Annotated in this window: 62 protein-coding genes, 1 tRNA gene and 1 pseudogene; 31 read left to right on the forward strand and 33 right to left on the reverse strand. The window is 70.8% G+C overall.

Translation table 11 applies throughout. From position 1 onward, the window contains the following. Positions 1–75 precede the first annotated feature (75 nt). Positions 76–2355, reverse strand: a complete 2280-nt coding sequence (locus ACWGH0_RS18765) for a catalase (RefSeq protein WP_453405273.1) — start codon at positions 2353–2355, stop codon at positions 76–78. A 329-nt stretch (positions 2356–2684) separates the two neighbouring features. Between ACWGH0_RS18765 and ACWGH0_RS18770 the strand changes: the two genes are divergently transcribed. The 13 genes from ACWGH0_RS18770 to ACWGH0_RS18830 all read left to right on the forward strand — a co-directional run bounded on the left by ACWGH0_RS18770 (position 2685) and on the right by ACWGH0_RS18830 (position 17382). Continuing rightward, positions 2685–2837, forward strand: coding sequence for a hypothetical protein (locus tag ACWGH0_RS18770; protein ID WP_453405274.1), 153 nt, complete (start codon positions 2685–2687; stop codon positions 2835–2837). 53 nt (positions 2838–2890) lie between these two features. Further along, on the forward strand, positions 2891–4105 hold the full coding sequence (hemA, locus tag ACWGH0_RS18775) for a 5-aminolevulinate synthase (RefSeq protein WP_453405275.1): 1215 nt from the start codon (positions 2891–2893) through the stop codon (positions 4103–4105). Positions 4106–4152: 47 nt separating this feature from the next. Continuing rightward, on the forward strand, positions 4153–5007 hold the full coding sequence (locus tag ACWGH0_RS18780; RefSeq protein WP_453405276.1) for a TauD/TfdA dioxygenase family protein: 855 nt from the start codon (positions 4153–4155) through the stop codon (positions 5005–5007). Then, positions 4995–5954: a 3-oxoacyl-ACP synthase III family protein gene (locus tag ACWGH0_RS18785; protein ID WP_453405277.1), complete on the forward strand. Its 960-nt coding sequence runs from the start codon at positions 4995–4997 to the stop codon at positions 5952–5954. Before ACWGH0_RS18780 ends, ACWGH0_RS18785 begins: the two co-directional genes overlap by 13 nt. After that, a complete protein-coding gene (locus ACWGH0_RS18790; protein ID WP_453405278.1) occupies positions 5951–7162 on the forward strand; it encodes an ATP-grasp domain-containing protein in 1212 nt (403 codons plus the stop codon). Before ACWGH0_RS18785 ends, ACWGH0_RS18790 begins: the two co-directional genes overlap by 4 nt. Further along, positions 7159–8286 (forward strand): zinc-binding dehydrogenase, encoded by a 1128-nt coding sequence (locus ACWGH0_RS18795; RefSeq protein WP_453405279.1) that lies wholly within the window; start codon positions 7159–7161, stop codon positions 8284–8286. The genes ACWGH0_RS18790 and ACWGH0_RS18795 overlap by 4 nt, the downstream gene beginning before the upstream one ends. Continuing rightward, positions 8205–8759, forward strand: a complete 555-nt coding sequence (locus ACWGH0_RS18800) for a hypothetical protein (protein ID WP_453405280.1) — start codon at positions 8205–8207, stop codon at positions 8757–8759. Before ACWGH0_RS18795 ends, ACWGH0_RS18800 begins: the two co-directional genes overlap by 82 nt. Before the next feature lie 9 nt (positions 8760–8768). Continuing rightward, a complete protein-coding gene (locus ACWGH0_RS18805; RefSeq protein WP_453405281.1) occupies positions 8769–10013 on the forward strand; it encodes an aminotransferase-like domain-containing protein in 1245 nt (414 codons plus the stop codon). Positions 10014–10087: 74 nt separating this feature from the next. Next, entirely contained in the window at positions 10088–11911 is a 1824-nt protein-coding gene (locus tag ACWGH0_RS18810; protein WP_453405282.1) for a phenylacetate--CoA ligase family protein, read from the forward strand. After that, complete coding sequence (locus tag ACWGH0_RS18815) at positions 11911–13170, forward strand: MFS transporter (protein WP_453405283.1); 1260 nt, start codon at positions 11911–11913, stop codon at positions 13168–13170. The genes ACWGH0_RS18810 and ACWGH0_RS18815 overlap by 1 nt, the downstream gene beginning before the upstream one ends. Positions 13171–13374: 204 nt before the next feature. Continuing rightward, positions 13375–14388 carry a helix-turn-helix transcriptional regulator gene (locus ACWGH0_RS18820; RefSeq protein WP_453405284.1) on the forward strand — a complete coding sequence of 338 codons (1014 nt, stop codon included), beginning with the start codon at positions 13375–13377 and terminating at the stop codon, positions 14386–14388. 553 nt (positions 14389–14941) lie between these two features. Next, complete coding sequence (locus ACWGH0_RS18825; RefSeq protein WP_453405285.1) at positions 14942–16006, forward strand: DNA cytosine methyltransferase; 1065 nt, start codon at positions 14942–14944, stop codon at positions 16004–16006. 11 nt (positions 16007–16017) lie between these two features. Continuing rightward, entirely contained in the window at positions 16018–17382 is a 1365-nt protein-coding gene (locus ACWGH0_RS18830; protein ID WP_453405286.1) for a DNA cytosine methyltransferase, read from the forward strand. Between the two features lie 17 nt (positions 17383–17399). Here ACWGH0_RS18830 and ACWGH0_RS18835 read toward each other — a convergent pair whose 3' ends face one another. The 3 genes from ACWGH0_RS18835 to ACWGH0_RS18845 are packed head-to-tail and all read right to left on the reverse strand — an operon-like array spanning position 17400 to position 21421. Continuing rightward, a complete protein-coding gene (locus ACWGH0_RS18835) occupies positions 17400–18278 on the reverse strand; it encodes a DUF6339 family protein (RefSeq protein WP_453405287.1) in 879 nt (292 codons plus the stop codon). After that, on the reverse strand, positions 18275–19270 hold the full coding sequence (locus ACWGH0_RS18840; RefSeq protein WP_453405288.1) for a hypothetical protein: 996 nt from the start codon (positions 19268–19270) through the stop codon (positions 18275–18277). The genes ACWGH0_RS18835 and ACWGH0_RS18840 overlap by 4 nt, the downstream gene beginning before the upstream one ends. A gap of 3 nt (positions 19271–19273) precedes the next feature. Further along, a complete protein-coding gene (locus tag ACWGH0_RS18845) occupies positions 19274–21421 on the reverse strand; it encodes a helix-turn-helix domain-containing protein (protein ID WP_453405289.1) in 2148 nt (715 codons plus the stop codon). Positions 21422–21966: 545 nt separating this feature from the next. Between ACWGH0_RS18845 and ACWGH0_RS18850 the strand changes: the two genes are divergently transcribed. The 5 genes from ACWGH0_RS18850 to drmB all read left to right on the forward strand — a co-directional run bounded on the left by ACWGH0_RS18850 (position 21967) and on the right by drmB (position 34122). Continuing rightward, a complete protein-coding gene (locus ACWGH0_RS18850; protein WP_453405290.1) occupies positions 21967–22191 on the forward strand; it encodes a hypothetical protein in 225 nt (74 codons plus the stop codon). Between the two features lie 153 nt (positions 22192–22344). Further along, the gene (locus ACWGH0_RS18855; RefSeq protein ID WP_453405329.1) at positions 22345–27108 is read left to right on the forward strand and encodes a sacsin N-terminal ATP-binding-like domain-containing protein; all 4764 of its coding nucleotides are present in this window, start codon (positions 22345–22347) and stop codon (positions 27106–27108) included. After that, positions 27105–29009 (forward strand): UvrD-helicase domain-containing protein, encoded by a 1905-nt coding sequence (locus ACWGH0_RS18860; protein ID WP_453405291.1) that lies wholly within the window; start codon positions 27105–27107, stop codon positions 29007–29009. Before ACWGH0_RS18855 ends, ACWGH0_RS18860 begins: the two co-directional genes overlap by 4 nt. Beyond that, positions 29006–32263, forward strand: a complete 3258-nt coding sequence (locus ACWGH0_RS18865; RefSeq protein WP_453405292.1) for a helicase-related protein — start codon at positions 29006–29008, stop codon at positions 32261–32263. The genes ACWGH0_RS18860 and ACWGH0_RS18865 overlap by 4 nt, the downstream gene beginning before the upstream one ends. Continuing rightward, on the forward strand, positions 32260–34122 hold the full coding sequence (gene drmB / locus ACWGH0_RS18870) for a DrmB family protein (RefSeq protein ID WP_453405293.1): 1863 nt from the start codon (positions 32260–32262) through the stop codon (positions 34120–34122). The genes ACWGH0_RS18865 and drmB overlap by 4 nt, the downstream gene beginning before the upstream one ends. 895 nt (positions 34123–35017) lie before the next feature. Here drmB and ACWGH0_RS18875 read toward each other — a convergent pair. The 11 genes from ACWGH0_RS18875 to ACWGH0_RS18925 all read right to left on the reverse strand — a co-directional run bounded on the left by ACWGH0_RS18875 (position 35018) and on the right by ACWGH0_RS18925 (position 51569). After that, positions 35018–35091 (reverse strand) — tRNA-Thr (locus ACWGH0_RS18875). A gap of 107 nt (positions 35092–35198) precedes the next feature. After that, on the reverse strand, positions 35199–36734 hold the full coding sequence (locus tag ACWGH0_RS18880) for an alpha/beta hydrolase (RefSeq protein WP_453405294.1): 1536 nt from the start codon (positions 36732–36734) through the stop codon (positions 35199–35201). Between the two features lie 202 nt (positions 36735–36936). Next, positions 36937–38151 carry a DNA polymerase III subunit delta' gene (locus tag ACWGH0_RS18885; protein ID WP_453405295.1) on the reverse strand — a complete coding sequence of 405 codons (1215 nt, stop codon included), beginning with the start codon at positions 38149–38151 and terminating at the stop codon, positions 36937–36939. Positions 38152–38362: 211 nt separating this feature from the next. After that, a complete protein-coding gene (tmk, locus tag ACWGH0_RS18890) occupies positions 38363–41758 on the reverse strand; it encodes a dTMP kinase (protein WP_453405296.1) in 3396 nt (1131 codons plus the stop codon). 167 nt (positions 41759–41925) lie between these two features. Beyond that, positions 41926–44826, reverse strand: a complete 2901-nt coding sequence (topA, locus tag ACWGH0_RS18895; protein ID WP_453405297.1) for a type I DNA topoisomerase — start codon at positions 44824–44826, stop codon at positions 41926–41928. Positions 44827–45038: 212 nt separating this feature from the next. Further along, positions 45039–45236 carry a hypothetical protein gene (locus ACWGH0_RS18900; RefSeq protein WP_453405298.1) on the reverse strand — a complete coding sequence of 66 codons (198 nt, stop codon included), beginning with the start codon at positions 45234–45236 and terminating at the stop codon, positions 45039–45041. 291 nt (positions 45237–45527) lie between these two features. Continuing rightward, positions 45528–47060, reverse strand: coding sequence for a DUF7059 domain-containing protein (locus tag ACWGH0_RS18905; protein ID WP_453405299.1), 1533 nt, complete (start codon positions 47058–47060; stop codon positions 45528–45530). 131 nt (positions 47061–47191) lie between these two features. Further along, positions 47192–47770, reverse strand: a complete 579-nt coding sequence (locus ACWGH0_RS18910; RefSeq protein ID WP_453405300.1) for a small secreted protein — start codon at positions 47768–47770, stop codon at positions 47192–47194. 277 nt (positions 47771–48047) lie between these two features. Beyond that, positions 48048–50387 (reverse strand): sodium-translocating pyrophosphatase, encoded by a 2340-nt coding sequence (locus ACWGH0_RS18915; protein WP_453405301.1) that lies wholly within the window; start codon positions 50385–50387, stop codon positions 48048–48050. 263 nt (positions 50388–50650) lie between these two features. Further along, the gene (locus ACWGH0_RS18920) at positions 50651–51121 is read right to left on the reverse strand and encodes an ATP-binding protein (RefSeq protein WP_453405302.1); all 471 of its coding nucleotides are present in this window, start codon (positions 51119–51121) and stop codon (positions 50651–50653) included. A 94-nt stretch (positions 51122–51215) separates the two neighbouring features. Beyond that, the gene (locus ACWGH0_RS18925; protein ID WP_028810414.1) at positions 51216–51569 is read right to left on the reverse strand and encodes an STAS domain-containing protein; all 354 of its coding nucleotides are present in this window, start codon (positions 51567–51569) and stop codon (positions 51216–51218) included. A gap of 81 nt (positions 51570–51650) precedes the next feature. Between ACWGH0_RS18925 and ACWGH0_RS18930 the strand changes: the two genes are divergently transcribed. Beyond that, positions 51651–54299 (forward strand): DEAD/DEAH box helicase, encoded by a 2649-nt coding sequence (locus tag ACWGH0_RS18930; protein WP_453405303.1) that lies wholly within the window; start codon positions 51651–51653, stop codon positions 54297–54299. 28 nt (positions 54300–54327) lie between these two features. Here the strand turns inward: ACWGH0_RS18930 and ACWGH0_RS18935 are convergent. From ACWGH0_RS18935 to ssd, 7 genes and pseudogenes are all read right to left on the reverse strand, one after another. After that, positions 54328–54660: pseudogene (locus ACWGH0_RS18935) on the reverse strand (Rv3654c family TadE-like protein); the annotation flags it as partial. A gap of 224 nt (positions 54661–54884) precedes the next feature. Further along, positions 54885–55256 (reverse strand): TadE family type IV pilus minor pilin, encoded by a 372-nt coding sequence (locus tag ACWGH0_RS18940; RefSeq protein ID WP_453405304.1) that lies wholly within the window; start codon positions 55254–55256, stop codon positions 54885–54887. Further along, positions 55243–55455, reverse strand: a complete 213-nt coding sequence (locus tag ACWGH0_RS18945; protein WP_453405330.1) for a DUF4244 domain-containing protein — start codon at positions 55453–55455, stop codon at positions 55243–55245. Before ACWGH0_RS18945 ends, ACWGH0_RS18940 begins: the two co-directional genes overlap by 14 nt. A gap of 71 nt (positions 55456–55526) precedes the next feature. Then, positions 55527–56318, reverse strand: coding sequence for a type II secretion system F family protein (locus ACWGH0_RS18950; RefSeq protein ID WP_453405305.1), 792 nt, complete (start codon positions 56316–56318; stop codon positions 55527–55529). Continuing rightward, on the reverse strand, positions 56315–57178 hold the full coding sequence (locus tag ACWGH0_RS18955; protein WP_453405306.1) for a type II secretion system F family protein: 864 nt from the start codon (positions 57176–57178) through the stop codon (positions 56315–56317). The genes ACWGH0_RS18950 and ACWGH0_RS18955 overlap by 4 nt, the downstream gene beginning before the upstream one ends. Further along, positions 57175–58323: a TadA family conjugal transfer-associated ATPase gene (locus tag ACWGH0_RS18960; RefSeq protein ID WP_453405307.1), complete on the reverse strand. Its 1149-nt coding sequence runs from the start codon at positions 58321–58323 to the stop codon at positions 57175–57177. The genes ACWGH0_RS18955 and ACWGH0_RS18960 overlap by 4 nt, the downstream gene beginning before the upstream one ends. Beyond that, a complete protein-coding gene (gene ssd / locus ACWGH0_RS18965; RefSeq protein WP_453405308.1) occupies positions 58320–59441 on the reverse strand; it encodes a septum site-determining protein Ssd in 1122 nt (373 codons plus the stop codon). Before ssd ends, ACWGH0_RS18960 begins: the two co-directional genes overlap by 4 nt. A gap of 431 nt (positions 59442–59872) precedes the next feature. Between ssd and ACWGH0_RS18970 the strand changes: the two genes are divergently transcribed. Next, positions 59873–60748 (forward strand): HAD family hydrolase, encoded by an 876-nt coding sequence (locus tag ACWGH0_RS18970; protein ID WP_453405309.1) that lies wholly within the window; start codon positions 59873–59875, stop codon positions 60746–60748. A gap of 323 nt (positions 60749–61071) precedes the next feature. Here the strand turns inward: ACWGH0_RS18970 and ACWGH0_RS18975 are convergent, their stop codons facing one another. Continuing rightward, complete coding sequence (locus ACWGH0_RS18975) at positions 61072–61896, reverse strand: oxidoreductase (RefSeq protein ID WP_453405310.1); 825 nt, start codon at positions 61894–61896, stop codon at positions 61072–61074. 102 nt (positions 61897–61998) lie between these two features. Here ACWGH0_RS18975 and ACWGH0_RS18980 point away from each other — a divergent pair, with 102 nt between their 5' ends. Further along, entirely contained in the window at positions 61999–62994 is a 996-nt protein-coding gene (locus ACWGH0_RS18980; RefSeq protein ID WP_453405311.1) for an ATP-binding protein, read from the forward strand. Here ACWGH0_RS18980 and ACWGH0_RS18985 read toward each other — a convergent pair. Next, positions 62972–64264 (reverse strand): hypothetical protein, encoded by a 1293-nt coding sequence (locus ACWGH0_RS18985; RefSeq protein ID WP_453405312.1) that lies wholly within the window; start codon positions 64262–64264, stop codon positions 62972–62974. The genes ACWGH0_RS18980 and ACWGH0_RS18985 overlap by 23 nt on opposite strands. A gap of 289 nt (positions 64265–64553) precedes the next feature. On the opposite strand from ACWGH0_RS18985, the gene ACWGH0_RS18990 reads away from it, so the two are divergent. From ACWGH0_RS18990 to ACWGH0_RS19015, 6 genes are all read left to right on the forward strand, one after another. Beyond that, complete coding sequence (locus ACWGH0_RS18990) at positions 64554–67121, forward strand: bifunctional SulP family inorganic anion transporter/carbonic anhydrase (RefSeq protein WP_453405313.1); 2568 nt, start codon at positions 64554–64556, stop codon at positions 67119–67121. 264 nt (positions 67122–67385) lie between these two features. After that, complete coding sequence (acs, locus tag ACWGH0_RS18995; RefSeq protein ID WP_453405314.1) at positions 67386–69353, forward strand: acetate--CoA ligase; 1968 nt, start codon at positions 67386–67388, stop codon at positions 69351–69353. Positions 69354–69585: 232 nt separating this feature from the next. Beyond that, on the forward strand, positions 69586–71031 hold the full coding sequence (gene nhaA, locus ACWGH0_RS19000) for a Na+/H+ antiporter NhaA (RefSeq protein WP_453405315.1): 1446 nt from the start codon (positions 69586–69588) through the stop codon (positions 71029–71031). Positions 71032–71133: 102 nt separating this feature from the next. Beyond that, complete coding sequence (locus tag ACWGH0_RS19005; protein ID WP_453405316.1) at positions 71134–71598, forward strand: phage holin family protein; 465 nt, start codon at positions 71134–71136, stop codon at positions 71596–71598. Next, complete coding sequence (locus tag ACWGH0_RS19010) at positions 71595–72587, forward strand: alpha/beta fold hydrolase (RefSeq protein WP_453405317.1); 993 nt, start codon at positions 71595–71597, stop codon at positions 72585–72587. The genes ACWGH0_RS19005 and ACWGH0_RS19010 overlap by 4 nt, the downstream gene beginning before the upstream one ends. Before the next feature lie 139 nt (positions 72588–72726). Beyond that, on the forward strand, positions 72727–72915 hold the full coding sequence (locus ACWGH0_RS19015; protein ID WP_453405318.1) for a hypothetical protein: 189 nt from the start codon (positions 72727–72729) through the stop codon (positions 72913–72915). Positions 72916–72932: 17 nt separating this feature from the next. Here the strand turns inward: ACWGH0_RS19015 and ACWGH0_RS19020 are convergent, their stop codons facing one another. The 4 genes from ACWGH0_RS19020 to nth all read right to left on the reverse strand — a co-directional run bounded on the left by ACWGH0_RS19020 (position 72933) and on the right by nth (position 77293). Then, positions 72933–74315 (reverse strand): 6-phospho-beta-glucosidase, encoded by a 1383-nt coding sequence (locus ACWGH0_RS19020; RefSeq protein ID WP_453405319.1) that lies wholly within the window; start codon positions 74313–74315, stop codon positions 72933–72935. Between the two features lie 28 nt (positions 74316–74343). Continuing rightward, positions 74344–75543: a MarP family serine protease gene (locus ACWGH0_RS19025; RefSeq protein ID WP_453405320.1), complete on the reverse strand. Its 1200-nt coding sequence runs from the start codon at positions 75541–75543 to the stop codon at positions 74344–74346. 12 nt (positions 75544–75555) lie between these two features. Beyond that, positions 75556–76296, reverse strand: a complete 741-nt coding sequence (locus ACWGH0_RS19030; protein WP_453405321.1) for an NUDIX hydrolase — start codon at positions 76294–76296, stop codon at positions 75556–75558. Positions 76297–76420: 124 nt separating this feature from the next. Next, entirely contained in the window at positions 76421–77293 is an 873-nt protein-coding gene (gene nth, locus ACWGH0_RS19035) for an endonuclease III (protein ID WP_453405331.1), read from the reverse strand. Positions 77294–77754: 461 nt separating this feature from the next. Between nth and ACWGH0_RS19040 the strand changes: the two genes are divergently transcribed. Next, entirely contained in the window at positions 77755–78429 is a 675-nt protein-coding gene (locus ACWGH0_RS19040) for a Crp/Fnr family transcriptional regulator (RefSeq protein WP_014046869.1), read from the forward strand. A 208-nt stretch (positions 78430–78637) separates the two neighbouring features. Here the strand turns inward: ACWGH0_RS19040 and ACWGH0_RS19045 are convergent, their stop codons facing one another. The 4 genes from ACWGH0_RS19045 to ACWGH0_RS19060 form a co-directional block, all read right to left on the reverse strand. Further along, positions 78638–79468: an MBL fold metallo-hydrolase gene (locus tag ACWGH0_RS19045; RefSeq protein WP_453405322.1), complete on the reverse strand. Its 831-nt coding sequence runs from the start codon at positions 79466–79468 to the stop codon at positions 78638–78640. Continuing rightward, a complete protein-coding gene (locus ACWGH0_RS19050; protein ID WP_453405323.1) occupies positions 79465–80331 on the reverse strand; it encodes an NUDIX hydrolase in 867 nt (288 codons plus the stop codon). Before ACWGH0_RS19050 ends, ACWGH0_RS19045 begins: the two co-directional genes overlap by 4 nt. Before the next feature lie 197 nt (positions 80332–80528). After that, a complete protein-coding gene (locus ACWGH0_RS19055; RefSeq protein WP_453405324.1) occupies positions 80529–80999 on the reverse strand; it encodes a RidA family protein in 471 nt (156 codons plus the stop codon). Continuing rightward, complete coding sequence (locus ACWGH0_RS19060) at positions 80996–81157, reverse strand: DUF4177 domain-containing protein (RefSeq protein WP_019355547.1); 162 nt, start codon at positions 81155–81157, stop codon at positions 80996–80998. The genes ACWGH0_RS19055 and ACWGH0_RS19060 overlap by 4 nt, the downstream gene beginning before the upstream one ends. A gap of 70 nt (positions 81158–81227) precedes the next feature. Here ACWGH0_RS19060 and ACWGH0_RS19065 point away from each other — a divergent pair, with 70 nt between their 5' ends. Continuing rightward, complete coding sequence (locus ACWGH0_RS19065) at positions 81228–82217, forward strand: ArsA family ATPase (protein WP_453405325.1); 990 nt, start codon at positions 81228–81230, stop codon at positions 82215–82217. Beyond that, complete coding sequence (locus ACWGH0_RS19070; protein WP_453405326.1) at positions 82214–83596, forward strand: ArsA family ATPase; 1383 nt, start codon at positions 82214–82216, stop codon at positions 83594–83596. Before ACWGH0_RS19065 ends, ACWGH0_RS19070 begins: the two co-directional genes overlap by 4 nt. Here the strand turns inward: ACWGH0_RS19070 and ACWGH0_RS19075 are convergent. After that, positions 83593–83934: a WhiB family transcriptional regulator gene (locus ACWGH0_RS19075; protein ID WP_453405327.1), complete on the reverse strand. Its 342-nt coding sequence runs from the start codon at positions 83932–83934 to the stop codon at positions 83593–83595. The two genes, ACWGH0_RS19070 and ACWGH0_RS19075, sit on opposite strands and share 4 nt — an antisense overlap. A gap of 548 nt (positions 83935–84482) precedes the next feature. Between ACWGH0_RS19075 and ACWGH0_RS19080 the strand changes: the two genes are divergently transcribed. Then, on the forward strand, positions 84483–86717 hold the full coding sequence (locus ACWGH0_RS19080; protein ID WP_453405328.1) for a transglycosylase domain-containing protein: 2235 nt from the start codon (positions 84483–84485) through the stop codon (positions 86715–86717). Positions 86718–86915: the final 198 nt, after the last annotated feature.

The following is an 86915-nucleotide window of genomic DNA, read 5'->3' on the forward strand; positions in this document are numbered from 1 at the left end:
GCGGAAGGTCGCCCGCCGGCGGCGGCCCGGTGTCCGGACGTCACACAGCGGCGGTCGGAAGCTCCGACTCAGCCCTCACACGGAGATGGGGAACCGCTCCCAGACCCGGTGCTGCCCCAGCAACTGCGTGACCTGCCCCAGCACCGACGTGCCGTCGCCGGCCGTCACCACGCCCGGCGCGCCGACGGGAATCCCCGCGGACTCCAGGACCCGTTCGGCGCCCGCCCAGCCCCCGATGGCCTTGCCGTGCCGGAACGCCTCCAGCAGCATCAGCTGCACGCGCGGATCGGTCGCCGCCCCGGCCGGCGCCACCGCCTCGGCCGCCTTGGCGTCCCGCGCCCCGGAAGCGTCGCTCCCGATCCCGGGCACGCCCGCCACCAGGAGGGCGTCGTACTCGACCGACCGCGCGGTGACATACGTCCGCTGGACGGAGATCGGCTCGCCTCCGCCCTCCAGCTTGCCGCCCGCGGGGGCGATCACCAGGGGCACCATCCCGGCGTCCAGCACCGCCCGGCGTACGGCCCGTACCCCGTCGAGGTCGCCCTCGGCGTCCGTCAGGATGCCGATGACGCGTCCGTCCGGCGGCCAGGTCTTCCCGAGCTGGGACAGGGCCGGGCTCGGCTCGGGGGTCGTCAGCGCCACCGTGGCGGCGGGCGCGGGCAGGCCGAGGCCGAGCGCCACCTGCTCGCACAGCTCCGGGTCGATGTTGGCGAGCACCTTCAGCGCGCGTTCCTTGACGGCCTGCTCGTAGCACTTGTTCAGCTCGAAGGTGTACGCCGCGATGATGTGCTCGCGCTCGACGGGCGTCATGCTGAGCCAGAACAGCCGGGGCTGGCTGAAGTGGTCCGCGTAGGAGGCGGGCGCCTCGCGCACCTTCTTCGCCGCCGCCACCTCCTGGGGCACCTCGATGTACGCGCCGGTGTCCGCCCCCGCCAGGAACGGACAGCCGCCGTCCAGGGAGTTGGGCCGGTAGGGGGCCGCACCCCGGTGCACGGCCGTCTGGTGCATGCCGTCGCGCAGCATGTCGTTGACCGGCGCGTGCGTGCGGTTGATTGGGATCTGGGCGAAGTTGGGGCCGCCGAGACGGCTGATCTGGGTGTCCAGGTACGAGAAGAGGCGTCCGGCGAGCAGCGGATCGTCGGTGATGTCGATGCCCGGCACGAGATGCCCGGGGTGGAAGGCGACCTGCTCGGTCTCGGCGAAGAAGTTCGACGGATTGGCGTTGAGGGTCAGCAGCCCGATCGGCTGTACGGGCGCCAGCTCCTCCGGGACGATGTTCGTCGGGTCGAGCAGGTCGATGCCCTCGAACACCTGCTCAGGCGTGTCGGGGAAGGTCTGGACGCCGAGTTCCCACTGCGGGTACGCGCCGGCCTCGATCGCGTCGGCGAGGTCCCGGCGGTGGAAGTCCGGGTCCATGCCGTTGACGAGCTGCGCCTCTTCCCACACCAGCGAGTGCACGCCGAGCCGGGGCTTCCAGTGGAACTTCACCAGCGTGGTGGCGCCCTCGGCGTTGACCAGCCGGAAGGTGTGGACGCCGAAGCCCTCCATCATCCGGTACGAGCGCGGGATGCCCCGGTCCGACATGTTCCACAGGGTGTGGTGCGTGGCCTCGGTGTGCAGGGTGACGAAGTCCCAGAACGTGTCGTGCGCGCTCTGCGCCTGCGGGATCTCCCGGTCCGGGTGGGGCTTTCCGGCGTGGATGACGTCCGGGAACTTGATCGCGTCCTGGATGAAGAAGACCGGGATGTTGTTCGCGACCAGGTCGAAGGTCCCCTCCTCCGTGTAGAACTTCGTCGCGAACCCCCGGGTGTCCCGCACGGTGTCCGAGGAGCCGCGCGACCCGAGGACGGTCGAGAAACGTACGAACACCGGGGTCTCGACGCCCTTCGCCAGGAAGGCGGCCTTGGTGATCCGCGACGCGGTGCCGTAGCCCTGGAAGACGCCGTGCGCCCCGGCGCCGCGCGCGTGGACGACCCGCTCCGGGATGCGTTCGTGGTCGAAATGAGTGATCTTCTCGCGCAGGTGGTGGTCCTGGAGCAGGACCGGGCCCCGCGCCCCGGCCTTCAGGGAGTGGTCGGTGTCGTACAGCCGCGCGCCCTGGGCCGTGGTCAGGTACGCGCCCTGCTGAGCCAGGTCGGCCTGCGCGGCGCCGGTGGGGCTGCCGGTCGGTCCCACCGTCTCCGGACCCCGCTGGTCGGGCTTGGGCGGCAGCGGCTCCCTGACCGCGGTCGGCTCGTCGACCGGCGGTGTCTGCGCGCCGGGCCTCCCTGGGATGCCCTCCGGCGGACCGCCGTCGCCGCGCAGCGCGTCGACGGCCTTCTCCGCTGCCGCTTTCACCGGGTTCTTCTCGCTCATCTGTTCTCCAACCGTGTGGGGGGCGACGTCACAGCTATGACCCGCACCGCGGAAGAGGAAACGGTGCTCCGGACCGTGTGACCGCACGTACCGGGGCCTGTCGTGCCGCCCCGCCGGGTACCCGCCCGCCGGCCGGCCGAACCCGCGCGGCGCACGGCGCGGGAGGGTGGCCGGTTTTGCCCGACGACGGCCGTTTTTGCCCCTCCTTCAGGTCTCTGTGTTGCACGATCATGCTCCCGGTTCTCCCTTTCACCGCCCAAAAGCAGGACGCATGATTCATTTCGCGGGCCGGAACAGGTAGGCCCAGCAATAAGTGGGGGGATCCAGAAATGAACAAGAAGGCCGCGTTCCAGAGATTTATCGGCGCTCTCGCCGTGACCGTACTGACGCTTCTGGCGGTTTCCGTGGGGGCGGGAACCCCGGCAGCCCATGGGGAGTTCAGGGCGACGTCCTCCCTGGCCGACGATTCGCAGTGGGGATGATTTCCGCCCGACCGGCGACCCCCTTCGCACTCCATGCCGACAACAGGAGAGGTATGTCCGCCCCACCGCTTTCCATAGCATCGCCCACCGTCTTCGACGGAATGGGGGAAAAGCTCGCAGGTCTGAAGGAATCCGGGCTGTACCGGGAATTCACTCCGTGTTCGTATCTGGCCGAAGAGCCCGGGACCGCGCTCCACCGGGGCAGGCGCATCCAGGTCTGGTGCACCAACGACTACCTGGGGATGAGCCAGAACCCCCGGGTCATGGAGGCCCAGGTCGCGTCGACCCTCCTGCACGGAACGGGCAACGGCGGCTCGCGGAACATCGCGGGCACCAGCGAGGCCCACGTGGCGCTGGAGACCCGGCTGGCCGCCTGGCACCGCAAGCCGCGCGCCCTGGTGTTCACCAGCGGATACGTCGCGAACTTCGAGACGCTGACCACGCTGCTCCAGGCCGTGCCCGACATGGTGATCTTCTCCGACTCCCTCAACCACCGGTCGCTCATCGAGGGAATCCGGGCGACCAAGAACCGGAAGCACATCTTCCCGCACAGTGACGTGGCCGCGCTCGAGGAGCTGCTGTCGCAGTACGGGACCGAGCGCCCCAAACTGATCGTCTTCGAGTCCGTCTACTCGATGGACGGGGACATCGCCCCGATCGGCGAGATCTGCGACCTGGCCGAGCGGTACAACGCCATGACGTACCTGGACGAGACGCACGCGATCGGCGTCAACGGGCCCACCGGCGCCGGGATCTGCGAGCAGATCGGCGAGGAGCGCCCGACCTTCGTCCAGGGAGTGTTCGGCAAGGCCGTCGGCACCACGGGCGGATACGTCGCCGGGCCCGACGACGCCCTCGACTACGTGCGGTCGCACGCCCCCGGCTTCATCTTCACGACGACCATTCCGCGTTCGAGCCTGGACGCCACCCGCCAGAGCCTCGACGTCGTCCAGAGCGACGAAGGAACCGCACTGCGCCGGAGGCTGCGCGAGAACGCGGTGCGCATGCGGACCGCCCTGCACACCGCCGGCATCGACTTCATCGACGCCGAGAGCCACCTCGTCCCGGTACTGGTGCCCGGCGGCGAGCGGGTCAAGCGGGTCTCGCGGCGGCTGCTGGACGAGTTCGGCATCTACGTACAGCCCATCAACTACCCGTCGGTGGCCAAGGGCGGCGAGCGCTTCCGCGTGACCGTCGCGCCGTTCCGGACGCAGGAGCAGATCGACGCCTTCGTCCGCGCGCTGCGCACGTGCCTCGACGCCGCCTGAGCCCCCGCCCGCACCAGGAAACAGCACCGCTTTCAGGAGGAACCCCTATGCAGGTCAAGGAAATCACCCCCTTCATCGGCTCCGAGATGACGGACGTCACGTACGAGGACCTTCAGCGCCCCGAGGTGTTCTCGCAGCTCGTGGACCTCGTGCACCAGCGGGAGCTGGCCGTCGTCCGGGGGCTGGACATCACGCCGGAGCAGCAGATCGAGCTGGCCTCCCGGATCGGCAGGCCGGTCCCGTTCCTGATGGCCAAGTACCGGCACCCCCAGCACCCGGAGATCATGATCTCCTCGAACGCCATGCGGGCGAACCGCCCCGTCGGCGTGGCCCGGGTCGGCAACTTCTGGCACCAGGACTCCTCGTACATGAAGGACCCGGCCCCCTACACGATGCTGCACGGGGTCGATGTGCCGAGCACCAGCGGCCACACCCTGTACGCCAGTGCGCCGGACGTTTACGACCGGCTGCCGCAGGAGTGGAAAGAGAAGATCGCCGGCCGCACGGCGCTGCACACCGTGAGCAAGCGCCAGCGCATCTCCCCGGAGCACGTGGGGCTGTCCATCGCCGAACTCAAGGCGCTGGTGGAGATGGAGTACCCGCTGACCGAGCACCCGCTGGTGCGGCAGGACCCGGCCACCGGCCGCTCCTACCTGTACGGCGCGCCCGAGTACATGGACTCGGTCGTCGGCTTCGACGCGAACGAGAACGCCGCGTTCTTCGCCCTCGTCGACCGCCTGATCCAGGACCCCGAGCACGTCTACACCCACCGCTGGACGACCAACGACCTGGTGGTGTGGAAGACCGCGACGACGTACCACGCGGCGACCGCCATCGAGCCCGGCGCGACGCGGACCGTGCACCGGGTCAGCATCGAAGAGGACGGGCCGTGCCCGGCATAGTCGACTTCGACGTCTCCTTCCCGTCCGCGAGGGCGGACATCCGGGCCATGCACACGGCCTCCGGTGTCGCCCTCGCGGACCTGGCCCGGATCACGCACTGCGAGAGCTTCCCGGTCCTGGCGGAGGACGAGCAGGCGTGGGAACTGGCGCTGACCGCCGCCCGGTCGGTCCTGCGCAGGACGGGCGTCGACGTCTCCCGCGTCCGCCAGGTCGTCTACGCCGGGTCCGGGGAGTGGGACCGCCCGTTCTGGTCCCCCGCCGCGAAGGTCTCGGACCGGCTCGGCATACGGGACGCCCACTGCTTCGAGGTGGCGAACTTCTGCAACGCCGGCATGACGGCGCTCCGGCTGCTGTCCGCCGACGGGGCGCTGGAGGACGGCACGTACGCACTGGTCCTCGTCGGGGACCGGCTGAGCCGGATGGTGGACTACCGTGACCCGGATTCCAAGGCCCTGTTCAACTTCGGTGATGCGGCTGCGGCGGTACTGCTGGAAGGTGGTGACGGCCGTTTCCGCTTCCTCCACTCGGCCATGCGCACCGACGGCGGCTGGTCCGACTACTACGCGGGCGAACGGTCGGACGGCCGGGTCCTCATCCGCCGTGCGGCGCACCGCAAGGGCCTCGCGGACGCCTACGTACGCCACTTCACCTCGCTGGTCGACGAGACGCTGAGCGTCCTGGGCCGGAAGGCCGGCGACATCGACCACTTCCTGGTCAACCACGGCGACCGGGACATGCACCAGCGGCTGCTGGACGTCGTGGGCGTGCCGGCCGCGCGCAGCGTCTTCAACTACGACCGGCTGGCCCACATGGGCGGCGCGGACACCCTGATCGCGCTCCGGGACCTGGAGGACGCCGGCCGGCTGCGCCGCGGCGACCTGATCATGCTCGCCACCAGCGCGATGGGTTTCAGCTGGGGCATCACGACTTTGGAGTACCTCGGATGAAGATCCTCGTCATGCACCAGGTGCCGTACCGGAAGATCGCCTACCACCGGGGCATCGACCACGAGCGGCACACCGTGACCTACATCGGGCACCCGCACCGGATGGCCGACCTCCCCGCCGACCTGCCGTGCGAGCGGATCGTCCTCGACGCGGAGGACGACCTGGTGGACGGCGTCTGCTCGCGCACGTCCCCGGACGACGGCTTCGAGAAGGTGCTCGCGCTCTCCGAGTGCGGGATAGCGGAGGCCTGCCTCGTACGCCGCCACCTGGGCATCGGGGGACCCGATCCGGAGCGGGTCGAACTCGTACGGGACAAGGTGCGCATGAAGTCCGCCCTGGCGGGCTCCGGACTGCGCTTCCCGCGCTTCGTCGCGGAACCGACGCCGTGCCGGCCGCTGCCGTGGTCGGGCCGTACGGTGCTCAAGCCCCGGCAGGGCGCCTCCAGCGAGGGCGTCACCGTCCACGAGACGGCGCGCGAGGCGCTCAGCGCCTACCAGAAGCTCGCGGACCCCTCGGACTTCCAGCTGGAGGAGCACATCGAGGGTGACATCCTGCACGCCGACGGGCTGGTCGCGGACGGGCTGATCGTCGACCTGGCGGTGAGCCGGTACGTCAACAAGCCGGTCGAGTACGCCGACGGAACACCGCTCGGGTCGCACCAGGAGACGGTGTCCCCGGTGCAACGGGCCTTCGCCGAGAAGGTGGTGGAGGTCCTCGGCATCACGGAGGGCAGCCTCCACCTGGAGTTCTTCGAGACCGGCGACGCGGAGCCGGTCTTCCTCGAAGTGGCCAACCGGGTCGGTGGCGCGGCCGTGGTGCCGATGCACGAACGGCACACCGGCGTCCACCTGCCCTCGCACGAGATCGCCGTCCGGCTCGGCTTGGAACGGCCCCCAGTGGGCCGGCCCAGCGGGCGGTACCACGGCTGGATCGCCTTCCCCGGGCACCACCTGCCGGCCGGCGCGAAGCGGCGGACCGTACTGCCCGCCGGGCTGCGCGAGCACCCCTGCGTGGACCGCGTGCACGCACTTCCGGACGACCAGGAGACGCCCGGTCACATCACCTACCAGGAATGGGAGGTGCCGGTCTTCGTCGAGGCGTCGCACGAGGACTCCGCGCAGTTGCGGCGCTTCCTGACGGAGTGCGCCCACGGCGTCTCCGTGACGGCGTACCGCGAGGCCGGCACGGACACCCGGGAGGCGGCGTGAGCGCCCCGGCCCGTACGGCCCGCGCCTTCCAGCAGACGCGGCGGCCCCGGGGCATGCCGGTGCCGGAGGACTTCGCGGAGGTCGAGCTGGCCCTGCCGCCGGTGGCGGAGGGCAGCGCGCTCGTCGAGAACCTGTGGCTCTCGGTCGACCCGTACATGCGCGAGTGCATGGACGCCGAGTGGGAACTCGGCGCCCCGCTGGAGGGGCGCGCCGTCGGCCGCGTGGTCGAGTCCCGGAGCCCCGGGCTGCCGGTCGGTTCGCTGCTCTTCCACCGCGACGGCTGGCGGACGCACACCGTCCTGACGGCCGCCGACGCCCGGGTCCTGCCCCGGTACGAGGGCATCGCGCCGGAGACGTTCCTCGGCCTCCTCGGCGGCACCGGCCTGACGGCGTACGTCGCCCTGACCCGCATCGCGGAACTGCGCGAGGGAGAGACGGTCTACGTCTCCGCCGCCGCCGGCGGTGTCGGCACGGCCGCCGGGCAGCTGGCCCGGCTGCTCGGCGCCGGACGGGTGATCGGCAGCGCCGGTTCGCCGGCCAAGGTCCGGCTCCTGACGCGGGACCTCGGGTACGACAGCGCCTTCGACCACCGCGCGGGGCCTTCGATCGGCGCGCAGTTGGCGGACGCGGCGCCGGACGGCATCGACGTGTACGTCGACAACGTGGGCGGCGGGCATCTGGAGGCGGCCATCGGCGCGATGCGGGAGTTCGGACGCATCGCGTGGTGCGGCGCGATCGCGCAGTACAACTCCGGGTCCGCCCCGGCCGCGCCGCGCAACCTGTTCGACCTGGTGGAGAAGAGCGTCCGTCTCGAAGGGTTCCTCGTCTCCCACCACCGCGCGGTGCAGGAGGAACTGGAGGCGTTCCTGGTGCCGCACCTGCGCGCCGGGCGGATCACCGACCGCCTCAGTGTGTCCCACGGCTTCGACCGGACCGTCGACGCGTTCCTGGGGATGCTGCGCGGAGAGAACACGGGGAAGGCGGTCGTGCGGCTGGGCGGCGCCGCCATGGAGGACGCCGCCCGGGAAGCAGGGGAAGCGCCATGCCGTCCATTCACTGGGGACTGCACATCAGCACCGTCCGGCTCGGCGCCTCCCACCGCGTCTGCGCCGTCTGGAGGGTGAGCGGACCGGCCGATCCGCGCCACCCCTGCGAGTTCCCCGGAGCCCTGCTGCTCTCCCGCCGCGGCGCGGAGCAGGACTGGGCGGTCGAGACGACGCTGGCCGCACTGGACGCCCAGCCCCTCGGTGACGGCCCGGCCTGCGCGACGCTCACGACGACCGCCCAGGGCATCGAACTCGTCTCCCTGCGACCGGGGCTGTGCGCCGTCGAACTGCGGCAGCTCTCCCGCACCGCACTGGGCGAGGACCACGACGGCTGGGCGCGCCTGTCCCGCGAGGACCCGGCCGCCTTCCACGCCTCGGCCGCTTCCCCGTACGTGGCCCGCCGGCAGGCCGCGGTCCTCCTCACCCGGGAGCCGGACGGCCGGCGCGGCCACCGCCGGGTGGTGCACGAACGGCAGGCCGAGGTCCTGCGCGACTACACCGCGGCCCTCGTCGCCACCGCCGAGGCCAAGAAGACCACCGACCCACCCTAGGAGTACCTGATGCGCCTGCCCTCGGAGTCACCGCAGCTTCAGCCGCCGGCCGGGCCGGACCCCTGGGACCGGCACTTCTCGGACAGCGCCCGGCACATGGTCCCCTCCGAGGTCCGCTCCCTGTTCAGCGTCGCCGCCGACCCGGGCATCGTGTCGCTGGCCGGCGGCATGCCGGACGTCGCCGCCCTCCCCCTGGACACCATCGCCTCACTGACGGCCGAGGTGGTGCGGGACAGCGGTACGACGGCCCTCCAGTACGGGACGGCGCAGGGCGACCCGGGGCTCCGGCAGCGGATCTGCGAGGTCATGGCGGTCGAGGGCATCTCGGCCCGGCCGGACGAGGTCATGGTCACGGTGGGCTCCCAGCAGGCGCTGGACCTGGTCACCCGGGTCCTCCTCGACCCCGGGGACACCGTGGTCGCCGAGGGCCCCACCTACGTCACGGCGCTCGGCGCCTTCAGGGCCGCCCGGGCCCGCGTCGTCCACGTGGGCATGGACCGGGCCGGGACCGTCCCGGAAGAACTGGCCGCCGTCCTCGCCCGCCAGGCGGCCGAGGGACGCCCGGCGAAGTTCTTCTACACCGTCCCCACCTTCCAGAACCCGACCGGCATCCGGCTCGCCGCCGGCCGCCGGCAGCGGATTCTGGACGTCTGCCGGGCGGCCGGCGTGATCGTGGTGGAGGACAACCCGTACGGACTGCTCCACTACGACGACGAACCGTCCCGCGCGCTGTGCGCCGACGACCCCGGCAACGTCGTGTACCTGGGGTCCTTCTCCAAGACACTGGCCCCCGGTCTGCGGGTCGGCTGGGTCCGGGCGCCCGGCCCGCTGACCCGCAAGCTGGTGCTCGCGGCGGAGGGCGCGATGCTCTCCCACTCACCGCTCGCCCAGCTGACGGTGGACCGATACCTGCGCACCCAGCCGTGGCGGGAACGGCTCGGCGACTTCCGCGCGCGCTACCGGGAGCGGCGCGACGCCATGCTCCGCGCGCTCGCCGCCCACATGCCCCCGGGCGTCTCGTGGACCATCCCGGACGGCGGCTTCTTCGTCTGGCTCACGCTGCCCGACGGCGTCGACTCCCGGGAGCTGCTGCGGCGGGCGCTGGCAGCCGGCGTCGCCTTCGTCCCCGGCACCGGCTTCTACGCGGACGGCCGCGGCGCCCACCAGGCACGGCTCTCCTTCTCGTACCCCTCACCGGCGGACGTCGCGGAGGGAGTGCGCCGCCTCGCGCACGTGATCGGCGCACAGCGCTGACCCGACAGCACCACGGCCCGCCCGACAACGCAGCCGCCCGACCACCCCGACCGACCTGGACCGAGGACACATTGATGAGGACCTACCCCACCGACCTGCTGCTCGCCGTCGAGCACGTGGAGCGCTCGCTGCGCGACGGCGGCTTCGCCTCCCTGCGCACCGCCCTGGCCGAGGCCGGAGTCGCGGATCCGCTGCGCCGTTTCGACAGCGAGCAGCTCCTGGCGGGCCTCGACGGCCTTCTCGAAGGCGTCAGCCAGTACCCGTGGCAGCCGCTGACCGACACCAACGACGTGCTGGAGACCCGGCCGGTGGGCGCCGTGCTCCTCGACGACCGGCGGGCCGAGGCGACGCTGCGCGGACTGCTGCTCGCCTGGGCACTGGGCAACGAGGTGACCGTACGCTCGGAGCGGCCGCGCCTGTGGACCCTGGTGATGGAGGCCCTGCGGGCCGCACGGGTGCCCCTCCCCGGCGGCCGGGTCGTGACACCGGGCGCCGAGGCGTCCGGGGTCGCGGTGGACGTTCCGGCGCTGCCCCTGGACGCGGCGCTCTCCCTGGACTGCCGGGCGCCCTGGGCGCACCGGCTGCTGGACCGCCGTCACCTGCCCGGACGTACGCTCTCCCAGGTCCGCGACGCCGACACGGCGGAGCGCGACAACCGGCTGACGGCCAGGCTCCGTTACCTCGTCTCCCGCGCGCGGCGCGCACCGTACTACGCGGACCTGCCCGACGTGACGGCGCTGTCCGACCTCGCCGCACTGCCCGTCCTGGACAAGTCCGCGCTGGAGGCGAACTCGCTGCCGGCCGGCCGCATGCTGTGCAGCGGCGACGCGCCCACCGGCGAGGTGCTGCGCTCCGGCGCGACCGGCGGCCACCCCCGCTACATCGTCTACGCGCGCGCCGACTGGGAGAACATGGTCCGCGAGGCCGTGCCGATGCTGTACGGCCTGGGCGTCGAACCGGGCGACCGTATCGTCAACACGCTGTTCGGCGGCGGCATGTACGGCGGTCTCACCACCACCTTCAGCGAGTTCTCCCGCATGCCGGTGGAGTGCTACTCGACCGGCCAGTTCGTGACCGTCGACGACCTCCTGATGCTCACCAGGAGCTTCGGCGCCAACGTGATCCTCGGCATGCCGGCCCTGATTCTGCCGCTGCTGCGCGACGCCAAGAAGCGCTTCCCGCGGCTGCGCGTCGAGAAGGTCCTGTACGGCGGCACGCCGATGACCGAGAGCGACAAGCAGTGGCTGCGGGAAGAACTGGGGGCCCGCGTGGTCACCAGCGTCCTCGCCGCCAACGACGGCGCCCAGCTCGGCCACCAGTGCCCTTCCCTCGGCGGCACGCTGCACCACGTCAACGACGACTACACGCTCATCGAAGTGGTGGACGAGGACGGGCGGCCGGTCCCCGACGGCGCCGCCGGAGAACTGCTCGTCACGACCCTGCAGAAGTTCGAAGGACCGCTGATCCGCTACCGCATCGGCGACACGGGCCGCGTCTTCGAGCACACCTGCGCCTGCGGGGCGAGCGGCCGGGTGCTGGAGTACCTGGGCCGGTCGGACGGCCTGATCCGCTTCAAGGGCGAGACGGTCCTGTACGGCGAGGTGTTCGGCGCGCTCGCCGCCTTCCGCGTGTCGCAGCTCCAGATCGAGGTGCTCTCCGAGGGCAGCAAGGAGGTGCTGGTCGTCCGCACCGAGGCTCCCGTTCCGCCGGACCCGGAACTCGTGCGTGAGCTGCTGGTCTCCGAGTTCGACGTGCTGGGCGCCTACCAGGACTTCGACGCCGCCCTCGACGTGTACGAGCTCAGGGTGGAGAGCCTCGCGGAGGGCGAGCTGCCCCGCAACGAGGTCAGCGGCAAGGTCCGCACGGTCGTCGACCGCAGGCTGGAGGTGGCGGCGTGATGCTCCGTCACGACCGGTTCGCGCGCACGATGCTGGGCGCGATCGCCGTGTCCAGCGTCGGCATCGGCGTCCACACCCTGGCGATGGGACAGCTGCTCTACGGCCGTACGGGCTCCCCCGCCGCCTTCGCCCTCGTCCTCACCCTCCAGGGAGTGGCCGCCTTCTGCGTGCTGCCGGTGTGCGGTCCACTGGTGGACGCCCTCAACTCCAAGTGGGTGTACGCGTTGTGCGGCCTCGGCCGGGCGGCCACGGTCCTGGGGATCGTGGCGGTCGCGGGAACGGCCGGGCAGGGGGCCGTCCCCTGGATCATGGGAGCGGCCGTACTGCTGGCCGTGTTCGACAACGTCGAGCGCTCGGCGCTGTTCAAGCTGACCGCACACCATGTGGACCAGACGCACATCGCGCGGTTCAACAGCATGGTCGGCGTCGCCTTCCAGGCCGGCGCGCTGAGCGGGATGGCGCTGCTGGGGCTCATCCTGACCTGGGGAACCGCCGAACAGGCGCTGCTGGTCGACGTGGCGATGGCCCTGTGCTGCGCGCTCGCGGTGAGCCGGATGCGGCTTACGGCGGACGAGAACAACCCCGCCTTCTCCGCCCGCATGCTGGCCACGGCGGCGGCGGCCACAGTCGGGGAGTGGCGGCGCATGCTCCTTCGCTACCGGGGCGACAGGGCCGTGTTCGTCATGATCGCCCTGTGTGCCGGCGACTTCGTCTTCGCCCACGGGCTCAGCACCCTGGTCGTTCCGCTCGCCGACGACTACGCGGGGGGCGCCGGCTGGTACATCGCGGCCCTGGAAGGCACCTTCGCCGTCGGCATGATCAGCGCGTCGTTCTTCACGGCCCGCCTGGTCTCCCAGCGGCTGCTCCCCCTGTGGCTGCTGTGCCAGGCCGGCGGGGCGGGTCTGCTCGCGATCGGCTCGTCCGGCGTCGTGCACTTCGCCGCCTTCTTCCTCGTCGGCTTCGCCAACCTCAACAGCCTCACGTGGCTCCTCACCTCGCTCCAGCAGCGTGCCGACGACGGCGACAAGGGCAAGATGGCCTCGCTGCGGCTGCTCGCGATCGGCCTCGGCACGGCGGCGCTGATGCCCCTGGTCGGAGGCTTCGCGGGGGTCTCCCTCACGGCCGGCTTCGGCAGCCTCGCAGTCGTCATGGCCGGGTTCGCGGTGCTCGGCGCCTGGGTGGCGCGGGCCTATACATTCCGGCCCGACCGGCCGAAAATGGATGCCGCCCCGACCGAGGCCGCCGTACCCGTGCCGTAGTCCCACGGGCACCACCGGACACCCGGCTCCGGCCGCATCGCACGGCCGGATGCTTGCGGCCGGAACTCGCCCTATCAGTAGCGGCATCAGCTGACAATGCCCCACATTGTGGCACTTATCACTCAATCTCCGTACCACCTACCATGGAGCGAATCGCGCGGCCACGACCAGGTCGTTCGGCACGAGGCCATGGGGACGCAGGGGATGTGCACAGAGACAGCCACGGGCGACGACCGGGCACCGGGCGTCTGTGAAGAGGGGCTGGCCTTCTACGCGGACGTACTGCTGTCACCGTCCCCCGAGCAGGACTGCCCCCGGTGCCTCGTCGCACTGGGGGTCGTGCAGCGGACCGACGACGGCGGCTGGGCCGCCACCCCTCCCGGTCTGGCCGCGAACGCGCTGATGCGCCCGCTGGAACGAGCCATCGAGGAGAAGCAGCGCGCCCTCGCGGTGGCGCGCGTCTCCATCCAGCGGCTGGAGGAGATCTACCGCGCCGGGCACCAGGGCGAGGGCGGTACGGCGGTCCGCGTCATCAGCGGCGCCGACGTGATCAGCTCCACCCTGTCCTCGGCCGTGCTGTCCTGCCGGGAGGAACTGCTGACGGCCCAGCCGGGCGGCGGGCGCCCGCAGGAACTGCTGGAGAAAGCCCTGGCCAGCGACCTGGAGGCGCTGCGGCGCGGCGTCCGCCAACGCACGATCTACCAGCACACCGTCCGCTCCCACGGCCCCACGCTCTCCTACGTGGAGCAGGTCTGCGCGGCCGGCGCGGAGGTGAGCACGCTGGACGAGGTGTTCGACCGGCTCATCGTCTGCGACCGCAGGATCGCCTTCGTGCCCGACCCCGGGGAGGAACGGCGCCAGGTCGCCCTGGCCATCGAGCATCCCGGCATGATCCGCTACCTCGTCGGCCTCTTCGAGCACTCCTGGGACCGGGCCACCCCCCTGCGGCACAACCCGCGCGAGCACCGCCCGCCGCTGCTCACCGATCAGACCCGGCGCGCGATCCTCCAGCTCATGGTGAACGGCTACACCGACCAGGCCATCGCCGGACGCCTGGGCATGAGCACCAGGACCGTCGCCTCCCACGTCAGCAAGGCGTCGGAACTCCTGGGCAGCCGCAGCCGCGCGCAACTCGCCTACCTGGTGGCCAAAACCGGCATCCTCGACGACGACCTCCCCGACGGACCCCCTAACACCCCGGGGACCCCCGCCCCCTGACGCCCCTGGACCCCCGGCCCGCCGACCGATCCCCGCATCCTGACGCACCGGCCGCCCCTCACCGAGCGCTACCCACGTCCGGGCAGCCGGGCCCCCGGGTCGTCCGGAGAAAAGCAAAAGCCCCAGGTCACGGCGAGTGAGTCCTGGGGCTTCCACAGAGCCGCCTTCGGGATTCGAACCCGAGACCTACGCATTACGAGGCCCCACAAGATCATCCCGGGTGGTGCTGGACGGCGCCACAGAATTCCGTGCCCGCAGGTCAGAGACACCCAACTGCGATCACTATGACGCGGGATCCACCCTTGTGCCACCCAATCCGCTCATGCAGCGCTCACGCACGGCGGCCCGGGGCATGACAACGGGCGACTGCTGATGCGGCAATGCCCGCCTCCATCGCCGGTACGGCCCGGCCGACAGGATCCGGAGCGGCAGCGCTCGGCCCCGTGATGGAATTCGCCACGACAGCCGTAATCCGGCGGCTCGACGCTACGGACTCGTCTGTCGTCGGGAGCGAGCCACGATCGTGAGGCCGGAGCATGAAGCACTGGATGACGTGGCTCTCCGTATCGCCGGCGGCGGTGGAGCCGGCGGAGGGTCCAGCTGGGACGGGGGAGGAATCGTTGAACGAGCTGAGCTTTGTCGACGTCTGCTCGGGGGGGGGGGGGCAGGGGGGCTCGCCCTGGGGCTGGGACAAGCAGCTTTCACGCCTCGGCTCCTCCTGGACAACGAGCCCTCTGCCTGCGACACGCTCAAGGCCAACCGGCCGCTTTGGAACGTGCTGAAAGCGGACCTTCTCGACTTCGACCCCGTGGACCATCCCGAGGTGTACGACGTCGATCTGCTGACAGCCAGCCTCCCCAGGGTGAGGTCGAGCGCGACGACGCCTCGGTCGAACGCCGAATTGCGCCTCATTGAGGCGACCGCCTGTCTGGTCCACGCCGTCCAGCCACGTGCACTGATCATCGAGAACGTGCCCGCCCTGGTCGAGGAGGGCTCACTGGCGTCGATACGGGACTTCCTCCGCGAAGAGCTGGGGCACCTCGGCTACGCACTGACCTGGTTCATCCTGAACGCTTCCGACTTCGGAGTGCCCCAGCACCGCTTGCACGGCATCGTCGTGGCCGTCAAGCAGCAGTGGGCCGGTGCCTTCCGACCGCCCCGACCCAGCGTCCACCAGCACGTGTCGGTCGGGGAGGCGCTGGCGCCGTCGATGCGTTCCTGCGGCTGGCCGGACGCCGACCGTGGGCGGCGCAGGCGACGAGCGTGGCACCTACCTTGGTGGGTGGATCCAAGACGCACGGCGGCCCCGACTTCGGACCCGAGCGGTACGAAGGCCAGGTGGCGACGGATGGGGGTCTACACGAAGTCGTTCGGAAACGAACCGCCCGGCCCCGACTTCACATGGGTTCCGTCACTCGGTGACGACGGACTGGTACGGATCACGGTGGACCAGGCCGCCCTTCTCCAAGCCTTCCCTGAAGCGTGGCGGATCTGCGGCCTCAAGACCGCCCGGTACCGCCAGATCGGGCACGCGACCCCGCCGCCGGTCGGAGAGGCGCTGGGACGGGCCGTCGCCGAGGCGTTGAGCGGGGATCCGCGAGGGCCCGCGGCCGGCTAGACTTCCGCCACATGACCAGCTCGGCGCACCATCAGCCCATCCTCGACAAACCCTTTGTCCTGGACCTCTTCGCAGGACCCGGAGGGCTGGATGTCGCTGGGCAGGTGCTCGACATCCCGAGTCTCGGCATCGAGTGGGACAGAAGTGCGTGCCTCACGCGATACGCGGCTGGGCTGGACACCCTTCACGCCGACGTGAGCGCGGTACGCAGGGATTCCTTCGAGTCCCTGCCGCCGGAGATCAACGTGCTCGCAGGTGGCCCTCCGTGCCAGACCTACTCGGTGGCCGGGCACGGCGCCGGACGCCAGGCCTTGGACCGGGTCAAGGGGTACATCGAGCGGCTGATGGCGGGTGAGCCCGACCAGGAGATAGACGAGGACCTTAAAACTCTCCCCGATCCGCGCACCGCGTTGGTACTCGAACCTCTCCGATACGCCATTCAGGCGACCAGGAGCCCGAATCGGGAGCACCGCCCGTACGACGTCATCGTCCTGGAGCAGGTACGTGAGGTCGAGGCGCTCTGGACGCACTATGCCAAGGTGCTGGAGGAGACGGGGCTACCCGACGGGACCAAGTACAAAGTCGTCGTCGATGTCCTCGACACCGAGACCTACGGGGTTCCGCAGACGCGATCCCGCGCGGTGCTGATCGCTCGGCGTGAAGGACTCGGCGAGCCCTCGCTTCCCGCGCCGACTCACCTTTCCTACGACGCCAAGGAATGGAACCGAAGGAACGGGAAGAACGAACACGACCAGGCCGCGGGCCAGGTCCACCAGGCCACCCTCTACGAGGGCACCAAGCCGGAGAGCGATGAACACCAGGCAACAAGCGACGAGGTGCGGCACTCCTGGAGATCCATGGGTGATGCCCTCGCCAACCAGGGGCGCCGCACTCCGTTCCTGGTTCGCTCGAACTACGGCAGCTCTAGCCACCCGGGACGACGAGGTGTACGCAGCGACCAGCAGCCTGCTTTCACCGTCACCGGCAAAATCAGCCGCTTCGTGGTCTTCCAGCACCTCGACGAGAACATCGTCTACGAGGGCGCGCGGTTCAGCATGAACGAGGCCGGATTGCTGCAGAGCTTCCCGCCGGACTATCCGTGGTCCGGTACGGCGCAGGCTCAGCAGGTGGGCAACGCGGTACCGCCCCTGTTCGGTGCACACCTCCTGAGCGCCGCTCTGGGCCTCTCCAAGCCGGACCCGGAGTCATTGCGGAAGCCGTGGCAGCCAGCCACGGAGGACCAGCGGGCCAAGCTGCGGAGCAACGGCTGCGGTGCCGCCGACGCCTGCACCGACGGGTGCCCGCGCCCTAGAGACCAGGTGCCGCCCCCTTCCTCCGTGCGCCCTCGTAAGAGCAAGAAGGCGGCGGCGAACTAGCCCGAGCACGGCCCAGGTCAATCCCCGCTGTTCCTACCCCTGACCGGCGCAGTCTCGAACAGCTCCACGAAGTAGCCGGTGAGCGCTGCCACGGATTCCTCCAAAACAGGTTCCTCGTCGGGCCCGTTCGGGAGTTCGTACCGCTCGACCGGTGGCGCCGATTCTGCCTCCGCGATCCAGTCCCGCAGTCGGGCGGGGTCGCGGGGCTGGTCCGGCGCGAGGATGTCGTAGATCAAGGTCGCTCCCGCCGCATTGATCGCGACGCTGAGGCCGTTGACCTCTCGCCCGCCGGAGACCTGGCCGCTCTGCAGAAGACGGACCAGGGCCTGAGCGGTGGGGCGGTGATCGATCAGCTCGCTCCGGAGAACGGTGTGGATGAGGTCCTGATTTCCACAGGCGACCTCGACCGGCTCGTAGTCCGACCCGTTCCTGAAGAGTTCGGCCGCCCACCACAGGCGCGAGAAACACTGACGGTCCGCGGGGCCACGGAAGCGCTCGGCGGCGACGCGCTTTTCCGGCCTGTTCGCCGTCGGCTCCGACAGGTGCCGCCAGACCACATAGTCCGGGGCCACAGCCAGGGCGAGATGGTTCCACAGACGCTTGTCCGCCGCTTCTCGCCGCTTCAGGCGAAGCGTGGCATGGAGTCGTGGCGCGAGCCAGGCGTCGGCGCGGGTGCGGTCCTCCCGGAACTCGAACATGGCGTCCTCCACCAGGCTCCGGATCGGCTCGACCCACCACCTGGCGTCATCCTCGGGAAGCGACTCGACGACCTTGGCGAGATCGATGCCGCCGTGAACCTGTTCGCCTTTGAGCAGCTCCTCGGTGAGGAACGGATCGACGGCAGAGGTGGCAAGCAGCCCCAGGCGTTCCGGTACGTGGTTCGGTTGGGTGATCACGTCTCACTCTCGCGGTTCATCTGTTCCAGACTGCGGATGACAAAGGCAAGCGCCTTGGTGGCATCGGCGCGGCGGACCGCCGCGTAATGGATACGCGTCTGTAGCTCCACCCAGCCGGATTCGCCGGTGCGCCGGCGATGGACCTGCCGTAGGGCCTCCTCGACATGGACGCCGGGAATCACGTCCGGGAGCATCTCCCTCAGCACCTCGCCCTGCCAGTCTGTGGGGAAGACCGGCCCGCCACCGGGTTCCACCTCCAGATCGCCGATGGCACCGTGAAACACGGCGGTCCAGACGTCGGTGGACATCTGGGCGACCAAGAGGTCACGCACCTTGCCGTCCACACCCGAGCCATTGCTGTCCAATAGATCGATGACACCTTCGACATCGGTGTTCACGAACACGGTGGGGACTCTGGCCGAGGTGTCCACGACCCAGGGCGCGTCGGCGTAGGCCTGGAGCCACTCCCGGGAGCTCCTCTTGAACGATGCTTTCTGAACGTCGAGCTGGAGCCCACGGACCGGCTCGTCGGAAACCGTGTCGATGATCCAGCTCCGGTCGGTCTCGGCGATCGACCGTCCGCGCACCCCTTCCACTGTCCCGATGGCGTACACGGCGACGGAGGCTCGCCCCAGGTGATCGTCACGGAACACCTCCAGTGAGCCGGACCAGTCCCGGCCGCCCTCCGCGTCGAGCGTGAGATGCGCAGAGGTACGGACATTGGTCTCGCCATCCGTCAGTACGGCAAGGACACACAGATCCGACCAGGGCGCGTCCGGCACGTTCGCCCCGGGCGGCAGTGTCGCCGAAACGCAGATCTCGGCGCTCACCCAGTCCGTGTGGCCCGCGATGCCGAGCGCGACAGCGTGCTGTTGGGTGGAGTACGCGGTGGTCTCCAACCGGTCGCGGGTGCCGTCGGAGAGCTTCAGGGAGACGGAGGTCACTCTGAGCGTGACCGGCCGGTTGAGCCGCTTGTACGGATAGAACTTCACACTTCACTCCCCCTTATTGGCACGAAGTTCGACAACCAGACGGGTGAGAGTGGTCCTGACCGGGTGGCTGGTGACGTCGGTGATTCCTCGGAACTTCGCGCGCCGCGCGCCAGGTGTGAAGCGCAGTATTCCGTCCACCGCTTCGCAGCCCTCGACGCCCACCAGTTCCGCCCACTCCAGCCTGGGGCGGCCCCCCGAGCGCACGTCCAGTTGGGCCACCGGCACCATCGGGACGATCTCGTCGCCACGCGGGATGCTCACTTCGCCGGTGATCCGCCACTCCCCAGCATCACCGACCGTCGCGTCGAGCCCGTCCAGGAGGGGAACCACGGGGCCGGCAGGTGTCTTGGCCTTGGGCCTCGTACGCACCGTCAATGCCTTGCGCAGGGCCTCGCCGCCTTCGCCGCTGCTGCGCTTCGGCCGTGCGACGAGTTCTCTCACCGCATTGTTGGCCTCGGCGGTGAGTGCGTTGATCCGCCGGTACGCGGACGGTGACCACCGCAGTGTCAGCTCTTCCGTCTGCCCCCAACGGTCGTGCTCGGGAGGTTCCGCCGCACGCAGGAACTCCTCGGCCTCCTTCGCGAAGGGGGCCGTCTCTCCGGCTGCCTCCCCCAACAGTAGAACGGCCTGGAAAGGGTTGGTGTTGTTCGGCAGCCTCGGGACCACGGTCCTCTTGACAGTCATGCGATTGCCACGCAGCGAGTGCATCCGGTTTTTCGCCCCGTCCCTGTCCCCCTCGGCCTCCGTGACGAGCAAGACCGCTTGGTGCGTACCGAACGTCCCATGGGCGCCTCCGGACAACGGCAGCTTCAACGGGACGCTCCGCGCCGCCACCTGCCCTGCCTCGGTGAGACGATGCACCGTAGTGCCCTCGTAGTGCGCCCTCAGGGCACGGGTCCGCGCAGGCTGTTCGACAGACGGGTCCACCTGCTGCTCCGCCACGACCTCCTTGCCGTTGCGCAGGGCACGGACGGAGACCTCCAAGAGGGGAAGCTTGCCGCCCCCGCCGGTCATCGCGGCCCAGAAGTCACGCCCCAGTGCTTCGACCAGACGGGCGTGCATCGTGTTGATGTCACGCGTGTCCACATCGCTCTCCTCGTCGCCGATGAATCCGTCGTCGGGATCGAAGGAGTTCGCCGCGAGGCCGGCCACATCGTGCGCACCGACGATGAGAAAGGACGTGCCGGGTTCGTCGCTCTCCCGGGCCAGATGCAGGCTCTCCACCGTCTCCTCGTCCGCCCACCAGGAACGGGCGACCATGGCCCCGGGCGAGTCAGGATCAGGGCGCCCGAACCAGGCAGGGCCTGCGTAGGACTCGCCGTCGACCTCACGCCACGGCAGTTCGAGGCGGCCGATGACCCGTCGCTCGGTTCGTCCCTCGTGAGGCACGGAGAGAGTGGAGTTGATGAGCACGAGCCCCAGGGAGCTGGTGGCCCACAGCGTCGCCTTGCCCAAGCCGTACGACCCACCGGCGCCAGGTCCGGACTTGAGGCTCTCCAGTTGGCGTCTGACCACGGCGGCGAACTTGCCGTCCGCGTAATCGTCGCCGATCAGCCCTGAAGCGTTGTAGTCGTCGACGCGCAGCAGGACCAAACGGCCCTTCTCGTACATATCGCGCACCCCGGCGTCCACGACCCGACCGACCTTCTGATTACCGGCGGTCTCCGAGACGGCGGAATAGTGCGGAAAGAGATCGTTCCAGAGGATCGCCTCGCGGAAGGCGTCCAGGGCGTCGCCGGTGAGCTCGTGCAGGGTGTAACGGACCTTGACGGGGCGGCCGTTCTCCGTGAGACGCTCGTCCAGGCTGTTCTGGCACGTCTCTCGCGCGAGGACCTGAACGTCGGCGTCGAAGGCGAAGGCGGCGGCATTGCCCAGGTCACGGCCGCCATCGGGGTAACCGGGGCGGTGGTACCAGGTGACCGGGAGGCCGGCCTGGGTATCGGTGGTGCGGGTGTGCACCGTACCCACGTCCGTGCCGAGCGCCTTGGCGATGTCCGTCATGACGGTCGGGCGAGGTGTCGACCTGCCGGTGATCCACGCGGACACTGCGGCCCGAGTCAGCTTGAGCTCGTCGGCCAGTTCGGCCTGCGTCTTCCCCGCGAGCTTGAGCTGTCGGGCCAGCCAGGGCCCGAACTCCTCACCTGTCTCCACGCGCCGCCTGCTCTCCTGGGAGTCCCATGCCGATCACATCGGTGTGGATCACGAGGCTAATTTGACAAGGATGCATGTGTCAACCAGTAGTTGATCGGGCTGGGTCGACCAGACCGCTTCAGCTCGGCGTCCAACTTGTCCTGAATGGGCAAGTATGCGCGATATATGCAATGCCTTTGCAAGCGGACCGGCCAACTCCCTTCAACCGGACGGTAGTTCGGGTTGCATGTCCAATTGAATACCCGCTAGGGTCGTTGCGATGGGGATTCCATCTCGCTCGCGAAACCCGAAATTCGGGAGGCCGGGCGACCCGGGGAGAAGTGCGCCAAAATTCCGAATCCATGCCCGGCATACGCCTCCAGAGCCGCACACAGAATGTCCTTCCGCAAAGGACTGGCTGCACGAGACCTCCATCCCCTAGCTTAATGCGACGAGGAAGGAGGCTCACCAAGAACTAGATTTACCCATCTCGCTTCACACGGGGGACGTGTACCCAAATACACCCCTCTGCAGCTGCAGGATGCAACCAGACAGGGGTGGATCAGATGAATGAGCAGGACAGTGAAACGCTGGACTCATTTCGGGAGTCGAGCGCATTCGAGATGGCCATTAAGACGGCTGAAAGCAAGGCCACGGTTCTCGGGATTCTTCACGAATACGACCTGTCCGAGGAGGCTTTCACCAGCAGGTTCCCCGTGCTGGCGAAGGTGGCTCTAGACCTGCCGGACGTTCCGGACGAGGCGGTCCGATTCAGCACGTCACAGGCCTGAAGTCTCGGTCTGGCAACAAACGGTGCCTTCGCCGTGAACCCTCCGCTTCACGAAGGCACCGTGGAAACCACGCCCAACGCCATGACGAGCACGGGCCGGCCGGCCCGTGTTCGCTCTTTCGTCCGGATCTTTGACACCCAGGAGCCAGAAGCAGTGTCGTCATCGTCCTCTTCGGTCGTTCAAACCGTTCTCGAACAGTCCTCACGCGTCCTGCAGACGTACGCCGTGGACCCCGGTCTCGTGGCCGAGCACGCCAATGGGGAGCGCCGTATCACGCAGGGCGGATATGGTGATCGCCAGCTTTTCGAGCTCGTTCAGAACGCGGCCGACGAAATGGCCGACGGATCGAGTGGGCGAGTTCATGTCGTCCTCACGGAAAAGCACTTGTACTGCGCGAACGAAGGTAACCCGGTTACCTCGGAAGGCGCTGAGACAATTCTTCGGATGAGTATGTCGAAGAAACGTGGCGGCCAGATCGGGCGTTTCGGAGTGGGCGTCAAATCGGTTCTCGTGGTGACCGACGCGCCGGAATTCTTCAGCAGCACCGGAAGTTTCGGATTCGACCGCGCCTGGTCGTACGAGCAGATCAGGGCCGTGCCCGGCGTGACGGCGCGCTACGGCCCTGAGTTCGACGCCCCCGTGCTGCGCATGGCCCGACCTCTGGACATGCAAGCCGAGCGCGCTTCCGACCTCGTCCTTAACGAGCTGCTGAACTGGGCCACCACCGTCGTTCGTCTGCCGCTGCTTCCGAAGGCGGACGACCGGCTGGGCCGGGACATGCACGGCGGACGTGGCAAGGACCACGGCGAGCCCCGCGAGGAATTCCCGGTCGGCTTCCAGCTCTTCTCGCCGCACGTCACGAAAGTCGTGCTGGAGGACCGCCGGCCTCGGCCCCCGGCCCGTCGGACACTGACCGCCCGGCGGACCGGCGACCTTCACACCTTGATCGAGGAGCGGACCGGGAAGTCCGTCGCCACCGACCGGTGGCGCGTGTTCACCACCACCCACGAACCCGGTCCCAGTGCCCGAGCGGACGCCGGCGAACTGCACGACCGGCTCTCTCTCAACCTCGCCTGGGGCGTCCCCGCCCTGGAGAAGGACCCGGAGAGCGGTCTGTACGTCAGCCCGCGATCACGCGGGCGCGGCAAGTTCTGGTCCTTCTTCCCTACCAAGTACGAGATGTCGCTGAGCGGCATCCTCAACGGCGCCTGGAAGACGAACGAGGACCGCCAGAACCTCCTCGACTCCTCTCCCTTCAACCAGGAGATGATCCGGATGTCGGCACAGCTGGTCGTCGACTCCCTCCCTGCCCTTGCACCCGATGAGGACCCTGCCGCCTATCTCCCCCTGCTGCCCGGTCGAGCCAAGGAGGCGATCAGCTGGGCCGACGAGTTCCTGACCCGAGAGATCTGGGCCCGCACCACGGACCGTCCGGCGTTGCCCGACCAGGACGGCGTCCTGCGCATCCCCACGACCCTGAGGATCCACCCGCGCCTCGACAAGGACCTGAAGAAGGTGTCCAAGTGGCTGCGGATGTGGAATGAGTGCCCCGGGCGCCCCTCGAACTGGCTTCACCCGAGTGTCGAGGCGGACGCCCTGCGCTCCGGAAAGGTCGAGCACATCATCGGTGCGGCCGGGCATGAGCGGACTGGTGTCCGGGAATGGCTGGAGGCCCTGGTCGGAATCGGCACCCCCGAGGCGTCGGCGGTCGCTGTTCGCATCCTCGCGGACATGATCGAGAATCTCTCTCCGCATGCCGAAGAGGCCCGAAAGGCCCACATTGTGCTCACCGAAGAGCACGGTCTCGTCGCGCCCGTGCACGGCAAGGTGTTCCGCCGTGCCACCCAGGGTGGCCTGCGCGAAACCCTGGTGTACATGGTCGACGAGCTCGCCCAGGACCCGTCGCTGGCTCACGCGCTCGACGTCCTGGGCATCCGCGAGGCCGATGTCGAGGGCCGGTTCGTCAGCGTCCTCGATCAGGGCTTCGACCACTACCGCGACTCGGACTGGGAGCGGTTCTGGGAGCTGTTCCGTCAGGCGGGGGTGCGTCGCCTGGCCCACACGGTCCTGGAGAAGGTGCCCACTCCCCGCTCGGCGCTCCGGGTACGCACCGCCGACGGTCGGTTCCGGCCGGTCGAGGACTGCATGCTGCCGGGTGTCGTGGTCGATGCGAAGCGCGACCCCGGCATCGCTGTCGACATGGCATTCCACTCCGACGACACCCCCTTCTTCTCACAGGTCGGCCTGCGGGAACGACCGTCCGGTGGGGTCCGCCCCCAGGAAGACGAAGCGTGGTTCGTGGAGTACCGTGAAGCCCTCCACGCCGCCTACCTGCGCGGCTTGGACAGCCGCGCCCCGCGCCCCGCGCTGAGCCGGATGAAGGTCGAGGGCGCCGCGATCGGTGGCCCGCTCCACCTTTTCCGCGCCCTGTCCGAGGAATCCCGCGCCGCCTTCCTGAAGGTGCTGCCCGACGACGCCGTGGTGGACAACTGGACGCGCCAGATCGGCGCACAGACCAACACACGACAGGCCGTACCCTCGCCGATCCGATGGATGCTGAGGAAGTTCGGCACGATCGCCACCTCCCAGGGGATCAAGCCGGTCAAGGAGGCCGTCGGCCCCCAGCTCGCCGGCTACCGAGATGTGCTGCCGGTCGCCGACATCTCCCCCGAGAAGGCCCGCAGGCTACGACTCCCGACCACCGTTGACGAGGTCCCCGCCGACCGCTGGGACGCCCTCCTCGAGGAGGTGGCCCGCAGCGCGGACGACTCCTTCGTCGGCGCCACCTACGTGATGCTGACCCGATTCGGCGCAGACTTCCCCGAGGACTCCCTGACCCGGTGCCGGATCGGTGACGCCTGGGAAACCCGGCCCGACAGCGAGATCACCGTCGCCGTCGGAACCGCTCAGTACCAAGCGCTGCGCGCCGAGCAACTCCCGGCGCTCCTCGTGCCGACCAACGACGACGCCGAGCTGATGATCGAGAAGTGGGGCATGCTCCGCTACGCCGACGTGATCAGCATGGAGACCCGTGAAGTACCGGAAGGCGACCCCGTGCCCCTGGTCGAGCTGTTCCCTGCCCTGCGGCAGCGTCTGAACAGCGGGAACCGGAACAGCATGGTGCAACGGTGCAGCGAACTGGAAGAGGTCACTCGCACGCCCAGGGGCACGCACGCCTCCCCCCTGGACGCCGTGCGCCAGGACAGCACCGTCAAGCTCCGCGTCCCTCTGGCCCCGGAGCCGATGCTGCGCCTGATCGACCGCGAACTCGGTTTGGGCCTCGGTGCTGCCGGCTGCCGCGCAGTGCTCGATCACCAGGACCGTATGGAACGGGACGGCGAGTTGAAGGCGGCGCAGAAGGCGGTGCGCGAGTCCACGGATGTGGTCACCAAGATCGAGCTGCTGATCGGCGCCGACGCGCTCCGCACGGGCCTCCCCGAGGGATTGATGGAAGCCGAACTGCAGTCGACCGACGGCGTGGAGCCGACCGGGCGTCGCATCGCGCAGATGGCGTTCAACGCGCACGGCGACGGTGTGCTCCAACAGCATGCCAGGGACATCCAGGGACGCTTCCCCAATGCCCCGGTGGCGTACGGAGGTTCCTCTGCGGCCATCGCGTTCGTCTCGGAGCTGAGGCTGCCGGTCGCGTTCGCCGGTTCGAAGACTCCGTCCCCACCGCCGTTCGAGACCGTCGAGGGCCCTCGGGACTTCCCCCGCCTCCACGAGTACCAGGAGGACCTGGTCCGCAACATCTCCACCATGCTCGACCGACTGGCACCCCAGCGCGGCATGCTGTCGCTGCCGACAGGCGCCGGCAAGACCCGGGTCACCGCCGAGGCCGCGATCCGCTGGGTGAAGCGAGTCGGCGACCTCAAGGGTCCACTGCTGTGGATCGCACAGACCGAGGAGTTGTGCGAGCAGGCCGTCCAGAGCTGGAAGTTCGTCTGGAGCAAGGTCGGCGCCGAACGTCCGCTCACCATCAGCCGGCTGTGGAGCACCAACGAGGTGGGCAACGTCGTCGAGCACCCGCACCTGGTGGTCGCCACCGACGCCAAGTTGGAACGGTGCCTGGGCACCGACCAGTACGCCTGGCTGCGCCAGGCCGCCCTGGTGATCGTGGACGAGGCTCACACCGCCATCTCCAAGCGATACACCGAGATCTTGGGCCAACTGGGCCTCACTCAGTACGAGACGGGCCGGCACCTTCTCGGCCTGACCGCCACGCCGTTCCGGAACACCAACGAGGAGGAGACCCGCCGCCTGGTCCGGCGCTTCGGCAATCGGCGACTCGACGAGGGCGTCTTCCCATCGGGCGACCCGTATCGCGATCTCCAGGACTGGGGCATGCTCGCCCACGTCGAGCACCGCACCCTTGAGGGCGGCCGTATCGAACTCACACAGGACGAGAAGACACACGCCGACCGCATGGCCATGCTCTCCCGTTCTGCCGAACAGCGACTCGCCGACGACCACACACGCAGTCGGCGCATCGTCGACTCGGTGGCCGGCCTGCCGGACGATTGGCCTACGTTGCTCTTCGCCACCTCCGTCGACCACGCCAAGTACCTGGCAGCCATGCTCAACGACCGGGGTGTCCCGTCCGCTGCCGTGGACTCGACGACCAGTGCGCAGGACCGTCGCGCTCGCATCGAGAACTTCCGAAGCGGTCGTATCAGGGTTCTCACCAACTACGGTGTGCTCACCCAGGGGTTCGACGCACCTGCCACTCGTGCCGTGGTCGTGGCCCGGCCGGTCTACAGCACCAACGTGTACCAGCAGATGATCGGCCGCGGATTGCGCGGACCACTGAACGGCGGCAAGGACAGCTGCCTGGTCCTCAACGTCAGTGACAACATCGCCAACTTCGACACCAACCTCGCCTTCACTCAGTTCGAGCACCTCTGGAGCCGGAAGTGACCGACGCCTACCAGGACAGCCCTCCGCTCACCGACGAGCAGCTGGCCGTGGTCGAGCAACCCTGGGACGCCCGTGTACTGGTCACGGCCGGCGCCGGCGCCGGAAAGACCCACACCCTGGTTCGCCGGCTCGACGCGCTGTGCGGTGACGAGGACCCCGAGCAGGCGCTGGAGGCCGCCGAGATCCTGGTCCTCACCTTCTCCCGAGCGGCGGCTCGGGAACTGCGCGAGCGGATCTCTCGGCACGGGGAGCGAGCTCACCGGGTGCGCGCCCGTACCTTCGACGCATGGGCCTGTGAGGTGCTCCTTCAGGCGTACCCGGACGGGGAGTGGGGTTCGGTCGGCTTCGATGAGCGGATCGCCGCCGCGACCCGCGCGATCGAGAAGGGTGCGCTGGAGGTCGGCGACGCGGTGCCACCGGCCCATGTCGTGATCGACGAGGTGCAGGACCTGCTGGGCGGGCGCCGCGAACTGGTGGAGACCCTCCTCGACCGGTACCAGGACAGCTGCGGGTTCACCGTCGTCGGGGACGCCGCCCAGTCCGTGTACGGCTTCCAGATCGAAGACCCGGGCGAACGAGCCGACGAGACCGGTCGGTTCTTCGACTGGCTGCGCTGTTCCTACCTCGACGACCTGGTGGAGCTGCGTCTCACAAGGAACTTCCGGGCCGCCACGGCCGAGGCCGGGATCGCGTTGGCGTACGGACCTCTTCTCCAGCAGGTGACCGAGCCGGACGAGGCCGAGCGGTCCTACGACGAACTGCGTGATCTCCTACTGGATCCGGCGAACGGCATGGGTGAACTCGGTGACGAGTTCACCTTGCAAAACCTGCGGGACCTCTCCGACACCTGCGCCGTCCTCACTCGCGACAACCGGCAGGCCCTCGTGATCTCGGCGCTGCTGCACGCGCACGGCATCGACCACCGGATACGGCGCCCGCTGGAGGAGCGTCCGGTGCCGTACTGGGTGGCCGAGCTGTTGCGTCGCACGGAGGCGACCGGCCTCACCGAGGACCGGTTCCGTACGCTCCTCTCGGACATCCCTCTTCCCTACGAACCCGACGCCACCGCCCTGTGGACGGTACTGCGCAGGGTCGCGCGCGGAGCGGGGCGCGGGGTGCTCGAGCTCGACCGGCTGCGGCGTGCGGTCGCCGGTGGCAGGTTTCCGGACGAAGCGGCTGATCCGGAGACCGCTCGCATCGTCGTCTCGACAGTGCACCGCGCGAAGGGCCTGGAATTCGACCGGGTGATCGTCCTGACGCCACCGACGCTCGCCGAGCTGCACAAACAGCACCAGGACGAGTTGGACCTTCCCGCCGAAGCCCGCGCCTTGTACGTGGCCATGACGCGCGCCCGCCAGGATCTCTATCACGTGGCCCCTCCCGAATTGCCGCACTTCAAACGAGCGGGGAACGGGCGCAATGGCCGTCGCTACCTCGGGTCGTGGCGGTCGTACGACCGGTACGGGATCGTCGCCGAGGCGGGCGACGTCAACCGGAACGACCCGCCCGGCCACGGGACCGACGCCGTCGCCACCCAGGCGTATCTCCTTGAACGGGTGCGGCCCGGCCTTGAGGTGCTGCTGCGCAAGCGCCACGACCTGCCGATGGGCGAGCTCCAGAGCCCGCCGTACGCCCTGATGCACGACGGCACGGAGATCGGGGAGGCCTCGCAGCGGTTCCGTGAGGATCTTTACCAGGTACAGAAGGTCAACCGTAACTGGGACCCCTGGTGGCCCGACGAGATTCATGACCTTCGGATCGACACCCTGGAGACCGTGACGGGCAGCACCGCCGCCGGCACGAACGCCGGACTGGGTGAGCGCGGTGTGTGGATCGCCCCCCGGATCACCGGCATCGGCCGGTACCGGAGAGCCGACGACTACGAGGAGCAGCGCTCATGACGCAGGTGGCAGGTCCCCACTCCGAGCACTACCGGGTCCGGGACGAGGAACTGCTGGTGGGGCTTCGCCGTGAACTCCTCGGCCCCGCCCAAGAGGCCGTCCCGGACGATCGGGACGAGGTACTCACACAGGACGCACCGATCGACCGCTACCTGACCGGAGTGCTCTATCCGCGGCCGGCGGACAAGGCCGCGAAGGAACGGAAGGACGAGGACGCGGCCGAGCAGGACGGCCTGGACGCCGCCCCTCTGCTCAACCGGGAAGATGTCGAGGAGTCCGGCACCGCACAGGAGGTGGGCGCTTCAGGCGACAGGCGTCCTGCTTCGATGGGTCTCACCTTCGCGGTCCGCCCGACCATAAGCAGAGTGATCGTGGTCTCTGCACGCGCGGCCGCTTACGTACCCACCGACGCCGATGGCAAGCCCGTCCCGGCTCGCCGCGCCGAGGCCCGTACCACCGCCGACCAGCGGGAGCAGTGGCGGCGCAAGGAACTATCCCTCCCCGACCAGCACATTGACGTGACCCGATCGGATCCGAAGAAGACGATCGAGCTCACCCCGGAGGCCTCGCTGCATGTCAACGTCCGGCCCGTCGATCCCGTCAACAACACGGTCACGGTCACGGTCACACTGATCAATGGGCAGAAAGTCGGCGAGCGGGATCTTCAGGACGCCTTCTCTCTGTTCCAGTGTGGTCTGACGGTCCGGGCCGCCGACGGCTCCTCCGCCTTCGTCGAACGTCCGGCCCCGGCCGCCGCCCATGACCCCGAGATCGCCACGAGTCGGTTGCTGCACCGCCACGCCCCGACGTTCGCGGTCGGTCACGGGTGCGCCGCCGAGTGGGACTGGACCCCCCAGCCGGTCGGTATGACCGAGGCCCAGACGCCCGCCGTCTCCGAGGTACGGAGCCGGTTCGTACCCACCGTGGAGGTGCTGCTCACCGACTCCAACCCGGAGATCGACAGTTCGGCGCTGTCCATGCTCGGGCTGGCCGAGCAGTCCGATGCCGAGGTCCTGGCCGCTCTGGAAGGTCTCGCCACGGGTTACCAGCACTGGATCGACCGCAAGTCGGCCGAAGCCGGCGCTCTGACAGGCGGCCCTCACGAGAAGCCCGCGCGGGAGCAAGTGAAAGCCTGCGGCGAGGCGCTCCTCCGAATCCGTGAGGGGATCGAGCTACTGCGGACCAAGCCCGATCTCATGCGCGCGTTCCGTCTCGCGAACCGCGCCATGGCAGACCAGCGTGCCCGCAGCAAGTGGGTGAAGGACGGCCGCGTCGGAGCCCCCGATCCGGCCGCCGGTCACTGGCGCCCCTTTCAGATCGCGTTCGTGCTGCTCTGCATGGCCGGCATCGACGACCGCGAGCACCACGACCGGCGGGTCTCCGACCTCCTGTGGTTCCCCACCGGCGGTGGCAAGACGGAGGCCTACCTCGGGCTGATCGCCTTCACGTCGTTCCTGCGTCGGATCCGCAAGGGTGCGGACGGTGGCGGTGTCACCGTCCTCATGCGCTACACGCTGCGGTTGCTCACCCTCCAGCAGTTCGAGCGCGCCGCGATCCTGCTCTGCGCCATGGAGCGCATGCGGCGCCAGACGCCCGAGTTGGGTCACGAGGCGTTCTCCGTCGGTATGTGGGTGGGACGTTCGGCCACCCCCAACACGCTGGCGGTGGCCAGCATGAAGCTCCATGAGCTGCAAAGGAATCTCGACAAGCGACTCGCCACCGAGAATCCCGTGCAGCTACACGCCTGCCCCTGGTGCGGGACCCGCCTCGACGCGCGGAACTACGAAGTCGATGAGGTCGCCAAGCGGATGCATGTCCGATGCCCCGGCGCGGACTGCGACTTCACCGACGGCCTGCCCGTCCATCTGATCGATGAGTCGGTGTACGACGCACGGCCTACGCTGGTGATCGCCACCGTCGACAAGTTCGCGTCGATGCCATGGCGCCCGGCGACCTCCGCGCTCTTCAACCGCGACGACGCCCCGGAGGGCGGCACTCCGCCCCCGGAGCTGATCGTTCAGGACGAACTCCACTTGATCTCGGGCCCGCTGGGTACACTCACCGGTCTCTACGAGACCGCCGTGGACGCACTCGCCGACCGGCCCAAGGTGATCGCCTCCACGGCGACCATCCGTCGTGCCGCCGATCAGGGCCGCCACCTCTTCGCCCGTGAAGTGCGGCAGTTCCCGCCCGCCGGTCTGGACGCCCGCGACTCGTGGTTCGCCGTGGAGACCCCACGCGAGGAGAAGGCGAGCCGCCGCTACGTCGGTCTCCTGGCCCCGGGCACCAGCCAGTCCACCCTCCTGATCCGTACGTACGCCACCCTGCTGCACCGGGCCAAGCAGGCGAAGACGGAGGACGAGGTGCGCGACGCGTACTGGAGTCTCGTCGGCTACTTCAACAGCCTCCGGCTGTTGTCCGCGGCGGAACTCCAGGTCCATGACGACGTGGTGGCCTATCTGGAGATGCTCGCCGAGCGCGAGGGAGTGGAAGTTCGCTCGGTCGCCAACTACTCGGAGCTGACGAGTCGTATCGAAGCCAGCGAGATCCCCAGCCGCCTGAAGGGCATCGAGAGGCGGCTGCCCGGCGATGACACCGTGGACGTCCTCCTGGCCACCAACATGATCGCGGTCGGCGTGGACGTGGACCGCCTCGGTCTCATGGCCGTGATGGGCCAGCCGCAGACGACCGCCGAGTACATCCAGGCCACCAGCCGGGTCGGCCGCGCGCACCCCGGTCTGGTCGCGGTCATGTTCAACTCGACCCGGTCCCGGGACCGCTCCCACTACGAGAGCTTCCAGCATTTCCACTCGGCCCTGTACCGCGAGGTCGAGTCCACTTCCGTCACCCCGTTCTCCGCCCGGGCCCGCGACCGGGGCCTGCACGCGGTGATCGTCGCCCTTGCCCGCATCATGATCCCGGCCGCTCGACCCAATGAGGGTGCCGGCCAGGTCGAGTCGTACGAACACGTGCTCCGGGGACGCATCAAGTCGATCCTCCTGGAGCGCGTGGAGGCGGTATCCGCGGAGGAGACCAGCACCGTGTCGCAGGCCTTCGAAGAGTTCGTCGAGTGGTGGTGCGCCGAGGCCGACATCCACAACGGCCTGCTGTTCGAGCCTCAGAGGGGCAGGCGTACCCCTTCGCTCCTGAAGGCGTACGACGACGAATCACAGGACGCCGAGGCATGGCCCACGCTGTGGAGCCTGCGCGACGTGGACGCCGAGACCGCCCTGTTCATGGAGGGAACCCGATGACCCCACCCCCCGCCCGCCGTCAACGGACCGGCGTGTACGGCGCCACACCCGCCCACAACTTTCCGCGGCGTGGTGCGGTCCGCCGCGCCCAGGTGATCACCACGTACGGCGTCGGGTCGCTCATCGCAGTCGACCACGAGTCCTTCATCGTCTCGGGACTCGACGAGGCTGAGCGGAGCTGGAGCCGCGATGAGTCCCCGAGGATCCACGAACGGCGCCTGGCCCGAGTGCTCGACGTCGATTCCTTCCGGCTGCCGCCCGCTTCCGACGACACCAGCAAGGACGGTCTCCGAGTCCGGCGATTCCCCTTGATGCACTCCTGCCCCGAGTGCAACGACCTGCAACGGCACCGTGACTTCAACCCGCCTGCCGGGCGAAGCGTCTGCGGCACGTGCGAGGTCGACCTGGTCCCCTCCCGTTTCGTCGTCGCCTGCGAGGCCGGCCACCTCGGTGAGTTCCCGTACCGGCAGTGGTTGCACCGCTCCACGGACCGTGATGCCGCGAGGGCGGCACAGTGCGGGGGAAAGCTGAAGATGCGCACCTCGGGGCGCACATCCTCGCTCCGCTCCATTCTCGTCTCCTGCACCTGCGGGCAGGTTCCCGAGGTCTCGATGGAAGGTTCCTTCCGCAGGAACGCGCTCAAGGACCTGGGCCTCACGTGTCAAGGAACCCGCCCGTGGCTCGGTGGGTCCGTCCCGACTCGGGGGTGCGGACTCGCCCTGCGGACACTTCAGCGAGGTTCGTCGGCACTGTGGCAGCCGGTGCTGAAGTCGGCTCTCTCCATCCCGCCGTGGAGCGACGGCCGTTCGGATCCGCTCGCCGAACACTGGGCAGCGCTCCGCGAGTACGACGCACCCGAGCAAGTCGAGATCTATCTCAAGGGTGCCTTCAAGGGAAAGTGTCCGATACCGCTGGACGAGGTGATGGCGCTCCTCGACGCGGAGCGTGAGGAGGACCCCGACAGCGAGTCGGCCCCTACCTTCGACCACCGCTACCTCGCGCTGCGCAACAAGGAGTACGAGCGTCTTCGCGCGGGCAACGAAGAGAGCAAGCACTCCCACGACGAGCAGTTCGTCTGTGAGGCCCCGCTGGGCGACCAGAGCGGGCTCGACCCCCTCGGCGTCACCGGCCCGATGCTGGTCAAGAAGCTTCGCGAGGTGCGCGCCCTGAAAGCGTTCACCCGGCTCGTCGATGCCGAGTCCACGACCGACTCCACGGAGATGCCGCTGTCGGAACGTCCCCTGCGTTGGCTCCCGGCCATGGAGGTACGGGGCGAGGGAGTCTTCCTCCGATTGGACGAGGACCGACTCGGTGCCTGGGAGAAAAGCGCGGCGGTGGCAGCCCGGGTCGAGCGGATGCGTACCGCCCACCAGCGGGTGCTCGCACAGCGGGCCGATGACCCGAGCAGGGTCGCATCCTCCCCGGCAACCCCTCGCATGGTGCTCCTGCACACGTTGGCCCACGTCCTCATCAACGAGTGGAGCCTGGAGGCGGGCTACCCGGCCGCGGCCTTGCGCGAGCGCCTGTACGCCGCCGACGACATGGCCGGGGTGCTCGTCTACACGGCGACGAGCGACTCGGCGGGCAGTCTTGGCGGTCTGGTCGCCCAAGGTGAACCGGAGACTCTCGGCCGTACGGTGCGCTCGGCCGTCCGCCGTGCCGAGTGGTGCTCGTCGGACCCGCTCTGCATGGAGACCGAGGCGTCCGGTGCCGGCGGAATCAACGTGGCGGCCTGCCACGCCTGCGTGATGCTGCCGGAGACAAGTTGCGAAAACAACAACATCCTGCTCGACCGCGCCCTCCTCGTCGGCGCTCCCGATGACCCTCGACTCGGGTACTTCGAGGCCGTCTTGGGGTAGTGAGGTCGAGCCATCAGCATTGGCACCGATGGTGACTGTGATTCGACGCATGCCACTCTCCCGGTTTCGGAGCTGGCGAAACTGCCGCAACGGCTCCGAAATTCGGGAGGGCACAAGCCCGGGCATCGATTCACTCACTTCGCCATAGGCTGTTAGCGATGGCCTCGGCCGCAGGCTGCACACTTCTTGGAAGCATCATCGGTAACCTCGACGAGAACCGATGCGGCTCTTGTGCCGGAATCGTGGGCCTCGATCCGAAGGCAAGTGCCGCTCATGGCAGCGGCCGCGTTGCGGGGGCGCCCAGACCACGTGAGTGATCAGTCGGACACGAGTGTGTTTACACTGGTCGAGCCGTCCGCGAGACGACCTCCCTCCCGCAGGCATCAGCGACCTCGGTGACCAGTCACTGGTAACGTGCATCAACTCGACCAGGCCGCGGTGGTTGGGGAAATCATCCCGGAAGAGCAAACCATCATCTCGGGCGGGCAGGCCCTGAGCACGGCCCGACCAGGCCCACAGCGCCGCACTCTTCCGGCTCGCCACCGAGATCCTCGCCGCGCCGCCCCTCTGCATCCACACCGACGGTCGTCGTCCGGCAACCCCTCTCCGCCGCCGAAGTCGGCCGACGAGGCACCCCATTCCACCGGCAAGGAAAAGACGTAGGTGCCCGGGGAACACATCCCCGTGACCATCAACAACATGGGGAACCTAACAGCGTGCCCCTGTGCAATCCCGGCAGGTGCGGCGAGCGCAAGGCCGAGACGGGGAGGGCAACCCGAAAGGCTGCGAAGAGGGCGAAGGATGAGAAGGCGCCCAGGCGACGCACACGCAGCCTGTCCCTGGACAAAAGCAAAAGCCCCCAGGTCACGGCGAGTGAGTCCTGGGGCTTCCACAGAGCCGCCTTCGGGATTCGAACCCGAGACCTACGCATTACGAGTGCGTTGCTCTGGCCAACTGAGCTAAGGCGGCGCCGCTGCCGACACCATGGTGCGATCAGCAGCGGGCACAAGTCTACACAGTTTCCAGGGGTGCTCCGCACAGCCCACTGCGGCGGGCATCCGCGCAGGTCAGAGGGCTCAGGAGCACTTCTTGCCGTTCTTCGGGGGCGTGCCCTCCAGGAGGTAGGTGTTGATCGCGGTGTCGACGCAGTCGCTGCCCCGGCCGTACGCCGTGTGCCCGTCGCCCTCGTACGTCAGCAGGGTCCCGGAGGCCAGCTGGCCGGCCAGGGACCTCGCCCACTTGTACGGGGTCGCCGGGTCGCGGGTGGTGCCGACCACGACGATCGGGGCGGCGCCCTTCGCCGCGATGCGGTGCGGGGTGCCGGTCGCCTTCGTCGGCCAGTAGCCGCAGTTCAGGGACGCCCAGGCCAGGCCCCTGCCGAAGACCGGGGACGCCTTCTCGAAGATGGGAAGGGCGGCGCGTACGTCGTCGGGGCCGGTGAAGGCCGGGGCGAGGTCCAGGCAGTTCACGGCGGCGTTCGCGTACATGAGGTTCTGGTAGCTGCCGTCGGCGGCGCGCTCGTAGTAGCTGTCGGCCAGCGCGAGCAGGGCCGCGCCGTCGCCGCCCGACGCGCGGGTGAGCGCGGTGCGCAGCTCCGCCCAGGCGGACTCGTCGTACATCGCGGCGATCACGCCGGTCGTCGCGAGGGACTCACCGAGCAGGCGGCTCTGACCGGTGCGTACGGGCTTGGCGTCGAGCTTGTTGAAGAAGCCCTTCAGGCGCTTCCCGGCGTCGGCCGGCGTGCCGGTGCCCAGCGGGCAGTCCTTGCGCCGGACGCAGTCCGCGGCGAACGACCGGAACGCGGTCTCGAAGCCGGCCGTCTGGTCGCGGCTCATGTCGCGGGCGGACAGGGACGGGTCCATCGCGCCGTCGAGCACGAGGCGGCCGACGCGGGCGGGGAAGAGTTCGGCGTACGTCGCGCCCAGGAAGGTGCCGTACGACGCACCGACGTAGTTCAGCTTCCGGTCGCCCAGTACCGCCCGGAGGATGTCCATGTCGCGGGCCGTCTCGACGGTGGAGACGTGTGGCAGGAGCGCGGCCGAACGCTGCTGGCAGCCGGCGGCGAAACTCTTGTACGAGGTGACCAGGGCGCCCGTCTCCCGCTGGTCGTCGGGGGTCTGGTCGACCTGCGTGTACGCGTCCATCTCCTTGCCCGTCAGGCACTCCACGGGCTCGCTGCGGGCCACACCGCGCGGGTCGACGGCCACCATGTCGTACCGCGCGCGGATCGGCGCGGGGTAGCCGATCGCGGCGTACGCCTGGAGGTAGCCGACCGCCGAACCGCCGGGGCCGCCCGGATTGACCAGCAGCGAGCCGAGCCGCTTCCCGGGGCCGGTGGCCTTCTTGCGGGACACGGACAGTTTGATGTCGGCGCGCTCGGGCTCGGAGTAGTCGAGCGGGGCCTTCAGCGTGGCGCACTGGAAGCCGGAGACGCCGCACTCGCGCCAGGCCGGCTTCTGCGTGTAGTACGCCTTCAGGGCCGCCGGGACCGCCGCCGGCGGCGCGGACGCCGAGGCACTCGGGGACGAGCCCCCCGACGAGCAGCCGGAGATGAGCAACCCGGCCGTCGCGAGGGCTGTGGCAGAGATCCGGATCAGATGCCTGGTGTCCATCCTCGGAGCGTAGTGCGGCGATGACGCATTGTGCGCCCAGCGGCTCATACGAGTGATCCGGTCAACCGGGACGGGCCCTGGCGGCGTACCCGAGCGGGCGCGCGGAGGCCGGGCCGAGCGGACGCGCGGAGGTCACACCGAGCGGACGCGCGGAGGTCGCACCGAGCGGACGCGCTGAGGTCGGGCGGGCCGACCGGCCTGGTCAGCCGGCGCGCAGGGCCACCGTCATGGCCTCCACCGCGAGCAGCGGCGCCACGTTGCGGTCCAGGGCCTGACGGCAGGCGATGATCGCCTCTATCCGGCGCAGCGTGCGCTCGGGCGTCGAGCTCTGCGCCACGCGGTCCAGGGAGTCCCGTGCGTCCTCGTTGGCCAGGGCGACCCGGGAGCCGAGCTGGAGCGCGAGAACGTCGCGGTAGAACCCGGTGAGGTCGCTGAGCGCGAGGTCGAGGCTGTCGCGCTGCGTACGGGTCGAGCGGCGCTTCTGGCGGTCGGCCAGCTCCTTCATCGCGCCCGCCGTGCCGCGCGGCATGCGGCCGCCCGACACCGCGCCGAGCGCCGCCTTCAGGTCGTCCGTCTCCTTGACGTCCATCTCCTCGGCGACCTCCTTGGCGTCCTCGCCGGCCGCGTCGACCAGCTCCTGCGCCGCCTTGAGGCAGCCGCCGATGTCGGCGACGCGCAGCGGAACCTTGAGGACGACGGCGCGCCTCGCCCGCGCGCGCTCGTCGGTGGCCAGCCTGCGGGCGCGCCCGATGTGGCCCTGGGTGGCGCGGGCGGCGGTCGCGGCGGTCGCGGGATCGATGCCGTCACGCCGTACGAGCACGTCCGCGACGGCGTCGACGGACGGCGTGCTGAGGGTGAGGTGACGGCAGCGGGACCGGATGGTCGGAAGCACGTCCTCCAGGGACGGCGCGCAGAGCAGCCACACCGTACGGGGAGCGGGCTCCTCGATGGCCTTCAGCAGCACGTTCCCGGCGCCTTCGGTGAGCCGGTCGGCGTCCTCCAGGACGATGACCTGCCACCGGCCGCCCGCGGGCGACAGCTGGGCCCGCCTGACGAGCTCGCGGGTGTCCTTCACGCCGATGGACAGCTGGTCGGTGCGGACGATCTCCACGTCGGCGTGGGTGCCGACCAGCGTCGTGTGGCATCCGTCGCAGAACCCGCAGCCCGGCTCCCCGCCCAGCGCGCGGTCCGGACTGACACATTGGAGAGCCGCGGCGAACGCGCGGGCGGCGGTGGACCGCCCGGAACCCGGCGGGCCCGTGAACAGCCAGGCGTGCGTCATCCTGGACGCGGCGGGGGCGAGGGTGCTCCCGGACCGGTCCGCGACAGCGGTGACGAGGCCGTCGGCGTCCCGCGCGGCGGCGGCCAACTGCGCCTGAACCCGCCCCTGCCCGACCAGGTCGTCCCATACGGCCATGGTGCTACCGCCTCCGCCGCGCCCTCGCGCTGCTGCCTACGTGCTCACTGATTCGATCCGACGACCACCATTGTGGTCGACCCCACTGACACTCCACGCCCGCCGGGCGCCCGACGGCCCACATGTGCGGGCCGCATCGCGGGTGCGGGGTGTCGGCAGCGGGAGGGGTGGCACCGCGCCGAGCCGGGCAGGCCCGGCTCGGCCCGACCGCCTACCGGCGGCCGCCCCGCCCCCGACGGCCACCGTCGTCCTCGTCCGCGTCCCGGCCGCCCAGCAGCTCGTCCGCCAGCGACGGCAGATCGTCGAGCGGCGTCTCCTCGGCCCAGTCGGAGCGCCGACGCGCCGCGCGCGCGTTCTGGCCCGAGGTCGGATGCGCCGCTTCCGGATCCAGCCACGGCATTTCCCGCGTGCGGTCGTTGCCGTCACCCGCGTCGTCGGAGGTTGCCCCGCGCTCGTCGCGGAAGAAGCCCGGGGGCACCCGGTCCGACGGCTCGTCCCGTACGGACGGCAGTACTGCGGTCTCCTCGGCCGGCGAAGCGTCCCGTACGGGCGGCACGGAACCGGCGTCCCGCACCGGCGGCAGCACCGCCGTCTCCTCGGCAGGCGCGACATCCCGCACGGGCGGCACCGGACCCGCGTCCCTCACCGGCGGCAGCACCGCCGTCTCCTCGGCAGGCGCGACGTCCCGCACGGGCGGCACCGGACCCGCGTCCCGCACCGGCCGCAGCACCGCCGTGTCGTCCGTCGCGTACTCCGGGGACGACCCACCCGGTTCGTCCTTGCGCATGTCGACGCGCGGCCTCTCCACCGTCTGCGTCACCTCGTCCGGGCGCACGACCGGCGTGGGCACGGTCAGCTCGACGTCGGACGGCTCGGACCCCGCCGACGCGGAAGGAGACGGCGACGCGGAAGGGGACGGTGAGGCAGAGGGGGAAGCGGCCGGGGACGCGGACGCCGAAGGCGACTGGGCGGGCGACTCCGGCGCCGCCGGCCGCGCCGCGCGCTCCGCCGCAGCAGCAGCCGCGGAAGCCGCCGCCGCCGACTCCGCGAGCCGACGCGCCTCCTCGGCCCGCAGCAGTGCCTCCTCCGCCCTGCGCTGCTTCTCGCGGCGGCGTTCCTCCGCCTCCGCGCGCAGGCGGGCCTCCTCGGCGGCCTGCCGGCGCAGCCGTTCCTGCTCGGCGGCGCGCGCCTTCTCCTCGGCCTCGCGGCGCAGCCGCTCCTCCTCGGCCAGTCGGCGGGCCTCCTCGGCCCGGCGCCGGGCCTCCTCCGCCTGCAGTTCGGCCTCGCGCTGCCGCGCCTCCTCGATCTCGCGGCGCTTGCGCTCCTCCTCCTCGGCCCGGAGCTTCGCGAGCTGTTCCTGCCGCTCGCGCTCCAGTCGTTCCTCCTCCGCCTTGCGCGCCGCTTCCTCCTCGGCCTTGCGCCGCGCCTCCTCCTCGGCGGCCTTCCGCGCCTCCTCCCGCGCCTTCACCTCGGCTTCGGAGAGGGGCAGCATCCGGTCCAGCCGGTGGCGTACGACCGTGGTGACCGCCTCCGGGTCCTGCCCGGCGTCGACGACCAGGTAGCGCCCGGGATCGGCTGCGGCCAGCGTCAGGAAACCGTGCCGCACGCGCGCGTGGAACTCCGGCGGCTCCGACTCCAGCCGGTCCGGAGCCTCCGTGAACCGTTCGCGCGCGGTCTCCGGCGACACGTCGAGCAGCACCGTCAGATGCGGTACGAGCCCGTCCGTGGCCCACCGCGAGATGCGGGCGATCTCGGTCGGCGAGAGGTCGCGGCCCGCTCCCTGGTACGCCACGGAGGAGTCGACGTACCGGTCCGTGATCACGACGGCGCCGCGCTCCAGCGCCGGGCGCACGACGGAGTCGACGTGCTCCGCGCGGTCGGCGGCGTACAGCAGCGCCTCCGCGCGGTTCGACAGACCCGCGCTCGACACGTCCAGCAGGATGGAACGCAGGCGCTTGCCGATCGGCGTGGCGCCCGGCTCGCGCGTCACGACGACCTCGTGGCCCTTGTTGCGGATCCACTCGGCGAGCGCCTCGACCTGCGTGGACTTGCCCGCCCCGTCGCCGCCCTCCATCGCGATGAAGAACCCGGTGGCGGCGGGCGCCTGGTCGGGCTCGCCGCCCCGCAGGGCCTCGCGCAGGTCGCGTCGCAGCGGTACGCCCTGGCGGTCGTCGGCCTTGGCGAGTACGAGCGCGGCCACCGGCAGCAGCAGCGCGCCGACGAGCATCAGCGTGAAGGCGGCGCCGCCGTGGGCGAAGACGAAGCTGCCGTTGGCCAGCCGGTGCGGGCCGATCGCGGCGGCGAGCAGCGGGGCCACGACCGCGCCGAGCGCGATGCTGACCCGCGCGACGGCCTGGAGGTGCTCGGTGGTGCGCGCCCGCCGGAAGTCCTCGGTCTCCTGGTCGAGCAGCGTGTGACCGGTGTTCGCGGCCACACCGGCGCAGAAGCCGGCGAACAGCGTGATCATGAGTACGGTCGCCGTGTCGGGCACCAGGCCCATGGCGAGCAGCGCGACGCCCGTGACGGCGATCGCGAGCGCCAGCAGGCGGCGGCGCGACAGCGTCGGCAGCACCTTGCGCGCCGAGCGGATGCCCAGCACGGTGCCGCCGGTCAGGCCCAGGAAGAGCAGGGCGAAGGTGACGGGGCCGCCGCCGAGGTCCTTGGCGTGCAGCACGGCGACGGCCGCCGCGGCGGCGATGGCCCCGGCGACGGAGGCGCAGGCCAGGACGATGAGGCGGATCGCGCCCGTACGCCCCTTGTCGACGCCCGTGCCGGTCTTGGGCCGGCGCAGGCCCTCCAGCGGGGAGCGCGCGCGGGGCGTCTGCGCGTCGGGCAGCTCCAGGAAGTACAGCGTGGACACGGAGGCGGCGAAGAGGCCGGCGGCGACGTACGACCCGAGGGCCGCCTGGTGCTGCGTGAACCAGGGGATGCCGGCTCCGAGCAGGTTGCCGACCAGCGTCGCCGACAGCAGTACCGCCGCGGCCGCGGGAAGCGCGACGAAGCTCGTACGCAGCGACAGCCGGCGCAACGCGTCCAGGTGGTCCGGCAGCGGGCGCACCGTCGCGCCCTCCGGCGGCGGCGCGGGCAGCAGCGCGGGAGCGGCGCCCTCCTTGGCGACCGTCCAGAACCGTTCGGCGACGCCTGCGACGAAGACCGTGCTCAGGAGTACGGCCTGGGCCTGGTCGGGGGTCCAGTCGATCCACAGCGGGGCGACGACGAGGAGGGCGAGCCGCAGCCCGTCCGCGCCGATCATCGTCCAGCGGCGGTCGAGGGGCCCCGACGGCCCGGTAAGCGTGGAGACGGGGCCCAGAAGCAGGGCTCCGAAGAGGAAGGTGGCGAGGATCCGCGCCCCGAACACCGCGGCGACCGCGAACGCCGCACCGCGATAACCGCCGCCGAACGACCCCTGTGAGATCGCCGCCTGAAGCGACAGCAACAGCAGCACGAGAAGGGCGAGGGCGTCGCCGGTATGGCCGACGAGCTGTGCGCTCCACAACCGCCTGAGCGGCGGAAGGCGCAGCAGGGCGCGTACGGCTCGCTCGCGTGAGTCTGCGGCTAGTGCGTCGGAGCTGGGGCTCACGACCGTTGGCTGCTCGGCTCGCGTCATCCGCCCAGCCTATCCGGAGCCCGGCACTCACCGGAGGCCCGCCCGAACAAACGTGTGCTCACGGACCATACGGGCGTCCCGACAGGAAAGCCCTGACCATACGGGCGTCCGCACAGGTAAGCCCCCGGCGCCGGGAGGCACCGGGGGCCGCGCGTTCCTGCCGTCGCCTACTCCTCGGAAGCCGGCGCCGCGGCCTTGGCAGCCGTCGCCTTCTTCGCCGGAGCCTTCTTGGCGGCGGTCTTCTTGGCGGCGGTGGTCTTCGCCGCCGTCGTCTTGGCCGTCGCCGTCTTGGCAGCCGTCTTCTTCGCCGCGGCGGTCTTGGCCGTGGTCGTCTTCTTGGCGGCGGTCTTCTTCGCCGTGGCCTTCTTGGCCGGAGCCTTCTTGGCCGTCTTCTTCTTCACCGGGCCCTTGGCGCGCTTCTCCGCGAGGAGCTCATAACCCCGCTCCGGGGTGATGTCCTCCACGCTGTCGTCGGTCCGCAGGGTCGCGTTCGTCTCGCCGTCCGTGACGTACGCGCCGAAGCGCCCGTCCTTGACGACCACCGGACGTTCGCTGACCGGGTCGGTGCCGAGCTCCTTGAGCGGCGGCTTGGCGGCCGCCCGGCCCCGCTGCTTGGGCTGGGCGTAGATCGCCAGCGCCTCGTCGAGCGTGATCGAGAAGAGCTGGTCCTCGGTCTCCAGGGAGCGCGAGTCCGTGCCCTTCTTGAGGTACGGGCCGTACCGGCCGTTCTGCGCGGTGATCTCGACGCCCTCGGCGTCCGTGCCGACGACGCGCGGCAGCGACATCAGCCGGAGCGCGTCCTCCAGCGTCACCGTGTCCAGGGCCATCGACTTGAAGAGCGAGGCCGTGCGCGGCTTGACCGCGTTCTTGCCGGTCTTGGGAGTGCCCTCGGGAAGGATCTCCGTGACGTACGGGCCGTACCGGCCGTCCTTCGCGACGATCTGGCGGCCCGTCTCCGGGTCCGTGCCCAGCTCGAAGTCGCCGCTCGGCTTGGCCAGCAGCTCCTCGGCGTACTCGACGGTCAGCTCGTCCGGCGCCATGTCCTCCGGCACGTCGGCGCGCTGGTGGTTCTCGTCGTCCTTCTCGCCGCGCTCGATGTACGGGCCGTAGCGGCCCACCCGCAGCACGATGCCGTCGCCGACCGGGAAGGAGGAGATCTCCCGGGCGTCGATCGCGCCGAGGTCGGTGACGAGCTCCTTGAGGCCGCCGAGGTGGTCGCCGTCGCCGTTGCCGGCGTCCGCCGCGCCACCCGGTGCGACACCGGCGGCGGCGTCGCCCTCGCCGAAGTAGAAGCGCCGCAGCCACGGCACGGCCTGGGCCTCACCGCGCGCGATGCGGTCGAGGTCGTCCTCCATCTTCGCCGTGAAGTCGTAGTCGACGAGACGGCCGAAGTGCTTCTCCAGCAGGTTGACCACGGCGAAGCTCAGGAAGGACGGCACGAGCGCCGTGCCCTTCTTGAAGACGTAGCCGCGGTCGAGGATGGTGCCGATGATCGAGGCGTACGTCGACGGGCGGCCGATCTCGCGCTCTTCGAGCTCCTTGACCAGCGACGCCTCGGTGTAACGGGCCGGCGGCTTGGTGGCGTGCCCGTCGACCGAGATCTCCTCGGAGCGCAGCGCGTCGCCCTCGGCGACCTGCGGGAGCCTGCGCTCGCGGTCGTCGAGCTCGGCGTTCGGGTCGTCGGCGCCTTCGACGTACGCCTTCATGAAGCCGTGGAAGGTGATCGTCTTCCCGGAGGCGGAGAACTCGGCGTCCCGGCCGTCGCTCGCCCGGCCCCCGATCTTCACCGTCACGCTGTTTCCGACGGCGTCCTTCATCTGGGAGGCGACGGTGCGCTTCCAGATCAGCTCGTACAGGCGGAACTGGTCGCCGCTGAGGCCCGTCTCGGCGGGCGTGCGGAAGCGGTCGCCCGAGGGGCGGATGGCCTCGTGCGCCTCCTGCGCGTTCTTGACCTTGCCGGCGTACGTGCGGGGCTTGTCCGGCAGGTACTCGGCGCCGTACAGCTGCGTCACCTGGGCGCGGGCAGCCTGGACCGCGGTGTCGGACAGCGTGGTGGAGTCCGTACGCATGTAGGTGATGAAGCCGTTCTCGTACAGCTTCTGCGCGACCTGCATCGTGGCCTTGGCGCCGAAGCCCAGCTTGCGCGAGGCCTCCTGCTGCAGGGTCGTCGTACGGAACGGGGCGTACGGCGAGCGGCGGTACGGCTTCGACTCGACCGAGCGGACGGCGAACGGCGAGTCGGCGAGGGCGTCGGCCAGGGCGCGGGCGTTGGCCTCGTCGAGGTGAAGGACGTCACTCTTGAGTTGTCCCACGGAGTTGAAATCGCGGCCCTGGGCGATACGCCGGCCGTCGACCGTCGTCAGGCGGGCGACCAGAGAGGACGGGTCGGAGGCGTCACCGGTGCGTCCCGTGGAGAACGTGCCGGTCAGGTCCCAGTACTCAGCGGAACGAAAAGCGATGCGCTCGCGTTCCCGGGCGACGACGAGACGTGTGGCGACGGACTGGACACGGCCGGCGGAGAGCCGGGGCATGACCTTCTTCCACAGGACCGGCGAGACCTCGTAGCCGTAGAGGCGGTCGAGGATGCGGCGGGTCTCCTGGGCGTCGACCATGGGCTTGTTCAGGTCGCGCGGGTTGGACACGGCGGCCCGGATCGCGTCCTTGGTGATCTCGTGGAAGACCATCCGGTGGACCGGGACCTTGGGCTTCAGGACCTCCTGGAGGTGCCACGCGATGGCTTCGCCCTCGCGGTCCTCATCGGTGGCGAGGAAGAGTTCGTCGGACTCCGCGAGGAGTTCCTTGAGCTTCCTGACCTGCGCCTTCTTGTCGGCGTTGACGACATAGACGGGCTGGAAGTCGTTCTCCACGTCGACGCCGAGGCGTCGCACCTCACCCGTGTACTTGTCCGGCACCTCGGCGGCGCCGTTCGGGAGGTCGCGGATGTGCCCGACGCTCGCCTCGACGACATAACCAGGGCCGAGGTAGCCCTTGATCGTCTTCGCCTTGGCGGGCGACTCGACGATGACGAGTCGGCGGCCGCCGTGTGCGGTCTCGCTGGTCGGGGACAACTTGGCTCTTCTCTCCGGTCGACACTCAGTGGTCCGTACGTGACGCTGCGGAGTGTGACGGTACAACCCGTCCCCGTGTCAAACGGCAAAAGCCCGCAACGGCCACTCGAACGGTAACCCGACTCCCGGCATTCCTGCCGCCCGGACCGCCCGACCGCCCCTGCGGGACCTCTCTGAAGACCTCGTGGAGATGCCGTGTGGATCTCTTCCGATCAGATCCGGCCGAAACACCACACTCCGAGAACGACGAAGGCCGCGCCGAACGCGGTGGCCAGCGCGAAGGAGGTCACGGGGCTCGTCCCGTGCGCCACCGGCGCGCGACGCAGAGTGCGCGCCCCTGTCCACCACAGCAGGGCGGCTCCGAACACCGTGAACGCCGCTCCGGCGAAAAACGCTGGCCCGCTCTCCATCCCCGTACCCCTCACCCTCGCCCCGCCCCCACCGGCTCTTCCGGACCGTGAGGCTGGCACCCCCGGGACACCACCCGGCGACCGGAACACGAACCGGCGGTGAACGACGCGTGGGCGGCTGGGGAGGGCGCGGGCGGCCGGTTCGCGGCGGAGGGCGGCCGCGGGGCTCCAGGAGGTGCCGGCCGGCGACCCCGGGCCCGCTCGTTTCGGGCCGGGGCAGGGCAGGCCTGGCAGGCCGGAACCCGGGGCGGCCCGTCAGCGGGAGCGGGCCCGCGCGGTCCGGACCACCGCTCAGTCCAGGGGCTCCAGGAAGCCCTGCTCGACCAGCAGCCGGATCGACTCCGGCGTCCGGTCCCGCAGCAGCACCGGGTCCTCCCCCAGGAGTTGCGCGATGGCGTCCAGGATGCGGCCCGCGCTGAGCGATCCGTCGGACACTCCGGCGAACCCGGCGCCGACCGTGTCGACCTTCGTCGCCCGCCGCATGCCGCGGTTCTGGCGCAGCACCACGTACTCCGGGTCCTCCGCGCCCGGCAGGCCGATCTGCTCCTGCACGACCTCGTCCGCGAGCTTGAAGTGACCGGCGAGCAGGGCCGCGTCGTCGTGCGCCCGCAGATAGTCCTGGCGCGCGAAGTGGGCCCGTACGACCGGGCCGAGCGGCTGTTCGACCGGGTGCGGCCACTCCTCGACGGTGATCGAGGGGTCCTCGGCGCCGGACTTGCGCAGCGTGATCCAGCCGAAGCCGACGCCCTTGGTCTTACGGGCCTCGAACTCGTCCAGCCAGGCGTCGTAGCGCGCGGCGTACTCGGCGGGGTCGGTGCGGTGGTCGCCGCTGTCGCGCAGCCACAGTTCGGCGTACTGCGTGACGTCCTGCACCTCGCGCTGCACGATCCAGGCGTCGCAGCCGCGCGGCACCCAGGAGCGCAGCCGCTCCTGCCACTCCTCGCCCTCGACGTGCTGCCAGTTGGCGAGGAACTGCGCGTACCCCCCGTCGTTCAGACGCTCCCCCGCTCCCTGAACGAGCGTGCGGCACAGATCGTCCCCGCCCATCCCGCCGTCGCGGTACGTCAGGCGGGCACCTGGCGAGATGACGAACGGCGGATTGGACACGATCAGGTCGTACGTGTCCTCGCCGACGGGCTCGTACAGCGAACCCTCACGCAGGTCCGCCTCCGGCGCCCCGGAGAGCCCGAGCGTGAGACGGGTGAAGTGCAGGGCGCGCGGGTTGAGGTCGGTGGCGGTGACGTGCACGGCGTGCTGCGCCGCGTGCAACGCCTGGATGCCGGACCCGGTGCCGAGGTCGAGGGCCCTGGAGACGGGCGTACGGACGGTGATCCCGGCGAGCGTGGTGGACGCGCCGCCGACTCCGAGGACGACACCCTCGTCGCGGGTGCCCGCACCGCCGGCGCCGCCGACCGCGCGGCCGAGGTCGGAGACGATGTACCAGTCCTGCCCCTCCTCACCGCCGTACGGGCGCACGTCGACGGTGGCCCGCACGCCCCCCGGTACGCCCTCGCCGCCGTCCGCCCCCTCCCGCACCAGCCAGCCGTCGGCCAGGCACTGTTCCAGGGGCAGCACGGCGCCCGCGCGGTCGGCGGGCACGGCCTGCTGGAGCAGGAAGAGCCGTACGAGCGTTTCGAGCGGGCCGCCGCCCCGGGTGGCCCGCAGGGCGGGCACGGTCTCGCTGCGGGCGAGCGCGGCGTACGCGGGCGCGCCGAGCAGCTCCAGCAGCCCGTCGGCGGTGAAGTCGGCGGCGAGGAGAGCGTCGCGCAGTCGGGCTGAGCTTTCGGGCGCGGGGAGGCTCGCGGGGAGGCTGGTCGTACTCACCCGGCCATTGTCGCCGCTCCCACTGACAAAAGCCGCGCGGCCCGGCCCCTCTTCGGGGTTCCGGACCGCGCGGCGGGGCCGTTCGCGCCATAACGGGGCCGCGTGCGCGGCGACATGGCCCGCGGCCGGTTCTACGCCTTCGCGTCGGGCGAGGCGGAGGTCGCGCCGGGCTTCTGGCACCCGGGCTGCTTGGCCATCGCCTTGCCGACCTCGCCGGACTGGAGCTTCTGGAGGGCCTGGTCGCCACTCCTGCTGATCTTGCTCAACTCGTCGGCGACACCCTTCAAACCGTCGGCGAACTTCGCCTGGTCCTTGGTGTCGAGCCCGTCGACCTGCTTCTTGAGGCCCGCGTACGCCGCCGAGGAGTCGTTGAGCTCCTTGACCGCTTCCTTCTGGGTGGTTTCCCCGCCCTCGACGGGCGGGGCGCCCGCCTTGTCCACGGCCGTCCCCATGGCCTTGTAGGCGTCGGAGATCTGCTGGAAGGCGCGGGAGTCCGTCTCCTGGACGTCGGCGGGCTTGCTGTTGTCCGCGGTCTGCCGCTGGATGGAGGTGTTGGCGTCCGAGATCTTCTTCAACTGGGGCTGCACCTGGTCGCAGACCGTCTTCGCCCAGTCGTTGACCTTGTCGTCGCTGTCGTCGCTGCTGCAACCGGACAGCGCCATTGCCAGTACCGCACCGCCGGACAGTGCGGCCGCAAACTTCTTGTTCACCGGATTGGTCCCTTCCAAGGCTCTCGGCCCCGGAACATACACGCCAAGTGGGCGACATCAGCATGTCATACGTCCGGTTCATGGGCTTTTGTAGCCATTTGAACCAAGGGAGAGACACCTCACGACACACCGCGAAAAACAGCGCCCGACGGGCGGACACCACGTCAGCACGCGGCGTCCGCCCGCCCTCTGAGACGGTGTTACGAGTACTACGACACGACCTTCGACGGCGCCACCGGACGGGCCGGCTCCGCTCACCCGTCCGGCGGTGCCCGCGTCAGGCCACGGCGATCCCGCGCCGCTTGGAGACGTACACCGCGCCGACGATGACGCCGATGGCGAGCGCCGCCACGACCGCACGCACTCCGGCGTTGGCGTCGCCGCCGTAACTGAACTGCACCACCGCGGGGGCGATGAGCAGCGCCACCAGGTTCATCACCTTCAGCAACGGGTTGATGGCGGGGCCCGCGGTGTCCTTGAACGGGTCGCCGACCGTGTCACCGATGACGGTCGCGGCGTGGGCCTCACTGCCCTTGCCGCCGTGATGACCGTCCTCGACGAGCTTCTTGGCGTTGTCCCAGGCGCCGCCGGAGTTGGCGAGGAAGACGGCCATCAGCGTGCCGGTGCCGATGGCTCCCGCGAGGAACGCGCCGAGCGCGCCCACGCCGAGCGAGAAGCCGACCGCGATCGGCGTCAGCACGGCGAGCAGGCCCGGTGTGGTCAGCTCGCGGAGCGCGTCCTTGGTGCAGATGTCGACCACCCGGCCGTACTCCGGCTTCTCCGTGTAGTCCATGATCCCCGGATGCTCGCGGAACTGCCGCCGCACCTCGAAGACCACCGCGCCGGCCGACCTGGACACCGCGTTGATCGCCAGCCCCGAGAAGAGGAAGACGACCGCGGCGCCGAGCATCAGGCCGACGAGGTTGTTGGGCTGCGAGATGTCCATCTGCAGGCCCAGCTCGCCCACCTTCGCCCCGACGTCGTCGCGCGCCGTCGCGATGGCGTCCTTGTACGAGCCGAAGAGCGCCGCCGCCGCGAGGACCGCGGTGGCGATGGCGATGCCCTTGGTGATGGCCTTGGTGGTGTTCCCGACGGCGTCCAGGTCGGTGAGGACCTGGGCTCCCGCGCCCTCGACGTCGCCCGACATCTCGGCGATGCCCTGGGCGTTGTCGGAGACGGGGCCGAAGGTGTCCATCGCGACGATGACGCCGACGGTGGTGAGCAGGCCGGTGCCGGCCAGGGCGACCGCGAAGAGGGCGAGAATGACCGACGTGCCGCCGAGCAGGAACGCCCCGTACACCCCCAGTGCGATGAGCAGCGCCGTGTAGACGGCGGACTCCAGGCCGATGGCGATGCCGGCCAGCACGACGGTGGCGGGGCCGGTGAGCGAGGACTTGCCGATGTCCCTGACGGGGCGCCGGGTCGTCTCGGTGAAGTAGCCGGTCAGCTGCTGGATCAGCGCCGCCAGCACGATGCCGATGGCGACGGCGACGAGCGCCAGCACCCTCGGGTCGCCGTCGTGCCCCTGGACGACCGTGTCGGTCACGCCGTCCAGATCGGCGTAGGAGGACGGCAGATAGGTGAACACGGCCACCGCGACCAGGACGAGGGACACCGCGGCGGAGATGAAGAAACCGCGGTTGATGGCGGTCATTCCGCTGCGGTCGGCGCGCCGCGGGGCAACCGCGAAAATGCCGATCATCGCGGTGACCACGCCGATCGCCGGAACGATCAGCGGAAAGGCCAGTCCGGCGTCCCCGAAGGCGGCCTTGCCGAGGATGAGTGCCGCGACGAGCGTCACGGCGTACGACTCGAAGAGGTCGGCCGCCATGCCCGCGCAGTCGCCGACGTTGTCGCCCACGTTGTCGGCGATGGTCGCGGCGTTGCGCGGATCGTCCTCCGGGATGCCCTTCTCGACCTTGCCGACCAGGTCGGCGCCCACGTCGGCGGCCTTCGTGAAGATGCCGCCGCCCACGCGCATGAACATCGCGATGAGCGCGGCGCCGAGTCCGAAGCCTTCCAGCACCTTGGGCGCGTCGGCCGCGTAGACGAGCACGACGCAGGCGGCGCCGAGCAGGCCGAGACCCACGGTGAACATGCCGACCACGCCCCCCGTACGGAAAGCGATCTTCATCGCTTTGTGCGAGACGGCCGTCAGATCCTTTTCCGGCTCCCCCTCGGCCGGAGTCGCCTCACGCGCGGCGGCCGCCACGCGCACATTGCTGCGTACGGCCAGCCGCATCCCCATGTAACCCGTCGCCGCCGAGAAAAGAGCGCCGACGAGGAAGAACGCGGAACGTCCGATGCGCTGCGACCAGTCGTCCGCCGGAAGCAGCATGAGCAGGAAGAACACCACGACGGCGAATACGCCGAGGGTGCGCAACTGGCGGGCCAGATAGGCATTCGCGCCTTCCTGCACCGCCGCAGCGATCTCTTTCATCTTTTCGGTGCCTTCGCCGGCCGCCAGTACCTGACGTACCAGCAGCTGGGCGACGACCAGTGCCGCCAGTGCCACTACGGCGACGACGATCACGATGATCCGGTTCCCGTCGGTGAGTACCGCTGCCGCGAGAGTAGAGGGGTGATCCAGCTGATCCGATGTGAAGAGCCCCGCCATTCGTCCTCCTTGACGCTCAGAGCTCAAGATGTGGACGGATTGTAGGGAGCGGAACCTGATCAAAACAGAGCGCCGCGAACCCGATTGGCCTTCGCTTGCCGCCCAGCGAATGATCGTATTGCCGCAATCCCTTCGAACGCCGTAACGGGGCCAACGCATTCATGATTTCGCGACGATCTCCCGAAAGAGATCCAAGAAATACGAAAGACCCTGCTCAGCAGGGTCTCACGTAAAAGATCTGTCCGCCCGGAACCGGCGGGAGATCAAGGAGAAACGGCCGCCGGTGTTGTCGGCCAGCTCATGCGGATGGTCCCACCCGCCACGCCGGTGACGACTTCGACATCGTCGACGAGGCCGCTGATGACCGCGAGCCCCATCTCGTCCTCACCGTCCGCGTCGGCGTCCGCGTCGGACGCGGGAACGGCGCCGGGCCCCGTGGTGCTGCGCACCCCGGGGACCGATCCGGCCGCGCCGCCGCCCGAACCGGGCACCTCGTCGCCGACCTCGATGGAGAACGACTTCTCCTCCTCGGTCAGCGCGACCCGGACCGGAGCCGCGATGCCGTTGCTGCGGTGGAGTCCCACCGCACGGGTGCACGCTTCGCCGACCGCGAGTCGGACCTCGTCCAGCACCGCCTCGTCCACCCCGGCTCGGCGCGCCACGGCGGCCGCCACCAGGCGGGCCGTCCTGACGTGCTCGGGCTGGGCGCTGAATCGAAGTTCAACGGTGGCCATCTGCGGTCCCCCTCGGACGTACGGGCGTGCTTCTCAGGGGCCCGGGCTTTCGGCCCGGTGCCCCTGTTCCTGCTTCCGGTCTCGCCGGAAGCCGTCAGTCGGTGGCGTTGACGGCTTCGTCGACCGAGGTGTGAATGGGGAACACCTTGGTCAGCCCGGTGATCCGGAAGATCTTGAGAATGCGCTCCTGGTTGCAGACCAGTCGCAGCGAGCCCTCATGGGCCCGGACGCGCTTGAGTCCGCCCACGAGCACGCCGAGTCCGGTGGAGTCGAGGAAGTCCACGCCTTCCATGTCGACGACCAGGTGGTAACTGCCGTCGTTCACCAACTCGACCAACTGCTCGCGCAGCTTCGGCGCGGTATACACATCAATCTCGCCACCGACCTCGACGACCGTACGGTCGCCACCAGGTCCAGACACGTTGCGAGTCGACAGGGACAGGTCCACGGATCCTCCAGCACCTTGCTATCGAGCGGCCGCCCCCCTGAGGTCTCCCCGGCGGAGCCAGAGGACGGAACGCCAGCCGCGATGGCATTCAATCACTTACCTGCAGGCATGCACGATGCCTTGGAACCATTGTCCGTCACGCCAGTGACACACTCGGTGCCGATGGCCAAGAATCACCGTCCCAGCAGACCAGGGGAGAACACGGGCGCGCGCCCCGCTCCCCGCACGGTCCTCGACCGGCTCACGGCAGGCGAGAGCCGGTCCTCGCGCATCACTCATACGGAGCACTTGCCCCCGCGTGCGGGGTCTCATGCAGTGTGGCCCGACCGCATCCGCCCGGAAGTGATCGCAGCGATCCGGGCCGCCGGGATCGAGCACCCCTGGACCCACCAGGCACAGGCCGCCGAGCACGCCCTGGACGGGGAGTCCGTCGTCATCGCCACCGGCACCGCGTCCGGGAAGTCGCTCGCCTACCTGGCGCCCGTGCTGACCACCCTCCTGGACGGTTCCGAGGCCGCGAACGGGCGCGGCGCGACGGCCCTGTACCTGGCCCCCACCAAGGCGCTCGCGGCCGACCAGCGCCGCGCGGTGAAGGCCCTGGCGGCGCCGCTGGGCAACGCCGTCAGGCCGGCGGTGTACGACGGCGACACGCCGGTCGAGGAACGCGAATGGGTACGTCAGTACGCCAACTACGTGCTCACCAACCCGGACATGCTCCACCTCGGCATGCTGCCCTCCCACCCCCGGTGGGCCTCCTTCCTGCGCGCCCTGCGCTACGTGGTCATCGACGAGTGCCACACCTACCGCGGCGTCTTCGGCTCCCACGTCGCCCAGGTGATCCGCCGCCTTCGCCGCCTGTGCGCGCGCTACGGGGCGGATCCCGTCTTCCTGCTCGCCTCCGCCACCTCGGCGGACCCCGCCGTGTCCGCGGGCCGGCTGACCGGCGTTCCCGTCCGTCAGGTCGCGGACGACGCCTCCCCGCGCGGGGAACTGGTGTTCGCCCTCTGGGAGCCACCTCTGACCGAACTGCAGGGCGAGAAGGGGGCGCCCGTACGACGGACGGCCACGGCGGAGACGGCGGACCTCCTCACCGACCTGACCGTGCAGGGGGTCCGCTCGGTCGCCTTCGTCCGCTCCCGGCGCGGCGCGGAGCTGATCGCCCTCATCGCCCAGGAACGACTGGCCGCCGTCGACCGTTCGCTGCCGGCCCGGGTCGCCGCCTATCGCGGCGGATACCTCCCGGAGGAACGCCGGGCCCTGGAGCGCGCCCTGCACTCCGGCGAGCTCCTCGGCCTCGCCGCGACGACCGCGCTCGAACTCGGCGTCGACGTGTCGGGGCTCGACGCCGTCGTCATCGCCGGATATCCCGGCACCCGGGCCTCGCTGTGGCAGCAGGCGGGGCGGGCCGGCCGGTCGGGCGAGGGCGCCCTGGCGGTCCTCGTGGCCCGCGACGACCCCCTGGACACGTATCTCGTCCATCATCCCGACGCCCTGTTCCGCCAACCGGTGGAATCGACCGTCCTCGACCCCGCCAACCCGTACGTGCTGGCCCCCCATCTGTGCGCCGCCGCAGCGGAGGTCCCGCTGACCGACGCCGATCTCGATCTCTTCGGCCCGGCCGCCGCCGACCTGATGCCGCAGCTGGAGGCCGCCAACCTGCTCCGCCGCCGGGGCAGGTCCTGGTACTGGACCCGTCGCGAGCGGGCCGCCGACCTCGCCGACATCCGGGGCCAGGGCGGCAGGTCCGTGCAGATCGTCGAGGCGGAGACCGGCCGACTGCTCGGCACGGTCGACGCGTCGGCCGCCCACGCCTCCGTGCACGACGGCGCTGTCCACCTCCACCAGGGGCGTACGTACCTGGTGCGGCACCTGGACCTGGCCGACCCGCACGGCGCGGTCGCCCTCGTCGAGGAGGCGAACCCGCCGTACTCGACGACCGCCCGCGACACCACCGCGATCTCCGTCCTGGAGACGGACACCGAGATCCCCTGGGGAGAAGGCCGCCTGTGCTTCGGCTCGGTCGAAGTCACCAACCAGGTCGTCTCCTTCCTCCGGCGCAAACTCATCACCGGCGAGGTGCTCGGCGAGACGAAACTCGACCTCCCGCCCCGTACGCTGCGGACCCGCGCGGTCTGGTGGACGGTGACCGAGGACCAGCTCGACGCCGCCCGCGTCGCCCCCGAGCAGCTGGGCGGCGCCCTGCACGCCGCCGAGCACGCCTCCATCGGGATGCTGCCGCTCTTCGCCACCTGCGACCGCTGGGACATCGGCGGTGTCTCGGTCCCGCTCCACCCGGACACGCTGCTGCCGACGGTGTTCGTGTACGACGGCCACCCGGGCGGCGCGGGCTTCGCCGAGCGGGCCTTCCACACGGCACGGGAGTGGCTGACCGCGACCCGCGAGGCCATCGCCTCCTGCGAATGCGAGGCCGGCTGTCCCTCCTGCATCCAGTCGCCGAAGTGCGGCAACGGCAACGACCCCCTGAACAAGCGCGCCGCAGTCCGCCTCCTGACCGTCCTCCTGCGCGGTGCACCACAGCCGCCGGGCGACACCGGGCCGGCCGACCGGGCAGCGGACCCCGCGTGCCCGCAGGACGCCTCGGAGGTCCCGGACGCCCCGGACGCTCCCGACGCCCGGGACGTTCAGGCACCCAGGGACGTCTCCCCCACCCCACACATCCCAGAGGTCCAGGACCCCCCTTCCACCCCCAATGCCCGGGAAGCTCCCTGAGCCCGCTGAGGGCCCGTGGACGCTGCGGTCATCCGCTGGGACCGGCCGGCCCCGCGCGGGCTCTCACAGCCACTCTGTAGGGCCCTGCGGCCGCCTCTGCCGTCACGTCGGAGACCTCGCCGCGCACGGAGCACCTCACGAGCCGAGCGTCCTGAGCCGCGGCGACCTCGGCCGCCTCACCGCACGCGGTGGCCTCACCCCGCAACCACTGCCCCGCCGCCGCCAGTGCCGCCAGGTCGGCGGCGCTCCCGGCCCGGTGACGGGCCACGACCGTCTGCCCCATCGCCAGCACCACGGCGAAGACCACCCCGAGCACGGCAACCACCCCCAAGGCCCACACGGTCGCCGCCCCCCGATCAGCACCTTTCCCCTGTAAGGGCCCTCGACGCGGGCCGTCCCGCCGGCCGTCGCCCCGGCCATCCCGACGACCGTCCCCGACGGGGCCACCCGGCGGGCCGTCCCCGGCAGGACCAACCCGCTGGCCCTCCCCCGCAAGGCCGCCCCGCCGACCGCCCCAGGCACGGCTGCCCGTGCCGGCCCAGGCGGCACGACCGCAGCCGCCGGACCCGCAGCCAGGCATCCCGTTCACACCGCCACCTCCACGGTCTCCTCGGCCGGCGCGACTGCTTCTGCGCGTACCGTCAGCGGCACGGCGCTCAGGGCCGGGGCGGGGGCCTCGACGACCACACGGACCAGGTCGCCCTCGCGGGTCAGCGTGACGCGCGCGCCGCGCGGGGCCGCCTGCCGGGCCGCCGCGATCGACTCCTCCCTCGGCTCCTGGCGAGCGGCCGCCCTCGCACCCGCTCGGGCCGCGTCCACACACTGGATCTGCGCACAGACGGCCATCAGCGCCCACACCAGGGCCATGGTGAAGAGCAGCAGCGCCGGCACCACCACGGCCGCCTCCGCCGTGACGTAACCCCGGTCCCCACGTCCCCGGGTCTCAGAACGGCACATCGAGCGCCCTCCCCACGACCGCCTGCAGGGCAGACGAGACCATGTCGCTCGTCACCACCTTGTAGAGCACCGCCGCGAAGCCGCAGGCGGCGATCGTGCCCATCGCGTACTCCGACGTCGTCATCCCCGCGTCCCCACCGCGGCCCGCGGCCGCCCTTTGTACGAGGCCACGCGCCAGCACCCGCGCCGCATTCCACATCCGCATGTCGACCTCCGAGGTCGTTCGCCGTTCCAGGTCAGTTGCCGTACAGGGTCAGTTGCCGTGCAAGGTCAGTCGCCGTTCATCAGTCCGCTCGCCAGGCCGATCACCACGGGCACCACTCCGACCACCAGGAAGGCGGGCAGGAAGCAGAGCCCCACCGGCCCGACCATCAGCACGCCCGCCCGCTGGGCGCGGGCCGATGCCTCCCGCGCCCTGTCGGCTCGGAGGCTCTCGGCCACCCGCGTCACGGGCTCGGCCGCCGGAGCCCCGGAGGCCCCCGCCCGTTCCAGGCAGCGGGCCAGTCCGCCGGCGCCCGGTATCGCGGCCAGGCCGGCCCACGCGTCGGCGGGTTCTCCGCCGAGCCGGAGCTCGGCGGCGGTACGGGCCAGCCGCTCGCCCACGGGGCCGCCGAGCGAGTCCCCGACCGCCTCCGCCGCTTCGCGCGGGCCAGCGCCGGCCGAGATGCAGGCCGCCAGAAGATCCGCCGCCAGCGGCAGTTGGCGCGCGTCGACCGGGCGGTGGTCGCACCGCGACCGCCCGCGCTGCCACCGTGCGGCCCCGTACGCCGCGACCGCCCCCAGCGCACCGCCGAGCAGCCCGCCGACCAGCACATACGTGGTGACCGCGGCTCCCAGTGGCGCGCCCCAGCGCAGCAGGCGGTCTCCGTACGCGGGCCTCCACCGCCACCGGCGTCCGGAGCCCGTCCCAGGGGATCCCGCCGCCTCCACGGCCAGCAGCGACGCCAGCCGTGCGCGCAGAAGGCGCTCCCGCCGTCGCCCGGCCCACGCGAGGACCAGCCACACCGCCGTGGCCGCGACGGACACGGCCACCCCCAGCCTGTAAACAACTTCCGGGCTCATGCCCCCTCCCCCCGTCGTACGATGCGCCGGGCCCAGAAGAGGCCCGCGCCTTCCAGCGCACCGCCGACCAGCAGGCACCCGAGCCCGGCCGGCGTGTGCAGCAGCACCCGCAGCGGTTCGGCCCCGAGCACGCTGCCGATCAGCAGTCCGGCCGCCGGAAGCAGCGCCAGGAGTGCCACCGTGGCCCAGGCGCCCGCCAGCTGGGCCCGGAGGTTCTCGCGCTGTTCCCGATCGGCCCGCAGCGCTCCCTCCAGCCGGTCGAGTCCGGCCGCGAGGCCGGCGCCACCGTCCACCGCCACCCGCCAGCACGCGGCGACCCCCGCGAGCCCGTCGGCCCCCGGCTCGCGAGCGGCCCGGCGGAGCGCATCCGGTACGTCCCCGCCAAAGCGCGCCGCGGCCAGTACCTCGGCCTGCGCGGCGCCCAGCCCACCGGTGCCCGCGGCGGCGGCGAACAGCGCCTGCCCCGGCTGCCTCCCCGCCCGCAGCTCACCGGCCACCGCGCCGCAGAGGGCGACGACCGCCTCCGCGCGCCGCTCCCGCTCCCGGCGCCGCTCCACGGCCCGCAGCCGGCGTCTCACCAGCGGCACCGCGACCGCCCCGGCGGCGCACGGCAGCACCGACTCGCCCAGTACGGCCAGCGCCAGCGCCACCGGCACGCAGAGCCACTCGCGCCCCAGCCGTCCCCGCACAGCCCCCGCCATCCGCTCCCACAGCGCCTGCGGACCGCCGGTCTCCACGCCCCCGCCCGCGAGCATCAGCCGCGCCCGCCGCAGGTCCGCGTCACGCCCGGCCAGCAACCAGGCCGCGGCCCCCGCGCACACCACCGCCGCGTACAAGGGCGCCGCCCCGGCCCCGGTCACATCGCACCCCCGATCAGCGCACGCAGCCGAGGCCAGCCGCGTTCGTACGAGAAGGCGCGGGCGCCCCACCGCAGCGCGGGCACGGTCACCACCAGCCCCGCCGGGTCCCGCTCCAGCACATGGATCTCCGCGACCCGCCTCGCCCCGTCCCGGTCCCGCGCGAGATGCACGACCACCGCCAGGGCCGCCGCCAACTGGCTGTGCAGCGCCGCCCGGTCGAGCCCCGCGGCCGCACCGAGCGCCTCCAGCCGCGCCGGGACATCCGTCGCCGCGTTGGCGTGCACGGTCCCGCACCCGCCCTCATGGCCGGTGTTGAGCGCGGCCAGCAGCTCCGTCACCTCGGCCCCGCGCACCTCCCCGACCACCAGCCGGTCGGGCCGCATCCGCAGGGCCTGGCGCACCAGGTCCCGCAGCGTGACCTGCCCCGCGCCCTCCTGGTTGGCGGGCCGCGACTCCAGGCGCACCACATGCGGGTGATCGGGTCTCAGCTCCGCCGAGTCCTCGGCCAGCACGATCCGCTCGCGCTCACCGACGAGCCCCAGGAGTGTCGAGAGGAGGGTGGTCTTCCCCGTCCCGGTGCCACCGCTGACCAGGTACGACAGCCGGGCCTCGACGAGCGCCCGCAGCACCGCGTCCCCGCCCGGCGGCACCGTCCCGGCCGCGACGAGTTCGGCCGGCGAGAACGCCTTCGGCCGCACCACCCGCAGCGACAGGCAGGTGCAGCCGACGGCCACCGGCGGCAGCACCGCGTGCATCCGCGTCCCGTCGGGCAGCCGGGCGTCCACCCACGGCCTCGCGTCGTCCAGCCGCCGCCCCGCCGCCGCCGCGAGCCGCTGAGCGAGCCTGCGGACGGCCGCCGCGTCGGTGAAGCAGACCTCCGTGAGTTCGAGGCCGCTGCCCCGGTCCACCCAGACGCGGTCGGGGGCGGAGACCAGGACGTCCGTCACCGACGGGTCGGCGAGCAGCGGTTCCAGCGTTCCGGCGCCCACCAGCTCGCACCGCAGCTTCTCGGCCGCCCCCAGGACTTCCGCGTCCCCGAGCAGTCGGCCCTGCGCCCGCAGCGCCGCGGCCACACGCGCCGGTGTCGGCTCGGCCCCGCTCTCCGCGAGCCGCCGCCGCACGGCGTCCAGCATTCCCGCGCTCATGAGACACCGCCCCCGGCCAGCGCCTGCTCCCAGAACGCCGTACAGAACCGGCTCAGCGGTCCCCGCGCGCTGCCGCCCGGCGGCGTCCCGCCGGCCTGGGCTTCCAGCAGCCCCGCCTCCACCGGCAGCTCGCCGGCCAGCGGCAGCCCCAGCAGCCCCGCCACCGTCTCCTCGTCCAGCCCCGCGGCGTACGGCCCGCGCACCACCGCCCGCAGGTCCCCCAGGACCATCCCGACGGTCGAGGCGACGCGGCTCGCCGCCGCTACGGCCCGCAGCTCCGCGGGTACCACCAGCAGTCCGAGGTCGAGCTGGGCCAGCGCCTCGGCCACGGCCTCGTCGACCCGGCGCGGCAGGTCGACGACCACCACTCCGCCCCGCCGGCGCGCGGCGGCCAGCACCGCGCGCATCGCTTCCGGCGGGATGACGACTCGATCACCACGGTCCCAGCTCAGCACGCGCAGCGCGTGCAATTCGGGCAGCGACTCTTCGAGCGCCCCACTGCCGACCCGCCCTCTGGACTCGGCGAAATTCGGCCACCGCATGCCTTCCGCGGCTTCGCCGCCGAGGAGCACGTCGAGCCCGCCGCCCAGGGGGTCGCCGTCGATGAGCATGGTGCGCCGACCCGACCGGGCCGCTGACACCGCCAGGGCGCACGCCAGCGTCGAGGCTCCCGCGCCGCCCCGGCCGCCGAGCACGCCCACGGTCACCGCCTGCCGCCCCACGCCTTCCGCGACATCGGCGATCCGCTCGACGAGCCAGTTCTCCGCGTCGGGCAACCGCAGCACGTGGTCGGCGCCGATCTCCACCGCACGGCGCCACACGTGGGGGTCGTCCTGGTCCCTGCCGACGAGCATCACGCCGCTCCGCCGCACCGCCCCACGTCCGAGAACCGCCTCGCGCACCCGTTCGGCGGCGTCGTCCCCGACGAGGATCAGCGGTGCGCCCTCCCAGCCGCCCCGACGCTCGGGCACCGCGTGGTGGACTTCCGGCTCTGCTCCGGCGGCGGCGCACAGCCGCAGCAGATCGTCGAGCAGGTCGACGTCCTCGGTGACGATCAGCGGTCCGCCCTGCCGCGCCTCGGCGACCTGCGGTCGGTCGGGTGTCCTGGATCCGGCCACGATCTCCGCCCCCTCTCCCAGTGATTCCTTCCGTCCGCGAACTTCGCGGACGGAATCACCGTGGGGGGATCTCGGAAATCGTGTGGATCTTGCTGAAAAACCGTGGACAACTCGCCGCTTGTGAATATCCCGCTCACCTATACCGGTGACTTCCGGAGAGCGGCGGAACGACTACACAGCGTCACGCGTCCACGGAGTGGAAGGCAGTCGCGGCCAAGGGCCAAGAGGGGGAGAAATGAGCACAACCGGACGACCGAAATGCATCCGGACATGCGACGACCCCCGTCGGGGGGGAGAACGGGGGTCGTCTCCACGGCCGACTCGGGGGGGGAGGAGTCGGACCGGGGTAGCACGGTCGCGAACGATCCGTGACTTCCATGGTGTACCCGAGAGCCTTCTCAGGCAAACCCACGCGCCACAGCGTACGCCGAATGGTGGGCGCCTATGCTCGCCTCGTGGAAAAACGCTCCTTGCCGCGAACAGCCGCCTTCTTCGACCTCGACAAGACCGTCATTGCGAAGTCGAGCACGCTGACCTTCAGCAAGTCCTTCTATCAAGGCGGACTGATCAGCCGCAGAGCCGCACTGCGGACGGCGTACATCCAGTTCGTCTTCCTCGCCGGCGGCGCGGACCACGACCAGATGGAACGCATGCGCGCGTACCTCTCCGCGCTCTGCAAGGGGTGGAACGTCCAGCAGGTCAAGGAGATCGTCGCCGAGACCCTGCACGACCTGATCGACCCGATCATCTACGACGAGGCGGCTTCCCTCATCGAGGAGCACCACACCGCCGGCCGCGACGTCGTGATCGTCTCCACGTCCGGCGCGGAGGTGGTCGAGCCCATCGGTGAGCTCCTGGGGGCCGACCGCGTGGTGGCGACCCGGATGGTCGTCGGCGACGACGGCTGCTTCACGGGCGAAGTGGAGTACTACGCGTACGGCCCCACCAAGGCCGAGGCGATCAAGGAGCTCGCGGCGTCCGAGGGTTACGACCTGGCGCGCTGCTACGCGTACAGCGACTCGGCCACCGACGTGCCGATGCTGGAGTCGGTCGGCCACCCCCACGCCGTCAACCCGGACCGGGCGCTGCGGCGAGAGGCGGTCGCTCGGGAATGGCCGATTCTCGTCTTCAGCCGTCCGGTCCGCCTCAAGCAGCGGCTGCCCGCGTTCTCCATGCCGCCCCGGCCGGCCCTGGTCGCCGCGGCGGCGGTCGGAGCGGCGGCGGCCACCGCGGGCCTGGTCTGGTACGTCAGCCGCCGGCCGGGGCGGCGACGGAGCCGCCGATACGAAACCTTTGCCCGGTTTTGAACTGAGGGGCGAAGAGGCGCGTCCAGGGCTTTCGCTTCCCCGGCTTCAGGAGTACAAAGGTTTTAACGGCCCGCGAGACCAGGGACATCCGAGAGGATGACCTAGAACGCAGCAAGGCCCCACGGACCGAGCATGGAAGCCGAGCACCCACGCGACGTCGACCCGTCGATTACGGGCCAGCCGCACCAGGTGACGGGCAAAGTACCCGACCTGATGGGCAAAATTTCGAGGACGCATGGTAACTGGGCGGACGTGCCAGCGGCGGTACCGGTCACCGGTACCGCCGCAACCCTTCGTGCCGCCGGAGGGCTTGTAGAAGCCGCTCAGGCGGCGCCGCGCTGAAGCGCCTCGCAGACAGCCGTCGACTCCCTGGCCCCCAGTTCCACCGCACGCCCGCAGTGGGTGATCCACGCGGCCATGCCTTCCGGTGTTCCCGAGGCGTAGCCGTCCAGAGCCGCCACGTACGCCGCGCGTCCGAGTTCCCCGTGGCCGACCTCGGCCGGGCAGACGGACTTCGGGTCGAGACCGCTGCCGATCAGCACGATCCGCTCGGCGGTACGCGCCACCAGGCCGTTGTGGGAGCCGAACGGGCGCAGCGCCATCAGTTCACCGTGCACCACGGCCGCCGTCACCAGGGCGGGAGCGGAACCGCCCGCGATGATGAGTTCAGAGAGCCCTTCGAGGCGCCCCGCCACCTCGTCGGCACCCGGCAGCGGCAGTTCGACCAGCGGTTCGTCCACCGGCTCGCCCGCGAGCCGCGGCCTGCCCACCAGCTCGTCCGACACTCCGGCGCCGCCCGCGGCCACCAGATGCAGCCGGGCCAGCACCCGAAGCGGCGACTGGCGCCAGATCGACAGCAGCTGGCCGGCCTCGGCGGTGAGACGCAGCGCCGCGCCGACGATCCGGGACTCCTCGTCGATGCTGAAGTCGGTACGCCGGCGCACCTCCTCCAGAGCCCAGTCCGCGCCGGAGAGCGCCGCCGACCCGCGTGCGCCGCGCAGGGCGGCCTCCGCGGTGATCTCGTTGCTGCGGCGCCGCATCACGCGGTGTCCGTAGACCCGGTCGACGGCCTTGCGTACGGAGTCCACGGCCTCGGGCACGCCGGGCAGCGCGCCCAGCGCCGCGAGTGGATCAGCAGTCGTACTCATAGGTAAGGAGCCTACGCACCCCTGGCACGGACCCCACCTTGGAGTGGTCTTCTTCACTCCACGCGCGCACGGCACGCAATCATGCGATTACCCTTGGTGAACATGAAGATCGCTTTCGTAGGGAAGGGCGGCAGCGGCAAGACGACGCTGTCCTCGCTCTTCATCCGCCACCTCACCGCCAACGAGGCCCCGGTCATCGCCGTGGACGCCGACATCAACCAGCACCTGGGCGCCGCGCTCGGTCTCGACGAGGCGCAGGCCGCGGCGCTGCCCGCGATGGGCGCGCACCTGCCCCTCATCAAGGACTACCTGCGGGGCACCAATCCGCGTATCGCCTCCGCCGAGACGATGATCAAGACCACCCCGCCGGGAGAGGGCTCCCGCCTGCTCCGGGTGCGCGAGGACAATCCGGTGTACGACGCGTGCGCCCGTACCGTCGTGCTCGACGACGGCGACATCCGGCTGATGGCCACGGGCCCGTTCACCGAGTCCGACCTGGGCGTCTCCTGCTACCACTCCAAGGTGGGAGCGGTCGAACTGTGCCTCAACCACCTGGTCGACGGCCCGGACGAGTACGTCGTCGTCGACATGACGGCCGGCTCCGACTCCTTCGCCTCCGGCCTCTTCACCCGCTTCGACATGACCTTCCTGGTGGCCGAACCGACCCGCAAGGGCGTGTCCGTGTACCGCCAGTACAAGGAGTACGCGCGCGACTTCGGCGTGTCCCTCAAGGTCGTCGGCAACAAGGTGCAGGGCCAGGACGACATCGACTTCCTGCGTGAGCAGGTGGGCGACGACCTCCTGGTCACCGTCCGCGCGTCGGACTGGGTCCGCTCGATGGAGAAGGGGCGGCCGTCCCGCTTCGAGCTGCTGGAGGCGGACAACCGCCTCGCCCTCCAGGTCCTGCAGAACGCCGCCGAGGACTCGTACGCGGAGCGCGACTGGGAGCGCTACACACGCCAGATGGTGCACTTCCACCTGAAGAACGCGGAGAGCTGGGGCAACGCGAAGACGGGCGCCGACCTGGCCGCCCAGGTCGACCCCGCCTTCGTCCTCGGGGAGCACTTCGCGGAGGTCAGTGCCGTTCAGCCCGCTTGACCTGGGAGGCCGTCCCGACGCTCGGGGCGGCCGAAGGCTGCTTGGCGAGGAACGCGGCCCAGCCGTCCTTCGGCGCCTCGCCGACCTCCAGGGTGCGCATCCTGTCCAGCACCTCCGGGTCCTGCGCGTCCAGCCAGTCGGCCACCTGCTTGAAGGAGACGCAGCGCACGTCACGCTTCACGCAGACCGTCTTGATCGTCTCCTCGATGGCGCGCATGTACGTGCCGCCGTTCCAGGACTCGAAGTGGTTGCCGATGATCAGCGGTGCGCGGTTGCCGTTGTACGAGCGGTCGAAGGCCTGGAGCAGGCCGTCGCGCATCTGGTTGCCCCAGTACCGGTGCCGGGACGGGTCGCCCTTGACCGTTCCGGACTGGTTGACCATGAAGTTGTAGTCCATGGAGAGGGTCTCGAAGGCCCGTCCCGGCACCGGTACGAGCTGGAGCGGCATGTCCCACAGGCCGGCGGTCTTCTTGGGCCACACCTGCTTGCCCACGCCGCTGGAGTCGTACCGGAAGCCCAGCTCCTTCGCGGCCGTCATCATGTTCTTCTGCCCTTCGAGGCAGGGGGTGCGGGCGCCGACGAGCTCCTTGTCGTAGTCGAAGGGCAGCGGCTTGGCGTTCCGCAGGCCCGAGTTGGTCTTCCAGCGCTTCACGAACGCCTTGGCCTGCGCGATCTCACTCTTCCACTCCTCCGGCGACCAGGTGCCGACGCCGCCGTCCTTGCCGCAGAAGTGGCCGTTGAAGTGCGTCCCGATCTCGTTGCCGTCCAGCCACGCCGCACGCAGCTGGTCGACGGTGTCGCTGATTCCCGCGACGTCGTTGAAGCCGATGTCGGAGCGTCCGGTGGAGTGCTGCGGCGGGTCGTAGAGGTGCCGCTTGTCCTCCGGGAGCAGGTACACGCCGCTCAGGAAGTACGTCATCGTCGCGTTGTACCTCTTGCCGACCTCGCGGAAGTGCGAGAACAGCCGCTGGCTGTCCTCGCCGGCCCCGTCCCACGAGAAGACGACGAACTGCGGGGGCGCCTGACCGGGCTTCAGCCGCTCCGGCCGCAGCACGTGCGGCTGCTTCCCCGTGTACGCCGTCGAGCCGTCGCCGATCAGGCGCACCGCGCTCTTGGGCGCCGCCGCCTTGGGCGCGCCCTTCTTCGCTCCGTGTGCGCCTTCCTGGGCGCCGGGGCCGTCCGGGGCGCCGGGCCCCGAGCAGGCGGCGAGTGCGCCGGCCAGGGCCACGGCGGCGAAGCCGAAGGTGATCCTCTTCTTGGCGGCCATCATTCCGCCCACCCTCTTCCGTCGGGATTATCTGCTTATCCGCTGAAATGACTGCACAGCGGAGCAAAGGTCGCATGACCCGACCGAGGGATTGATATGACAAGCCGCTCAAAATCCCGGTTCACCGGAACGAATGAAAGGTTGCGCCATTTAGCCGCATTCACCCCTTTGGTTCTTTACTCTGCATTACCATTCATTTACTGAGAGTTGAGAAATCCCGCCGCTGCACGCCGTGACCCACGGCCGCGTCCCCACGTTCCGCGACCGCGCTGCCCCGGAGGAGACGGGAACCATGACTGCTTGCATCCCGACCAGCACCGACCACTCCGCGCCCCCCGCCGGGGCACCCCGCTCACAGCGTCCGCACAGCCCTCCGCCCGGCCGGGGGCCCCGCCGCCGCTTCCGCGTCGCGGGGGCGGACGTGTCCGCCTCGATCTGCGTCTTCCTCATCGCACTGCCGCTGTCCCTCGGGATCGCCCTGGCCACCGGCGCCCCCCTCCAGGCGGGACTGGTCGCCGCCGCCGTCGGCGGCCTGGTGGCGGGCCGATTCGGCGGGGCGCCCCTCCAGGTCAGCGGGCCCGCCGCGGGGCTGACCGTCGTGACGGCCGAGTTGATCCAGCAGTACGGCTGGCGCACCACCTGCGCCATCACGGTCCTCGCCGGCCTGTGCCAACTCGCCCTGTCCACCGTGCGGGTGGCCCGTTCCGCCCTCGCCGTCAGTCCGGCGATCGTGCACGGCATGCTCGCCGGCATCGGCGTCACCATCGCACTGGCCCAGCTGCACATCGTGCTCGGCGGCAACCCCGAGAGCTCCGCCGTAGACAACGTCCGCGACCTGCCCCACCAGCTCGCCAACCTGCACGGCCCGGCCATCCTGGTCAGCGCCCTCACGCTCGCCGTACTGCTCGCCTGGCCGCACATTCCGGGGCGTACGGGCCGGATCGCCCGGACGGTCCCGGCCGCGCTCGTCTCCGTGGCCGCCGCCGCGGTGCTCTCCGCGCTGGCCGGGATGAACGTGCCGCACGTCGACCTGCCGTCCTGGAGCAGTCACGCGCTGCCGGGGCTGCCGGAGGGCCCGGTGCTGGGCATCGCCGCGGCCGTGCTCACCGTCACGCTCGTCACCAGCGTGCAGTCACTGCTGTCGGCCGTGGCCGTGGACAAGCTGGTGGCCGCCCGCAAGAACCCGACCGCCGAAGTGCAGCGCTCGAACCTCGACCGCGAACTGGCGGGCCAGGGTGCGGCCAACATCGTGTCCGGAGCGCTCGGCGGACTGCCGGTCGCCGGGGTCGCCGTACGCAGCGTCGCCAACGTGTCGGCGGGGGCGGTCAGCCGGCACTCCACGATGCTGCACGGCCTGTGGATCGTGCTGGCCGCACTGTTCCTCGTGCCGGTCCTCGACCTGATCCCCCTGCCCGCGCTCGCCGCCCTGGTCATGCTCGTCGGCTTCCAGATGGTGAGCATCACGCGCATCCGCAGCGCCTCCCGCCACCGCGAGATGCTGGTCTACCTGGTCACGATCGCCGGGGTGGTCCTCCTGGGCGTGCTGGAGGGGGTGGCGATGGGGATCGCGGTGGCGGTCGCGGTCGCACTCCACCGGCTGGCCAAGACGCACATCACCGCCGAGACCACCGCGGACGGAACGCACCGCATCACGGTGCGGGGGCAGTTGACCTTCCTCGCGGTGCCGCGGCTGAGCCGGGCACTGAACCAGGTGCCCCGCGGCTCGGAGGCGCACGTCGAGCTGGACGGGTCGTTCATGGACCACGCCGCGTACGAGACGCTCCAGGACTGGAAGGACGCGCACGCCGCGCACGGCGGCCGGGTCGAGATCACCGGACGTTCGGGCAACCGGTTCGCCGGTCCGGCGTCGGGCGCCGAGACCGACGGCGCCTGCGACGGCGGCTCACGCGGCGCACACTCCTCGCACAGCTGCTGCCGGCCGTGGACCCCGTGGCGCAACCACCACTGCGACGACCACACGGGCTCCCCGTCGTCGGCCTCGCCCGGCCGCGCCGGCGGCAGCGGCGGCCAACTCGCCACCGGCCTGAGCGCGTTCCAGCGCAACACGGCGCCACTGGTGCGCGAGGAGCTGGCCCGGCTCGCGCGTGAGGGACAGACGCCGTCGCAGCTGTTCATCACCTGCGCCGACTCCCGCCTCGTGACCAGCATGATCACGTCGAGTGGCCCCGGCGACCTCTTCACCGTGCGCAATGTGGGCAACCTGGTGCCGCCGCCGGGTGCGGAAAGCGCGGACGACTCGGTCGGCGCGGCCATCGAGTACGCCGTGGACGTACTGAAGGTGCAGTCGATCACCATCTGCGGGCACTCGGGCTGCGGCGCGATGCAGGCCCTGCTCAACACGCCGCCCGGGACCGCGCCGGACGGGGACCGGACGCCGTTGCGCCGCTGGCTGCGGCACGCCGCGCCCAGCCTGGAGCGGATGCGGAGCAGGAAGCACTCCTGGGCGAGGATCTCGGGGAGGATGCCGGCGGACGCCGTCGAGCAGCTCTGCCTCACCAACGTGGTCCAGCAGTTGGAGCACCTCCATACGCACGAATCGGTGCGGCGGCGGCTCGACGAGGGCACGCTCGAACTGCACGGCATGTACTTCCATGTCGGCGAGGCCCAGGCGTATCTGCTCCAGGACGGTGTGCGGATCGGCGAGACCGACGCGGTCTTCGACCGGGTGGACCCGGCCGAAGACCCGGAGGACTCGGCGCACTCGGAGCACTGCGAGTCGGCCGCGCGGGCGCAAGCACAGCGGGCGCAAGCACAGCGGACGCAAGCACAGACCGAGGCACGGTCGGACGGGCAGACGGACGCGCGGCCGGAAGGCTCCCTCGAAGGGGCGCGCGTCTGAACGGACATGAGGACCGGGGGCGGCGCCGGGGCCCTCGGCCCGACGCGCCTGCCCGACCCGCCTGAACCGACCGGGCTCCGCGTCCGTGAGACCGTATGGCCCCTCCCCGCACCGCCCTGCGGGGAGGGGCCGTACGCCGCCGCCGAAAGCGGACCGGATGCGGCGCGCCGCAGCTCACAGGTCTAAACCAATTTCCGGAAGACTCTTGTCACCCGGGCACGGGACTGATGAGCTAGGGCACGGGACACATCGGACGCCCTGGGAATGGGAGATGTCGTGAGCAACGAAAGCCTGGCCAACCTCATGAAGGAGGAGCGCCGCTTTGCGCCGCCTGCCGAGCTGGCCGCGAACGCCAACGTCACGGCGGAGGCGTACGAACAGGCCGAGGCGGACCGGCTGGGCTTCTGGGCCGAGCAGGCCCGGCGGCTCGCCTGGGCCACCGAGCCGACCGAGACGCTCGACTGGTCGAACCCGCCGTTCGCGAAGTGGTTCGCCGACGGCACGCTCAACGTCGCGTACAACTGCGTCGACCGCCACGTCGAGGCCGGCAACGGCGACCGCGTCGCCATCCACTTCGAGGGCGAGCCCGGCGACACCCGCGCGATCACCTACGCCGAGCTCAAGGACGAGGTCTCGCGCGCGGCCAACGCCCTCACGGAGCTCGGCGTCCGCAAGGGCGACCGGGTGGCCGTCTACCTCCCGATGATTCCCGAGGCCGCCGTCGCGATGCTGGCCTGCGCCCGTATCGGAGCCGCGCACTCGGTGGTCTTCGGCGGCTTCTCGGCCGACGCGGTCGCCTCCCGCATCCAGGACGCCGACGCCAAGATCGTCATCACCTCGGACGGCGGCTACCGGCGCGGCAAGCCCTCCGCGCTCAAGCCCGCCATCGACGAGGCCGTCGCCAAGTGCCCGCAGGTGGAGCACGTTCTGGTGGTGCGCCGCACGGGGCAGGAGACCGCGTGGAACGACGCCAAGGACGTGTGGTGGCACGAGATCGTCGCCCGCCAGTCCCCCGAGCACACCCCCGAGGCGTTCGACGCAGAGCACCCGCTCTTCATCCTCTACACGTCCGGCACGACGGGTAAGCCGAAGGGCATCCTCCACACCTCCGGCGGATACCTCACCCAGGCCGCGTACACCCACCACGCCGTCTTCGACCTCAAGCCGGAGACCGACGTCTACTGGTGCACGGCCGACATCGGCTGGGTGACCGGGCATTCGTACATCGTGTACGGACCGCTGGCCAACGGGGCGACGCAGGTCATGTACGAGGGCACGCCCGACACCCCGCACCAGGGGCGCTTCTGGGAGATCGTCCAGAAGTACGGCGTCACGATCCTCTACACCGCGCCGACCGCGATCCGCACGTTCATGAAGTGGGGCGACGACATCCCCGCCAAGTTCGACCTGAGCAGCCTGCGCGTCCTCGGATCGGTCGGCGAGCCGATCAACCCGGAGGCGTGGATCTGGTACCGGGAGAACATCGGCGCGGGCAGTACGCCGATCGTCGACACCTGGTGGCAGACCGAGACCGGCGCCATGATGATCTCGCCGCTGCCCGGCGTCACGGCGACCAAGCCCGGATCCGCCCAGCGGGCGCTGCCCGGCATCAGCGCGACCGTCGTCGACGACGAGGCCAACGAGGTGCCCGACGGGGGCGGCGGCTACCTCGTCCTCACCGAGCCGTGGCCGTCGATGCTCCGTACGATCTGGGGCGACGACCAGCGCTTCATCGAGACCTACTGGTCCCGCTTCCCCGGCAAGTACTTCGCGGGCGACGGAGCGAAGAAGGACGACGACGGCGACATCTGGCTGCTCGGCCGGGTCGACGACGTGATGCTGGTGTCGGGCCACAACATCTCGACCACCGAGGTGGAGTCGGCGCTCGTGTCGCACCCGTCCGTCGCCGAGGCGGCGGTCGTCGGCGCGGCCGACGAGACGACCGGTCAGGCCATCGTCGCGTTCGTGATCCTGCGGGGTACGGCGTCCGAGACGGACACCCTCGTCGGCGAGCTCCGCGACCACGTCGGCGCGACCCTCGGCCCGATCGCCAAGCCCAAGCGGATCCTCCCGGTGGCCGAGCTGCCCAAGACCCGGTCCGGCAAGATCATGCGGCGGCTGCTGCGCGACGTGGCCGAGAACCGGCAGTTGGGCGACGTCACCACGCTCACCGACTCCTCGGTGATGGACCTCATCCAGACGCAGCTGCCGAGCGCGTCCAACGAGGACTGACGGCTTCCGCCGCTCGTACGAGCGTCCAGAACGGGTACCCGGCATCCCCGCCAGGTGCCCGTTCTGCGTTTCCCGTACGTTCTGCTCGTAAGGTGCACAACACCGGATTACGCCCTTGCGCACACCGGTAGAGTGGACGACCGCGTGAGGAACGCGTCAAAACTCCACAGGTGCGCCGGGAAGTCTGGTCGGCAATGTGCTCCCTGCTGCCCACCGACCGGAGGTCCTCCCCGTGTCCGCGCCCCGCCCGACCGCACCGCAGAGCCCGCAGGACCCGTCGGCTCGAAAGCCCCCGCCCGGTGTCCGCACCTTCCTCGGACGCCTCTCGCTGCCCGAGCGCACCTTCGTCGCCCAGGCGCTGCGCACCGAGACGGTCGGCGGCGTACTGCTCCTGGCGGCGGCCGTCGCCGCGCTGCTGTGGGCCAACACCGGCCTGAGCGGCAGCTACGAGTCCGTACGCGACTTCCACCTCGGGCCCGGGTCGCTGGGCCTCGACCTCTCCGTCCAGCACTGGGCAGCCGACGGCCTCCTCGCCGTCTTCTTCTTCGTCGCCGGCATCGAGCTCAAGCGCGAACTGGTCGCCGGCGAACTGCGCGACCCCAAGGCCGCCGCCCTCCCCGTCATCGCCGCCCTCAGCGGCATGCTGGCGCCGGCCCTCGTGTACGTCGCGGTCAACGCGGCCGGGGGCGGGAGCATGGGCGGCTGGGCCGTCCCGACCGCCACCGACATCGCCTTCGCGCTGGCCGTCCTCGCGGTGCTCGGCACCTCGCTCCCGTCGGCGCTGCGCGCGTTCCTGCTCACCCTCGCCGTCGTCGACGACCTGTTCGCGATCCTGATCATCGCCGTGTTCTTCACCAGCGACCTCAACTTCGCCGCGCTCGGCGGGGCGGCCGCCGGTCTGGCCGTCTTCTGGCTGCTGCTGCGCAAGCGGGTGCGCGGCTGGTACCTCTACGTACCGCTGGCCCTGGTGATCTGGGGTCTGATGTACAACAGCGGCGTGCACGCCACGATCGCCGGTGTCGCGATGGGCCTGATGCTGCGCTGCACGCGCGAGGAAGGCGAGGCGCACTCCCCCGGCGAGCACATCGAGCACCTGGTACGGCCGGTCTCCGCGGGCATCGCCGTACCGCTGTTCGCACTGTTCTCCGCCGGGGTCTCGGTGTCCGGCGGGGCGATCACCGACGTGTTCACCCGGCCGGAGACGCTCGGCGTCGTCCTCGGTCTGGTGGTCGGCAAGACCCTCGGCATCTTCGGCGGCACCTGGCTGGCGGCCCGCTTCACCAGGGCCGAGCTCAACGACGAGCTCGCCTGGCCGGACGTCTTCGCCGTCGCCTCGCTGGCCGGCATCGGCTTCACCGTCTCGCTGCTCATCGGCGAGCTCGCCTTCACCGGGGACGACGAACTCACCGGCCGCGTCAAGGCCGCCGTGCTCGTCGGATCGCTGATCGCCGCCACGCTTGCGGGGATTCTGCTGAAGCTGCGGGTACGCAAGTACCGCGCGCTGGTCGAGGAGGAGGAGCGCGACGAGGACCAGGACGGCATTCCGGACATCTACGAGCAGGGCCAGCGCGAGTACCACCTGCGGATGGCCGCGATCCACGACGCGAAGGCCGCCGAGCACCGCAGGCTCGCGGAACTCGCGGGGGCGTCCAGCGCTCAGGACGACAGTCCGGCATGATTCGACATCAGACACAGACGTAGACGTAGACGACGTGAACCGCGCAGACGACGCAGACGGCGTAGAACGCGGAACGTAGAGACGTAGGAGAGGGAGAGAGCGATGAGCGACCCCGCCCGCACCGCGACGGCCGACAGCGTCGACCGCAGTCTCGGCCAGTTGGTGGCCTCGGCGACGGCCGAGATGTCCGCACTCATGCACGACGAGATCGCCCTGGCCAAGGCAGAGCTGCGGCAGGACGCCAAGCGCGTCGGCATGGGCGGCACGGCGATCGGCGTCGCGGGGGTGTTCGCGCTCTTCTCCCTGCCGGTGCTGAGCTTCGCCGCGGCGTACGGCATCCACAACCTCGGGCTCGGGCTCGCCTGGTCCTTCCTGATCGTCGGCGGAGCGTTTCTGCTGCTGGCGGGAGTGCTGGCGCTGCTGGCCGTGACCAAGTTCAAGAAGGTCAAGCCGCCGGAGAAGAGCATCGCCTCGGCCAAGCAGACCGCGGCCGTGCTCCAGGGCGTCAAGCCCCACCCGCGCCAGGTCGGTGACAAGGCGGTGGCTGTGGCACGCTCGTCCACATGACCGTCCCAGATTCCGGCCCCGGCGCACCGGCCCCGGCTCCCGCGCCCGCACCAGCCGCCACGTTCGCCCCTGCGGCTGCTCCCGCCTCCGTCGTACGCCCCGACGGCCCGTGGACACACCGCGACGTCGCGGCGAACGGCGCGCGCTTCCACATCGCCGAGGTCGGGGACGGGCCCCTCGTGCTGCTGCTGCACGGATTCCCGCAGTTCTGGTGGACGTGGCGGCACCAGATGACCGCACTCGCGGACGCCGGGTTCCGGGCCGTCGCGATGGACCTGCGGGGCGTCGGCGGCAGCGACCGTACACCGCGGGGCTACGACCCGGCGAACCTCGCGCTCGACATCACCGGCGTGGTGCGTTCGCTCGGCGAGCCGGACGCCGCGCTCGTCGGGCACGGCCTGGGCGGATACCTGGCGTGGACGGCGGCCGTCATGCGGCCCAAGCTGGTGCGCCGCCTCGCGGTCTCCTCGATGCCGCATCCGCGCCGCTGGCGTTCGGCCATGCTCTCCGACCTCTCGCAGACGCGTGCCGGATCGTACGTCTGGGGCTTCCAGCGGCCGTGGCTCCCGGAGCGTCAGCTCACCGCCGACGACGCGGCGTTGGTCGGGCGGCTGATCCGCGACTGGTCCGGTCCGCGGTTGCCGGACGACGGGGACGTCGACGTGTACCGGCGGGCGATGTCGATCCCGTCGACGGCGCACTGCTCGATCGAGCCGTACCGGTGGATGGTGCGGTCGATGGCGCGACCGGACGGCATCCAGTTCAACCGGCGCATGAAGCGGCCCGTACGGGTGCCGACGCTGCACCTGCACGGCTCGCTGGACCCGGTGATGCGTACGCGCAGCGCGGCCGGCTCCGGCGAGTACGTCGAAGCCCCGTACCGATGGCGGCTGTTCGACGGCCTGGGCCACTTCCCGCACGAGGAGGACCCGGCGGCCTTCTCCACCGAGCTGGTCAACTGGCTGAAGGACCCCGAGCCCGACCGCTGAACGACCGGCCGCCGATCACCGGCTGCTCACGGGCCCCGCCGGAACGCTTGTCCTACGAACGGCCAATTGCCCGGCGCATAGGCCAATTGGCTGCCGCCAAGGCGATTACGGACCATGGGGCCCGGGCAAACGTCGGGGTATGGGCTGGACGCACGACTACGGTGACGCAGCACGCAACCGCCGCTCCGCCACGGCGCTGAGCACCCACGAAGGGGGCGGTCCTCGGGATCAGGGCCACGGCCCGCCTTCCGCCACGATCGGGATTCCGCGCATCCTCCGCCGCAGGGCCCGCTGGGTCTCGGCGCGGCTGCGTCATCCTCGCGACTGAATCCGGATCTGTTCGTACTATTCCGCTTCGAACCTGAGGTACCCAAGTCCGGGGTGCGCGCCGCGGTAGCCGTCGAGGAGCCTGCGCGCCACCCCGACCGAGTCGACGAGCGGGTGCAGGGCGAACGCCTTGACCGCCGCTCGCGCCGACCCGCTCTCCCCCGCTTCCAGTACGCACCGCTCCACCGCCTTGACCGCGGCCACCAGGCCCGCCTCATGGCCGGTGAGCGGTGACACGGCGACGGGGCGGGCGCCGCCGGCGTCGACCAGGCACGGGACTTCGACGACGGCTGCCTCGTCGAGCAGCGGCAACGTGCCGCCGCCACCGCCGAGGCCGTTGCGGACGTTGAGGATGAGCGTGGCGCGTTCGTCGCGGGCGATCGCCCGCATCAGGGCGAGCGCGACGTACTCGTAGCCACCGGACTCCAGGTCGTCGGCGGCGCGCTCACCGGCGCCCGCCGCCTCCCGGTTCTCCGCCATGTACGTGGCTTCGCGCTCGGCGCGCGTACGGTCCCACGCGGCCAGCGCGCCCGACGTACGGTCCGTCATGCCGTCGTAGAAGCGCGCCTGCTGGTCGCGGAGGAAGGCGCCGCGGGTCTGCTTCGCCTCGCGGTAGGCGGTGACCGTCTCCCGGTTGAAGTAGTAGTAGTGCAGGTACTCGTTGGGGACGGAGCCGAGCGAGCGCAGCCAGGACGCGCCGAAGAGCCTGCCCTCCTCGAAGGAGGTCAGCGCGGACTCGTCGTCGAACAGGGCCGGGAGCAGGTTCGCACGGCCGGGGGCGTCGTCGGCGTACACGCCGCGCAGCCAGCCGAGGTGGTTGAGGCCGACGTAGTCGAGCCGCGCCCGGGCCGGGTCGGGGACCCCGAGCACACGGGCCACGCGCCGGCCGAGACCGACGGGCGAGTCGCAGATGCCGATGACGCGGTCGCCGAGGTGGCGGGCCATGGCCTCGGTGACCAGACCCGCGGGGTTGGTGAAGTTGATGACCCACGCGTCGGGGGCGAGGCGCGCCACGCGCCGGGCGATGCGGGCGGCGACCGGCACCGTGCGCAGCCCGTAGGCGACACCGCCCGCGCCGACGGTCTCCTGGCCAAGGACGCCCTCGTCGAGGGCGACGCGCTCGTCGGCCGCCCGGCCCTCCAGGCCGCCGACCCGGATGGCGGAGAACACGAAGTCGGCGCCGCGCAGGGCGTCGTCGAGGTCGGTGGTCACCGTCACCGACGGCGCGTCCGGCACCCCGCTCGCCTGGTCGGCCAGTACCCGGGCGATCGCCGTGAGCCGGGCCAGGTCGAGGTCGTGGAGCGTGACGTGCGTGACGCGGCCCTCCGCGCGGTCGCGCAGGAGCGCGCCGTACACCAGGGGGACGCGGAAGCCGCCGCCGCCGAGAATCGTCAGACGCATGGGTGGGGAACCCGCCTCTCGGAGCGCCCTAGAGCGCGCATCCCTCGCTGTCGACCTGCTGGTTGGCGGCGCGGCCGAGGCGGATGTCCTCGCTGACCTCGTCGGCCGTCAGGGCGTACCCGGTGTCGGCGTCGTCGAGGGACTTCGCGAAGACGACGCCGTAGACCTTGCCTTCGGGCGTCAGCAGCGGGCCGCCCGAGTTGCCCTGGCGGACGGTCGCGAAGAGCGAGTAGACGTCGCGCTGGACCGTGCCGCGGTGGTAGATGTCCGGGCCGTTGGCGTTGATCCGGCCGCGCACACGGGCGGAACGCACGTCGTACGCGCCGTTCTCCGGGAAGCCCGCGACGATCGCGCTGTCGCCGGTGCGGGCGTCGGCGTCCGTGAACTCCAGGGCCGGGGCGTCGAGGTCGGGGACGTCGAGTACGGCGATGTCGCGCTCCCAGTCGTAGAGCACGACCGTGGCGTCGTACCGGCGGCCCTCACCGCCTATCTGCACGGTCGGCTCGTCTACGCCGCCGACGACGTGCGCGTTGGTCATGACGCGGCGGTCGTCGAAGACGAAGCCGGTGCCCTCAAGGACCTTGCCGCAACTCTGCGCCGTGCCGACGACCTTGACGATGGACTTCTTCGCACGGGCGGCGACCGGGCTGCCGGCGAGCGCCGGGTCGGGGGCCTTGACCTCGGTGATCGGCTCGTTGGAGAAGGGGCTGAAGACCTGCGGGAAGCCGTTCTGGGTGAGGACGGAGCTGAAGTCCGTGAACCACATGCTCGCCTGGTCGGGCATCACACGCGATACACCGAGAAGCACCTTCGAGTTGCGGACCTCCTTGCCCAGCGTGGGCAGCGAGGTGCCCGCGAGCGCGGAACCGATCAGCCAGGCGACCAGCAGCATCGCGACGACGTTGACCAGCGCGCCGCCCGAGGCGTCCAGGACGCGGGCGGGCGACCACGTGATGTATCTGCGGAGTTTGTTCCCGAGGTGGGTGGTGAAGGCCTGGCCCACCGAGGCGCACACGATCACGACGATGACCGCGACGACGGCGGCCGTCGAGCTGACCTCCGACCCGTCGGTCAGCTGGTCCCACAGGAACGGCAGCAGATAGACGGCGACCAGGCCGCCGCCCAGGAAGCCGATCACCGACAGAATGCCGACGACGAATCCCTGTCGGTACCCGACGATCGCGAACCACACCGCCGCGACCAGCAACAAGATGTCCAGGACGTTCACATGGCCACCCTGTCACGCGCGCCAGTCGAGCGGGACCTGCCGGGAACGGTCCCAGGGACGCTCCCAGCCCGCGTAATGAAGAATCTTGTCGATCACGCCTGCGGTGAAACCCCAGACCAGAGCGGGTCCGGCGAGGAACGCGGGGCCGGTGTGGCCGCGCGGGTGCACGCTCGTCACGCGACGGGCGGGATCCGTGAGATCCGCCACGGGAACGGTGAAGACGCTCGCCGTCTCGGCGGCGTCGACGACCCCGACGGGGCTCGGCTCGCGCCACCAGCCGAGGACCGGCGTCACGACGAAGTTGCTGACGGGGATGTAGAGACGGGGCAGTACGCCGAAGATCTGGACGCCGGAGGGGTCGAGTCCGGTCTCTTCCTCGGCCTCGCGGAGCGCGGCGCGCAGAGGGCCGGTGGTCTCCGGGTCACCGTCCGCCGGATCCAGCGCGCCGCCGGGGAAGCTCAGCTGGCCCGCGTGCGAGCGCAGGCTCCCGGCCCGCTCCATGAGCAGCAGCTCGGGGCCCTTCTCGCCCTCACCGAAGAGGATCAGGACGGCCGACTGGCGGCCGGCGCCGTTCTCCGGCGGCAGGAAGCGGCTGAGCTGCTCGGGGCGTACGGTCCGGGCGGCTTCGGCCACCGGGGCGAGCCATTCGGGCAGCCCCCTGCTCGTCACGGCGACCTCGGCCGGACCGGCCGCCTCGGCGGTCCGGGCGGCCCCGGCCGCCCCGCCGTCGTGTGTCTCGCTCCCACGCGTCATAGGCACCCCCGTCGTCACAACGCCCGAACCGGGCCCGTTCGTTCCGCGCGACCGCGCGCGCCCGCCGCCCGGCGTGTCGCGCCGGGCGGCGTCCTGTCCGCCGGCCGCCCGGCCGACCGCCCCGTCATTCGGCGGCTCCCAGCGGCGGCGCGGGCGTGCCCGGATAACCGGGCGGCGGCTTCAGCCGCTGCCCCGGGTACCCGCCCATCTCGTACTTGAGCAGCTTCCGCGCCTTCTCCGGGTCCGTCTCGCCCTCGCCGTAGGAGGGGCACAGCGGGGCGATCGGGCAGGCCCCGCAGGCCGGCTTGCGGGAGTGGCAGACGCGGCGGCCGTGGAAGATGATCCGGTGCGAGAGCATCGTCCACTCGGTCTTGGGGAAGATCGCGGCGATGTCCGCCTCGACCTTCTCCGGGTCCTCGTGCGCGGTCCACTTCCAGCGCCGTACGAGCCGGCCGAAGTGGGTGTCCACCGTCAGGCCGGGGACGCCGAAGGCGTTGCCGAGGACGACGTTGGCGGTCTTGCGGCCGACACCGGGCAGCGTGACGAGGTCCTTCAGGCGGCCGGGCACCTCGCCGCCGAAGTCGTCCCGCAGAGCGGCGGAGAGACCGAGCAGCGACCGGGCCTTGGCGCGGAAGAATCCGGTCGGCCGGATGAGCTGCTCCAGCTCCTCCGGGTCCGCCGCGGCCATGTCCTCGGGCGTCGGGTACTTCGCGAAGAGGGCCGGGGTCGTCTGGTTGACCCGCAGGTCGGTGGTCTGGGCCGAGAGGACCGTGGCGACCAGCAGCTGGAAGGGGTTCTCGAAGTCGAGCTCCGGATGGGCGTACGGGTAGACCTCGGCCAGCTCGCGGTTCATCCGGCGGGCACGGCGGACCATGGCCAGCCGAGACTCCGGCTTGGCGGACTTGGGAGGCTTGGCGGGCCCGGTGGGCTCGGCGACCGACGCGACACTCCCGGCCGTCGCAGACTTCGCGGTCTTGGCGGGCTTGGCGGGCTTCACCGCCTTGGCAGGGCCGCCCGCCGTCGCCGGGCGGGCCGCCTTCCGGGAGTCCGCCGACTTGCCCGCCTCTGACGGCTGGTCGGTCTTCGCCGGCTTCCCACGGCTCACCGGCTTCTCCGCCCGCACGGCCTCCGCCCCCGTCCCCGACTTGGGCCCTTCTACCTCTTTTGCGGCATTCTCAGCCAGCGCCGGGGCCTGTTCGCCCACAGCGGAATTACGGCCTTCCGTCACCTGTCCGGCCCCCTCGGGCTCCACTCTCACCGGCTATTTGGACACCCGGCCAGCCTAAAGCCCTGCACCGACATCCGCCCCGGTCACAGGCAATCGCCAACCCAATCGGCCCCCTGCCGCACGGTCGGGCACGCCGGTACGTCAAACTTGTGATTGATCGCACTGTTTTACCGTCCGGCATCATGGTGACCACGGTTCCCGTGATGAGCAGGTCGACAAGGAGAGAACTCGTGGACGACGTTCTGCGGCGCGCCCCGCTCTTCGCGGCGCTCGATGACGAGCAGGCCGCGGAGCTCCGCGCCTCGATGAGTGAGGTGACGCTCGCTCGCGGCGACGCCCTCTTCCACGAGGGCGACCCCGGTGACCGCCTCTACGTGGTGACCGAGGGCAAGGTGAAGCTGCACCGCACCTCCCCCGACGGCCGCGAGAACATGCTGGCCGTCCTCGGCCCCGGCGAGCTGATCGGCGAGCTGTCGCTCTTCGACCCGGGCCCGCGCACCGCCACGGCGACCGCCCTGACGGAGGTCAAGCTGCTCGGCCTCGGCCACGGCGACCTCCAGCCCTGGCTGAACGCCCGCCCGGAGGTGGCCACCGCCCTTCTGCGCGCCGTCGCCCGCCGCCTGCGCAAGACCAACGACCAGATGTCCGACCTGGTCTTCTCCGACGTGCCCGGCCGTGTGGCCCGTGCGCTCCTCGACCTGTCGCGCCGCTTCGGCGTGCAGTCGGAGGAGGGCATCCACGTCGTGCACGACCTGACGCAGGAGGAGCTGGCCCAGCTCGTCGGCGCGTCCCGCGAGACGGTCAACAAGGCCCTCGCGGACTTCGCCGGCCGCGGCTGGCTGCGCCTGGAGGCGCGGGCCGTGATCCTGCTGGACGTGGAGCGCCTCGCGAAGCGCTCGCGCTAGTACCAGCACGTACGACGCCGGAAGGGCCGCCCCTCGCTCAGGGGCGGCCCTTCCGCGTCTTCGGCCCGATGTCGGTGGCGCGGTTTTTCGTGCCGATCACGGCCGCTAGCGCCTGCGCGACGGTCACCCGCACCCCGAGGACGGGTCGGCAGTCACCTTCCCGACGGACAAGTGCACGCGCGAGGAAGCCGGGGCAGGGGCGCGCGCACTAAATCAGGCCGTGGTCCCGCAGGTACTCCAGCTGCGCCCGCACCGACAGCTCGGCCGCGGGCCACAGGGAGCGGTCCACGTCCGCGTACACGTGCTCGACGACCTCCGACGCGCTCGCGTAGCCGTTCTCGACGGCCGTCTCGACCTGCGCGAGGCGGTTGGCCCGGTGGGCGAGGTAGTACTCGACCGCGCCCTGCGCGTCGTCCAGTACGGGCCCGTGCCCCGGCAGCACCACGTGGACGCCGTCGTCGACGGTCAGCGAACGCAGCCGCCGCAGCGAGTCGAGGTAGTCGCCGAGCCGCCCGTCCGGGTGCGCCACGACCGTCGTGCCGCGCCCCAGGACGGTGTCGCCCGTCAGGACGGCCCGGTCCGCCGGCAGGTGGAAGCAGAGCGAGTCGGCGGTGTGCCCCGGCGTCGGCACGACGCGCATCTCCAGGCCGCCGGTGGTGATCACGTCCCCGCCCGCGAGCCCTTCGTCCCCGAGCCGCAGCGCCGGGTCGAGGGCCCGTACGGACGTACGCGTCAGCTCGGCGAAGCGGGCCGCGCCCTCCGCGTGGTCGGGGTGGCCGTGCGTCAGGAGGGTCAGCGCGACGCGCTTGCCCGCCCGCTCCGCCGTGTCGATCACCGCCCGCAGGTGGACGTCGTCGAGCGGCCCGGGGTCGACGACGACCGCCAGGTCCGAGTCCGGCTCGGCGACGATCCAGGTGTTCGTGCCGTCCAGGGTCATCGCGGAGGGGTTCGGGGCGAGGACGTTCACGGCCCGGTCGGTGGCCCGCCCGGAGAGCACTCCGCCGCGGGGCTGCCCGGGCAGCGCGGCTGCGTCGGTCATGCGGCACCTCCCGTTCCGACACGCTTGGTGAATTCATCGTGCCCCGGCCAGCTCAGGACCACCTCGTCGCCCTCCAGGCGCGCCTGCGCGAGTACCGGCGTCATGTCGCGCCCCCCCGCGCCCGCGAGCGCCTCGGCGGCCGTGGCAAAGGGCTGGAGCGTACGCAGCGTGGAGATCGTCGGCGGCATCATCAGCAGCTCGCCCCTGTCGTAGCCCGCGGCGGCCTCGGCCGGGGCGGTCCAGACCGTGCGGTCCGCCTCGGTGGAGGCGTTGCGGGTCCGCTGGCCGGCCGGCAGCGCGGCGACGAAGAACCACGTGTCGTACCGCTTCGGCTCGAACTCGGGGGTGATCCAGCGGGCCCAGGCGCCCAGCAGGTCGGAGCGCAGCACCAGGGAGCGCCGCTGGAGGAAGTCCGCGAAGGACAGCTCCCGCGCCACCAGGGCCTGCCGGTCGGCCTCCCAGTCGTCGCCGGTGGTGTCACCGACGACCGTGCCGGCCGTCGGCCCGGCGAGCAGCACGCCGGCCTCCTCGTACGTCTCGCGCACCGCCGCGCAGACGATGGCCTGCGCCGACGCCGGGTCCACGCCGAGGCGCAGGGCCCAGTCGTCGAGGGACGGGCCCGCCCAGCCCACCTGGTGGTCGTCGTCGCGCGGATCGACGCCGCCGCCCGGATACGCGTACGCGCCCCCGGCGAACGCCATGGAGGCGCGTCTGCGCAGCATGTGGACGACCGGCCCGGCGGCCGTGTCGCGCAGGAGCATGACGGTGGCGGCCCGCCGGGGGGACGCCACCGCGAGTTCACCGCGGGACAGGGCGCGGATCCGGTCCGGCCACTCGGGCGGGTACCACTGACCATTGGACATGGCCGGAGGCTATCCGCTCCCGGTCGGATGTTCGAGGGGCCGAGGGCCGGACGGCCCGCACCCGCCGCCGCGCCCGGAACGACCGGAGCACGGACGGCCCGCGCGCACCCCGCGGCCGGGACGACCGGGGCCGCAGGCCCTCGCCGCACCCGCGCGTCCCGCGGGGAAGCCGGACCGACGGGAGCGGCGCCCCGTCCTCAGGCGGACGTGAGCTCGACCTGGATCTCGACCTCGACCGGCGCGTCGAGCGGCAGCACCGTGACGCCCACCGCGCTGCGCGCGTGCACGCCCTTGTCGCCGAGGACGGCGCCCAGCAGCTCGCTCGCGCCGTTGATGACGGCAGGCTGGCCCGTGAAGTCCGCGGCGGAGGCGACGAAACCGACGACCTTCACGACACGCGCGACCCGGTCCAGGTCACCGGCGACCGACTTGACGGCCGCCAGGGCGTTCAGCGCGCACGTACGGGCCAGGTCCTTCGCCTCTTCCGGCGTGACCTCCGCGCCGACCTTGCCGGTACACGGAAGCTTGCCCTCCACCATCGGGAGCTGGCCCGAGGTGTAGACGTACACGCCCGACTGCACGGCCGGCTGGTAGGCGGCGAGCGGAGGAACGACCTCCGGAAGCGTCAGGCCGAGCTCGGCGAGCTTCGCCTCGACCACACCGGTCATGCCTGCTTCTCCCGCTTCAGGTAGGCCACCAACTGCTCGGGGTTGTTGGGCCCGGGCACGACCTGGACGAGCTCCCAGCCGTCCTCGCCCCAGGTGTCCAGAATCTGCTTGGTCGCGTGCACGAGAAGGGGCACGGTCGAGTATTCCCACTTGGTCATACGGCGACTGTAGTGCCTGCCACAGACACCTCCTGCGTAGCCCGGGCATCGACTGGTTAGGCTCAAAGACGTGAGCAGGCTCCAGGTCGTCAGTGGCAAGGGCGGTACCGGAAAGACCACGGTGGCCGCGGCACTCGCGCTCGCCCTCGCGACGGAGGGCAAACGCGCCCTTCTCGTGGAGGTCGAGGGCAGGCAGGGCATCGCGCAGCTCTTCGAGACGGAAGCGCTTCCGTACGAAGAGCGCAAGATCGCTGTCGCACCGGGCGGCGGGGAGGTGTACGCCCTCGCGATAGACGCCGAACGCGCCCTTCTCGACTACCTCCAGATGTTCTACAAGCTGGGAGGGGCGGGCAGGGCGCTGAAGAAGCTCGGCGCGATCGACTTCGCGACCACCATCGCGCCCGGCCTCAGAGACGTGCTGCTGACCGGCAAGGCGTGCGAGGCGGTGCGCCGCCGGGACAAGCAGAACCGTTACGCGTACGACTACGTGGTGATGGACGCGCCGCCCACCGGGCGCATCACCCGCTTCCTGAACGTGAACGACGAGGTGGCGGGGCTGGCCAGGTTCGGCCCGATACACAACCAGGCCCAGGCCGTCATGCGCGTGCTCAAGTCGCCCGAGACGGCCGTCCACCTGGTGACCCTCCTGGAGGAGATGCCCGTCCAGGAGACCGCCGACGGCATCGACGAGCTGCGCGCCGCCGAACTGCCCGTCGGCAACGTCATCGTGAACATGGTCCGTCCGCACCTCCTCGACGAGGACGCCCTGCGCACCGCCGCCGGTGAGCGGCGCGCCGCCGTCGCCAAGGCCCTCTCGCAGGCCGGCCTGGGCGGCGCGCGCCGCGGCGGCCTCGCCGAGCGCCTCGTGGATCCGCTCCTCGAACAGGCCGCGGAGCACGCGCAGCGCGTCGAGCTGGAGCGCGAGCAGCGCGCCGTACTGGCCCGGCTGGACGTCCCGGCGTACGAACTGCCGCTGCTCGGCGAGGGCATGGACCTCGCCGGGCTCTACCGGCTGGCAAAGGAACTGCGGACCCGTCTCGTTCCTGGGGGAACCACATGACCGTGAGTGGCACGGACAGCAGCGCACAGGCGCTGGACGCGACACCCACCCTCGACATCGACCCGCTGATCGACGATCCGGCGACCCGCATCATCGTGTGCTGTGGCTCGGGCGGTGTCGGCAAGACGACGACGGCGGCGGCCCTGGGCGTACGGGCGGCCGAGCGCGGCCGCAAGGTCGTCGTCCTCACCATCGACCCGGCGCGCAGGCTGGCCCAGTCCATGGGCATCGACGAACTCGACAACACCCCGCGCCGCGTGAAGGGCGTGGACGAGACGGCCGGCGGCGAGCTGTCCGCCATGATGCTCGACATGAAGCGGACGTTCGACGAGATCGTCGAGGCGCACGCGGACGCGGAGCGGGCCCGCGCGATCCTGGAGAACCCCTTCTACCAGTCCCTGTCGGCCGGTTTCGCGGGCACGCAGGAGTACATGGCGATGGAGAAGCTGGGGCAGCTGCGGGCCGCCGACGAGTGGGACCTGATCGTCGTCGACACGCCCCCGAGCCGTTCCGCGCTCGACTTCCTCGACGCGCCGAAACGGCTCGGGTCGTTCCTGGACGGCAAGTTCATCCGGGTGCTGATGGCGCCCGCGAAGGTCGGCGGCCGGGCCGGGATGAAGTTCCTGAACGTCGGCATGTCGATGATGACGGGCACGCTGAGCAAGCTGATGGGGGGCCAGCTGCTGCGGGACGTGCAGACGTTCGTGGCGGCGATGGACACCATGTTCGGCGGTTTCCGGACCCGCGCGGACGCGACGTACCGGCTGCTCCAGGCGCCCGGTACGGCGTTCCTGGTGGTCGCCGCACCGGAGCGGGACGCCCTGCGCGAGGCCGCGTACTTCGTCGAGCGGCTGGCGGCGGAGGAGATGCCGTTCGCCGGACTCGTACTCAACCGGGTCCACGGCAGCGGCGCCCCGCAGCTGTCGGCCGAACGGGCCCTTGCCGCCGCAGAAAATCTTGACGACGGCGGCATTGTGGATCAGGCGGCCGGGAATGCTGGAGTTCGTGACTCCTCGGCCACCTCTCCCGCAGCCGAATCCACACCGGGCGAGACCCCGGACGAGACATCCGACGAGACCCCGGACGACGCCTCCGAGGACCGGGACGGCTCACGGACGCCCGGCGACACCCACACCGTCGAGCAGTTGACCGCGGGTCTGCTGCGCCTGCACGCCGAACGCATGCACGTACTCGCGCGTGAACAGCGAACGCGCGACCGCTTCACCGCGCTCCACCCCGAGGTGGCGGTGGTCGAAGTGGCCGCCCTGCCGGGTGACGTGCACGACCTCGCAGGGCTCCGGGCCATCGCTGACCGGCTCGCCGCCCGCGAGGACGTCGAGCCTGACGAAACCGCCCGGCCGGACCAGCCCGTGGGCTAGCCGACGGCGGCGTACTCGATGAAGGCCCCGCTCTCGTCGTCCTCGGGCAGCATGCCCGTGCTCCGCTCGTACTCGGTACGGGCGGTCTCGAGGAGTCGGCGCCACGACGTCACGGTGGGGCGCCTGCGCAGCAGCGCGCGCCTCTCCCGTTCCGTCATGCCGCCCCACACGCCGAACTCGACGCGGTTGTCCAGCGCGTCGGCCAGGCACTCGGTCCGCACCGGACATCCGGTGCACACCGCCTTGGCCCTGTTCTGCGCTGCTCCTTGTACGAACAGTTCGTCCGGATCGGTAGTGCGGCAGGCTGCCTGCGCACTCCAGTCGGTTACCCAGCCCATACCGGCGCCGTCCTCTCCCGAATCGAGGCTCCCCCACGGCGGCAGCGGCATATTCACCGCTGCCAGTTGAGGACGTTACGGAAGGTGGACACAGCGCAACACCCCCTTCGGGCCCAATCTTGAATGGCCCGAACGGACTATGCGTAAGCGACAGATCACCCGACGGAGTGATGCGGGGGCATACACGACCAACCCGGCGATGCGGGGCAGTTCGGCATGTGCACAAGGGGCACCCAGTGACGCATGAGGCGTATCCGGACATGCCTCTGACCGACGTGCGGAGGGGAGTGTGACGCCGGCGGTGTCAGGGGGGTTGATGCGCGACCGCACTGCTGTGACAGTTGAGAGCAGCTTAGGCCAAGGCATATAGGCGTGTCCGGCGAATGAGAACGTAGAAGCCTCACGTTGCCGTGCCGTCAAGTCCCGGGGCGCTCGCCGAGGCGGGCCGGGCCCGGCGCGACCGCCCGGATGTCACGGTCTGGTACTCGAACGCTCCGAGGAGACCCCGCTCCCGCGGAACGCCGTTGACGACGGATTAGGCTGCCCCCATGCCAAAGAAGCGCTCGGGCGGGGGTCTCACCAGGACCCAGCAGGCCGCCAAATTCCTCGGTGTCTCCGCGCTCTCCGGAGCTGTGCTGGCGGGCATCGCGCTGCCGGCGGCAGGAGCACTGGGACTCGCGGCCAAGGGAACGGTCGAGGGATTCGACGAGATCCCCGCGAACCTCAAGACACCGCCGCTGAGCCAGCGCACCACCATTCTCGACGCGCGGAGCGAGCCCATCTCCACGGTCTACTCGCGCGACCGCACGGTGGTGGATCTGAAGGACATCTCCCCGTACATGCAGAAGGCGATCGTCGCGATCGAGGACGCGCGCTTCTACGACCACGGGGCGATCGACCTCAAGGGCGTCCTGCGCGCGGCCAACCGTAACGCCCAGTCGGGCGGTGTGTCGCAGGGCGCGTCGACCCTCACGCAGCAGTACGTCAAGAACGTCTTCGTCGAGGAGGCGGGCGACGACCCCACGAAGGTCGCCCAGGCCACCCAGCAGACGCTCGGCCGCAAGGTGCGCGAACTCAAGTACGCCATCCAGGTCGAGGAAGAACTGGGCAAGAAGAAGATCCTCGAGAACTACCTCAACATCACCTTCTTCGGACAGCAGGCGTACGGCGTCGAGTCCGCCTCCAAGCGCTACTTCAGCAAGTCCGCCAAGGACCTCAAGCTGGAGGAGGCCGCGCTGCTGGCCGGCATCGTGCAGTCGCCGAGCCGGTACGACCCGGTCAACGACGCCGAAGAGGCGACCAAGCGGCGCAACATCGTGCTCCAGCGCATGGCCGACGTCCGTGACGTGTCGCAGGCGGAGGCCGACCGCGCGAAGGCCACCCCGATCAAGCTGAACGTCAGCCGGCCGAAGAACGGCTGCATCACCGCCGTCACCGGCGCCGGCTTCTTCTGCGACTACGTGCGCGAGGTCTTCCTGTCCGACCCGGTCTTCGGGAAGACGAAGGAGGACCGGGCGAAGGTCTGGAACCAGGGCGGCCTGAAGATCCGTACGACGCTCGACCCGCAGGCGCAGCAGTCGGTGCAGGCGTCGATCAAGGACCACGTCTACCAGTCCGACAAGGTCGCCACGGCGGTCACCCTCGTCGAGCCGGGTACGGGCAAGGTCCTCGCGATGGGCCAGTCAAGGCCGTACGGCTTCAAGAGCGACGAGACCACGATCAACTTCTCCGCCAACAAGAACATGGGCGGATCCGCCTACGGCTTCCCGACCGGCTCGACCTTCAAGCCGTTCGTGGCCGCCGCGGCCATAGAGCAGGGCATTCCGGCGACGAAGACCTACTCGGCGCCGTACGACATGCCGTACCCGAGCCCCGTGCAGACCTGCGACAAGCCGTGGATCAACCGAGGTGACACGGTCGAGAACGAGAACGAGCAGGAAGTCGGCCCGTACGCCATGAAGGAGGCCATGGCGAAGTCGGTCAACACCTACTTCGTGCAGATGATCTCCGAGGTCGGCATCTGCCCGGTGACGCAGATGGCCGGCAAGCTCGGCGTCATCCAGGCCGACGGGCAGAAGCTGAAGGAAGTGCCCGCCATCTCGCTGGGCACGGAGGGCATGTCGCCGCTGACGATGGCCAACGCGTACGCGACGTTCGCCAACCGCGGCACGTACTGCACGCCCGTCTTCATCGAGTCGGTCACCACCGCGCTGGGCAAGAGCCTGCCGGTGCCCAAGTCGAGCTGCTCGCGGGCGATGTCGGAGAAGACCGCCGACACGATCAACACGCTGCTCAAGGGCGTGGTCGACTCGGGTACGGGCCAGCAGGCCGGGCTCACCAGCCGGGACAACGCGGGCAAGACGGGTACGACGGACGGGCGGCACAACGCCTGGTTCGTCGGCTACACGCCGAACATGGCGGGCGCCGTGTGGGTCGGCGCGGCCGGCGCCAAGCAGGTCCCGATGGTGAACATCACCATCGGCGGCGTCTACCACGAAAAGGTCTTCGGCGGTCAGGTCCCGGGGCCGATCTGGAAGGACGCGATGAGCGGCGCGCTGGAGGGCAAGCCGGCGCCGGGCTTCAACACCGTCCACATCCCGGAGCCCGACAAGGACAAGGACAAGGGCGACCGCGACCGGGGCGACGAGGACGGCGACGAGGGCGGCGGCAACGACGACAACAAGCCGGGCGACGGCGGTGACGGCGGCTTCGATTGGCCGGACATCATCGGCGGCGGCCAGGGGAACGGCAACGGCGGCGGCCGCGGGGGGAACGGGCCGTAGGGCGGGTGGCCGCAGCGCCAGGACGGTGCAGCCGGCCGCCACGGCGTCGATGACCGCGACGCGCCGGCTCGTCACGCATCACGCATCACGCATCACAGGAAGGGGGGGCCGGGGGGTTACGCCCCGGGCCCCGTCGGGGGTATGGGTCGCCCGAACCGGCGGGTGAACCCCCCCCGAGCCCCGTGACCCCCGCCGGGC

This window comes from Streptomyces sp. NPDC054887 (genome assembly GCF_053610585.1).

Excerpts from the sequence above, each read along its gene's own strand:
- ACWGH0_RS19060 (WP_019355547.1), bottom strand. The coding sequence starts at position 81,157 with ATGACCAAGTGGGAATACTCGACCGTGCCCCTTCTCGTGCACGCGACC.
- ACWGH0_RS19005 (WP_453405316.1), top strand. The coding sequence starts at position 71,134 with ATGAGCGACCCCGCCCGCACCGCGACGGCCGACAGCGTCGACCGCAGT.
- ACWGH0_RS18800 (WP_453405280.1), top strand. The coding sequence starts at position 8,205 with ATGCCGTCCATTCACTGGGGACTGCACATCAGCACCGTCCGGCTCGGC.
- ACWGH0_RS18820 (WP_453405284.1), top strand. The coding sequence starts at position 13,375 with ATGTGCACAGAGACAGCCACGGGCGACGACCGGGCACCGGGCGTCTGT.
- ACWGH0_RS18970 (WP_453405309.1), top strand. The coding sequence starts at position 59,873 with ATGGTGGGCGCCTATGCTCGCCTCGTGGAAAAACGCTCCTTGCCGCGA.
- tmk (WP_453405296.1), bottom strand. The coding sequence starts at position 41,758 with ATGACGCGAGCCGAGCAGCCAACGGTCGTGAGCCCCAGCTCCGACGCA.
- ACWGH0_RS19010 (WP_453405317.1), top strand. The coding sequence starts at position 71,595 with ATGACCGTCCCAGATTCCGGCCCCGGCGCACCGGCCCCGGCTCCCGCG.
- ACWGH0_RS18805 (WP_453405281.1), top strand. The coding sequence starts at position 8,769 with ATGCGCCTGCCCTCGGAGTCACCGCAGCTTCAGCCGCCGGCCGGGCCG.
- ACWGH0_RS18975 (WP_453405310.1), bottom strand. The coding sequence starts at position 61,896 with ATGAGTACGACTGCTGATCCACTCGCGGCGCTGGGCGCGCTGCCCGGC.
- ACWGH0_RS18960 (WP_453405307.1), bottom strand. The coding sequence starts at position 58,323 with ATGAGCGCGGGAATGCTGGACGCCGTGCGGCGGCGGCTCGCGGAGAGC.
- ACWGH0_RS18920 (WP_453405302.1), bottom strand. The coding sequence starts at position 51,121 with ATGGCCACCGTTGAACTTCGATTCAGCGCCCAGCCCGAGCACGTCAGG.
- ACWGH0_RS18765 (WP_453405273.1), bottom strand. The coding sequence starts at position 2,355 with ATGAGCGAGAAGAACCCGGTGAAAGCGGCAGCGGAGAAGGCCGTCGAC.
- ACWGH0_RS18950 (WP_453405305.1), bottom strand. The coding sequence starts at position 56,318 with ATGAGCCCGGAAGTTGTTTACAGGCTGGGGGTGGCCGTGTCCGTCGCG.
- ACWGH0_RS18790 (WP_453405278.1), top strand. The coding sequence starts at position 5,951 with ATGAAGATCCTCGTCATGCACCAGGTGCCGTACCGGAAGATCGCCTAC.
- ACWGH0_RS18940 (WP_453405304.1), bottom strand. The coding sequence starts at position 55,256 with ATGTGCCGTTCTGAGACCCGGGGACGTGGGGACCGGGGTTACGTCACG.
- acs (WP_453405314.1), top strand. The coding sequence starts at position 67,386 with ATGGGAGATGTCGTGAGCAACGAAAGCCTGGCCAACCTCATGAAGGAG.
- ACWGH0_RS19020 (WP_453405319.1), bottom strand. The coding sequence starts at position 74,315 with ATGCGTCTGACGATTCTCGGCGGCGGCGGCTTCCGCGTCCCCCTGGTG.
- ACWGH0_RS18945 (WP_453405330.1), bottom strand. The coding sequence starts at position 55,455 with ATGTGGAATGCGGCGCGGGTGCTGGCGCGTGGCCTCGTACAAAGGGCG.
- ACWGH0_RS18900 (WP_453405298.1), bottom strand. The coding sequence starts at position 45,236 with ATGGAGAGCGGGCCAGCGTTTTTCGCCGGAGCGGCGTTCACGGTGTTC.
- ACWGH0_RS18780 (WP_453405276.1), top strand. The coding sequence starts at position 4,153 with ATGCAGGTCAAGGAAATCACCCCCTTCATCGGCTCCGAGATGACGGAC.
- ACWGH0_RS19070 (WP_453405326.1), top strand. The coding sequence starts at position 82,214 with ATGACCGTGAGTGGCACGGACAGCAGCGCACAGGCGCTGGACGCGACA.
- ACWGH0_RS19075 (WP_453405327.1), bottom strand. The coding sequence starts at position 83,934 with ATGGGCTGGGTAACCGACTGGAGTGCGCAGGCAGCCTGCCGCACTACC.
- ACWGH0_RS19015 (WP_453405318.1), top strand. The coding sequence starts at position 72,727 with ATGGGCTGGACGCACGACTACGGTGACGCAGCACGCAACCGCCGCTCC.
- ACWGH0_RS19050 (WP_453405323.1), bottom strand. The coding sequence starts at position 80,331 with ATGTCCAATGGTCAGTGGTACCCGCCCGAGTGGCCGGACCGGATCCGC.
- ACWGH0_RS18815 (WP_453405283.1), top strand. The coding sequence starts at position 11,911 with ATGCTCCGTCACGACCGGTTCGCGCGCACGATGCTGGGCGCGATCGCC.
- ACWGH0_RS18865 (WP_453405292.1), top strand. The coding sequence starts at position 29,006 with ATGACGCAGGTGGCAGGTCCCCACTCCGAGCACTACCGGGTCCGGGAC.
- ACWGH0_RS19055 (WP_453405324.1), bottom strand. The coding sequence starts at position 80,999 with ATGACCGGTGTGGTCGAGGCGAAGCTCGCCGAGCTCGGCCTGACGCTT.
- ACWGH0_RS18850 (WP_453405290.1), top strand. The coding sequence starts at position 21,967 with ATGAATGAGCAGGACAGTGAAACGCTGGACTCATTTCGGGAGTCGAGC.
- ACWGH0_RS19030 (WP_453405321.1), bottom strand. The coding sequence starts at position 76,296 with ATGACGCGTGGGAGCGAGACACACGACGGCGGGGCGGCCGGGGCCGCC.
- ACWGH0_RS18990 (WP_453405313.1), top strand. The coding sequence starts at position 64,554 with ATGACTGCTTGCATCCCGACCAGCACCGACCACTCCGCGCCCCCCGCC.
- ACWGH0_RS18885 (WP_453405295.1), bottom strand. The coding sequence starts at position 38,151 with ATGGCCGTATGGGACGACCTGGTCGGGCAGGGGCGGGTTCAGGCGCAG.
- ACWGH0_RS18880 (WP_453405294.1), bottom strand. The coding sequence starts at position 36,734 with ATGGACACCAGGCATCTGATCCGGATCTCTGCCACAGCCCTCGCGACG.
- ACWGH0_RS19080 (WP_453405328.1), top strand. The coding sequence starts at position 84,483 with ATGCCAAAGAAGCGCTCGGGCGGGGGTCTCACCAGGACCCAGCAGGCC.
- ACWGH0_RS18985 (WP_453405312.1), bottom strand. The coding sequence starts at position 64,264 with ATGATGGCCGCCAAGAAGAGGATCACCTTCGGCTTCGCCGCCGTGGCC.
- ACWGH0_RS18830 (WP_453405286.1), top strand. The coding sequence starts at position 16,018 with ATGACCAGCTCGGCGCACCATCAGCCCATCCTCGACAAACCCTTTGTC.
- hemA (WP_453405275.1), top strand. The coding sequence starts at position 2,891 with ATGTCCGCCCCACCGCTTTCCATAGCATCGCCCACCGTCTTCGACGGA.
- drmB (WP_453405293.1), top strand. The coding sequence starts at position 32,260 with ATGACCCCACCCCCCGCCCGCCGTCAACGGACCGGCGTGTACGGCGCC.
- ACWGH0_RS18915 (WP_453405301.1), bottom strand. The coding sequence starts at position 50,387 with ATGGCGGGGCTCTTCACATCGGATCAGCTGGATCACCCCTCTACTCTC.
- ACWGH0_RS18980 (WP_453405311.1), top strand. The coding sequence starts at position 61,999 with ATGAAGATCGCTTTCGTAGGGAAGGGCGGCAGCGGCAAGACGACGCTG.
- ACWGH0_RS18770 (WP_453405274.1), top strand. The coding sequence starts at position 2,685 with ATGAACAAGAAGGCCGCGTTCCAGAGATTTATCGGCGCTCTCGCCGTG.
- ACWGH0_RS19045 (WP_453405322.1), bottom strand. The coding sequence starts at position 79,468 with ATGACCGACGCAGCCGCGCTGCCCGGGCAGCCCCGCGGCGGAGTGCTC.
- ACWGH0_RS18810 (WP_453405282.1), top strand. The coding sequence starts at position 10,088 with ATGAGGACCTACCCCACCGACCTGCTGCTCGCCGTCGAGCACGTGGAG.
- ACWGH0_RS18930 (WP_453405303.1), top strand. The coding sequence starts at position 51,651 with ATGGCATTCAATCACTTACCTGCAGGCATGCACGATGCCTTGGAACCA.